Source organism: Streptomyces daghestanicus (genome assembly GCF_020521275.1).
Classification (GTDB): Bacteria; Actinomycetota; Actinomycetes; order Streptomycetales; family Streptomycetaceae; genus Streptomyces; species Streptomyces griseoviridis.
Map to the genome: position 1 here is coordinate 688993 of NZ_BNDX01000018.1, position 115343 is coordinate 804335.

Below are 115343 nucleotides of genomic sequence, written 5' to 3' on the forward strand. Positions count from 1 at the left end.
TAGTCCCGTTCCAGGGCCTCCAGCCACTGGGCGACGTACGAGGCGTCCGGCTTCTGGTTGTCGCCCGAGGAACCGCCGGTCTCGCAGCCCCAGTCGCCGAACTCGCCCCAGACCAGGTACCCGAGGCGGTCGGCGTGGTACAGGAACCGCTCCTCGAAGACCTTCTGGTGCAGCCGGGCGCCGTTGAAACCGGCCTCCATGGCCAGCTCGATGTCCCGGACCAGCGCCTCGTCGGTCGGGGCGGTCATCAGGCCGTCCGGGTACCAGCCCTGGTCGAGGACGAGCCGCTGGAAGACGGGCCGGCCGTTGAGCAGGACGGCCTTGCCGCGCAGCCCGACGGCGCGCAGCCCCGCGTAGCTCCCGGCGCTGTCGACGACCGTCCCGTCGGCGTCGAGGAGTTCGAGGCGCAGGCCGTACAGGTGCGGGTCGCCCGGCCCCCACTCGCGGCGCCGGTCCGCGGGCACCGGCAGGTGCAGCCGCGGGGCGAGATCGAGGTCGGCGCGGGCCTCGGCGCGGCTCACCTCGCCGTCGCCGTCGGTCAGGACGGCGCGCACCCGGTGGCCGGGCCGGTTGCCGGACAGCGGCAGTTCCAGGTGGAAGGCGCCGCCGGCGAGGTCCGGGGTGATCCGGGGCCGGCGCAGATGGACCTCGGGCACGGGCTCCAGCCACACCGTCTGCCAGATGCCGGTCACCCGCGTGTAGTTGCAGTCGTGGTTGGCGTACCGGACCGCCTGCTTGCCGCGGGCCTGCGGTCCCGACCTGGCGTCGCGGGCGCGGACGGTGACGACGACCTCCTCGCCGCCGCCCGCGATGTCACCGAGATCGGCGGTGAACGGGGTGAAGCCGCCCCGGTGCCGGGCGACCTCCGTCCCGTTCACCCAGACCGTGGTGTCGTGGTCGACCGCGCCGAAGTGCAGCAGCACCCGCCGCCCGGCCCACTCGGCGGGCAGGGTCAGGGCCCGCCGGTACCAGACGGCGTGCAGGAAGTCGGTGTCCCCGATGCCCGACAGCGCGGACTCGGGCGGGAACGGGACGAAGATCTCGCCCTGCAGCTCCCGGCCGAGGAGACCGCGTTCCAGGCCGCTGTCCCCCCGGTCGGTCTCGAACTGCCAGACGCCGTTGAGGTTCAGCCAGTCCCGGCGCGTGAACTGCGGACGCGGGTACTCCGGACGCGGAACGGAGGGGGTGGGCACACGTGCTCCAGTCGATCGATGGGGCGGGGCGGGAGAGGAGAGAGCTCAGGAACCGCCGAGGCCGGTGGTGGCCACGGAGTCGACGATGCGGCGCTGGAAGACCAGGAACACCACGATCAGCGGCAGCGCCGCCAGCAGCGCGGACGCCATGGCCTGCGCGTACTGGATGCCGTAGGCGTCCTTCACGGTGGCCAGGCCGACCGGCAGGGTCATGAGGTCGGGGTCGTTGGTCACGATGAACGGCCACATGAAGTTGTTCCACGCCCCGATGAAGACGAAGATCGACACCGCGGCCACGATCGGCCGGGACAGCGGCAGCACCACCGACCGGAAGACCCGGAACTCGGAGGCGCCGTCGATCCGGGCCGCCTCCTCCAGCTCCCGGGGGACGCCGTCGAAGAACCGCTTCAGGATGAACACCATCATCGGGGCGACCACCTGCGGCAGGATCACGGCCGCATAGGTGTCCACCAGGTCGAAGAGCAGCATCTGCCGGAACAGCGGTACGACCAGCAGTTGCGGCGGCACCATGATCGCCGCCACCGTCACGGCCAGCAGGGCCCGGCGCCCGCGGAAGGTGCCCCGGGAGAAGCCGTATGCCGCGAGCGTCGAGACGGCGACCGTGATGACGGTGACCAGGGCGGCGATCAGGAAGCTGTTGAACGCCCAGACGGGCACGTTGCCCCGCTCCAGGATCTCCCGGTAGGCCTCCAGCGTGAACGCGCCCTTGACGGGGGAGAGGCCGGGCTTCGACAGGTCCTGTTCGCTCTGCACGGACGTGGCGATCGCCCAGACGAACGGCAGCAGCCACAGGGCCGCGAGGACGACGAGCGCGGTCCCGGCCAGGACGCGCGGCAGCCGGCCGTGGCCGAGCAGCAGCGGGGAGCCGGCCGCGTCCCGGGGCGCGGGGCGCCGCGGACGGAGGGGTGGTGCGGTGGCGGACACGGTCAGTCCTCCCGGCGGAAGAGGCGGAGCTGCACGAGCGAGACGACGATGATCAGCGCGAAGAAGAGGTAGGAGACCGCCGAGGCGTAACCGAGCCGGTAACCGGTGAAGCCGACGTCGTAGACGTACTCCAGGACGGGCCGGGTCGACGCGTTCGGGCCGCCCTTGGTGAGGATGTAGATCTGGTCGAACACCTTCAGCGACGCCAGCACCTGGAGCATCGCCACCAGCACGGTGGTCCGGCGCAGCTGCGGCAGGGTGATGCACCACAGCCGCCGCCACGCGCCGGCGCCGTCCAGGGCGGCGGCCTCGTCGAAGGCCGAGGGCAGCGACTGGAGCGCGGACAGGTAGAGCAGGAAGTTGAAGCCGACCGTCCACCAGACGGTCAGCGCGGCGATCGACCACATGGCGACGGACTCGTCCGACAGCCAGCCGACCGGGTCCGTTCCGAGGGCGCCGAGGAACTGGTTGGCGAAGCCCAGGTCCGGCTGGTAGAGCCAGGTGAAGACGAGCGTCACCACGGTCACGGGCAGCAGGTACGGCGCGAAGAACGCCAGCCGCCACGCCCACTGGCCGGCCAGCCCGCTGTGCACCAGCAGTGCCATCACGAGGGCCACCAGGACCAGCGGGACGCTGGAGATGACGGTGAAGAACACCGTGTTGCCGAGGCTGCTCCACACGTCCGGGTCGCCGAGGGCCTCGGCGTAGTTGTCGAACCCGACGAACGCGGTGTCGCGCAGCGCCAGCGAGGAGTCGGTGAAGCTCATCCACAGGCCCTGGACGACGGGCCACACCAGGAACAGGACGAACAGCAGCAGGAACGGCAGCACGAAGACGAGGCCGGAGCCGCCGGCCCGGAATCTGCCCAGGCGTCCCGGGGTGGCGGCCGGGGGCGCCGCCGGGACGGGCAGCGCACCGGTGCCGGGGGGTGCGGTGGTGGTCACGGGGATCACTCCTTCTGCCGGTCAGGCCACCGGGTTGGGCTGCTTCAGCAGCGCGTCCGCCTCGCGGACCATCTGACGCACCGCCTGCTCGGCGGTGGTGTTGCCCAGCAGCGCCGACTGGAGCGGCTGGCACATCCGGTTCTGGAAGTTGGAGGCGGCCCCCGTGAACCAGTTCGGCGGATCGAGCACCGCCGCCTTCCCGGCCTCCGCGTACGAGGACTGCGGTGTCAGGGCGGCGTACTCCGGCGTCGCCAGCACGGGCTGGTACGCGGGGATGTGACCGGCGCTCGCCCAGGTGAGGCTCTGCTTGATCATCTCCGCGACATAGCGGTGGGCCTCGCGCCGCCGGGCCGGGTCGGGGTCGTCCTGGTGCGGGAGGACGAAGCTGTGGCTGTCGGTGTAGACGGCCGGCCGGTCGAAGACCTGCGGGAAGGGCGCGGCGCCCAGCGGGATGCCGGACTTCCTCAGCGTGGGCAGCTCCCACTCGCCGAGCATGGCCATGCCGCCGCGGCCGGAGGTGAAGGCGGCGAGCGCCCCGTTGTAGTCGAGGTTGTCGGGGTTGGTCCGGCCGTCGAAGAGGCGCCGCATGAACGACACGACCTCGACCGCCGCGTCCACGTCGATCCGCGGCGGCCCGCCGTCGGGCAGGGTGAACGCGGCGCCGGTCTGGGCGTAGAAGGCGGCGAACTGGCGCCAGCTCTGCGCGGTGTCGGTGACGTGGCCGAACAGGATGCCGGCCGCGCCGGTCGCCTCCGCCAGGCCCCGGCCCGCCTCCAGCAGGGCCTCCGGGGAACCCATCGGCGCCAGCTCCCCGTCGGCGTCCAGCAGTCCGGCCTTCCCGGCGGCCTCCTTGTCGTAGAACACGATGAAGGGGTGGACGTCGAGCGGTATCGCGTAGACCGTGCCGTCGTGCTTCGTCCGCGCCCAGACCGCCGGTGTGAAGTCCTGCTCCGTGACGCCGAACTCGGCGAGCAGCTCCAGGTCGAAGGGGTCGAGCAGTCCGCCGGGGGCGTATCCGGCCAGCCGGGACAGGTGCAGGACGGCCACGTCCGAGGCCCGGCCGCCGGCGGCCGACATGGCCAGTTTCGTGTAGTACGACGGTCCCCAGTCCAGGATCGTCCGGTCGACGTCGAAGCCCCGCCCCTGCCGGGAGACGGCCTCGATCATGTCGTCCATCAGCATGCCGTCGCCGCCCTGGAACAGGTCCCAGACGCTCAGCGCGGACGCGCCGGAGGCCGAGGCCGGTGAGGCGCAGCCGGCGAGCGTGCCCGCGCCGAGCAGCGCGCCCGCCCCGGCGAGGCCGGTGCCCAGGAGACGGCGGCGGGTCAGGCCGCGGGGCGGCTCCGGGGGCGGTGCGGGGACAGGGGATCGCGCAGTCATCATCGACCTTTCGACGCCGGACACGCGCACCGGACCGGCGGCGGGCCACCGCCGGGGTGGCCCCCGCGGCGTCCGGCGGGCGGGGTCCGCACCGGCTGACGCGGTGCGGTGGCTCGTTTTTACATCGATGTACATTGGCTGTAAAGGGCTGGCGGCGGACGGCCGGTTCCCCGGGGAAGGCGGGGGACCCGCACCACCGCCGGCCGGCCCCCGGCCTGGCGCGATCTACACTCGGGGCCGGTGCGGGGCAGGGAGGTAGTGGTGGCACGGCCCAGGATCAAGGACGTCGCGCGGCACGCGGGGGTGTCGGAGAAGACGGTCTCCAACGTGATCAACGACTACGTCCATGTCTCCGAGCGGACCCGGCGGGTGGTCCAGGAGGCCATCGACCACCTCGGTTACAAGGTGAACCTGGCCGGCCGCCATCTGCGCAGGGGCCGCACCGGCATCATCGCCCTGGTCGTCCCCGAACTCGACGTCCCCTACTTCGCCGAACTCGCCCGGCACGTCATCCGCGAGGCCGAACAGCGCTCCCTGACCGTCCTCATCCACCAGACCGGCGCCGACCGCGACCACGAACTGGCGGCGCTGGCCGGATTCGGCTCCACCTTCGTCGACGGGGTCATCCTCAGCCCGCTCGCCCTGACCGCCGACGACCTGCGCGACCGCGCGGGCGCCCCGCCCACCGTGCTCCTCGGCGAACTGCTGGAGGAGGGCGCGGACCACGTCGCCATCGACAACGAGCGGGCGGCCCGGGAGGCGACCGAGCACCTCCTCGGCCTCGGACGCCGCGCGATCTTGGCCGTCGGCGGCCGGGACGACGCGGGCCTGGGCACCGCGGAGGCCCGCACCCGCGGCTACCGCGCCGCCCTCGCCGCGGCCGGCCTCGCCTTCGACCCGGCGGCGCTGCTGCCGGTGCCGTCCTTCCGGATGCCCGACGGGGCCGAGGCCGTCGACAGGGTCCTGCGCGCCGGCGCCCGCCCCGACGCGCTGCTCTGCCTCAACGACCAGCTGGCGCTGGGCGCGCTGCGCACCCTGCACGAGCACGGCTTGCGGGTGCCCGAGGACGTCGCCGTGATCGGCTTCGACGACGTGGAGGGCGGGCGGTTCAGCGTGCCGACCCTCAGCACCGTCTCCCCGGACAAGGCCGCGGTGGCCCGGATCGCCGTCGACCTGCTGCGGCGCCGGATGGACGAGGCCGCCGGACCGGCCCCCGAGGACAGCGCCGCGGCCGGGGTGCGCTCGCCCCAGGACCTGGTCGTCGCCCACCGGCTGGTGCTGCGCGAGAGCACGGAAGGGGCCGCCGGACGGCCCGGCGGCGGCCCGCGAGCGGCGGGTGGCCGATCAACAACACGCGGGTGACGGAAAGTTGGGAAAAAGAGATCAACATCTGGTTGGATTGGGTAGGTGATCTTGCGTTCCTGTCCGTGAAAGGCGCCCGCTGATGTCTTCCGTCCTCGCCCAGGCCCCGACCGTCGCCCCGCCCGCCTTCTCGCGCGCGGCGACGGACCATACCGGTGCGCCCGGCCGGGGCGGTGTCGTGCGCGGCGGCAGGCAGCCCGGCGCCTTCCCGGCCAGGAACCAGGGCACGCTGCGGGTCGCCACCCCGAGCTACCGGCCCGACGCGCCCTACCCGGCCGTGCCGTTCGAGGCCGACGGCGCCGGCGTCCTGCGGGTCATCGCCGACCCCCGCACCCCGGTCTTCGTCACCGTGCAGACCAGTGGCCGGCGCCGCTACGGCTACTGGCAGCCCTACGACTCCCGCACCAAGCGGGGCGGCTGCTACGTCGCCCTGCCGACCGCGGTCTGCGACCAGCTGCACGAGGCCGGCCGGATCGCGCTGGACGGCCCGCTCGTCGACCCCGGCAAGACGACGTACCGGGTCCGCCCCGCGGGCACCCCCGCGCCGCCCACCCGCCTCCCGGCCGCGCCGGTGCGCACCCCCCGGGCACCGGCCCGCGCGGTGCCCCGCCCGCTCGCCGCCTGAGCGGTCCCGGCGCCGGACGCGCCGACCGGGTGACGGCAACCGCGCATACGGGGTGACCGGCTGTTTTACAGTAGCTCCGACCATTCGGAAAGCCGTGACCTGTGAGGTGCTCAGCAACCATGCCGGCCGCCACGTTTGAGTTCCAGGTAGAAGCACGTCAGCTGCTCCAGCTGATGATCCACTCGGTGTACTCGAACAAAGACGTCTTCCTGCGCGAACTCGTCTCCAACGCCTCCGACGCGCTGGACAAACTGCGCCTGGAGGCGCTGCGTGACGACACGCTCGACGCCGATGTCTCCGACCTGCACATCGAGATCGAGGCCGACAAGGAGGCCCGCACCCTGACCGTGCGGGACAACGGCATCGGGATGTCGTACGACGAGGTCGGCCAGTTGATCGGCACGATCGCCAACTCGGGCACGGCGAAGTTCCTGCAGGAGCTGCGGGAGGCGAAGGACGACGCCGGGGCCGAGGGGCTCATCGGCCAGTTCGGCGTCGGCTTCTACTCCGGGTTCATGGTCGCCGACGAGATGACCCTGGTGACCCGGCGGGCCGGTGAGGCGCAGGGCACCCGCTGGTCCTCGCGCGGTGAGGGCACGTACACCCTGGAGACGGTCGACGACGCGCCGCAGGGCACCTCGGTGACCCTGCACCTGAAGCCGGCCGACTCCGAGGACGCGCTGCACGACTACACGTCCCCCTGGAAGATCCGCGAGATCGTCAAGCGGTACTCGGACTTCATCACCTGGCCGGTCAAGCTGGTGCCCGGGCCCGGCGAGGACGGCGAGGCGCCCGAGCCCGAGACGCTGAACTCGATGAAGGCCCTGTGGGCCCGCTCGCGGGAGGAGGTGTCCGACGACGAGTACCACGAGCTGTACAAGCACATCAGCCACGACTGGCGCGACCCGCTGGAGACGATCCGCCTCCAGGCGGAGGGCACCTTCGAGTACCAGGCCCTGCTCTTCCTGCCCGCCCACGCCCCGCACGACCTGTTCACCCAGAACTACCGCCGCGGTGTGCAGCTCTACGTCAAGCGCGTCTTCATCATGGACGACTGCGAGGCGCTGCTGCCGCCGTACCTGCGCTTCGTCAAGGGCGTCGTCGACGCGGCCGACCTCTCGCTGAACGTCTCCCGCGAGATCCTCCAGCAGGACCGGCACATCCAGCTGATGCAGCGCCGGCTGACGAAGAAGGTGCTCTCCTCAGTCAAGGAGCTGATGACCGGCTCCCCGGAGAAGTACGCCGACTTCTGGCGGGAGTTCGGCGCGGTGCTCAAGGAGGGACTGGTCACCGACGCCGACAACCGGGACGCCATCCTGGCCGTCTCCTCCTTCGCCACCACCGCCTCCGAGGACGAGCCGGTCACGCTCAAGACGTACGTGGAGCGGATGAAGGACGGCCAGGACGCGGTCTACTACATGACCGGCGAGTCCCGGCAGAGCATCGAGAACTCCCCGCACATGGAGGCGTTCCGCGACCGGGGCATCGAGGTGCTGCTGCTCACCGACGCCGTCGACGAGGTGTGGGCCGACGCCGTCGGGGAGTTCGACGGCAAGCCGCTGCGGTCCGTGGCCAAGGGCGACATCGACCTGGGCACGGACGGCGACGGCAAGAGCGAGGAGGAGCGGGAGCAGCAGAGTGCCGCGTACGAGGAGCTGCTGGGCTGGATGAAGGAGCAGCTCGGCGAGGAGGTCAAGGACGTGCGCCTGTCCTCCCGGCTGACCGTCTCCCCGGCCTGCGTCGTCTCCGACACGGACGGCATGACCCCGGCGCTGGAGCAGATGTACCGCGCGATGGGCCAGGAGGTGCCGGCCACCAAGCGCATCCTGGAGCTGAACCCGGACCACGCGCTGGTCAAGGGCCTCAACGAGGCGTACACCCAGCGGGAGGACCGTACGGAACTGGTCGAGACCGCCGAGCTGCTGCACGGTCTGGCGGTGCTCGCGGAGGGCGGCCAGCCCAAGGAGCCCGCGCGCTTCGTGAAGCTGATGGCGGACCGGCTGGAACGCACGCTGTAAAGCGCGGGGGAGGGGGTACCGGGAGGGCGACGTGTGACAGGACGGCCGGAAGGGTGACGATGGGTTCGGTGACTCAGCTGCGACAGCTCAGGGGCCTGTACTCGGGCGGGGTGGCGGCGTGGTCCGCCTGCCTGCTGTGGAACATGGTCCGGGGCGACGGATCGGCTCGGCAGACGGTCCTGCTGCTGGTCCTGCTCGCCGCCTTCCTGGGCCTGCTGCTGTGGTCGACCTGGTGCCTGTGGGAGGCCGGTGCCCGCCGCCCGGCCGACCGGACCGCGGGCACCGGGGCCGGGCCCGACCGGTCGTAGCGCTCGGGACGGGGCGGGTCAGCGGACCCGGTCCCGCAGATACTCGGTGAGGGCGGTACCCGGCCGGAAGGCGGGGGTGCCGTCCTCGCTGCGGAAACTGCCGAAACTGCCCATGGACACCGTCTCGCCGGCGCGCAGGGCCCGGGCGATGGCACCGGGCCGCTCCACGGTGCCGAAGACGGCGTCGAACACCCTGCCGACCTCCTCCGGTGCCAGCGGCCGTTCGCCGCCGTGCCCGGCGGTGCCCTCGCAGGCCGTTTCGACCAGACGCGCCTTGTCCATGAGCCGTACCGTCCGTTCCCGTGGCGGTGGGGGCCGCGGCCGGAGCACCGCGGCCGACGCTTCCCCCCCAGCATCCGGGCGGTCGGCCCCGGACGCACCTCGGGCCCGGCGCCCCGGCTCATTCGCCGAGCGCCGCCGCCATGGTGTCGAGGTCGGCGAGGAGAGCGGCGAGGCGCCGGGCGGGAACGGCCTCGATCATGCGGCTCTCGACGGCGTAGACGGCGCCGCGGGCCGCGTGCAGCCGCTCCCGTCCGGCCGGGGTGAGATGGACGGGCAGGGCCCGCCCGTGCCCGGCGTGCGCGGCCCGCGCGAGGAGCCCGGCGTCCTCCAGTCCGCGCAGGACGACATGGGCCGACTGCCGGGTGACGAACGTGCCGCGGGCCAGCTCGGCGCTGGACAGGCCCGGCCGCTCGTCGAGCAGTTCCAGGCAGGAGTACTGCGGGACGGTGAGGCCGTGGTCGCGCAGGGCGCGGTCCATGGCGCCGCGCAGCGCGGCGGCGGCGCGCTTGAGGCGGTAGCCCACGTGCTCGGTGACGTCCTCGGCCGGATGGGGCGGGGGAACGGGTCCGTGCTCTTCCATGTCAGCATTTTGACATAGTCCGGCGGGACCGCCTACGGTCAGGGATGTCAAAGTCCTGACATGCGGACCCGATCCCGTCCCACGAGGAGAAGCCATGACCGTCGCCGTGGAAGGCCCCGACTTCATCGCCCTGCAGGTACGGGACGTGCCCGCCGCGGCCACGTTCTTCGAGGAGCGCCTCGGACTCCGCCGCGCCCCCGCGTCACCGCCCGGCGCGGTGGTCTTCGCCACCGCCCCGATCCCCTTTGCCGTCCGTGAGCCGCTTCCCGGCACCGACCTCACCGGGGACGCGCGCCCCGGCCTGGGTGTCGCGCTGTGGCTGCGCACCCCCGACGCCGGCGCACTGCGCGAGCAGCTCTTGGCGGCGGGGACGGAGGACGTCGGCCCCTTGCTGGACAGCCCGTTCGGCCCGATGTTCTCCTTCACCGGCCCCGAGGGCTACCGGCTCACCGCGCACGGCGGCTGACGGCGGCCTGCCGCCAGGGGGGAACACGCGTCCGCTAGGTGCCCTCCGCCGTGAGGCGCGCCTTCCTGCTGCCGCCGGTCCGGGGCGGGTCGGCGCTCCCGCCGGCGCGGCACCCCGTCCGGCCTCGTGACCGGGGCGGGTCCGGCTCGTTGACCGCCGGTAAGCGTGACGACCAGGTCGGGAGTAGATGTGGAGTTCATCCATCAGAGCGTCTTCGAGGGGTTCCGTTTCGGCTGCCGGGTGGTGGAGCAGCCGGCCCCCCGGACGGAACCCGTCGTCGTGCTGGGCGGCGCCTACCAGACGATGCACTCCAACCGGCGCTCCGAGCGGCCCTGGGCGAGCGCGGCGACGCTGGTCAACGTCGAACTGCCGGGCCTCGGCACGGCGGACGACCTGCCGGCCGAGTACGGCTTCGACTTCATGGGCGACGCGCTCGGCCACCTGCTGGACGAACTCGACCTGGACCGGGTCAACATCATCGCCGTCTCCTACGGCACCGCCATCGCCTACCGCTACGCGCACCGCCGCGCCGAACGGGTGGCCCGGCTGGCCCTGGTGGGAGCCACCCCCTCGCTGCCCGGGGACGCGCGGGCCACGGTCGAGGCGATGAGCCGGCTGCTGCGCGAGGGCGCCATGGCGGAGTTCGCCCGCCGCGCCGTCGACCTGCTCGTGTGCCGGCGCCCCGAGTGCCTGGAGGCGCATTCGCACAGTGCCGCCGAGGTGCTGCGCCGGGTCCTGGAGGCCGCCGACCCGCACGACGTGGAGCGCTACGCCGCCGCCAACGACCGCCTGCTGCGCCACCCCTTCGACCACCCGGAGGGCATCCACGGGGTCCGGGCGCTGTGCGTCAGCGGCGAGCACGACCGGCTCTGCCCGCCGCAGCGCGCCCGCGCCGTCGCCGAGAGCATCCCCGGCGCGGTCTTCACCACCATGAAGGGCAGCGGACACGTCGTCCACCTGGAGCGCCCCAAGGACTTCAGCGACGTCCTGGCGCGCTTCCTGACCGATGAGGACCTGACGGGCCACCCCAGCCTGACCACGCTGGAACACGTCCCGGCGGCCGACGCGCGGCGGACACCGCTGCGCGTCTGACCCGGCCCCGGAGCATCCCTGGCCCCGGAGCATCCCGGGCCCGGAGCTTCCCCGGACCGGGGCAGCAGCCGACGTGCTTCTGCCTGGGACCCGGCCCCGGAGCATTCCTGGCCCCGGAGCATCCCGGGCCCGGAGCTTCCCCGGCCCGGGGCAGCAGCCGACGTGCTTCTGCCCGGGACCCGGACGCGGCGGCTCAACGGCACCCGGTGCCCGGCAGCGGGCGCCGGAAGGCACCCCGGCGGGCGGCCGTCGGCGCGTCCTGGCGCGGTGAGGGCGGTACCGCGGGGACCGGACAGACCGCGTGGGCGAGGCGGTGGTGGCTCACCGACGGCCACGGCGCACGCCGTACCGGGCCGCGCCGCCCGGCGCCGACGAAGAGGACGCCGCCCTCCCGGCCGGCCGCCTCGACCGGCGCCGGGCCGGACGCACCCCGGACGACCAGCGCCTGTACGGGAGCGCCGAGGACCCCGTCCCGTGTCCGCAGCAGCCGCACCCGGGCGAGCCGCGCCCGCTCACCGGACGGGACGGACGGGACGGCAGCCACCGCGGCCGGCGAGGGCGCGGACAGGGGCGGGCGCCACGCCGGGCCGGCACCGCCCGCAGCGCGGCGCCCCGGCGCCGCGCCTCCTCGGCCGCCCGGACCGGCGCGGCCCGGCTGCCCGGGGAACCGCTCACCCCCACCACACCCCGGCCGGCCGACGCGGCGCACAGGGGCCCCGGACGGGGCTCACGCCCCGAGCGGGGTTCGGGTACCGGACCCGATCCAGGCATCGCCTCACCGTTTCGCACCGGGCCGGCCGGACGGCGGGGCCCCGGCCGGTGCTTCTCGCGGGGACCGTCCCCGTCCCACCCCCGGCACCGGGTCCCCGGCCGGCCCGCGCCCCGTTTCCCGGCACGTACCTGACGGTCCGCGTCCGGCCGCCGCCAGCGATCCGTCAACGTCCCCCGCCTCCCCGTCAGGACCTCTCACCCCGGGCCTGGCGCCGATCACCGGCCCCGGCGCCAGGGCAGCACACCCGGGCCGCCCGGCCGGCCCGCCGCCCGCCTTCCCCGCGCACCGCGCGGGCCCATCGGGAGGACCCCCATGCGAGGCGACAACCCCCGCCCGGACCTGTACGGCGTCCGGTACGCACCCCGCCTGACCGGCCGGCCCAGCACCGCCGCCCCGGCCCGGGTGACCGTGGTGGGCCGGCACTGCGAGGCGGGCGACGTCCTCGCCGCCGACGTCGAACTCCCCGCGGACCTGCGGCCCGGCGACCTGATCGCGGTACCCGTCGCCGGGGCCTGCCACCTCTCCATGGCCTCGGCCCACCACCTGGTGGGCCGCCCGCCCGTGGCCGCCGTGCACGACGGCACCGCCCGGCTCCTCGTCCGCCGCGAGTCCTTCGAGGACCTCCGCGTCCGCGACGCGGGCCTGTGAGCCCGTCTGCGCCAGGACACCGCGGCCTCCGGCCACGCCCCGCCGAACTCCCGGCGGCGGGAGGGCCGATCGTGGCAGGATGACGGCATGACGATCAGAAAGGGCGATGCCGCGTAGGCGCCCGAAAGCCCTCCGTTCCGGGCGGTGGCGGCCTCGCGGACACGTGGTGGTGCGGCGTGTCCGGGGCGTTTCCGCCAAGACCCGTGCGGCCGTCCGCCGTGTCGAGGAGGAGCGTAGGTGGCCCGGCGCGGTCGCCGACGCGCCCGCCCGTTCCGAGTGGGCGTTCAGGCAACCCGGCCGCTGGCTGAACGCGTCCCCTGTCCGGCAGTCCGGACTGGAGGTGGAGTACGCCCGCGGCGAGCTGGAAGAGGTCATGCGCGTCCCGCCCGGCGCGATCTCGGCCGGCTGATCGCCCGTATCGACGACGAGTTCGAGCGCCGCACCCTTCCGAACCCGGGACCGGTGGACGCCGCCACGGTGGGCGGCTGGTGGCGGTCGGGAATCCGTGAGCTCCGAGGGTGTCCGGAGCCGGGCAGCCGCCGACCGGCCGCGTCGCCGCCCCGGGGAACGCGGCGACGGGGCCGCGCCCCCAGGGGGCCGCAGCCGAAAAGCACGTGCGGTACCGCCTCCGGCGCTGGCAGGCTGCGCCGGTGAACCGTGAACAGATCTCCGCGATCGCCCATACCGCCCACCCCGTCAAGGCCCCGCTCGACGACGACTCGGTACGCCGGCTGCTCGACCACGGCGTCCCGCCCGGCGCCGAGCGCGTCCTCGACCTCGGATGCGGCACCGCCGCCTGGCTGCTGCGCGCCCTGACCGCCCACCCCGGTCTGCGGGCCGAGGGCGTCGACACCTCCGCGGACGCGCTCGCCCTGGCCCGCCGGTGCGCGCGCGAACAGGGCGTCGAGGACCGCCTCGTCCTCCACCGGGGGGACGCGGCGGACTTCACCGGACCGGACACGTTCGACCTCGTCCTCAGTGTCGGCGCCACGCACGCCTTCGGCGGTCTGCTCCCCACCCTCGCCGCGGCCCGCCGCCACCTGGCACCCGGCGGCCGGGTCCTCATCGGCGAGGGCTTCTGGGACGGCACCCCGACCCCCGAGGCCGTCGACCTCCTCGGTGACCTGGCCGACCTCCCCACCACCGTGGAACGGATCGCCGCCGACGGCTGGGTCCCCGTCCACGGCCACATCAGCACCCGCCGGGAACTGGACGCCTACGAGTGGTCCTGCTGGGGCACGCTGGCCGGCTGGGCCCTCGACCACCCCGCCGACCCGGACAGCGCCCAGGCCCTCGCGACGGCCGCCGCCCGCCGCACGGAATGGCTGCGCGGCTACCGAAACGCCTTCGGCTTCCTCTGCCTGGTCCTGCGCCCCACCGCCGGCTGACCCGCCGCACGGGTCGCCCGCAGGCCGGGTCCCACGCCCGGGCCCGCGCCGGAACGCATGGTTCCCCATACCCGGCACCCTGTCTTCGTCCGCGTAACCGCCCGCTGCCAGGCTTCCCCCATGACCTTCTCTCCCCACCGCGGTCCGCTGCTCGCCGCGCCCCTCCTGCTCGTCACCTGCCTCCTGACCGGCTGCGCCGACGACGCCGACGACGTACGCGCGGCACCGGCACCCACCGCCACCGCCACCGCCACCGGATCGTCCGCCGCCACCGCGCCGGCGGCCCGCGCGCTCGCGGCGGTCGAGAAGCGGTACGACGGCGCCCGGCTGGGCGTCTACGCCCTGGACACCGGCACCGGCCGCACGGTGACCCACCGGGCGGACGAACGGTTCGCGCACTGCTCCACGTTCAAGGCCCTCGCCGCCGGGGTGCTGCTGGAGCGCGCCACCGACGAACAGCTGGGCGAGGTCGTCCGCTACGACTCCTCCGACCTGCTGGAGTACGCCCCGGTCACCTCCCGGCACACAGACACCGGGATGAGACTGAGCGCCCTCCTCGACGCCTCGCTGCGGTACAGCGACAACACGGCGGCCAACCTGATCGTGGAGCGGCTCGGCGGCCCCGGCGCCGTCGAGGAAGCCCTGCGCGGCCTGGGGGACACCACGACCCGCGTCGACCGCGTCGAGCCGGCGCTGAACGAGGCCACCCCCGGGGACACCCGGGACACCAGCACCCCGCGCGCCCTCGCCACCGACCTGCGCCGTCTCCTGCTCGGCGACCGGCTGCCCCCGGCCCGGCGGGCGATGCTGGGCGACTGGATGGCCCGCAACACGACCGGCGGCCCCTACATCCGTGCCGGTGTGCCCGCCGGCTGGACGGTCCAGGACAAGACCGGGAGCGGCGGCTGGGGCACCCGCAACGACATCGCCGTCGTCCGGCCCCCGCAGGGCTCCCCGATCGTCCTCGCCGTCCTGTCCGACCGCGCCACCCGGGACGCCGCCTCCGACGACGCCCTGATCGCGGACGCCACGAAGGCCGTCGTCGCCGCGCTCCGCTGAGCCTCCCGGCTCACCGCCCGCCCAGCACCGCGTCCAGCCCGTACTCGAAGCGCTCCTCGAAGGAGCCCGAGGCGAGGTGGCCGAGGACGCGGTGCAGGGCGGGGTGACCGGCCTCCGTGACGGCGCGCTCCAGCCGGTCGCCCGACATCCGCTCCGCCGCCTGCTGCTCCTGGGTGAGGCCGAGGGTGAAGTACAGGACCGTCCAGGTGGTCCAGGCCGCCCCGCGTTCGTCCAGACCGGCGTCGAGGAGGGCGGCCACCAGCGTCTCCGCCAGCCGGAGGGTGTGCGGCTCCGCGACATAGGTGCCGACCACCAGCGCGGCGCCGTCGCGGTGGGCGAGCAGCGCGCGGCGGTAGCGCCGGACCACCTCGCGGGCGCGCTCGCGGGGCTCGTCCGGCAGACCGTCGAGCGGGGCCTCCCCGACGACCGCGTCCGCCATCAGGTCCAGCATCCGGGCCTTGGTCTTCACGTGCCACAGCACGGTGTTCATCCGGACGCCGAGCCGGTCGGCGACCGCGCGCGCGGACAGCGCCTCCAGCCCCTTCTCGTCCAGCAGGTCCAGCGCGGCCCGGACCACGGTGTCCGGCGCGAGACGGTCACCCGTTTGCCGTTTGGTCATTGACCTAGTTTACTTCGGACCCACACTATTGGTCAGTGACCAAGAAGGGTTGGGTCATAGGTCATGGCACAGCACCATGTCGTCATCGCCGGCGGCGGCCCCGTCGGACTCTGGCTCGCCGCCGAACTCCGGCTGGGCGGCGTCGCCGTCACCGTCCTGGAGGAGCGCACCGAGATCGACGCCCGCTCCAAGGCGCTCACCCTCCATCCCCGCACCCTGGAGGTCCTCGCCGCGCGCGGGGCGCAGGGGCCGTTCCTCGCCGAGGGCCTGCCGATCCCCGCGGGGCACTTCGGCATGCTCGACCAGCGGCTGGACTTCAGCTCCCTGGACACCCCCTTCCCGTACACCCTGGCCCTGCCCCAGGCCCGCACCGAGGCCCTGCTCCAGGAACACGCCCTCGGCCTCGGCGCCACCGTCCTGCGCGGCCACCGCGTCACCGGCTTCACCGAGGGCGCCGCGTCGGTGTCCGTGCGGGTGACGGGACCGCGGGGGGAGTACGAGACCGAGGCGGCGTACCTCGTCGGCTGCGACGGCACCCGCAGCACCGTGCGCACCGCCGCCGGCATCGGCTTCCCCGGCACCCCCTCCACCGTCCTCGGCTGGCTCGGCGACGTCTTCCTCGACCGCCCGCCCCGGCCCGGCTACGGCCGCCACACCCCGAGGGGCGGGGTGATGGCCGTGCCGCTGCCCGACGGACGGCACCGGCTGGTCGGCGCCGACCCCGGCAGCCACACCACCACCTGGCCCGGCGACCTCACCCTGGACGAACTGCGCCGCAAGGTCACCGCCGTCACCGGCGACGACTTCGGGATGCGCGAACCCTCCTGGCTCTCCCGGTTCGGCAACGCCACCCGGCTGGCCGCCGCCTACCGCCGCGGCCGGGTCCTGCTCGCCGGCGACGCGGCCCACCAGCACTTTCCCGCCGGGGGCGTCGGGATGAACGTCGGCATCCAGGACGCGCACAACCTCGGCTGGAAGCTCGCCGCGACGCTGCGCGGCTGGGCGCCGGACGGCCTGCTGGACACCTACCACGCCGAACGGCACCCGGTCGGCGCCGAACTGGCCGCGCACAGCCGTGCCCAGACCGCGCTGCTGGCCACCTTCACGCCCGAGGTGGCCGACCTGCGCGGCCTGCTCGGCGAGCTGATCGCCGCCCAGCCCGGCGTCAACCGGTTCCTGGCCGAACGGCTCACCGCGCTCGGCGTCCGCTACCCCGCCGCGGACCCCGCGGCCCACCCGCTCACCGGCACCCGCGCCCCGGACCTCGCCCTCACCGGCACGGACCGGACCCTGTTCGCGCTGGTGCGCCCCGACGCGTACCTCCTGCTCGACCTCACGGCCGGCGGCACGCCCGGCGTCCCGCCCCGGCCGGGGCTCGCCGTCCACACCGGGGCACTCGCCCGGCCCCCGGCCGCCTGGCGGGACGTACGCGCCGCGCTGATCCGCCCGGACGGCCACGTCGCCTGGGCCGGCACCGGCGGCGACGGCAGAGCCCCGGCCGCGGCGGTGGAGGGGGTCCTCGCCGGACGGCGGTGACGGCTACTATCCGGGCATGCCGCTGACCCCGCACGCCGTGGACCGGTTCGAGGCCGCGCGGTCCCGCATGGAGGCCCTCGCCTACCGCCTCCTCGGGTCCGCGAGCGAAGCCGAGGACGCCGTGCAGGAGACCTTCCTGCGCTGGCAGGCCGCCGACACCGACCGCGTCGAGGTCCCCGAGGCCTGGCTGACGAAGGTCCTCACCAACCTCTGCCTCAACCAGCTCACCTCGGCCCGCGCGCGGCGCGAGACCTACGTCGGCCAGTGGCTCCCGGAGCCGCTGCTCGCGGGCGACCCGATGCTCGGCCCCGCCGACACCGCGGAACGGCGGGAGTCGGTCTCGTACGCCGTGCTCACCCTCATGGAGCGGCTCTCCCCGAAGGAACGGGCGGTGTACGTGCTCCGGGAGGCGTTCGACTACTCGCACCGGGAGATCGCGGGCATCCTCGACATCACCGAGGTCTCCGGTCAGCAGCTCTACCACCGCGCCAAGAAGCACATCGCCGACGGCAAGGCCCGCGCCGAGGTCGACGAGGCCGCGGCACGGCGGGTCGTGGAGGAGTTCCTCGCGGCCGCCACCACCGGCCGCACCGAGCCGCTGGTACGGCTGCTGACCCAGGACGCCGTCGCCGTCGGGGACGGCGGGGGCAAGGTCCCGGCCCGCACGAAGGCGTTCGAGGGCGCCCGGGCGGTGGCGACGTTCATGCGGGGCCTGTTCAAGCCCGGCAAGGCCCAGCGCGCCCTGGCCGGCGGCTCCCCGGAGATCTACGCCACGACCGCCAACGGCGGCCCCGCCCTCGTGGTCGTCGTCGACGGCCGGGTCCTGGGCGTGATGTGCCTGGAGATCACCCCCGAGGGCATCGCCGCCTTCCGCAGCCAGGTCAACCCCGACAAGCTCGCCCGCGCGACCCGCCACTGGGCGGCCGGCGACCACGGGGCGCCCGCGCTGCGGCTCCACTGACCCGTCCCGGATGTGAGGTGCTTCACATCCGGCTCCTGTCAGGAAACGGCGCCCTGCCCGGTTCAAGAGGCGAATCCCGCAGGACAGACCAGGACAGGAGACCGGACATGCAGCACCGCATCGTCGTCCTCGGCGCCGGATACACCGGCGCCACCGCCGCCGGGCGCCTCGCCAGGCGGCTGCACCGCGAAGACGTGACCGTCACCCTCGTCAACGCCGAACCCGACTTCGTCGAACGGGTCCGGATGCACCAGGTCGCCACCGGCCAGCGGCTCCGGACCCGGCCGCTGACCGCCCTCTTCGACGGCACCGGCGTCCAGGTCCGCCAGGCCCGGGTCACCGGCGTCGACGTCGACCGCAGGACCGTCACCGTCCAGGCCGCCCACGGCGGCGACGGCACCGAGGAACTGCCGTACGACACCCTCGTGTACGCCCTCGGCAGCGGCTGGGACGACCAGGGGGTGCCCGGTGCCGCCGCGCACGCCCACGAGATCGCGAGCCGGGCCGGCGCCCTGCGGCTGCGCGACCGGCTGGCCGGCCTGAGCGCCGGGCAGCCCGTGGCCGTCGTCGGCGGCGGCCTCACCGGGATCGAGGCCGTGACCGAGATCGCCGAGGCCCGCCCGGACCTCGCGGTCGCCCTCGTCGCCCGCGGCGGCCTCGGCGACTGGCTCTCCGGCAAGGGCCGCCGCCACCTGCGGAAGGTCGTCGACGGACTCGGCGTCACCGTGCACGAGCACACCACCGTCACCGGTGTGGAGGCGGACCGCGTCCACACCGCCGGGGGCACCGACCTCCCCTCCGCGGCCACCGTGTGGACCACCGGCTTCGCGGTCCACCCGATCGCCCGCGCCACCGCCCTGGAGGTCACCGGCACCGGGCAGATCGTGGTCGACGCGACCATGCGCTCGGTCTCGCACCCGGACGTCTACGCCGTGGGCGACGCCGCCCTCGCCCTGGGACCCGGGGACAAGCCGCTGCGCATGTCGTGCGCGTCCGGCACGCCCACCGCGTGGCAGGCCGCGGACGCCATCGCGGCCCGCCTGACCGGCCGCGGACTCCCGCACGTTCCCGTCCGCTACTTCAACCAGTGCGTCTCGCTGGGCCGCAGGGAGGGACTCATCCAGTACGTCACCGCCTACGACCGGGCCGTGAACGCGGCCCTGACCGGCCGTACCGCCGCTCTCTACAAGGAACTCGTCTGCAAGGCCGCCGCCTGGGGCATCGCCCACCCGACGCTCGGCCTGCCCACCCGCCGCCACCGCGTCGTCCGGCCCGCGCCGGCCGCGGCCGGCGCGGCGGACGTCAGGGCGTCGGCCTGACCCGCCGCCGCGCGGTGAGCGCCAGATACGGCGGGCAGAGCGCGGCCAGCACGGCACAGCACAGCAGCGGAACGAGCACGCCGTGCGGCAGCAGCAGCCCGCCGAGGCCCGTCCCGGCGGCGATGCCGACGTACAGCGCCGAGGCGTTGAGGCCGATCACCACCGCCGTCTCCCCGGGGGCGGCGGCGATCAGCCGCACCTGCTGGGCCGGTGTCTGGAACCAGGTGGCGGCCCCCCACGCCGCCAGCAGCACGGCCGACACGGCGAGCCGGTCCACGTCCGCGGCGACGGCCGCCGCCAGCGCCGCGAGCGTGCCGGTGAGGGCGAGGTATCCCACCGTCAGGACCCGGACCGGGCCGAACCGGTCGGCCGCCGCGCCCGCGCCCAGGCTTCCGGCGAGGGCGCCCAGGCCGTACAGGGACAGCAGCCAGGTTTGCGCCGAGGAACCGGCGCCGAGCGCCCGCATCAGCGGAACCGCGTAGGCGTAGAGCCCGAAGCCGGCGGCCATGCCGACGGCGGTCAGCGGCAGCACGCCGGCCACCCCGGGGCGGCGTACGGCGGCGAGCCGCACCCGCAGGGCGACCCGCGGCGCGCCGGGCAGGGCGGGCAGCACGGCGCGCACCGCGGCGGCGCAGACCGCGCAGAGCGCGGCGATCAGGGCCAGGCCGGTGCGCCAGCCCACGGTGCGCTCGGCGAGGTTGCCCAGCGGCACCCCGAGGGCGGTGGCGACGGTCAGACCGCCGACGACCACGGCCAGCGCGCGGGCGCGCCGCCCGGCCGGCACCAGGGCCGCCGCCGCGGCGCCCGCGGTGGGGGTGAAGGCGGCGGCGCCGGCCGCGGCCAGGACGCGGCAGGCCATCAGCGAGCCGAAGTCCGGGGCGAGCGCCGTGCCGAGGTTGGCCCCGGCCAGCACCAGCAGGGCCACCACCAGCAGGGTCCGGCGGGGCAGCCGGGCGGCGGCCGTGGCGAGGACCGGCGAGAGAACGGCGTAGGCGACGGCGAACGCGGTCGCGGACTGGCCGGCCGCCCCCTGCGACACGTGCAGGGAGCGCGCCATGGACGGCAGGAACCCGGCCACCACGTAGGCGTCGGTGCCCACGGCGAAGGTCCCGAGGGCCAGGACGGCGGTCGCGCGCGGCCCGCGCGGACCGGCGGCCCGGCGGGCGGGGCCCCGGCCCGGTGACGACGTGACCTTGTCCGGGATATGTCGCATCCCTTTTCCTCACGTGAGCGGTGTCGGTGCGGTGGTGACGCGGTGGTCGTGTCGCGCGGTGCCGTGGGCGGCGGTCAGCCGACGAGGCGGCGGTAGCCGCGGCGGGTGCGCTCCGCCGACCCGGGGGAGTGGTCCATCAGGTCCGCGACGGTCCGGGCCGCCAGCTCGCGCCGCCAGGCGAGTTCCGCCCGGCGCATGGCCGCCGCGATGCCGCAGGGCCGGTCGAACTCGCGCCCCGCGCCCTCGCCGCTGACGCCGCGCCGGCGGATCTCCGTGCAGGGGAACGGCTCGACCGGCCCCTCCAGGGCGGTGACCACGTCCATCAGCGTGATGTCCCGCGGGGCGCGCGCCAGCGAGAAGCCGCCCTTGACGCCCGGGGTGGAGGCGAGCAGGCCGGCCCGGGTCAGGGCCTGGAGGCGCTTCTTCAGGTACTCCTGCGGAAGGTCGAACCACTGCGCCAGACGCCGGATGGGCACGGGCCCCTCGTCCGCCAGCCACCCCAGGGTCACACAGCAGTGCAGCCCCCACTCGACGCCCTCGCCCATCTGCATAACGGGGATACTACACATCCCCATTGGTGGGCGGGCGAGCCGCCGCGCGGCGCGGCCCGCCGCCCGCCCCGGCCGGCGGGCCGGGTCCGGCCGGGACGAGGAGACGGTCGTGGGGCACCTCCGCTCCCAGGACGGCACCGGCACCCTCGCCGCCGGCGACGGCGCCCTGCTGCCGACCGTCGACGCGCCGGAGGACCGGCCGGCCGGGCCGGCGGACGTGGTGGGCCGGCGGACGTGGTGGGCACCGGCCCCTGGCACGGTCCGGCGCCCACCACGAACCGGTGATGGCCTGGCACCGGGGGACCGGCGGATCCGGCACCACCCGGCGCGGTACCGGGGGCCGGCGCCCCGCCACCGCGCCGTAGCATGCCGCCATGGAAGCAGAGCACCAGCCGCCGCCGCTGCCCGGCCCGACCCGGTACGCCGGGACCCGGTACGGGCGGATCGCCTACACGGACACCGACCCGCTCGGCGCGTCCGCCCTGCCGCCGCTGCTGTTCGTGCACGGCAACTCCGCTTCCCGGAAGGTCTTCCACGCCCAGCTCGCCGACGACTTCGGCGGTCGCCGGCTGCTCGCCCTCGACCTGCCCGGCCACGGCGAATCCGACGACGCGACGGACCCCGGGGCGGCCTACACCCAGCGCGGCTACGCGGCCACCGTCGCCGAGTTCCTCGGCCTCCTCGGCATCGACCGGGTGGTCGTCGTCGGCTGGTCCCTCGGCGGGCACATCGGCCTGGAACTGGTGGCCCGCTTCCCCGGTGTGGCGGGTCTCGTCGTGACCGGCACCCCGCCCGTCAACCGGGACACCCTGGCGGAGGGCTTCCTGCCGACCCTCGGCTACGCCGGCACCGAGACCGTCACGGCCGCGCAGGCCGCGGAGTTCGCGGCACAGATCACCTTCTCCCCGCCGCCCGGCTGGGTCGTCGAGGACATCCGGCGCACGGACGGCCGGGCCCGGCGCCTGATGTTCGAGTCCTTCGCCGCCGGCCGTGACTCGGACCAGAAGGCCCTCGTCGCGACCTCCCCGGTACCGCTGGCCGTCATCGACGGCCGGGACGACCCGGTCGTCCACCACGCCTACGTGGCGTCCCTGACCTACGCCGCCCTGTGGCGCGGCGCACCGACCGTGCTGGAGGGCCGCCGGCACGCGGCGTTCCTGGAGGACCCCGCGGGGTACGACGACCTGCTCCGCGCCTTCCTGCGCGACCACGGCCGCTGACCCGCCACCGGCCGGGCGCACCCGGCCGGTGGCGTCAGCCGTCCCGGCCGGCGTCGCGCACCACCACCGCGTCCGTGTCCTGCTCGACCCGGACCGGCCGGAGCCGCCCGGGATCGCCGGCCGGCCACGCCGCGTCCAGGCCGGGCGCCACCTCGATCCCGGCGGGATGCGTCCCGGTGAGCCGGGAGACGTGCTCCTTCACGGCGATCAGGGCGGTCCGCCCGGGCAGCGGCAGCTCGTCGGAGAGCCCGTAGATCCGTGAGCTGGAATTGGGCAGGAAGTCGAACCGGCGCACCACGTCGGCCCGCAGGGTGGTGACCCCGTCCTCGGTACGGGACAGACCCGCCGCGGGAACGTACCGGGTGCCCGTCGCGAACGCCCGCCGGTCCGGCAGGGACACCCGCTCGATGCCCGGCAGCCGCACCAGGATCTCCACCAGCCGCAGCCGCGCCACCACCCGGCCGTCGATCTGCGCCTGGACGTCGACCATCGGCAGGAACCTGAGCCCCTGGTCGAAGCCCGCGAACCGCGTCTCGACCCGCACCTCGCCCCGGGCCGGCAGCGGCTCGTACAGGTCCAGCCACGGCAGCCGGTGCGGGTAACCGACCGAGTCCCGGGGGAGTTCCGGGAGCCAGCGCCACAGCGACTGGGACGGCACGGCGTGCAGCAGACCGTCGAGCAGCCCCTGCCCGAGCTGCCCGGACGGCGCTCCCAGCAGCCCGGCGTCGAGCACCGCGCTCGCCCCGTCCGCCCCGATCGACAGCGAGGTGAGGCAGCGCAGCGCCGGGCCGTGGAACAGCTCCGCCGCCTCGTACGGGTCCGGCTGCGGCAGCCCGTCGGGGACCGGGGCCAGCGGCTCCGGGGGCGGTTGCGGCGCCGCGCCGGTCAGCACGGTGGCCTCGGCGGCCACCTCGTACCGGGCCCGCCCCCCGGCCTCCTGCCGGACGGACAGCCGTACGGCGGTCCCGCCCCCGGACGCCGGCGCGGCCTCCGTGCGCAGCCGCACCGGGCCGGGCAGCGGCAGCCAGCGGTGCAGCCGGACCTCGCGCAGACCGGTGACCGGCAGGCCGGTGAACCGGGCGGCCCCGGCGGCGAGCTGGTCCACCGTGGTCATCATCGGCACGGCCGGCACCACGTGGTTGGGCCGGTGGTCGTCCAGCCAGGTGTCCACCGCCGGGTCCAGCGTGTGCTCGCGGACGGCCGGGTCGCCGTCTACCACCCGGACCCCGATCCGGGGCAGGTGGTAGACCCGCCGGCCGTCGACCCAGAGCCAGGCCTCGGCGAGGACGTACCGGCCGCGCGCGTCCGTCCCGTACGCGGTGACCTCGGCCTCGAAGACGACCCGCCGGTCGGCGGGCACCACCTGCCCCCGGTACAGCCACCGCACCTCGTGCCCGACGGACACGGACTCGAAGCGGGGCGCGGCCAGGCCGGCCCCGGCGTCGCGCTCCAGGAGGTACCACTGGAGGAGCTGGACGACGCCTTCGAGACCGAGGGAGCCGGGCTGCACCGGGTCGGTGAAGAAGTGGGCGCGGAAGTACCAGTCCCCGGCGTCCACCGCCCGCTCGGCGCGCAGCCGGCCCAGGCCGGCCGCTCCGCCCCCGGGCCAGTACCCGGTGACCCGGTCCAGCATGAGCAGCATCGGGCCGGGCAGCCGCAGCGCGCCGGAGCCGTACCGCCCGGGCCGGTCGCGCAGCTCCACCACCCGGTCGCAGGGCTCGGTCAGCCGGGCGCGTTCGGCGTCGGTGGGCGGCAGCCCCGGCTGCCGGGCGAACGCGGCCACCGGGAAGTACCCGAACACCGTGGACAGTTCCATCACCGGCGCCCGGTCGCCGGCCGCGTCGACCGCCTCGCAGCGGACATCGAAGGCGACCAGGGTGACGCCGTCGAACTCCGAGTGCGTCCGCAGCTCCACCCGGGTCCGCAGGGCCCGCGTCCCGGCCGGGACCTCCCGCAGCACGGTGCCGGTGCCCTGGAGGTTGCGGAAGAGCAGCTCGGGGGCGTCCGCGGGTTTCGGCACCAGCAGGCTCGCGGCCATCCCGCAGGGTTGCAGGACCACCTCGCCGAGCACCGCGAACGGCATCACCGGCCCGCCGTTCTGCTCGAAGTACCAGACCTTCTCGGGCACGTCGTACTCGGCGGTCAGCCAGGAACCCGGGACGGGCCGGTCCGGTTCGAGGTCCGCGTCGACGACCCGGGTGACGAACAGGTAGGGCGGGCCGGGCAGCCGGGCGCAGCGCCTGCCGTCGTCGTAGGGGGCGCCGCGGTCGCCGAACGCCTCGCCGGGACGGCCCCACGCGGCGGCCAGCATCCGCGCGTAGTCCGCCCTCTGCCCGGCGAGGGTGACCGCCCCGGGGTCGGGGCCGGTACCGAGCAGGCCGCCGAGCGCGGGCAGCGGTACCGGCCGGGCGTCGGTCTGGACGGCCGGCGGTCCGAGCCGGCGCCAGTGCTCCAGCGGCCAGTCCGGTACGAGGCGCAGCCCCACCCCGGCGGCGTGGAACGCCGGCAGCCCGTCGACCGTGCACAGCAGGTCGGCGTGGAGCGTGGGGCGCGGGCCCGCGGACAGTCCGCTGACGAACACCTCGTAGCGGACGCGCCGGCTGCGCGGGGTGACCTGCCCCCGGCAGCGCATCGTGTACGGCTCGCCCGGGACCGGTTCGAACCGCCAGCCGTCCCGCTCCAGGGTGAACCCGAGCGCGGCCAGGTGGAACGCCATCGCCTGGAGACAGCCCTCGAACATGAGCGTGCCCGGCATGCACGGGTCGTGGTGGAAGTGGCCGTCGAAGAACCAGTCGTCGGGCCGGACCTCGCTCTCCGCGCACAGGTAACCGCGGCCCCACGGCCCCCCGGTGGGGTCGAGTGCGGTCACCTCCTCCAGCAGCCACAGCCGCCCCGCCCCGGGCGTCGGGGTGCGAACGTGGGCGCGGGTCACGTCCCAGCCGGGGCCGAAGCAGTCCGCCGGGCGGCCCTCGGCGAAGGCGCGTACCGCCTTCGGCCCGAAGGAGCCGGCGGGCGGCGCGGCGGCGGGCGGGTCGACCACCGAGTCGGGCGCCGTCCCCGGCGTCCAGCGCACCCCGCCGGAGTCGGCCAGCTCCCGGTCGGTGAAGAAACCGGCCTGGCCCGCGCGCACCGACAGCCGCAGCTCCTCGCCGACGTAGCAGTCGTTGCGGAAGAAGAACAGCCGGACGCCCCCGTGCTCGGCGTGGCCCTCGACGTGGATCTCGTACCGCAGGGTCTCCCCGGCGGCCGGCGGCGGCCCGTGGTAGGTGACCTCGCAGCCCAGCAGCCGGTAGGCGCGGTCGTCCCGGCCGGCGTGCTCGGGCAGGTCGGCTCCGAGCCAGCTGATCAGCAGCAGGTCGGCCTGGCCGGCCTCGATGAACAGGCCGGCGGGCATCCGGCCGGCCGGGTCCAGGTACCAGGCCTCCGGGGTGACGTCGGTCTCGGTGTGGACCGAGCCGGTGGACATCGAGCCGGGTTCCGCGTCGAGCCGGGTGACCCGGTCCACCAGGAGCATCGGCGGACCCGGCAACCGGGTCTGCCTGCGCTTGCCGTCCTGCGCGCGGAAAAGGGGACCGAACACGTCCGAGACGCGTCCGCGTGCCAGGTACTCCAGCCGGGCGCGGTCGAGCGGCAGCGCGAGGGGCCGGTGCCGCGCCGGCCGGGACTGCCGCGGCAGCGCACCGGGCAGGTCCGGTGGGTCCGGGGGAGTGGCCGGGATCGGCCGGGTGACGGCCGTGGCGGCGAGGGCGGCGACCGAGTCGGCCAGCCGCCGGCGGGCGCGCAGGAACTCCGCGTGCGCCTGCGCCTGCCGCTCCAGGTAGTCCCGCTGGGCGGCGGCGACCCGGGCGTGCTGGGCGGCGGCCACGGACAGGACGGGGCGGTCCGCGAGGCCGGGAGAGGGCAGTGCTCCGGCGGCGATGTCGGTGGAGGGGGCCGGCACGGGTACCGGCGGGAGTCCGGGCGCGGGCCGCATCACCTCGCCGGGGAGGTCCGCCGCGGGCAGCCGGATCGCGGGCGGGTGCGCCGCCACTTTGACCGTCGCGCCCGGCGCCGCCGGGACCTGCGCCGCCGCCGTGAGCCGGTCGAACAGCGGTGCGGGGTCCGGGCAGACCCCGGCGGCGGTCAGTTCCGCGACCGCGTCGCACACCTGCCGCAGCCCTCCGCCCGGCAGGTCGAGAGCGACCGCCAGGTGCGGGCGGTCGCCCAGGATGCGCCGGACCGCCCGGGTCCGCCCGGCGTCCGGGCCGTGCTCGACCAGCACCCGCACCCCGTCCGCCCAGGCCCGCTCGATCACCCTCGGGTAGTCCAGCGTGCCGGTCATCTGCGTGACCAGCGCGTCGGCCACACTCTCCGGACCGATCGGATACGGCCTTCCGGTGGCCGCGCTGTAGAACCGGACGCCCGGCACGGGGACGGTCGGCCGGCGGTGCAGCGCGCGGAACTCCGCCGCGGCCTCGGCCGCCTCGGGGGCGTGCGCCACCATCCGGTACCCGTCGTCGGGCGGCGCCAGCCCCGGGCCGATCCGGTCCAGCACCCGCCGGCACGCCGCGTCCAGCCCCCCGATCACACAGGTGCCGGGCGAGTCCACCGCGAGCAGGTGGGCCAGCGGTTCCCCGGCCAGGGCGGCGTCCACCTCGGCGGCCCCGGCGCACACCAGGTACTCGGCCCACCGGCCCCGCTCGACCCCGTGCCGCCGCCAGTACCGGCGCGCGGCACGGCACTCGCCGGACAGGTCGACGCGGAACACCTCGCTGTCCTGGACCGCCCGGTACAGGCCGGCCGCGTCGGGCCAGGCCCCCAGCACGATCAGCGCGGTCGACTCCCCGGAGGAGAAGCCGACCGCCGCGTCCGGCCGCAGCCCGAGCAGGCCCCGGGTCACCTCGCCGTGCAGGGCGGCGAGGTCCGTGGCGGCCCGGATACGGTCGAGGACCGGTACGGGAGCCGCGCCGGCCGGTCCCCGGTCCCGCGCGGCCCCGGCGTCGAGGCCGCGCAGGGCGAGCCGCAGTTCCGCCCCGCACTCCGGGTAGCTCGCCCGGCCACTGGGGAAGACGAAGGCCGTCTCCCCGGTCAGGGGGGCGTCCCGGTAGGCGATCCGGTCCGGGCGGGGCCCGCCCTCGGCCAGCCAGCGGCGTGCCGCCGCCAGCCGCTCCGGCAGCCCCTCGGTGACCCCGTCCACGACGACCACGAGCCGGGCCGGACCCGTGCCGGACTCCCGGCCCCGCGCCGCCGCGGCCAGCACCCCGGCCCGGTCGGCGCCCGAGAACACGTGCGCGCGCGGCGCCACCGGCGACCAGGGCGCGGGCGGTCCGGCCGGACGCAGCAGCACCGCCGCCGGCGGGCCGCCCAGCGGCGTCACCCGGGCGCGGGCGGTGAGCGGCGCGTCGGCCGGCAGCGCGGTCCGGCCCCGCCGGGGCACCGCCTGGTGGTGGACCGCGAGCGCGGCCACCGCCACGGCGAGGACGCCATGCGCGGCATGGGCCACCCCGAACAGGCCACTGTGGTCGTACCGGACAGGGTCACGGGACCCGGTCGCCACGGGCGCTTCACCGCCCGTCCCGTCACCCTCGGCCGGGAGGTCACCCTCGATCAGGAGGCCGGCCGGCGTGTCCAGGACGGCGTCCGTGTCCTCCTCGAGGAGCGCAATGACCCGGTCGCCGTCGCGCTCGGCGTCGGCCAGGCGTTTCAGCACCAGGACCACGGCCACGTCGCCGCCGGGCCGGTCGTCGCCGAGCGCCCGCAGCGCCGCCCGGTGCACCGGCTCGTGGGACAGGTCCACCGCGCCGGCGAGCACCGCGTCCGCCTCCCCGGCCCGCAGCGCCCGCACGCCCAGCTCCAGGGCGACCAGGCCGGACGCCTGCTCGGCGCAGACCACGTGACCGGGGCCGCGCAGATCCAGGACGGCGTTGATCCGGTGGGCCACCAGATTGGGCATGGTGCCGGGCACGGTCCCGGGAGCCAGCGGACCGCGCACCGCGTCCGGCAGGGCCATCGCCGCGGCGGGCCCGCCGCCGGTGTCCCAGCCGGGTGCCCGCCAGCGGGCGCGGCAGCGCGCGGCCTCCGGGTCCGGGCCCATGCCGAGCAGCACCATGGTCCGGTCGCGGGGCAGCCGGGTCGCGGCGGCGGCCTCCCGGGCCGCCTCCAGCGCCAGCACCTGCTGCGGCAGGGTCTCCGCCAGATCCGCCGGGGGGAGACGCAGTCCGTCCAGCGCGACCTCGATCGAGCGCCGGGGGCCGGGCCGGGACTCGCCGGTCAGGACGGCGTGGCACAGGTCGCGGCAGCCGGCCCCGTTCCCGGCGCGGGCGCCGATCGCCACGACCGCCACCCGCCGGTCCGGCGGCGGCGCGACGGCCGGGGCCGGACCGGGAGCCGGCACGGACACGGTACGGCCGGGCTCCCACGCGTCCACCACCAGGTGCGCGTTGGCCCCGCCGAACCCGAACGCGCTGACCGCGGCCCGCCGCGGCCCCGGCCACTCCTCCGGCTCCCGCAGCAGCCGCAGCGGCGTCCCGGCGAGCGCCTCCAGGGGCGCGTCGGCGTACAGAGTGGGCGGCCGCACCCCGGCGCCGAGCGCCCCCAGCACCTTCAGCAGTCCGGCGCCGCCCGCCGCCGTCAGCGGGTGCCCCAGGTTCGACTTGACGGAGCCGATCGGCAGGTCGGCCGCGTCGGCGAACACCTCGCGCAGCACCAGCGCCTCGGTCAGATCACCGGCAGGGGTGCCCGGCGCGTGGCACTCGACCAGCGACACCGACTCCGGGGCGATCCCGGCCGCGGCGTAGGCGGCGCGCACGGCCCGTTCCTGCCCGGCCCGGTCCGGGGCCAGCAGACCACCGCCGGCCCCGTCGTTGCCCAGGCCGATCCCCCGGATCACCCCGAGCACCGGCAGGTCCCGGTCGACCGCGTCCCGGAGCCGGGCCAGGGCGAACAGGACGGCACCCTCGGCGGGCACCAGCCCGTCCGCGTCCCGGTGGAAGGGCCGGCTGCGGCCGGACCGGCTCATCGCGGTCAGCGCGCAGAAACCCTGGTGGATGAAGAGGTTGTCGGCGGCGGCCACCGCCCCCGCCAGCATCAGATCGGCCGCCCCGTCCCGCAGCCGGTCACAGGCCAGCTTGATCGCGTACAGCGAGGACGCGCAGGCGGCGTCCAGGGCGTACGCGCCGGCCCCGAGCCCCAGCGCCCGCGCGGCCAGATGGGCGGGGAGCCCGGCGCCGAACCGGTTCCGGGGGTCGGGCCGGGGACCGCCGGCCGGAACCGGCGGATTCTGGCCGGACAGCCAGACGTGCTCGGCGAACCGGGCCATGGCCGTGGTCGGGTAGGCCAGGTTGCCCAGGACGAGACCGGTACGGGCGGGGTCGGGGCGGCGGCCGGTGACTTCGGCGAGCGCCTGCCGGCCGGCGTGCAGCACCCAGTGGAACACCCGGTCCAGCGGCGCGATCTCGGCCGGGGACAGCGCGAATCCCGTGGGGTCGAACGCCTCCTCGAAACCGCGGACATAGCCCCCGGTGTCGGTCCAGACCCGGTCGGGTTCGCCGGGCGCGCCCAGCGCACGGGCCAGGGGGACGTCCCAGCGTCCGTCCGGCACCGGTGAGAGCGCGGACCGGCCGGCGACGACACCGGCCCAGAACGTGTCCGGGTCGAGCGCACCGGGCAGGACGCAGCCGCGCCCGACGATCGCGACCGGTTCGCGGCCGGGCGCGGGCGACCCGGCCGGGGGCGTGGGTCCGGACGGGGGCATCTCAGGCTCCCTCCCGGTCCTGGTCGGGCCGGCGGATCAGTTCCACGCCGAGCAGTTCGGCCAGCGGGGTGCCGTCTCCGTCGAGCACGGCCGCGTCGCACTCGGCGGACACCTCTCCGGTCCGCCGCGCCGAGACGACGACCCGCGCCGCTCCCCAGTCCGCACCGGCCCGGTGGACCCGGCACTCCCGCACCGCCATCGGCAGCGCGGCCCCGGCGCCGCACCGCGCCGCCCAGCCCACGGCGAGCTGGAGCGCGCCGTCGAGCGCGGGGACGTCCACCGTCCACGGCACGGTCCGCCAGGGCCCGGTGTCCCGGACGCGGAGCGCGGCCCGGCCCCCGCCGGCCCCGATCCGCACGTCGTCCAGGACCTGGAGGACCGGCCCGTGGAACAGGGCGAGCCCGTCGTACGGCTCGGGAACCGCCTCGAGCCCCTCCGGCACCGGCCGGTCGTACGGCGCCGGCGGCCGGCCGGTGCCGATCACGGCGCCGGCGTACGCGCGTCCCGCCGCGCTCAGTTCCACGGCGAGACCGCCGGGCCGGGGCGGGTCCGTCGGCTCGGCCCGGCCGCGCAGCAGGAACCGCCGTTCCCGCTCCGGCAGTTCGATCCGCCGGAGCACCCGCAGCTCGTGCAGGACCACCGGGCCGTCCGCCGGACGCCAGGACCGGGCCAGCGCGGTGAACCAGTGCACCAGGACGGCGACGGGCACCACGGCCGCGCCCCCGATCCGGTGGTCGTCCAGGAACGCGTACGCCGGACGCGCGAGGGCCAGTTCGGCGACCGGCCCGGACCCGCCGAGACGGTCCTCGGGCGGGTCCCCGGCGGTGAGCAGCACCCGGACCGGGCCGCCGGGGTCGGCCAGCTCGGCCACGAAGGCGCGGGCCCCGGCCGCCGGTTCGATCAGCCCGACCCCGGCGGCACGGAACCGCTCCGCGAGCGCCTCGGTGACCATGCCGCCGGCCCACGGACCCCAGGCCAGCGAGCGGACCAGGCGGTCGGGGTGGCGGGCCGCGTACGCGGAGAGCAGGTGGTCCACGGCGGTGTTGGCCATCGCGTAGTCGGCCTGCCCGGGGCTGCCGAACACCCCGGACACCGAGGAGAACGCCACCAGCAGGTCCAGCGGATCGTCGGCGGTGGCGGCCAGCAGGGCGCGCAGCCCGTCCACCTTCGTGGAGTACACCCGGGTGAACTGGGCGTCGGTCTTGTCACCGATCAGCCGGTCGGCGATCACCCCGGCGCCGTGCACCACCCCGGTGACCGGACCCCAGTCCCGGCGTACCTCCGCCAGCACGGCCCGCAGCGCGGCCTCGTCCCGGGCGTCCACGGCCGCGTAACGGACCTCGGAGCCGGCCTCCCGCAGCGCGCGCAGCGTCCGCCGGACCTCGCGGACCGCCAGTACCCGGCGGGCCTCGGCGGCGATCCCGGCGGGCCCGCCGGGGTGGGAGTCCGCCGCGAGCGACCGGACCAGGGCGGCCTCGTCCGTGGCCCCGGCCAGTCCGGGCGGTTCCTCGGCCAGGTCGGTGCGGCCGAGCAGCACCAGCCGGGGCCGGTGGGCGGCGGCGAGTTCCCGCAGCGCCAGCGCGGTGACGCCCCGCGCGCCCCCGGTCACCACCAGCACCGACGCGGCGGTGATCCGGGGGAGGGGCGGTCCGGGCTCGGCGGGGCCGGGCAGCGGGACCACCCGGCCGCCGTCGGCGGGCAGCCCGACCGTGACGGCCGGTCCGCCGGCGACCAGTTCGGCGGCGATCGCGGCCGCGACCTCCTGGTCGGTACGTCCGGCACGCGCGCAGTCGATGGCCTTCACCCCGGCCGAGGGCCATTCCCGGGCGGCGGTCCGGGCCAGTGCGGCCAGCCCGCCGCGCACCGGGTGGTCACCGCCGCCGCCCAGACCGAAGTCGCCCCCGGTGTCCTGCACGGTCACCAGGACGCCGCCGTCCGTGCGCAGCCGGCCCGCCAGTGACCGCACCACCGCGAACGCGGCCGACGGGTCGTCACCCTGGTCGAGCAGGATCACCGACCGGGCGTCGGACGGCACGGCGGAGACCACCCGGGCGGGTACGCCGTGCGCCGCGAGCGCCTCCACCAGCAGCGGGCCCACCGGGGTGCCGTCGTCGAGGACCGCCGTCTCCCGGTCGCGCAGGCCGGCCAGGGCCAGCCCGGCCGGCGCCAGCGGCACGGCGCGCACCGCCGCCCGGCGGACCGGCTCCCCCCGGGGCGCCGGTTCCACCGGGAGGTCCGGATCGGGCCGGTCCGAGGCGGCGCGGGCGCCGGGGACCAGGGGCGACAGCGCGGGTGCCGACGCGGCGGGCGGGGGGCCGCCGGTGGCCCCGGAGCCGGTCCCCGTCCCGGCCTCGGACCCCGCCCCGGTCCCGTCCTGCCCCGCCAGTTCGGCGACCTTGGCGGAGATCTCGCGCAGGGTGCGCAGGGAGGCCAGCTCGGACAGGTCGGCGGCGGGCAGTTCACCGACGCGTTCGCGGATGCGGGACAGCACCTCGACCTTCTTGATGGAGTCGATGCCCAGGTCGGCCTCCAGCTCCATGTCCAGGTTGATGATGTCCGCCGGGTAGCCGGTGCGTTCGGCGACCACCTCCAGCAGCAGCGCGCCGATCGACTCGGCGTCCCGGGGCAGCGCGGCCAGGGCGGCGGACACCGCGGGCGCGGCCGGCGCGGACGCCGCGGGGACCGCGTGAGGCGGCGCCATCGGGGTCGTGGCAGGTGTCGGCGGAGGCGGGATCATCGGAGCCGTGTGCGCGGGGGGTGCCGCCGACGGAACCGGGGAAGCGGGGGGAGCCGGGGAAGCGGGAGGAGAAGAGGAAGCGGGGGGAGAAGAGGAAGCGGGGGGAGAAGAGGAAGCGGGGGGAGAAGGGGAAGCGGAGAGGCCGGGGGCGACCGGCTCCGGATGCGGAACGCCGGGGACCCGGACACCGGCGGCGCCGAGGAGGGCCTCCATCGAGGCGTGCGCCGTCCGGAGGTAGGTCTGGTGGTTCTCGGCGGTCACCCGCTGATAGGTGGCGTGCGCCTCCGCGCTCTGCCGCTGGGCCTCCGCGAGCAGCCACAGCCACTCCCCGGGCACGGCGGCACGGGCGGGCCCGCCGGACACGTCGCCCGGAACGGCCGGGACAGCTGGGACGGCCGGTGCGGCCGGCGCCGCCTCGGGTGGCACCGGCCGGGCCGGGGCCGGGACCGCGTACGGCGGGGCACCACCCGGCGCCACCGGCTCCGGGGCACCCGGCGGCACGTCGGGCGCGGCAGGCACCGCCCCGGCGCCGGGATCCGGCGGAGGCGAGGCGGGACCGGCCTCCGCAGGCGGGGCCGGCCGCTCGGGCCCGGCCGGTCCGGCGGCCCCGCCCCGCTGGTTGCCACCGTTGATCCACACCGTCATCCGCGGCTTCTCCTCACGGTCGTCGGGCTCGGGCGGGGGAGCGTGCCCCTCCCACAGGGCGGACAGGTCCATCGGCACCCCGCGTACGGCGGCCCGCCCCAGTCCGTCGTGGAACGCGGCCAGCGCGTGCTGCCCGCGCCGGTCCAGACCGATCGCCTCGTGCGGGCGGTCGCCGAGGACCGCCCCGGTCAGCGCGGTCAGGGTCGTGCCGGGCCCGACCTCGACGAAGGTCCGCACCCCGGCCTCGTACATCGCCTCCACCACGTCCCGGAACCGCACCGGCGCGGCGAGCTGCCCGGCGATCCCCCGCCGCACCGCGGCCGGGTCGTCCGGGTACGGCGCCGCGTCGGCCCCCGCGTACACCTCCAGGGCCGGCCGGCGGACCGTGAGGCCGGCCAGGAAGCCGGTCAACGGCTCGGCGGCCTTGGCGACCAGCGGGCTGTGGAACGCGGCGGCGGCGTTCAGCCGGCGCGTCGCCGGCCCGGCCTGGGCGCACCGGGCCGCGACGGCGGCCAGGCCCTCGTCCGTGCCGGCCAGGACGACCTGCCGGGGCGCGTTGTGGTTGGCGACCCAGACCCCGTCCACCCCGTCGGTCACCCGCTCGACCTGCTCCAGCGGGGCGGTGACCGCCAGCATCCCGCCGGGCACGGTCGCCGCGTCCCGCATCAGCTCCCCGCGCCGCCGGGCCAGCCGGACCAGTGCCGCCGCGTCGAAGCAGCCCGCCGCGTGCAGCGCGACCAGTTCGCCGAAGCTGTGCCCGGCCACGCAGTCCGGTGTCAGGCCCAGCCGGGACAGGACGGCCAGCAGGGCCAGGCCGTGCGCGGCGAGCGCCGGCTGCGCGACCTCGGTGGCGGTCAGCGCCGCCTCCCGCGCCGCCCGCTCCTCCTCGTCGAACGCCGGCGGCGGGAACACCTCCCGGTGCACGGGCAGCACCGCCGCGACCGCGTCCCACGCCTCCCGGGCCGCCGCGTGGTGCACCGCGAGGTCCGCGCCCATGCCGACGTACTGCGCCCCCTGCCCGGGGAAGAGGAAACCGACCCGGCCGGGGGCGGCGTCACCGGTGGCGAAGTGCGCCCGCGGCGCGGAGAACGGCTCCCCGGCGCCGATCCGGTCCGCCAGCGCCTCCAGCCGCCCGGCCAGATCGTCGGCGTCGTCCGCCACCACGGCCAGCCGCGCCCCGTGCCCGGCCCGGAACGCCGCGTGGCTCTCCCGCGCGAGCGCCGCCAACGACGCCCCCGGCCGGGGCCGCCGGACCAGCTCGGCCAGCGCGCCGGGCGTGCCGGCGCTGAACAGCACCAGTTCGCTGCCGGCCGCCGGGACCCGCCAGGCCGGCCGGCCGCCCCCGGCGGGGACGTACTCCTCCAGCGTGACGTGGAAGTTGGTGCCGCCGAAGCCGAAACTGGACACCCCGGCACGGCGCGGCCGGTCCCCTGCGCCGATCCACGGCCGGGTCTCGGTGTTCAGATGGAACGGGGAGTCGGCGAGGGCCAGTCCGGGATGGGGCCGGCCCACCTTGATGGTCGGCGGCAGCACCCGGTGGTGCAGCGCCAGCACCGCCTTCAGCATGCCCACGGCCCCGGCGGCGGCCTTGGTGTGCCCGAACTGCGACTTGGCCGAGCCCAGCGCGCACCACTGCCGCTCCGGACCCCCGGCCGCACCGAACACCTCGCGCAGCGCGGCGAACTCGGCGGCGTCCCCGGCCCTGGTCCCGGTGCCGTGCGCCTCGACCAGCTCCACCGTCTCCGGCCCGTACCCGGCCGCGTCGTACGCCCGGCGCAGCGCCCGCTCCTGCCCGGCGGGCACCGGCGCGTAGACCGCCGGGCTCCGGCCGTCGGCGGAGGCGCCCACGCCCCGGATCACCGCGTAGATCCGGTCCCCGTCGCGTTCGGCGTCGGACAGCCGCTTCAGCGCGAACATCACCACGGCCTCCCCGAGCATGGTCCCGTCGGCGTCGGCCGCGAACGGCCGGCAGTCCTCGGTCGGGGAGAGCGCCGGCGTCTTCGAGAAGCACACGTACATGGTGATGTCGTTGAGGACGTCCACCCCGCCGCAGACCACCAGGTCGCAGCCGCCGAGGGCGAGTTCGCCCAGCCCGGTGGAGAGCGCGGCCAGCGAGGAGGCGCAGGCCGCGTCGGTGACGTGGTTGACGCCGTGCAGGTCGTACCGGTGGGAGACGCGCCCGGCCACCACGTTGCCGAGCAGGCCGGGGAAGGTGGCCTCGGTCCAGACCGGGAAGTGCGCGCTGATCCGGTCGCAGATCTCCTCGGCGCGGGCCGCGTCCAGCCCGGCGGCGGCCAGCTCCCGCCGCCACACCGGCCGGGTGAGCCGGGCGGACACCTCGAACCCCAGCGCCAGACCGCTGCTGCCCAGCACCACGCCGACCCGCTCCCGCTGCCGGGCGGTCATCCGCCGCAGACCGCAGTCCTCCAGCAGGTCACCGGCGGCCATCATCGCCAGCAGCTGCGCGGTGTCGGTGGCCGGCAGGTCGGCCGGCGGGACACCGTACGCCATCGGGTCGAAGGGGAGGTCCGGCAGGAACGCGCCCCGGCGGACGTAGGTCTTGTCCGGGGCGAACGGGTCCGGGTCGTAGTGGTCGGCGGCCGACCAGCGCTCCGGCGGCACGTCGGACATCAGGTCCCGGCCGGCCAGGACGTTCCGCCAGAACCCGGCGACGTCGCGTGCGCCCGGGGTGTACGCGGCGAGACCGACGACCGCGACCGGGACCTGGACACGTTCTGCACTCATCTTTGCGGCACCTTTTGGGAAGCGGTCAGGCGAGTTGGCGGGGACGGAAGGTCAGGGCGGCGTCCGGCACCGGGACGCCGAAGGTGCGCAGCTGATGGGCGCGGGTGACGACGGCCGCGCCCTCCAGCAGGTTCAGCGCGATCTGGGTGACCGTGCACCGCTCCGGGTCGGCCAGCAGACTGCCCCGGACCCAGCCGTTGAACGCGCCGAGCGCGGGTCCGGCCCACAGCTGGTAGTCGGTACGGCGCTCCACGCGGCCCTCGATCGCCCACCGGCTGGCGTTGCCCACGTACCACCGGAACACCAGGGCCATCCGGTGCCGGGGATCGCGGGCGGCGCGGGCCAGCTGCTCCGGGTCGCGCCGCTGCCAGAACCGCTCGGTCCGTGCCCAGATCTCGTCCAGACCGGCGCCGAACACCTCCCGTTCCAGCCGCTGCCGGAGGTCGGCCGGGAGGTCCCCCAGCGACCGGTACCGCCGGTAGGTGTCGTACAGCCGTCCGGCGCGCGCCGCGAACAGGGTGTTCCGCGTCACCACCTGGACCCGTACGCCCTGTTCGAACATGTCGGCGGCCGGTGCCATGGCCACGTCGGTGACGCCGGCTCCGGCCAGCAGTTCCCGGGCGTCCGCGGACAGCCCGGACTCCACGGCCAGCTGGTTGACCGAGCCGGTGGTCACATAGGCCGCGCCGAGGGCGAACGCGCCGGCCACCGCGGCGGGGGTGCCCAGTCCGCCGGCGGCGCCGACGCGGACCGGCCGGCCGTAGCCGTACCGGGCGGTGAGGGTGTCGCGGAGCGCCAGCAGTTCGGGCAGGACCACCGTCAGCGGGCGGTTGTCGGTGTGGCCGCCGCTGTCCGCTTCCACGGTCACGTCCTCGGCGACCGGGACCCGGCGGGCCAGCCGGCCCTGTTCGGCGGTGAGCGCGCCGTCCCGGACCAGGGCGTCCAGCAGGGCGTCCGGCGCGGGCGACATGAACCGCTCCGCCACCTCGCGCCGGGACACCTTGGCGAAGAGGCGGGTGTCCCGGACCACCCGCCCGTCGGCGTCCTGCCGCAGTCCGGCCGCCGAGCAGCGGACCACGGCCGGGGTCAGGTCCAGATAGGCGGACGCGGAGACACGGCGCACCCCGTGGCGCAGCAGCAGATCGGCGACCTGCCACTCCAGCCGGGGCTCGGCGGGGGAGTGGATCAGGTTCACCCCCCAGTTGGGCCGGTCGCCGAGATCCCGGGTCAGCTCCGCCACCGCCCGCGCCACCCGGTCGGGGCCGAGCCCGGCGGCGCCGAAGAAGCCCAGCAGCCCGGCCCCGGCCAGCGCGGTCACCATCCGTGTGGTGGCGATCCCGCCCGCCATCTCCCCGGCCACGTACGGGAACCGCGTCCCGTGCGCCTCGGCGAACCCGCGGTCGCCCAGCCACTCCGGGTACACCGGCGGCACCGTCCCGACCAGCGGACACCCCCCGCCGGGACCGAGCGCGCCGCCCACCGCCAGCCCGTACCCGGCGTCGCCGCGCACCACGTGCACCGGCTCCCGGACACGGCCCGCGTACGCGGTGATCCCGGCCGGGTCGAACACGGCCGGCTCGGGGCCGGGCCGCCAGCACGGCGGGGCCGTCCCGGCACCGGCCCCGGACACGCCCTGCGGCTGGGTCGTGGTCACCGTACGGCTCCTTCCGGACGGGGGACGGGCCGGAGCCCGGAGAGCAGGTAGTCGGCGTCGACGCGGGCCGGGACGCCCGGGGGCCCGAGACGGGCCCGCACCCGGGAGTCGTCGTAGCGGCGGCGCTGCCCGAGGTAGCAGAAGACCCCGCTGACGACGGCGACGGCCGCCTCGCGCGGGGAGGGGTCGGTGAGCCGCGGCACGATCGCCACCCGGACCCCGGTGAGCCGCTCCAGCAGCCGCCGGAACTCCTCGACCGGCGTCTCCCGGCCGTGCACGACGTGGTACGTCTCCACCCCGCCGGCCGGGGGCAGGTCCGCGAGCCGGGCCATCACGGCGGCGGCGTCCTCCACCGGCATCAGGTTGAGCTGCCCGTCCGGCCGGCCCACGATCCGGAACCGGCCGTGTTCCCGCAGCCCGCCGGGGCCGAAGTAGGACCGCTCCATGCCGGTCAGGGTGCGCTCGATGTTCAGCAGTGGGTGCTCGGGGAGGTCCGGGTGGGGCGGCAGGCCCGTGGTCAGCACACTGGGCCGGAAGACCACCGCCGGCCGTCCGGTGGCCCGCGCCCAGGCGTGCACCAGCAGCTCCGCCTCGTACTTGGAGCGCTCGTAAGCGCCCTCGAAACCGTAGGCGTCGGTCAGTTCGTCCTCGTACACCACCCCGGCACGGCGCGCCCCCGCGACGAACGCGGTGGAGACGTGGAACACCATGGGCTGCCCGCTCCCGGCCCCGGCCAGGTCCAGGACGTGCCGGGTGCCCGCCACGTTGACCCGGCGCAGCACGGCCAGGTCGCCGTCGAGCGTGGTGTCGCCGGCGCAGTGCCAGACGGCGTCCAGCGAGTCGGCCAGCTCCCGGTGGGCGTCCTCCGGCAGGCCGAGGCGGGGCTCGGTGATGCGCGCGGACACCACCCGGAGCCGGGCGGGGAGGTCGGGGCGGGGGGTGGCGAACCGGGCCAGGCCCCTGGCGATCCGCTCCCGCGCGCGCTCCGGCTCGCCGCGCGCGAGCACCGTGACCGACCGGTGGCGGCACAGCAGTTCGTCCAGGAGCCGAAGCCCCAGGAAACCCGTGGCCCCGGTCAACGCCACCCGCACCGCACCCTCCCCTGTCCCGCACCCGACGACGGCCTTACGAAGCGACCACTGTGCCGCGCGCCGCCGGAGGGAGAGGGAGAAGAACGGAGAGATCACCGCTTCTGCTGACAGTCACCGATTATCCGGACACACCACGGCCGTCGTTGATAAGCGCCGGAAGCCGCCGGGACGTCAGCAGGCGTCGGCCAGCTGCTGCTCGATGGCGTCGACCGTGTCGAGCAGGACCCGGGCGACCCCGCGCAGATCCCGGGTGTTCACCGTGTCGCCCACCACGACCGCCGCCAGCGGACCCGTCTTCCCCAGCCGCACCGGGGCGGCCAGTTCGACCAGGTCGGGAATGCACTCGCTGCGGGCGTACGACAGCCCGGTCCGCCGGATGCGGTCGAACTCGCGCCGCATCGCGTCCGTCCGGGCCCGGGTCATGCTCAGGTCGGCGGCCGCCGTGTCGAAGAGGTCCGCCGGGTCGCGCTGGTCCATCGCCAGCAGCAGCTTGCCCGCCGCCGAGCGGTGCGCCGGGACCGGCTGCCGCAGGGCCATCGCGAGCCGCACGTGCTCCTGGCCGTACAGCGTCCCGACGTGCTGGACCCGCGTGCCCGACAACGTGCCCAGGCTGACGATCCGGTGAGTGAGCTGGAACAGCTCGATCAGGAAGGGCGTGACCGGATAGCTCAGCCGCTGCACCCCCGCCGGCCCCCGCGTCGCCGCCAGCCGGGACAGATACGTGCCCAGTTCGTACGACTTCGACTCCCGCCGCACGGCGAGCCCCATGTCGGTCAGCGCCCGCATCAGGCGGTGCAGCGTCGACTTGGGCAGGTTCACCAGCCGGGACAGCTCCGACAGGGTCAGCGGACGCGACGCCTCGGCCAGTGTCTCCAGCACGGTGAGCGCCTTGCGCAGCGGGCCCCCCGGGGCGCCGGGCACGACCGTGCCCGCCCCTGTGCCCGCGCCCGCTCCCGCGCGCGCCGCCCGAGGCTGCCGTTCACCGTCCACCGTGATGCTCCCGTCGACGAAGCACACCGACCAACCGGCCTCCATCCCTATCCGCGCGGGCCTGGCGGACTCAAGGCCGGCCGGGGATGCTGTCCCGAGGATGCTCGGGGTCGGGCCCTTTCGGCGGGCTCGCCACGGGCAAGCGGCAACCACCGTTCCGGAAAGTGGAAACCGCCGTAGAGCCGACCGCCCGGCCCTCCGTACTGTCCCGACCATGGCTGATGTGAGCTCGTACGAGAACGCGGGGGACGGCGTGACCCGCCGTGTCCTGCTGGCCGGCCCCCGTTCCTTCTGCGCCGGGGTCGAGAGGGCCATCGAGATCGTGGAGCGGGCTCTGGAACAGCGGGGTGCTCCCGTCTACGTCCGCAAGCAGATCGTGCACAACGTCACCGTCGTCGACGACCTCGCCGCGCGCGGTGCCGTCTTCGTCGAGGAACTGGACGAGGTGCCCGACGACGCCACGGTGGTGTTCTCCGCCCACGGGGTGTCGCCCGCCGTACGCCAGGAGGCCGACCGCAGGGGCCTGGAGGTCATCGACGGCACCTGTCCCCTGGTCGCCAAGGTGCACGCCGAGGCACGCCGGTTCGCGGCCCGCGGCGACACCGTCGTGCTCGTCGGCCACGCCGGACACGAGGAGGTCGAGGGCACGATGGGCGAGGCACCGCGGTCGATGGTGCTGGTCTCCACCCCCGAGGAGGCCCGCGGCCTGCCGGCCGCCGTCGGCGGGCAGGTCTCCTACCTGACCCAGACCACCCTCGCCGTGGACGAGACCGAGGAGGTCGTCGGCGCGCTCCGGGAGCGGTTCCCGCTGCTCCAGGAACCCCCGTCCGACGACATCTGCTACGCCACCACCAACCGGCAGGCCGCGCTCAAGGCGATCGTCGCGGAGTCCGACCTCGTGCTCGTCGTCGGCTCGGAGAACTCCTCCAACTCGGTCCGCCTGGTCGAGATCGCCCGCCGCGAGGGCACCCGGGCCGAACTGATCGACCGCGCCGGCGACATCCGGCCCCAGTGGCTGGAGGGCGTCCGCACCGTGGGCCTCACCGCCGGCGCCTCCGCGCCGCCCGCCCTGGTCACCGAGGTCGTCGACCGCCTCGGCGAGTTCGGGCCGGTCCAGGTGGAGGAGCGCGAGATCGCACGCGAGACCGTGAGCTTCGACCTTCCCTCGTCCGTACGCGGCCAGTCGCGGCGGGCGGCGGGCGACCGTTCCAGCTGAGCGAGGAGAGACGTGTCATCGACTGTGCTCGGCCAGGTCACGGGACCGCGCCGGCTGAAGGAACTGCGACCGGACCGACTGCCCGCGCTGGCGGACGAGATCAGGGAATTCCTGGTCGACAAGGTGTGCGCCGCCGGCGGGCACCTCGGTCCCAACCTCGGCGTGGTCGAACTGACCATCGCGCTGCACCGGGTCTTCGACTCGCCGGTCGACCGCATCGTGTTCGACACCGGACACCAGTCCTACGTCCACAAGGTGCTCACCGGCCGGCAGGCCGCCTTCGACACCCTCCGCGCCGAGGGCGGACTGTCCGGCTACCCCATGCGCGCCGAGTCCCCCCACGACCACGTGGAGAACTCCCACGCCTCCACGGCCCTCTCCTACGCCGACGGCCTGGCCAAGGCCCACCGGCTGCGCGGTGAGGAACACCGCCGGGTGATCGCCGTCATCGGGGACGGCGCGCTGACCGGCGGCATGGCCTGGGAGGCCCTGAACAACCTCGGCCGGGGCGGCCGGCCGGTGATCGTCGTCCTCAACGACAACGGCCGCTCCTACGACCCCACCGTCGGCGGCCTGGCCGACCACCTGACCGCGCTGCGCGGCGCCGGGGAGCCGGGACCGAACCTCTTCGAGACCCTCGGCCTCGCCTACCTCGGCCCGGTCGACGGGCACGACATCGCCGCCGTCGAGGAGGCCCTCCGAGGCGCCGCGCGGCTCGGCCGGCCGGTCGTCGTCCACTGCGTCACCGAGAAGGGCCGCGGTTACGCGCACGCCGAGGAGGACGAGGCCGACCGCATGCACGGCATCGGCGTCCTCGACCCCGCGACGGGCCGGTCGCGTACCGCGTCCTCGCCCGGCTGGACCGCCGCGTTCGGCGCGGAGCTGGAGCGGATCGCCGCCGAGCGGCCCGAGGTCGTCGCGCTGACCGCCGCGATGCTCAGGCCGGTCGGCCTGCACGGCTTCGCCGAGCGGTTCCCGGAGCGCGTCTTCGACGTGGGCATCGCCGAGCAGCACGCCGTCACCAGCGCCGCCGGCCTCGCCATGGGCGGCCTGCACCCGGTGGTCTGCCTCTACGCCACCTTCCTCAACCGCGCCGTCGACCAGATCATGATGGACGTCGCCCTGCACAACCTGCCGGTGACCTTCGTCCTGGACCGGGCCGGCGTCACCGGCCCCGACGGGGCCAGCCACCACGGCATGTGGGACCTCGCCCTGCTCGGCACCGTGCCGGGCATGCGCGTCGCCGCCCCCCGCGACACCGCCCGGCTCGCCGAACTGCTGGGCGAGGCGCTGTCCGTGCAGGACGGCCCGACCGCGCTGCGCTTCCCCAAGGGCGGCGCCGGACCCGAGATCCCCGCCCTGACCCGCATGGAGGGCGTCGACATCCTCCACCGCACCCGGTCCCGGCCCCTCGACGTCCTGCTGGTCTCCACCGGCGTCCTCGCCGGCCCCGCCCTGGGCGCCGCGGAACTCCTCGCCGAGGAGGGCGTCGGCGTGACCGTCGTCGACCCGCGCTGGGTGCTCCCCGTCGCGCCCGCCCTCACCCACCTGGCCTCCCGCCACCGGCTCACCCTCTGCCTGGAGGACGGCATCCGGGCCGGCGGCGTGGGCACGGCCCTGGCCCAGGCCTGCGCGGACGCCCGCGTCCCCGGCCCGGTGCACGCCCTGGGGCTGCGCCGGGAGTTCCTCAGCCACGGCGAACGGCCCGCCATCCTGGCCGACCACGGCCTCACCGCCCGGTCCGTCGCCGATTCCGCCCGCGCGCTGCTCGGCGACACCACGCCGGCGCGTACACCCGCCCCCTCCTCCCGGGAAAGGACACCGCGGTGACCCAGGTCGCGCTCGGTATGCCCGCTCCGCCCCCCGCCACGCTCGCCGACCGCCGCCCCACCCGTCAGCTGCGGGTCGGCACGGTCGGCGTGGGCAGTGACCACCCGATCTCGGTGCAGTCGATGACCACGACCGTCACGGCCGACGTCAACGCCACCCTCCAGCAGATCGCCGAACTCACCGCCGCCGGCTGCGACATCGTCCGCGTCGCCTGCCCCAGCGCCGACGACGCCGAGGCGCTGCCCGCGATCGCCAGGAAGTCCAAGATCCCGGTCATCGCCGACATCCACTTCCAGCCCAAGTACGTCTTCGCGGCCATCGAGGCCGGCTGCGCCGCGGTCCGCGTCAACCCCGGCAACATCAAGAAGTTCGACGACAAGGTGGGCGAGATCGCCCGCGCCGCCAAGGACCACGGCACCCCCATCCGGATCGGCGTGAACGCCGGTTCGCTGGACCAGCGGCTGATGCGCAAGTACGGCAAGGCCACGCCCGAGGCGCTGGCCGAGTCGGCGCTGTGGGAGGCGTCGCTCTTCGCCGAGCACGACTTCCACGACCTGAAGATCTCCGTCAAGCACAACGACCCCGTGATCATGATCCGCGCCTACGAGATCCTCGCGGAGCAGTGCGACTACCCGCTGCACCTGGGCGTCACCGAGGCGGGACCGGCCTTCCAGGGCACCATCAAGTCCGCCGTCGCCTTCGGCGCGCTGCTGCGCCAGGGCATCGGCGACACCATCAGGGTCTCCCTCTCCGCCCCGCCGGTGGAGGAGGCCAAGGTGGGCGCGCAGATCCTCCAGTCGCTGAACCTGCGCCCCCGGAAGCTGGAGATCGTCTCCTGCCCGTCCTGCGGCCGGGCCCAGGTGGACGTCTACAAGCTGGCCGAGGAGGTCACCGCAGGACTGGAGGGCATGGAGGTGCCGCTGCGGGTCGCCGTCATGGGCTGCGTGGTCAACGGCCCCGGTGAGGCCCGCGAGGCCGACCTCGGCGTCGCCTCCGGCAACGGCAAGGGGCAGATCTTCGTCAAGGGCGAGGTCATCAAGACCGTCCCCGAGTCCAAGATCGTCGAGACCCTCATCGAGGAGGCCATGATCCTCGCCGAGACGATGGACGTGGTGGACGGGGGCTCCGTCACGGTCGTCGCGGGCTGAGCGAGGGATTCCCCTCCGGAGAACGCGAAAGCCCCGGTCAACCGGCTCCCCGGGAGCGGCCACAGTATGGTCGGTACATCGTTTTCCGACGGTTACCGACCATGACAGGCCACTCTCGGGGAGCTTCGACGTGCTGGCACGCCCACTGCCGGACCCGCATCGAACACCGGCCGCGCCACGAGTGACGGGCACCCGACGCCGGGATCCCGTCCGCCCTTGTCCGGGCGAGCGCGGCTCACTCACCCGCCCGGCCCCGTCCCCTGGCCGGTGCGCTCGGTCACGTCGGCACTCCCGGCCGTCCTGAGCGGCGTCACCGCACGGCGCCGCCCACCGGCTCACGGGACATGACGATCGACTCACGGCACGCGACGGCATGTCCCGGCGAGCACGCTGCCCCCGTTCCTGGAGGTTTCGCCATGACCCCCCACACTACGATCCGTCCGATCAAGGCACTGGTGCGGGCCCCCGATCCACTGACCCGGTCGGCCATCAGCAGCCATCTCGACGCCACCCCCGCCATCGAGGTCGTCTCCGAAGAACGCCCCGAACCGGCCGACGTCGCCGTCGTCGTCGCCGACCGCATGACGGTGGAAGTGACGTCGCTGCTGCGCAGGATAAAGAACACCCTTCGCATCCCGATCGTGCTCATCCCCTCGGAGATCGACCGGGCCGACCTGTTCACCGCCGTGGAGTGCCAGGTGGTGGCGGTACTGCCGCGGGTGGCCGCCACCAGCGAGCGCATCGAGGAGGCGGTGCGCACCGCCGCGGCCGGCGGCGGCGCGCTCCCCGCCCCGCTCCTCGGCGAACTGCTCCGGCAGATCGAGCGGATGCAGCGCGAGGTGCTGTCACCGCACGGCCTGCACACCTCCGGGCTGACCCCCCGGGAGATCGACGTCCTGCGGCTGATGTCGGAGGGCCTGGACACCGCCGAGATCGCCGACAAGATGTGCCTGTCGGAACGGGCGGTCAAACGCGTCATCTTCGGGGTGACCCGGAGACTGAACCTGCGCAACCGCCCGCACGCGGTGGCCTACGCGCTACGCAGCGGCGTCATCTGACCGGCCCGCGGTGGCCGGCACCCGACCGGGACCGGCCGCCGCCGCACCACCGGCCGCGCCCACTGCCCCGGGGCCCTGGGCCGGCCGGCGGAAGGCCCACAGCGGCCGGCCCTCACGGAGCATCGTCCGGCGCAGCAGCACCAGGTAGGCGACGTCCAGGACCACGTACGTCGGCACCAGCACCTGGAGCAGGTGGTGGGACGGATAGAGGACGAACGCGGTGAGCCCGGCGAAGAGGGAGCCCACCAGCTTGGCGACGGCGATGTACAGGGACTGGCCCGCACTGGACCCGCGCCGCCTGAGCAGGTACAGGAACGAGGCGCTCAACGGCACCTGGATGATCATCCCGGTGTACATCCCGTCGAGGTCGTGGAACTCGTTCGCCCCCACGACGACCATCAGCCCCGCCCAGACCAGCACGCCGGCGAACGTCCACCGGAAGACCCGGGGCGTCAGCCCCGGGTGGTCGCGCGGCCCGAACCGCAGCGCCTGGTACAGCAGTACGGCGTTGAACAGCACCCACAGGAAGTTGATCCCGCGCTGTGAGGGCAGCTGCTCCAGCACGAAGGTGAGGCTGAACTCCCACGCGAAGTTCACCGCCACCAGATAGGCGGGGATGCCCACCCGCCGGTCCACGAAGGCCTGCCTGATCGCCAGGACGTAGGTCAGCAGCCAGCCGATCGCGGTCGGTCCGGCGAAGGCCCAGAACAAGGCGTCCGGGATGTCGGCCCGCCCCTGGGTGACCGGTGCGACCTGCGACATCGGGATGAGGTAGGGGGGCAGCCAGTCCATGGCGTTCCTTCGTGGGCGTAGCGGGCGGGGAGCGAGGGGGTGGAGCGGGTCAGAGGCTGGGCACGACGGGGTCCAGCCCGAAGAAGGCACCGCCGTACAGCTCCCGGCCGATCCGGGGGTTGAGCATGGCGTGCCGGGCCGCCGTGTTGGCGTCCCGCCAGTACTGCTGCAACGGGTTCGACTCGGCGAAGGCCGCCGCGCCGTGCGCCCACATCAGCTCGTCCAGCGCGACGGTGACCAGGTTGACGGCCTGGCCCACGTCACCGCGGATGCGCAGCAGCTCGGTGTCGGGCAGGCCGGTGGCCGCGCGGGCGGCCTCGTCGAGGACGTCGGCGGCCCGGTCCACGTGCAGTTCGGCCGCGTCGATCGTCAGGGCCGTGCGGCCGAGTTCGGAGACGAAGGTCTGGGAGCCGGGCTGGCTCGTGTACCGGCTGGGCGCGATGCCCCGCCCGGGTGCCTTGTCCACGACATGGGCGAGGGCGGCCTGGCCGATGCCGACGACCACGGAGGCGCAGATGACCGCCATGGCCGCGATCGCCGCCGTACGGAACAGCGGGGGCAGCGAGGTGTCGGTGGTGTTCTCCCGTCCCCGCTGCGCCTCCGCCGAGATCACCCGGTGCGCGGGCACGAACGCGTCCCGCAGCACCACCGTGTGGCTGCCGGTGGCGCGCATCCCGACGGTGCGCCAGGTGTCCTCGATCGTCAGGTCGGAGACCGGGACCAGCAGGGAGAGCCCGCCGACGGGCTGCCCGTCCGGGCCCAGCTCGCGGGCGACCAGGATCGCCCAGTCGTCGTGCAGGATGCCGGTGGCGTACGGCCAGGAACCGGTGAGCAGGAACCCGCCGTCGGTGCGCACCGCGGTGCCCGTGGCCGCGAACACCGAGGCGAGCTTGGTGTCGGGGCCGCCGCCGAAGACCTCGTCCCGGGCGGCCTGCGAGAACTTCGCCGCCAGCAGGTTCGACCCGTTGATGTTGTTGACCACCCAGGAGGTCGACGGGCAGTGGTGGGAGAGGGCCTTGACGACCTCGCTCAGGGTGCGGACGTCGGCTTCCAGTCCGCCGTAGGCGCGGGCGGTCCACAGCCGGGCCACCCGGCTCTCCTCGATCGCCCGTACCGTGGTGTCGGGCAGCCGCCGGGCGCGCTCCCCCTCGGCGGTCCCCTCGGCGAGGACGGGGCCGAACTTGTGGACCGTGTCCACGAGTTCGGAGCGCAGGCGCAGCAGGTCCGTTCGGTCGTACGTCATGGTCACCAGTCCGGGCGCTCGGAGACGAGATGGGTGTGGTCGTAGTAGTCGCGCCAGGCGCCGATCCGGCCGGCGCGCACCTCGAACGCCGCCATCACCTTCAGGTTCAGGGCGATCGGGGTGCCGTCGGCGCGGAACATGTTCTCGATCCGCTCGGCCAGGACGGTGTCCCCGGTCGTGGCCAGGTGCCGGAACCTGACCTCCAGCCGGGCGAAGTCGGGCGGCAGCAGCGCGAGGATCTCCGCCTTGCCCCGGCACACCGGGGACCCGGGGTTCTCCCACACGCAGTCGTCGGTCAGATGGTCGTCCACGGCCTTCCGGACGGCCTCGGGGGTCGGTCCCATCGCGGTCAGGAAGGCGCGGACGAGGCGCTCGGCGTCGGTGGCGGGCATGCTCAGCTCCCGGTGGTCGGCGCGTCGGTGCGGCCCAGGACCCGGGCGAGGGCCGCGCCGAGGTCCCGGTCGAGGTGCGGCCCGGCGTGGACGCTGCGCCAGGCGATGTGCTGGTCGGGGCGGACCAGCAGGGCGCCGTCGTCGTCGATGCCCCGGACCGCGGCCCAGGTGCCGTCGGCGTCCCGGTAGTCGGCCGTGTCGGAACCGCTCCCGACGGACACCACGGCGAGCGGCACCCCGTGGGTGTCCGCGGCCTTCTTCGCCGCGACCGCCCAGCCCTCGCTCAGCGGCCCGGTGATCAGCGTGTACCCGGTGCCGCCGGCGACGAGGTCGTGCGTCGACACCCGGGTGTCGCCGTGCAGCAGCCAGGCGTGCGGCAGCCGGTGGCCCGGCCGGGTGACCGGACGGTAGACCGCGCCCAGCGGGTCCCGGGGCGGTGGCTCGGTGCCGTCCGGGACCAGCGCGCCGGACGGGTAGAAGTGGCCGAGTTCGATGTCGTGCGCCTGGTACTCGATCCGCTGGGTGCCGAACACCTCGCGCACCACGCTGCGCCGGGTCTCGCCCACCGGTGTGCCGGAGAACAGCTCGGTGAAGCCGGCCCGGGTGGCCTCCGGCTGACCGGGCACCATGCCGAGGCTCGCGAACAGGACGCCGTAGTTGAGCAGGCAGGTCATCGACCAGTTGACGTTGCGGGTGGCGACGGGCAGCCGCTCCGGCTCGTAGGAGTCGAGCAGCGCCTCGCCGGCCCGGCCGCCGTGCACCGCGCCGAGCTTCCACGCGAGGTTGTGCGCGTCCTGCACCGCGGTGTTCAGACCGCCGCCGGCGGCGGGCGGCTGCCGGTGCGCGGCGTCCCCGGCGAGGAAGACCCGGCCGGAGCGGAAGGAGCGGGCCACGACCGCCTCCGGCCGGTACTCGCTGACGTGGTGGACCCGCACGGCCAGGTCCCCGGGCAGGGTCAGCACCTCCCGTACCTTCACGGCGATCGCCTCGTGGCCGAGGTCCACCTCGGCACCGGGCGGCACCCGGAAGTGCAGGGCCCACTCGTCGGAGGCCAGGCCCCAGTCGGGCCCGGTGGCGACGACCACCGACACCCCCTGGTCGGGGCTGAAGATGTGGGTCATCAGCACCGAGTCGCCGGGCCACCAGCGCGACAGGTCGGCGCTGAAGTGGACGGAGATGATGGTGAAGCCGCCGCCGGCGCCGTCCATCGGGATGTCCAGCGCCCGGCCGACGCTCCGGCCGCCGTCGGCGCCGATCACATAGCGGGCCCGGACGGTGCCCGTCTCGCCGGTGGCCCGGTCGGTGATCCGCGCGGTCACCCCGGTCTCGTCCTGGGTGAACTCCGTCAGCTCGTGGTGGAACAGCAGGCTGCCCGGCGCCCGGCGCTCCGCGTGCCGGCGCAGCAGCGGCTCCAGCCGGTGCTGCGGCAGGTTGGTCGAGGGGCCGGTGCTGTCGGCCGCGTAGGGACCGGCGGTGACGCCTCCGCCGAAGGAGTCCATCCGGTGCAGTTCCCGGGCGTCCAGGGGGCCGTCACCGGCCAGCGAGGTGTACCAGGCGACCTCGCTCATGTGCTGCGGCGGACAGCTGATCCGGTAGACGTCGTCGGCGATCCCGTGCTGGCGGAAGATCTCCATGGTGCGCTGGTTGAGGTAGTGCGCCCGGGGGAGGACCGAGGTCGACTCGCGACGCTCCACGAGCAGGTGGGGCACGCCGGCGTCGGACAGGAAGACCGACGCGGCGAGTCCACAGCCGCCACCACCGACGATGAGAACGGGTACCTCTGTGTCAAGCATGAATTCCCCTGGGTCCGGGCGGGTCGTACATGGTGCGGGTCACGCCCCGTGCGGGGGCGTGGTGTCGTCGTGCAGGGTGATGACCGAGGCCGGGCACCGCAGGGCCGCCGCCCGGACCGTCTCGTGGGTGTGCTCCGGCGGGGCCGCGTCGAGGACGACGACGGTGCCGTCGTCGTCGCCCTGGTCGAAGACCTCCGGCGCGATCAGGGCGCAGTTGCCGACCGCGAGGCAGCGGCTCTCGTCGACCTCCACCTTCATGGCGCTCTCCGTTTCCCGCCGGGTCACCAGGTGACCGGCAGCGCGTTCACCCCGAAGACCAGGGCGTTGGTCCGGTAGTCCAGCTCCTCCGGCGCGACGGCCAGCCGCAGCTCGGGGAACCGGTTGAACAGGGCGGGCAGCGCGACCCGCAGCTCCATGCGCGCGAGCTGCTGGCCCAGGCACTGGTGGGGGCCGAACCCGAAGGTGAGGTGGCGCTGCACCGGGCGGCGCACGTCCAGCCGGTCCAGGTCCTCGCCGGAGGCCCCGAGGTCCCGGTTGGCTGCCAGCACCGACGCCACCACCCGCTCGCCCTCCTTGATCTCCTGGTCGCGCACCGGGATGTCGCCCGACGCCTGCCGGGGCAGGATGGTGGCCGGCACGACGTACCGCAGCAGCTCCTCCACGGCCCCGTCGACCGCCTCGGGCTCGTCGCGGACCACCGCGAGCTGGTCGGGGTGCTGGAGCAGCAGGGCGATGGACGACGCGAGGGTGTTGGCGATCGTCTCGTGGCCGGCGATGAGCAGCATGTTGCCGATGCCGGCCAGTTCGCTGTCGGTCAGCTGGTCGCCGTACTCGCGCACCACCCGGCCCAGGACGTTGTCGCCCGGCTCCTCGCGGTGTCCGGCCACGAGGCCGGCCATGTAGGCCTCCATCTCGGCGGCCTTCTCCATCTGCACCTCGCGGCTGTTGCTGAAGTCCAGCGCGATCGCGGTGCGGCGCTGGAACTCCTCGCGGTCGGCGTAGGGCACCCCCAGCAGCTCGCAGATGACCAGCGTCGGGATGGGGGTGCAGAACAGCTGCACCAGGTCGGCGCCCGGACCGGCCTTCTCCACCTCGTCCAGCGCGGCGGTGACGACCTCCTCGATCTGCGGCCGCTGCTCGCGCGCCCGCCGGGCCGTGAACGACGCGGTCAGCATGCGCCGCAGCCGGGTGTGCTCGGGGCCGTCGTAGCTCAGCAGGTTGCCCGCCTGGTACGGCATGGAGCCGCCCATCCGCAGCCGGTCGTCCGCGAGGACGTTCTTCACGTCCTCGTACCGGGTGACGACCACCGCGTCGAACGCGCCCAGCATCGGACTGGGCACGGTGACCCGGCGCAGCTCCTCGTCCTTCTGCGCCTCGTACAGCTCGGGGACGGGGGCGAAGGGGCAGCCGGCGGCCCGGCCCCCGATGGGGATCTCGATGGAGTCGGTCATGAGGTGACGCCTTTCTGTCTGGTCGGGGGCCGTACGGGCCTGGGGGCGGGGGTGGTGTGCCGGTTCACAGCCGGCGGCCGACGACGAAGCCAGCGACCTCCAGGAACGCGTCGCGCACGTCCTCGGGGATGCGGGCGGCGGCGAGGGCCTCCTGGGCCGCGGTGAGCCGGTGGGCAGCCTCCCGCTCCGCCCAGTCCCGGCCGCCCGCCCGCTCCACCAGGTCGGCGACGTGCCGCACGGCGGTCTCGGTCAGGGGCTCCGGACCCAGGTACAGGGCGCGCAGCTCCTCCGTGCCGGGGGAGTTCAGCGCGGCCACCACGGGCAGCGACTTCTTGCGGGCCCGCAGGTCGGCCCCGATCCGCTTCCCGGCCCGGTCCTGGTCGCCCCAGATGCCGATCAGGTCGTCGACGAGCTGGAAGGCGAGGCCGATGTGCTCACCGAAGGCGCTCAGGTGCTCCACCAAACCGGCTTCCGCGCCGACCAGTTCGGCGCCGAGCGCGCAGGAGCAGCCGAGCAGGGCGCCCGTCTTGTCGCCGGCCATGCGCACGCACTCGGCGAGGGTCACGTCGTCGCGCTGCTCGAAGGCGACGTCGGCGGTCTGCCCGTCGATCATCCGCTGGGTCGCGGCCATCAGGGACACGGTGGCCGCCCGGGCTCCGGGGGCCGGCGCGGCGAGCAGCACGGAGGTGGCGGCGGTGACCATCGCGTCGCCGGCCAGGATGGCGTTCGGCTCGCCGAAGACCGTCCACGCGGTGGCCCGGCCGCGCCGGGTCTCGTCGCCGTCCATGATGTCGTCGTGCAGCAGCGAGAAGTTGTGCACCAGCTCCATGGCGAGCGCGGCGGGCAGACCGTCCTCGGCGGTGCCGCCCGCCGCCCGCGCCGACAACAGGGCCAGGGTGGGCCGGACCATCTTCCCGCCCCAGGAACCGGTGGGCCGCCCGGCGGCGTCCGCCCACCCGAAGTGGTACTCGGCGATCCGGCTCATCTCCGGCCCCAGATGGGTGCGGACGGCGTCCCGCAGCGCGGGCGCCACCGTCGTACGGCCGGTGTCGAGCACGGGGGAGAGGCTGCGGACCGGGGTCGTCGTCATGAGGCCCACCGGCCGTCCGCCGGGCGGGCCGGGCGCCGGGAGGCCGTCCGGGACCGGTCCGCACACGGACGGTCCGGGAACACACTGGCGTGTCGCATGGTGCACCTTCGCTGTCGGCTCGTGAGGGTCACGGCGTGGGCAGATCGCGGGAGGCCGGCCCGGGGCTGCTCAGCAGCGCCCGCCGCAGGACGCGGGGGGAGGTGAGCAGCGCGCGGGGCGGGGAGAGCAGGAAGAGGACGTCGCGGTAGGCGGCGCACACCACCGGGTCGTTCGGCACGTGCGCGCTCACCCGGGCCAGGTACCGGTTCAGCAGCCGGGCCGCCGGGCCGCCGCGCACCGCGTTGCCGGTGGCTCCCGGCACGGGACTGTCGGCGCCCGTCGCCACCTCCCAGGCCCGGCCGGAGGAGCGCAGCACCGCCCGTTGCAGGGCGTGGACGGAGGGGGCGGCAGGGCCGGCCAGCGCGTCGCGCAGGGCGACCGCGTTGAGCGCCGCCGCCGACAGGCCCTGCCCGTAGACGGGGTTGAGGGCGCACGCGGCGTCCCCGACCACCAGCAGTCCGGTGGCGTCGCGGTCCAGCCGGTCGTAGCGGCGGCGCCGGTTGGCGGTGTGCCGGTACCCCACCGGCCGGGAGAGCGGGCGGGCCGCGCTCAGCCACTTGTGGACGGCCGGGTGCGGCAGCAGGCCGGCGAAGTCGACGAAGCCCTCCGGGTCGGTGGGCGGCGTCTCCTCCCGCGGCCCGGAGAGCGTGACCAGCCAGCGGTCGCCCTCGGCGGGCAGCACGATCGCGCCGTACGGCTGCCCCGCGTCGGGCACGAGGTAGAAACCCTTCAGGTCCGCGGCCGGCGGGTCGGCGTGGAAGGCGCACGTGGCGTACGCCCGCCCGGTCTCCACCACTTCCTCGGCCGGGGCCCGGCCGCCCAGCTCGGTCAGCCACTGCGGGGTGCGGCTGGCCCGGCCGGTGGCGTCGACCACGAGATCGGCGGCCAGCTCCTGGCGGCCGTGGTGGTCGCCGCCGCGCTCGCGCAGCACCACGCCGGTGACGCGGCCGGGCCGGCCGAGCAGACCCGTCACCTCGACGCCGGTGCGGACGGTGATGCCGGACCCGGCCAGCACCCGCCGGCGGATGTGGTGCTCCAGGAGGGGACGGGACGGGGTCATGATCGGCCGGGACGGATTGCGGCGGGATATCCACTGCGCCGCCTGCCACACCCCGAGGTCGCCCGGCACCGCCAGCCGCGGCGCGCCCGCGTCCGTCAGCTCGGGCAGCAGCCCCGGCAGCAGCTCGTCCAGCGCGCGCATCCCGCTGGCCAGCAGCACATGGGTGTGCCGGGACTGCGGCACACCCGGACGGGGGCCGGGGCCGTCCTCGTACTGGTCGCGTTCGAGGACGGTCACCCGGTCCGCGTGTCCGGCGAGGACGTGCGCGGTGAGCAGGCCCGCCACGCTGCCGCCCACGACGACCACATGCCCGAGGGAGGACCGGGGCCGGGCGGCGGGGGCGCTCGCGGGGGCCGGGCGGGGCGGCGCGGCGGCCGGCTGTTCACCGGCGGATGCCCCCGGTGTGCCGTCGAGGCGGGCGGCCAGGAAGTCGGCGCCGCTGGTCTCCCCGGTGCCCGGCAGGTCACCGAGCATGTACCGCACCAGTTCCAGGTGCGTGCTCCGCCACCGCCGTACGGCGTCGTCCAGTTCGCCGAGCCGCCCGGCCTCCTCGGCCCAGTGGTCGCCCTCGCCCTGTTTCGTCAGCTTCCTGACCCGTGCGAACAGTTCCTTGAACTGCTCCGAGTCCAGCCCGCTGGCCGTGCCGAACCGGTCCCGGAACCGCAGGAAGTCCTCCCGGCGCAGCGTGCGGCGCAGCAGCGTCAACTGTCCCGTCAGGGCGTCGACCAGCCGCGTCGCGCGGGCCACCCGCTCGGCGAAGCACTGCCGTCCGCACGGGCCGGCGTCGATGTGTCTGAGGTCGACGAGCACCTGGCTGAGCAGGGTCTCGGCCGCCTGGTGCACGACGATGAAGAGCCGCTCGCTGTCGCTGACCTCCCGCTGCTCCGCCGGGGTGAGCGGCTGCTGGAGGGAGAGCAGTTCGTCCAGGCGCAGATACGACGCGTAGGTCGGGGTGGTGGTCATCAGGCCAGCTCCTCGCAGTGGGTCCGCGCTACACCAGGCGGCCGGGCACGGTGAGATCCGCCAGCGCGTCCCGGTGGACGCCGGGCGGCAGGGCCTCCAGCGCCGCCGTGGCCATCCGTACGTGACGGTGCGACACCTCGCGCGCCGCCTGTGTCCCGTCGTAGGCGTGCACCAGCTCGGCCATGGCCGCGTAGCGCTCGTCGACGGGTACGGCGGTGTCGGCGAGGAGGCGCTCGATGCGCCGGCGCTGCGCCTCGGAGGCGCGTTCGTGGGCGAGCAGCACCGGCAGGGTGGGCCGGCCGTTGCGGACGTCGGAGACATTCGGCTTGCCCGCCCGGGTGCCGTCGTAGGCCATCAGGTCGTCGCGTATCTGGTACGCGATGCCCAGCTGGTCGCTGTAGTCGCTGAGCGCCTTCAGCTCGGTGTCGTCGGCCCCGCCCAGGGTGGCGCCCACACCGCAGGCCATCCACAGCAGGGCACCGCTCTTGTCCGCGATCATGGCGAGGTAGTCCTCGACGGAGCAGAGGGTGCGGCTCATCCGGATCTCCCGCAGGGCCGCGTCCCCGATCCGCAGTCCGGTCCGGGCCAGCACGGTGAACGCCTGGGCGACGCGCTCCGGCGGGGCACCGGCCTCGCCGCACTCGGCCAGGGCGGAGAAGCCGTGGAAGAACAGCCCGTCCCCGCCGACGATGGCCGCCGACTCACCGAACACCGTGTGCGCGGCGGGCTTGGCGCGCCGCTCCCCGTCGCTGTCGATGATGTCGTCGTGCATCATGGCGCCGACCTGGACACATTCCAGCCCCACCGCGGCGGGGAGGACGGAGGCGATGTCACCGCCCACCGCGAGACTGGAACGGATCACCAGCCAGGGGCCCATCATCTTGCCGAAGGGCATCAGCCCGTACCGCACCAGCTCGTCGAGGCCCGATACATCGTGCGGCCACCGGCTCTCCACCTCGGCCCGCACGATGGCTGCCACCTCGGGATCGGCGACCTGAGGAACATCGATGTCGGTCATGGGCACGACGTTAGGGAGGCCGTCCGGGGGCTGTCGTCACCGGCGGACGGCCTCGGCCCGAGTGGGAACGAGGGATGGCATCTTCGGTCCGGAGTCCGAAAGTCGACGGCCCGGAAGACCGCGGCGCGCTCAGGTCGTCGCCCGGCCGAGACGGCCGCCCAGACTGGCCGCGACCAGCTCGACCCGGGAGCGGCAGCCGGTCCGCGCGAACAGCCGGGTCAGGTGGTTCTCCACGGTCTTCTCGCTGATCTGCAGGCGCAGCGCGATCTGCCGGTTGGTCAGGCCCTCGCCGATCAGGTCGATGATGCGCCGCTCGGTGACGGCCGGCGCCTCCCGCCGGCCGCGGCTGCGGGGGGCGGGCACGCCGCGTTCCCGGGTCACCGCCCGGACCCGTTCCAGCAGTGACGACGCGCCGCAGCGAGTGGCCAGTTCGTGTGCCTCGCGCAGCCAGGGCCGCGGGTCCTCGGCGAACCGCGCGATCACCAGGCAGGTGTCGAGGACCGACGGCAGATCGCCCCGGTTGCGGGCCAGTTCGACGGCCTGCCGGGCCTGTTCGACGTCACGGCCCACCAGACCGCGGGCCAGCAGCAGGCTCTCCGAGGTGTCCGTCCCGGTGTCCCCGCACAGCAGCTCGACCTCCTCCAGCAGGTCCGCCGCGCCGTCGTGGTCGTCGGCGAACGCGGCGATCCGCACCGCCCGCATCAGCAGCAGGTGCAGGCCCGCGTGGACCCCGGCCCGGCGCAGCCGGCGGCTGACCCGCAGGGCCAGCAGCGCCGCCCGCCGGTCGTCGCCCGCGCGGCTGAGCAGACCGATCCGCACCCAGGAGCGCGGCCCGGCCAGCCCGGGGACCGGCCGCACGTCGGCCAGCCACTCGGCCGCCTGCCGGGCCTCGCCGCGGGCGGCGCACATGTCGGCGGCGAACAGGCGGGCCGCCTGGTGCGCCAGCGTGGCCTCGCCGGACGACAGTTCCAGTTCCCGGGCCGCGGACATGGCCCCCGACCAGTCGACGGCCGTGTAGCCGTCCACCACCCGGCGGTACACGCCGAGCACACCGGTGCCGGGGTTCCGGTAGCGGGCGCCGAGGACGAGGTGCGTCAGCGTGGCCAGGTCGGCCACCGAGGGCGCGACGGGCGCCGGCTGCTCCGGCCCGGCGTGCGACCGCCCCGCCCGCCGGGACGCCGCCGTCCGGACAGGCCGGTGCCAGACCCGCTCGCAGGCCCCGAGGTCCCCGAAGAGCGCGGTACTCAGGAGGTCCATCAGCTCCGGCGCGGAGGCGGCACAGGGGTGGCGCGGGTCCGCGGGGGCGGGGGGTTCGGTGCTCTGCGGGGCGGTAGGTGCGGGGGCTTCCGCGTTCCGCGGGGCCTTGGGGGTGGAGGGCTCCGCGTCCCGCGGGGCTGTGGGTGCGGGGGCTCCGCCGGCGTGCGCGGTGAGGAGGGCGTCCCGCGCGTGCGTGGGGGTGGTGCTCCCGCCGGTTCCCGCCGCGGGCTCCGCGTCCCGGGCGTCCGTGAGGGGCTCACCCAACCCCGCCGTGCGAACCGCGTCCCGCGCGACCATCGGCGCGGCCACCCCGCCGGTCCCCGCCACGGGGACGGCACCCCGCGCCTCCCCCGGGGAGCCCGCCCCGCCCGTCTCCGCCGCGAAGACCGCCCCCCGGCCCCCGCCGCCCGTCAGCGGACGGCCGAACCACCACTGGGCGAAACCGGCCGGCTCGCGGTCCGTGACCGCCTCGTCGAGCAGGGACCGCACGGCCTCCTCGGCGGGCGGCTCGCCGGTGTGCAGGGCGAGCAGGATCGCCGCGAGACGGATCTCCGTCAGCGAGGCCGGCGCGCAGCCCCGTTCCGCGTACCCGGCGAGCACGTCGCGCAGCAGCTCGTACCGGCCGGTGCGGACGACGAGGTTCAGCAGCCGGGTCAGCGTCCGGGCGTGGTCCGGGTCCCCGGGGGACAGGCGGGCGAGCGCCGCCAGGCACCACCGGGCCGCGCGCTCCGGCTGCTCCCGCTCCGCGTCCGCGGCCAGGCCGAGCAGCCAGCCGATCCGGGGCCGGCCGAGCGTGACCGCCGGCCCGCCGCGCGCGATGTGGTCGGCGAGCGCCATCGGGTCGGCTCCGCCGGTCCGCCGCCGGGACAGCAGCCGCTCGGCCACCGACGCGTGCAACGCGGCCCCGCGCCGGGCGTCCGGCAGCCGGACCGCGGCGGCGGCCAGCGCGGGGCACCGGCAGCTCACCCGGCCCGCCGCGTCCGCGACCAGCACCTCCGCGTCGATCAGCCGGTCGAGCAACCGGCCGCACTCGGTGAGATCGGTCCCGGTCACCTCGGCGAGCAGCGGCAGATCGGTGACGCCGAACCCGTCCCACACGGCGAGCGAGGACAGCAGCCGGACGGCCGGCGCGCCGAACGACCTGGTACGGCGCAGGAGGTGATGACCGGCCGGCAGTTCGACCGGCTCCTGGGGCGCGCGCAGGCACAGCCGCCCGCGGAAGACGGCCAGCCGGCCCCGCCCGCGCAGATCGGCGAGGGTGCCCAGCAGGGTTCCGGGGTTGCCGAACAGCGGACCCAGGGCGGTGCGCAGCACGCCCGGCACCGCCTCGTCGAGACGCGGGCCCGGCAGCCGCCGGGTGAGCGCCTCCGCGACCTCGTCGTCCAGCGGCCCGAGCGTCACCACCTGGTCGGCGGCGGCCAGCAGTTCGGCGACGCCGGGCGCGTACTGGGCGCTCTCCTCGCAGGCGGCCAGCACCAGGCACCCGGCCCGGCGGGCCGCGGTGAGCACCGGGGCGGGCTCGGCCACCTCCTGCACATCGTCGGCGAGCAGCGCGACCCGCCCGCGGCGGCCGAGCCGGCCGAACAGCTCATCCAGCGCGATGACCATGGCCGGCGCCCAGCCGCCGCCGTCCCGCCGCACGGCGTCACCGATCCGGGCCAGGGCGCCGAGCGGCGCGGCCAGCCCGGCGTCCTGGAACTGCTCGAACCGGTCCCGTACGGCCCCCACCAGCGGCGCCAGGGCGTACGGATCACCGCCGTCACCACCCCGGCCGGCCTCCGCACCGCCTTCCGGGGCGTCGTCCGTACTGCCGTCCCCGCCCCTGCCGGGACGGACCGCCAGGACGCGCACCCCGGCCGCGCCCAGCATCCGCTCCGCCTCCTCCAGCAGCGCCGACCTGCCGATCCCGGCCGGCCCCTTGAGAACGACCAGGCGTCCGCCGTCGGCCGCCGAAGCCGCGCGCAGCACCGCCAGTTCCTGATCCCTGCCCCGGACCGCGGCACGTGCTCGGGCCACGCCGACCTCCTCTCGTGACGCCGGCCGGCTATCTCCCGGGTCAACTCCCGGTCGGCCACGTCAATGTAACCTTTCGAACGCCTGCCGAAGCGGAGTGCCGGGCATACTGACACGGTGGTCAACAACTGGCACAGCGAGGCCGATTCCGATCGGCCGGCGCGCGTACTGTTCGGCCGTGACGCCACCGTCACACGCGTCGTCGACCTCGCCACCTCACCGGACGCGGCTCCGCTGATCCTGCTGACCGGGCCGGCCGGCGTCGGGCGCAGCGCGGTGCTCGACGCCGTCGACGAGGAACTGACGGCGCGCGGCCTGCGCACCCTCACCCTGCGGCTGGCGCGCAACGAGCGCGACCGCCCCTACTCCCTGGCCTCGCGCCTCGGCGCCGAACTCGACGCCCGCGACCGGGCCACCGTCCTCAGGTCCACGGCGAAGACCGCCGCCGCGCCGCCCGGGCCGGACACCGGCCGCCGGCTCGCCGCCGAACTGCGCGCGGCGCTCACCACCCGCGACAAGCTCACCGTCCTCGTCGACGACGTCCAGTGGACCGACCCGGACTCCCGTGCCGTACTGCTGCCGATGATCCGGCACCTGGCCGGCGGCCCGGTCACCTTCGTCTGCGCCCTCCGCCTCGCACCGGCCGGCCCGGGCGACGGCGTCACGCCGGACCGGCTGCGCGCCGCCGGCCTCGCCGAGGTGGTACCGCTGCGTCCGCTGCGCGAAGCGGAGGTCCGCGCCCTGGTCACCCGGCGATTACAGGCCGAGCCGTCGCCTGCGCTGCTCGCGTATCTGCGCCGGGAGTGCCGTGGCCGGCCCACCGCCGTGCTCACCGCCCTCGCGGGACACCAGCGCGGCGGTTCGCTCCGCGTCTTCGACCGGCACGCCTACCTCACCTCCCCGCACTGGCCGCCCGCGCTCCCCGCCGACCTGCCCTCCGTCGAGTACCTGCGCCGACTGGGCGGCTGGGTCTGGCCGGTGGCCAAGGCGGTGGCCGTCCTGCACCCCCTGGGCGCCGCGGCGACCGGGCTGATCGCCGAGGCCGTGGGCGCGGACGAGACCGCCGTGCGGAAAGCGCTGGACGAGCTGTACGCCGAGGAGGTCCTGCGGCACGGGCCCGGACCGGGCCACTGGCGGTTCCGGGTGCCGCTGCTCGCCTCCGCGCTGACCACCTGCCTCGGACCGTACGAGCGGCGCAGACTCGCCCAGCTGGCGGTCACCGCGATCTGGGCGGGCGAGGCCGTCGCGGACGACCGGTACCTCGCCGAGCAACTGGTCACCGCGGGCCGCTTCGTGGACCCCGGGCGGGCCTCGGCCGAACTGCTCGACAAGGGCAGCGCCGCCATGCTGGCCGACGGCTACTGCGCGGAGCGCTGGCTGCGCGCCGCCATCGACCTGATCACCCAGCCGGAACAGCGCGTCCAGGGGCTGCTCGCCCACGCTTCCACCTGCTGCATCCACCTGCGGTACGCCGAGGCGATGGAGAGCGCGTGGACGGTCCTGTCCGCCCACGCCGACCTGGTCACCCCCGAGGAACTGCTGGAGATGGAACTGGTCTACGTCAGCGCCCTGGGCGGGATGGGCGACACCGCGGCGCTCACCGAGATCTGCGAGGGCGGCTGGCGCTCGCTGCCGGGCGGGGAAGGACACCGGATCGTCACCCGGTGCATCGCCCTGTGCCACCTGGACCGCTGGCGCGAGGCGGACGACCACCTCGCGGCGCGGCGGGACGACTGGAGCGGGGACAACGTTGTCGTCGCCGCGTTGGGCCAGCTCATGCACGAGTGCTTCGGCGCGTACCTCGGCCGGACCGGGGCGTTCGACCTGGCCGTCGCGGACCCGTCCCGGTACCCGTTGTGGACGGAGGGCGCGCGGCACCGCTTCGAGCGCCTGTCGCAGCTGGCCCGGGTCCTCATGGGGTTCGGTGAACCGGATCGCGCGGAACGGCTGCTGACGGATCATCACCTGCTCGTCGGGTACCGGCCGGTCCCGGACCGGGTGGTGGCGGACGGCCAGGCCGGGCGCTGGGACCCGGCGCTCCAGCTGGCCCGGGCGAGCCTGGCCACCGGCCTCTCCGTCGGCGACCTGCCGGTCCACACCCAGGTGTGCCGGGAGACCAGCGTCATCCTCGGCGCGCGCGGCCAGCTGGCGCGGGCCCGTGAGGTGATCGAGCGCGCGCGGACCGTGCAGCCCGTGATGCTGCACCTGCTTTCCGCGCCGGAGTCGTACCTGGACCAGAGCCTGGGCGCGGCCGACCGGGCCCGCCGGGTCGTCGCCGACGGGCTCGCCCTGGCCGCCGGGCGCGGACTGGTCGTCGGCACCGACGAACTGTGGCTGGCGATGGCCCTGGCGGAACTGGCCGCGGGCGACACGGCCGCGGCGCGGCGGTGCGTGGACGAGGTGAGCCGGGTCGCGGAGCTGCTCGGCACCGGCCGGGCCCGGCTGTGCCGGCTGCTCGCCACCGCCGTGGCGCACCACGACCGCGCCCGCGCGGCCGAGGCGGTACGGCTGGCCCGGCGGCGCGGCCTGCCACTGGAACAGGCCGACACGATCGGCACGGTGGTCCGGCACGGACTGGCCGACGCCTCGCTGCTGCACGAGGCGTACGCGCTCTACGGCGAACTCGACGCGCTGCTGCGCAGGGCGCAGTTGCGGAACCTGATGCGCGAGCACGAGGTCATCGCGCCGCGCCGCAGCAGCGTCGTCGCCGAGAACGAGCGGCTGCTCGCCACCCTGGTCACCGAGGGGCTCACCAACCGGGAACTGGCCGTGGTGCTCGGCACCAGCGAGAAGAGCGTGGAGGGCCGGCTCGGCAGGCTCTTCAAACGCACCGGTTACCGTTCACGGGTCGAACTCGCCTCCGCGATCCTCGCCGGCGAACTGCCGTGACGGCCGGACCCGTCCGAGCCGTACGACGGAAACCCGGTCGCGTCCCGCCCGGCGGACCGCTACCTTCCGCGGAGCACGGGACGCGACCACGACAGAGGGCCGGGCATGGGCGGCGGGAACAGCGGGACGGGCCGCCGGGAGGTGGTGCTCGGCCAGTTCGACCACGCCGGGGAGGTGGCCCGGGTGCGGCTGGCCGGCCTCGGTGACGAGGAGTACCGGGGGGAACCGGTCCCCGGCCGCTGGTCGGTGCGCCGCCGGGAAGAGGCCGTGACCCCACGTGCGTACGGGCCGGGGCAGTGGGTCCTCGGCCTGGGTGCCCCGGACATCCCGGCGAGCGAGTACGCGGAGGTCGCCCGGCAGGCCGCGAGCGGCACGACCGCCGCCAGGATCGCCGACGACTGGAGCGTCGGCGTCGAGCGGGTCGAGGAGGTCCTCGCCGGGGCCGCCCCGGCGGTGACCGGCCCGGCGCCGGTCACCACCATCGCCTGGCGCCTCGGGCACCCGCACTCCTGCCGCGCGGGCGCGTGGGAGTGGGCCTTCGGCGAACGGCGCCGCGACCCGAGGCGGATGGTCGACTTCAGCCCGCACGCCGCACCGGCGCTGGACCGGTTCCGGGAGACGGTCGGCCGGTGGCGCGCGGGCGTGGCCTCGGTGGCCGACGAACAGCTCGACACCGTCGGCTTCTCCCGCTACCCGTACGGCTCCCACTCCGGGGACGGCTTCGTCGACGTGCCGGCCGGCGCCGACCTCCAGTTCATCCACCACATGGCCGAGATCGCCCTGCTCCGCGACCTCTGGCGCGCGCGGGGCTGAGCCGGCCCGGCCGTCTCCGGGCGCCCGTCTCAGCCCTTGCCGTAGAGCCGCGCAGGGAAGGCGCCGGCCTCCCGTGCGATCCGGGTGAAACCCTCGGCCAGCTCGGTCAGCCGCGCGGTCGCGGCCGGGCCCAGACGGTCGTAGGGGGCGGCGTCGAGCCGGTCGGTGAGCGCCTCGGCGTCGGCGCGCAGCGCCGCGCCCGCCGGGGTGACGTCCCCGGCCTCGTCCAGCAGCCCGCGGTCGCGCAGCCGGTCCCCGGCGGCGGCCCACTGCTCCGCGGACCAGCCACGGGTCTGCCGGAGCACCGCCGACGTCACCGTCTCCCCGGTCGCGTTGTGCAGCACCAGCGCCTCGATGCCGGAGAGACCGGCCACGGCCAGCGCGGCGAGGTGCCCGTCCCCCCGGTGTTCGCGCAGCAGCGTCGCGGCGTGCCACAGCGCCAGGTGCGGTTCGCCGGGCACGGGCAGCACGGCGTTCGCGGCGTACAGCGGGCGGCCCTCGACGTGGCCGCCCTCGGCCGCCCGCAGTGCCAGCGCCGCCGCCTCGGCCATCTCCTCCGAGGCGCAGATCTCCTCCCCGAGCAGCCGCCGCAGGGCCCGGTCGGCGCCCCGTGTCCGGGCCGCGAGCACCGCCTCGGGGGCGGCGACGGACCAGGCCGCGGGGAGGAAGCGGGCCACGTGCCCGGGGCTGAAGTTGTAGAACACCGCCGCGACCGTGCCCGCCCCGACCGCGCCGAGCGGTGCCGCCCGGCCGGCGAGGTAGGACATGGACCCGGTCGACAGGCCGAGCGCGGCGTACTCCTCCGCCGGCTCCGGTGCGAAGTACTGGGCCGTGTGCAGCGGGCTGACGGCGTGGTGGCAGCGGCGGCCGGCGGTCATGTCCATGGTCATCTCCTGAGATGTCGCGAGCCTGCGGATCGCGCAAGCCGTGAGCACGGTAACAGATAATCGATTATCCTTATCATCGTCGATATGGGGCGGGGGGTGGGAACGTCACGGTGGCCGGCCGTGTGTGACGGGGGAGCGGGGGTGTGGCTCAGTAGCGTGGGGCGCCCGGACGAAGGAGTGCCGCCCATGAGCCACCGCCTGAAGGTGATCACCCGTGAGGAGCATCTGGCGTTCACCGGGACCCGGCCCTCGGTGAGTCACCTCCAGGTCCCCTCCTGGGGGGACGTGAAGCCGGACTGGCGGGGGGAGAGCCTGGGCTGGTTCGACGGGGCCGGCCGCCTCGTCGGCGCCGGCCTGGTGCTGCTGCGGCCCCTGCCGGGGCTCCGGCGGTATTTCGCCTATCTGCCCGAGGGGCCGGTCATCGACTGGGCCGCGGCGGACCTGGAGCAGTGGCTGGAGCCGATGCTCGCCCACCTCGAGCGGCGCGGCGCCTTCTCGGTGCGGATGGGCCCGCCCGTCGTCACCCGCCGCTGGAGCGCCGACGCCGTCAAGGCCGCCATCGCCGACCCCCGGGCCGCGCGCCTGGCGGACGTCGAGGCCACCGCCCAGGACCCCGACGGCCTCCGCGTCGTGGACCGGCTGCGCCGGGCGGGCTGGCGGCGCACCGAGCCGGGCGGCGCGGACGGCTTCGCGGCCGGCCAGCCCCGGTACGTCTTCCAGGTCCCCCTCGCCGGCCGGTCACTGGACGAGATCCGGCAGGGACTGAACCAGCAGTGGCGGCGCAACATCAAGAAGGCCGAGAAGGCCGGCGTCAAGGTCGTGGAGGGCGGCGCCGAGGACCTGCCCGTCTTCCACGCCCTCTACACCGAGACCGCCGAACGGGACCGGTTCGTCCCCCGCCCCCTGCCCTACTTCCAGCGGATGTGGTCCGCCCTGACGGCCGAGGACCCCCACCGCATGCGGCTTTACCTCGCCCACCACGACGGCGACACCCTCGCGGCGGCCACGATGCTGACCGTCGGCGAGCACGTCTGGTACTCCTACGGCGCCTCCACCGCCCGCAAGCGCGAGGTCCAGCCGAACAACGCCCTCCAGTGGCGCATGCTGTGCGACGCCCACGAACAGGGCGCCGCCGTCTACGACTTCCGCGGCATCACCGACATCCTGGACGAGAGCGACCACCTGCTGGGACTGCTCCGCTTCAAGGCCGGCAGCGGCGGCGAGGCCGTCGAGTACGCCGGCGAGTGGGACTACCCGCTCAACAAGGTCCTGCACAAGGCGCTCGGTCTGTACCTGTCCCGGCGCTGACCGTCCCGGGCCTACGCCAGCGCGGCCGCCGTCCGCGCGAGGTGCCGGGCCAGCACCTCGGCGGCGGTGTCGGCGTCGCGGGCCAGGGCCGCCCGCTCCAGCAGGCGGTGTTCCCCGGCGCCGTCCCGGCCGGGGGCGCGCCGCGACGACCAGCGGCGGGCCAGCTCGCTCGCCGTCCACATCCGGTCGAAGGTCTCCAGCAGCACCGGGTTGCCGCACCCCTCCAGCAGGGCCCGGTGGAAGACCCGGTGGGCCTCGGCCCACGCGTCGCTGTAGTGCTCGCCCTCCCCGGGGACGAACGCCGGGGTGCGGGCCAGCCGGTGGTGGGCGGCCCGCACCCGGGCCTCCCATTCGAGGTCGCCGCGCTCGACGGACAGCCGCAGCACCACCGGCTCGACGGTCCTGCGGGCCTCCGCGATCTCCTGCCAGCGGCGGTCGGAGTGGGCCGGGACGGCGAACCCCCGGTTGGGCAGCCGGTCGGCGAGGCCCTCACCGACCAGCCGCACCAGCGCCTCGCGCACCACGGCCAGGCTCACGCCCCGCTCCCTGGCCAGTTCCTGCGGCTTGAGGGCGTCGCCGGGGGAGTGCTCCCCGCGCATGATCGCGGCCCGCAGCTGGGCGTGCACCTGCTCGGAGAGCATCCGCTTCCCCGCCGGGACCGGGGTGGGGGCCGTCGCAGTCATGGCCCCAGGATAGACAGCCGCTCTCCGGCCCCGGCGACGCTACCGCCGCGGTGCCGTGGGCGCCGCCAGCCCGTCGCTCAGCAGCCTGCTGTCGACCTCGTCCAGGGCGAGCCGCACCGCCCCCAGGGCCACGCTCTCGTCGCCCAGGGCGGAGGCGCGCGGCTCCGGCAGCCGCAGACAGTGCTTGGTCGGCTCACGGTGCGGCGGGTCGAGGACCACGTCGGCGGAGCGGGAGAGGCCGCCGCCGTAGAGGACGGCCTGCGGGTCCGGGGCGAGCACCAGCGCCGCCCCACCGCGAGGTCCCGGGGGTAGCGGCGCACCGCCCGCCGCGCCTCCCGGTCCCCGTCGCGGCGGCTCGTCATGAAGGCCAAGGACCCGCTGGAGGACATCAGCGCCGAGGCCGAGAAGTTCCGCCTCGCCGACGCCGGGCAGGAACGCCGACGGGTGGCTCGCCCTGGGCGCCATGACCGTCGGGTCCGGCGGCGGCACCGGCACCGCCTCCTACGGGCCGAGGCCGCCGGCAACACCCTCACCGGCACCGCCGTGGTCGCCGGCTGCGCGGGCTGCTCCGGCGGCGCCGAGGTCGGCTCCTCGGCAACGGCGCGTCGCTCACCTTCCGCGACAGCGCCAGCGACAGTGACAGTGACAGTGACAGTGACAGTGACAGCGACGGCGGCAGCGGCGGCACCCGGCAGGTGACGCTGCACTACCCGACCGCGGAGGCCCGCTCGGCCACCGTACGGGTGGGCGACGGCACCGCCCGGACCGTCTCCTTCGGCCCCACCGCCGACCGGACCACACCGGGCACCGTCACCCTCGCCCCTCGCCCTCACCCTGGACAGCGGCACGGGCAACGCCCCTCACCATCGCCAACCCTCCGGCCGGGCACCCGACATCGAGCGGATCACGGTGAGCTGACCGGCGCCGCGGCGCCGCTTCCCGGAAAACGCCTACCAGCCCGACGCGGAAGGACGGAGACTGGTCCCATGACCGACATGGGGGCGTTCCGGGAAGCGGTGGCCGCGTGGGCGGTCGGCGGCGCCGACGGCCCCGTCCGTGAACTGGCCGCGCGGCTGCCCGTCCGCACGGCGGTGCTCCTCGAAGGGCCCAGCGACGTGGCCGCGGTCCTGGCACTGGCCGAGCGCCGGGGCCGGGACCTGGCCGCCGAGGGCATCTGCGTCCTGGCCATGGGCGGGGCGATGAACATCGCGCGCTACGCCGGCCTGCTCGGCCCGCCCGGCCTCGGCCTGCGCCTGGCCGGGCTCTGCGACGAACGGGAGCACGGCTGGTACCTCCGCGGTCTGGAGCGGGCCGGCGCCGCGCGGCACGGCTTCTTCGTGTGCGCCGCCGACCTGGAGGACGAACTGATCCGCGCGCTCGGCGAGAGCCGGGTGACGGAACTCGTCCGGGCCGAGGGCGACCTGCGCGCCCTGCGCACCTTCCTCAGTCAGCCCGCGCAGCGGGACCGCACCCCGCGGCAGCAGCTCCGCCGCTTCCTCGGCACCAAGAAGGGCCGCAAGATCCGCTACGGCCGGGTCCTCGCGAAGGCGTGCGACGCCGACCGCGTCCCCGCCCCGCTCGCCGCGTTGCTCGCCGGCGTCTGACACGCCGTCACCACCACGCACCGGCGGGCGCGCGGCCCGCCATTCGGATGGCACACGGCACCCGCGCCCGTGGCGTACGCCCGGCCCCGGCCGCGCCGGATGCCAGGGTCGGGGCATGGACATCGGTTACAAACTGGCCTCCGAGGCCTTCGGGCCGCGGGAACTGATCCGGCAGGCCGTCCGCGCGGAGGCGGCCGGCTTCGACTTCGTCGAGATGAGCGACCACTACCACCCCTGGCTCGACGTCCAGGGCCACTCCTCCTTCACCTGGACGGTGCTCGGCGCGATCGCCGCCCGCACCGAGCGCATCGGCCTGGTGACCGGGGTGACCTGCCCGACCGTCCGCTACCACCCGGCGATCGTCGCGCAGGCCGCCGCGACCCTCGCCCTCGTCTCCGACGGCCGGTTCGTCCTCGGGGTGGGCTCCGGCGAGCGGCTCAACGAACACGTCGTCGGCCGTGGCTTCCCCGACACCGTCCGCGAACGGCACGCGCTGCTCCGCGAGGCGCTGGAGATCATCCGCCTGCTGTGGCGCGGCGGCTACCGCTCGTACGACGGGAGGTACCTGCGGCTGGCCGACGCCCGGGTCTTCGACCTGCCCGAGCGGCTCCCGCTGATCGCCGTCGCCGCGAGCGGCCCGCACTCGGCGCGGATCGCCGCCGAACTGGGCGACGGGCTCTTCGCCACGGAGGACAAGCCGTCGATCGTCCGCCACTACCGGGTGGCCGGCGGCTCCGGCCCCGGGTACGCGGAGGTGCCCATGGCCTGGGCCGAGGACGAGCGGACGGCCGCGCGGGAGGCGCTGCGGACCTCCCGCTGGGCACTGACCGGCTGGAAGGTGATGAGCGAACTGCCCAACCCGGTCAACTTCGACGCGGCCACCACCACCGTGCGCGAGGAGGACGTCCTGGAGAAGTTCGCCTGCGGCCCCGACCCCGACCGCCACCTGGCGGCGGCACAGCGCTATGTCGACGCCGGCTTCGACCGGCTGGTCCTCCAGAACGCCGGGCCCGACCCGGACGGCTTCATCGACTTCTACGAGCGCGAACTCCAGGAGCCGCTGCGCCGCCTGCGGCCCTCCTGACCCAGGGGGCGGTACGTCAGCGGGCGGCGAGCGGCGGCACCGCCGGAACCTCCAGGGCCGTGGCGATGTCCTCGGCGGTCATCCGGAACCGCTCCGGGTAGGCGCCGGGGCTGGTGCGGCGGGCGGGCTCGGTGGTGCGCCACATGTACAGGCAGCGGGCGCACTGGAGGACCTCCCACACGTCCGGCACGGGGGAGTGTGCGACGGTGCGGACGGCCTCGTCGGAGCAGCGGGGGCACACGGCGGGGGAAGCGGTCGGGGCGGTCATGGGCGACGGGTCCTTTCCGGGGAGGGGTGACGGGGCGGGTCTCAGCGGGTGGCCAGCAGCGTGCGCAGCCGGGCCGCCCACGCGGCGGTCTCGGGCAGGTCCTTGACGGGCGTGCCGAAGTTGCCGCGTACGTCGGGGGCGACCGGGGTGGTCGCGTCGATGATCATCTTGCTGGTGACGCCGGCCGGCTGGGAGGCGGGCGCCAGCTCCACCACCGACAGGTTCGGCAGGACGAGGACGTCCTCCCTCGGGTTCACCTTGGCCGACTGGGCCCACATCACCTGCGGCAGGTCGAACGGGTCCACGTCCTCGTCGACGAGGATGACCTGCGAGACATAGCCGAGGCCGTGCGGCGTGGTCATCGCGCGCATCCCCACCGCCTTGGCGAAACCGCCGTACCGCTTGGCCGTGGAGATGATCACCAGCAGCCCGTGGGTGTACATCGCGTTGACCGCCCGTACCTCCGGGAACTCGGCCCGCAGCTGCTTCAGCAGCGGCACGCTGGTGTTCGGGCCGACCAGGTAGTCGCACTCCGTCCAGGGCATGCCGAGGTACAGGGACTCGAAGACGGGCCGGGAGCGGTACGAGATCCGCTCGATCCGGATGACGGGCATCCGCCGGCCGCCCGAGTAGTGCCCCGTGAACTCGCCGAACGGCCCCTCGATCTGCCGCACCCGGGACTCGACGACACCCTCGATGACGACCTCGGCGCCCCAGGGGACGTCCAGACCGGTGTGCGGCGCGGTGGCGATCGGCATCGGCGCGCCGCGCAGGGCGCCCGCCATCTCGTACTCGGACTGGTCGTAGCGCAGCGGCATGCCCGCGACGATCGGGATCACCGGGTCGTTGCCGAGGGTGATGGCGACCGGGAGGTCCTCGCCGCGCTCCTCGGCGGTGCGCAGGTGCTGCGCGATGTCGTGCACCGGCACCGGCTGGAGGGCGAGCCGGTCGCGGCCGATGACCTCCATGCGGTACGTGCCCAGGTTCTGCTTGCCGAAGTGGTCCGGGTCGGCGGGGTCGCGGGAGACCACGGCCGCCTTGTCGAGGTAGAAGCCACCGTCGCCGTCGTTGAGGCGGAACAGCGGCAGGACGGCGAAGAGGTCGACGTCGCCGCCGGTGACGGTGTTCTCCTGCCAGGGCGCGTCCGCGCGCCGCTCGGGCGGCACGGGGAAGGCGTCCCAGCGGCGGGCGAACTCCTCGACCTGCTCGCGCGGCGAGGTCTCCTTCGGCATGCCGAGGGCGAGGGCGTGGTTGCGCCAGGACCCGTGCACGTTCATCGCGATCCGGGCGTCGGTGAACCCCTTGACCCGGTCGAACCACAGGGCGGGCGCCCCCTCGCCGATCCGGCCCGCGGCGTTGGCCGCCGCCGCGATGTCCGGCTCCGGCAGCACCTCGTCCGGAATCCGCAGCAGCTGTCCCTCCTTCTCCAGCGTGTCGAGGAACGAGCGCAGATCGTCGTACGGCATGGGGGTCTCCTCCTGTGGGGCGGGCTGGTGGTGGGGGCGCGGCCGGGGTCAGGAAGCGCGGGTCAGGAAGCGCGGGCGGCCCGCAGGCCGGTCCAGCGGCGGGCGCCCGCGGCGGGCAGGCCGAGCTGGTCCAGGACGCGGGAGACGATGTGCTCGACGATGTCGTCCACCGTCTCCGGACGGTTGTAGAAGGCCGGCACGGGAGGGACGATCCGTACGCCCATCCGGGACAGCGCGAGCATGTTCTCCAGGTGGATCTCGCTCAGCGGCGTCTCGCGGGGCACCAGCACCAGCGGCCGGCGCTCCTTCAGCGTGACGTCCGCCGCCCGGCCGACCAGACCGTCCGCGTACCCGGCGCGGATGCCGGCGAGGGTCTTCATCGAGCACGGGATCACGACCATGCCGTCCGTGCGGAAGGAACCGGACGAGAGGGTGGCGCCCTGGTCCTCGGGCGAGTGCGCCACGTCGGCCAGCGCGGCCACCTCCCGCATGGTCCGCCCGGTCTCCAGCTCGACGGTGGCCCGGGCCCAGCGGCTCGCGACGAAGTGGGTCTCGACGTCCCGCAGTTCGGCGAGCCGCTCCAGCAGCCGCACCCCGAAGGGCGCACCGGTGGCCCCCGTCATCGCCACGATCACCCGCACGGCACACCTGTCCCTTTTCGGTCAGCTCCCGATCCGTTCCCTGCTCACGCTAGGAGGCCCTGCTGGCCGACGGCGGTACGCTGAGGACAAGCGATGGGGAAAATCGGACAGGAGCGGGCCGCGATGGGACAGGAGCCAGGGGCCGTCACCATCACCGAGGTGGCGTACCGGCCCGCGCTGAGCGCGCCGATCGGCATGGACGTCGTCGACTTCGCGGAGCTGCGGGCCCGCGGACGGCGGCGCGGCATCGACCTGTCGGCCCCGCAGCGCCCCGCCTTCCACCACCTGATCCACGTCCGCCCCGGCTCCGCGCCGCTGGAGCACACCGTGGACTTCACCCGGCACGTGGTCCCGCCGGGCGGCTGGCTGTGGGTGCGCCCCGGGCAGGTCCACCAGTACGCGGCCGGGCCCGAGGGCCCGTGGGAGGTCGCGGACGGTGTCATCGTGATCTGGCGGCCCGGCTTCGTCCCGGACGACCCGCCGGAGGTGACGGTGCCCGTGCGGCCGGCCGGCCCGCGGGCCCGGCTGGTGGACCTGGCGCGGGAGCATCTCGTCGCGGAGTACGCGGACATGGGCGCGATGCCGCTGGAGGCGCACAACAAGGCGCTGCGGGCACTGCTCTCGGTCCTGCTGCTGCGGCTGGCGCACGCGGCACCCGGGAGCGCGGCGGCGGCGCCGGGACGGGACGGGCCGTTCGAGCGGTTCCGGGCCGCCGTGGAGCGGGACTTCACCCGCACCCACCGGGTCGCCGACTACGCCGCCGGCCTCGGCTACAGCACCCGCACCCTCACCCGGGCCACCCTCGCCGCGACCGGGACCACCGCCAAGGCGTACCTGGACGCGCGGATCGTCCTGGAGGCCAAGCGGCTCCTGGTCCACACCGACCTCGGCGCCGCCGACGTGGCCCGGCATCTCGGATTCACCGACCCGGCCGACTTCGGAGCGTTCTTCCGCCGGCACGACGGGCGCACCCCGCTGCGGTTCCGGGCGGCGGCCCGGGGGACGGCACCCTGACACACCACCGCCGGCACCGGAGCCGGCGTGCCCGGAACGCGGGCCGGTCTCACGGCGCCCACCGCGACGCCCCGGGCACCGGACGGCGGGGGCGGGTTCAGCCGCCCGACAGCCGCAGCAGCACCTTGCCGCTGCCCGCGGCCGGGTCCGCGGCGACCGACAGGGCCTCCTCGGCCCGCTCCAGCGGGAACCGGTGGGTGATCAGCGGGCGTACGTCCACCCCGTCCCGCAGCGCGAGCAGCGCGTCGTCGATCTCCTCGACGAAACGGTACGAGCCGATCCAGCTGATCTCCCGGGTCACCAGGTCACCGAGGACGGCGGGGACGGGCGTGCCGGGCAGGTTGCCGACCTGGACGAGGGTGCCGCCCCGGGCGGTGGCCCGCAGCACCGCGCCGAGCGCGGCCGGGGCGCCGGACGCCTCGAACACCACGTCCACGTCCTCGGGCAGTGCCTCGCCGCGGGAGAGGTCGCGGGTCTCCTGGGCGCCCATCGACCGGGCGACGGCCAGCGCGGAGGACGACAGGTCGGCGGCGATCACCCGGCCGGCGCCGCGGTACCGGGCGGCGGCCACCACCAGCGAGCCGATCGGCCCCGCGCCGTTCACCAGGACGGTCCGGCCGCGCAGAGCGGGGACCCGGCCCACCGCGTGCAGCGCCACCGCCAGGGGCTCGGCGAGTGCGCCCCGCTCGGTGTCCACCCCGTCCGGCAACGGCCTGACCTGGTCGGCGTCGACCGCCCGGTACTCGCTGAACCCGCCGTCGGTGTGCGGGGTGAACGCCGCCGAGCCGAAGTAGCGCACCTGCGGATACAGGTTGGTGCGGCCCGCGATCCGGTCCGGCAGCGCTCCGTCACCCACGGGCCGCGCCGGATGCACGGTCACCGGCAGACCCTCGCACAGGCCGGTCACCCCCGGGCCGAGCGCGGCGACCCGGCCGGCGACCTCGTGCCCCAGCACCAGCGGATGGGCGAGCGCCGCCGTGCCGGAGGCGCCCTTCCTCCAGTACGCGAGGTCGGAGCCGCAGATCCCGCCCCACTCCAGGGCCAGCAGCACCTGTCCGGGGCCGGGCACCGGGCGGGGCCGGGTGTCGACCCGTACGTCTCCCGCCCCGTGCACCACGACCGCCCGCATGGTGCCGTGCTGCGAGGTGGTGGCGGTCATACGGCGTCCTCCAGGCGGACCAGGTCACGGCCGCGGGTCTCGGGCGCGAGATACGCGCTGACGAAGGTGATGAGCGAGTAGACGACGAGCATCGCCGCGATGGGCCACCAACTGCCGGTGACCGCCGTCAGGGTGGCCGCCACGACCGGACCGATCGCGGTGGCCAGGATGCCGCCGATCTCCTTGGCGAGGGCGAGCTGCGTGAACCGGGTGCGGGCGCCGAAGAGTTCGGCCATCGTCACGCTCTCCAGCGAGAACAGGCCGAGCACCCCGACGTTCAGCCCGAGCACCATGCCGATCATCACGCCCGGTGTCGTCCCCGAGGTGATCAGCAGCATCACCGGGAAGGCGAGGACCACGGTCAGCGCCGTCAGCACCAGGTAGAGCACCCGGCGCCCGAACCGGTCGCCGAGCAGGCCGACCAGCGGCACGGTGGCGAAGCCCAGCAGCGAGCCGTACACGATGGCGTCCGTGGGCACGGACCGGCCGACCGCGAGGTTGGTGGCGATGTAGCCGACGAGGAAGGTCTGGACGACCCCCGAGTTCCCCGCCTGCCCGAACCGCAGCCCGAGGGCGAGGAAGAAGGCCCTGCCCTTGCGCTGGCGGACACCGGCCGCCAGGACACCGCCCCGTTCGGGGCCGGCCTCGGCGGCGGCCGACTCGACCTCCTCGCGGGCCAGCGCGACCCCGTCCACCACGTCCGGGCGCTCCTCGAAGACCGGGCTCTCCTTCAGGCCCCGGCGCAGCCACACCGCGAAGACCATCAGCCCGAAGCTGAGCAGGAACGGCAGCCGCCAGCCCCAGGACAGCAACTGCTCCTCACTGAGCACGGCCAGCAGCACCGCCCACAGCCCGGAGGCGGCCAGCGTCCCCGAGTTGGTGCCGAGCGACACCAGGGAGGAGATCAGGCCCCGCCGTTTCGCCGGGGCGTACTCGGCGAGCAGCACCGTCGCCCCGGCGATCTCGGCGCCCGCCCCGAACCCCTGGATCAGCCGCAGCACCACCAGCAGCACCGGCGCCATGATGCCGATGGTGCCGTAGGTGGGCAGCACGCCGATCAGGGTCGTGGAGGCGCCCATCAGCAGGATGGTCAGGTACAGGACCCGCTTGCGGCCGATCCGGTCGCCCATCCGCCCGAAGTAGACGGCACCGGCGAGCCGGGCGACGTAACCGACGCCGTACGTGGCCATCGCGGCGATCAGGCCGATGGCGGGACTGACGTCCGGGAAGAAGAGCTTGTTGAAGACGATCGCGGCGGCCAGTGAGTACAGCTGGAAGTCCATGAACTCCATGGCCGTGCCCAGCCAGCCCGAGACGGCGGCCCGGGCCAGGTCGCCCGTGGTGCGCTCCGCGGCGCGTGGCTGCTCCGCGGAGACGGCACTGTCCTTCATCGTGAACTCCGTTGTTCGGGGGACGGTGATGTGTCGGAGGGTCGGTGAGGCGGCGAGGGGCCGGTTCAGAACTCGACGCGGCCGGCCCGCAGCGCCGGCAGCCGGTCCGCGACCGCTCCGGTGAGAGCGGTGTCCTCGGCCAGGTCGGCGGCGCCGACCCGGCACAGCAGCGCGCGGACGGTGTCCGCCGGCCGGCCGGCCCGGTCCCAGCAGGCGGCCAGTGCCCCGGCCGCCGGGTCGGGCAGCGCGGGCCCGCCGGGCCGGGTGCCGTACGCCCAGGCGGCCAGGGCCAGTTCGAGGACCGGCGTGGCCGTGCCCCGGGCGCGCAGCGCGCGCAGGGCGGGCAGCCAGCGCTCAGTGATCTTCAGGGAGGCGTCGGAGCCGATCTGCCGCAGCAGGTGGCGCATCGCCGGATTGCGGAACCGCACGACCAGGTCACCGGCGTACCCGGCCGGGTCGGGGCCGCCGGCCGGGAGGGTCGGGGCGACCTCCGCGCACAGCGCCCGGACCGCCGTCTCGCCCCACCCCGTGGCCATGGCGTCGGCGACGGTGCCGTGGCCGGCCGCCAGGCCCAGGTGGGCGAGGAGCGAGTGGGAGCCGTTGAGCAGCCGCAACTTGGTGAGCTGGTACGGCGCGACGTCCGGCACGAACAGGGCGCCGTCCGTCTCCCAGCGCGGCCGGGGCGCGGCGAAGGAGTCCTCCAGGACCCACTGCCGGTAGGGCTCGCCGGACACCGGCAGCGCGTCGCGCACACCGAGCGCGGCACGGGCCGCCGCGAGGTCGCCCTCCCCGGTCGCGGGCACGATCCGGTCCACGACCGTCGCCGGGAAGGACACCGCCGAGGCCAGCCGCTCCAGCACCGTCTCGCGGTCCGGCCAGGCCGACGCCCGCACGAAGTCCCGTACCACCCGGCCCAGTACGGCGCCGTTGTCCGCCATGTTGTCGCAGGACACCACGGTCAGGGGTGGCGCGTCCGCACGTGTCCGCGCGGCCAGCCCGGCCGCCAGCCGGCCCACCACGGTGGTGAGCGGACCGTCCGGCGGCGCGGCGAGGTCGGCCGCCACCGGGGCGGCGGTGAGGTCGAGGCCGCCGGTCGCGGGCGAGCGGTGGTACCCCTTCTCCGTGACCGTCAGCGTCACCACCGTCACGTCCGGATCGGCGAGCAGCGCGTCGACGGCCCCCGCGTCCGGCCCCATCGCCAGGGCGGCCACGACCGACCCCACCACCCGGCGGACCTCCCCCTCGGGCCGGAGCTCGGCGAGCGAGTACAGGCAGTCCTGGGCGCGCAGGGCGCGCGCGGTCTCCGCCGAGCGGGGCGCGACCGCGGCGATGCCCCAGGGCTCACCGGAGCGGGCGGCGGCGTGCTCGGTGTAGACCGCCTGGTGCGCCCGGTGGAAGGCACCGAGCCCGAAGTGCACGACACGGGCGCGCAGGTCACGCGGATCGACGGCCGGCCGCAGCGCGGGCGCCAGCCCGGCCAGCGCCGCACGGCTCAGCCGCGGTGGTTCCATGGCGCTCACCAGTCGTGCACCGAGCCGTCGAGGCGGCGCGCGACCGGCAGATAGCGCCGCCGGTACGGGAACCGCTCGGCCGCCTTCTCGTCGTACTCCACGCCGAGGCCCGGCGCGTCCGACGGGTTCAGACGGCCGTCGGCGAAGGTCACCCCGCTGCGGAACACCTCGAAGGTCTCCGCCGCGTGCCCCATGTACTCCTGGATGCCGAAGTTCGGCACGGTGACGTCCAGATGGACGGCGGCGGCCATGCTGACGGGGGACAGGTCGGTCGCGCCGTGCGAACCGGTGCGCACCTGGTACAGCGCCGCCAGGTCGAAGATCCGCCGCAGATGCGTGATGCCGCCCGCGTGCGCGACGGTCGTGCGCACGTAGTCGATGAGCTGCCCGGTGATGAGGTGCTGGACGTCCCAGATCGAGTTCAGCACCTCGCCGACCGCGATCGGTGTGGTGGTGTGCTGCCGGATCAGCCGGAACGCCTCCTGGTTCTCCGCCGGCGTCGGATCCTCCATCCAGAACAGACGGCACGCCTCCACGCTCCGGCCGAACCGGGCGGCCTCCAGCGGGGTGAGGCGGTGGTGCACGTCGTGCAGCAGGTGGAAGCCGAAGCCGAACCGCTCACGGACCGCTTCCAGGTATCCGGGTGCGAAACCGAGGTACGCCTCGGTGTCCCAGGGCTGCTCCTCCGGCAGGTCGGCCGCGGCGGGCTCGTAGATCGTCCCCTTGCGCACCCCGTAGGTGCCGCCGACGCCGGGCACCGCGGCCTGGGCCCGGACCGCCTGGTAGCCCAGCTCCAGATGGCGCTCGACGTCGTCGAGGAGGGAGGGCACGTCGGTCCCGCTGGCATGCCCGTACACCAGGACGCCGTCGCGGGACCGGCCGCCGAGCAACTGGTACACGGGCAGGCCCGCGACCTTGCCCTTGATGTCCCACAGCGCCGTGTCGACCGCCGAGACCGCCGTCATCGTCACCGGGCCCCGCCGCCAGTACGCGCCCTTGTACAGGAACTGCCACATGTCCTCGACGCGGGCCGGGTCCCGGCCGATGAGCAACGGCACCACGTGGTCGCGCAGATAGGCGGCGACGGCCAGCTCCCGGCCGTTGAGCGTGGCGTCGCCCAGCCCGGTCACCCCGTCGCTGGTGGTGACGCGCAGCGTGACGAACGTGCGCCCGGGGGAGGAGACGAACACCTCGGCCCGCTCGATCGTACTCACTTGTTACGGCTCCATCCTGTCGTGCAGTACTTGTATACAAGCACTTGTCGTGCAGAGGGGCAAGGCCCTTTCCGCAGGTACGTAGGATGGGTCCATGCCTCAATCGAACGGGCGGCGGACCAGTCGGCGCGACATCTACCGCAAGCTGCGCCAGATGGTCCTGACCCTGGAACTCGCCCCGGGCGCCGCCCTGTCGGAGAACGAGCTGGCCGCGTCGCTGGGGGTGAGCCGCACCCCGGTGCGCGAGAGCCTGATCCTGCTCGCCCAGGAGGGGCTGGTGCAGGTCTTCCCGAAGATCGGGTCGTTCGTGTCCCGGGTGGACCCGGCGCAGGTCGCCGACGCCCAGTTCCTGCGCGAGGCGGTGGAGCTGGCCTCCCTGGAGGACCTGCCCGAGCGGCTCGACACCGACATCGTGGCGGAGCTGCGGGACAACCTGGAGCGCCAGCGCGCCGGCGGACTCGGCCTGGAGGAGTTCTTCGCCCTGGACGAGGAGTTCCACCAGGGGCTGCTGCGGCTGAGCGGCCACGGCAACGCGTGGACCACCGTCGCCGCCGCCAAGGGCCACCTGGACCGGGCGCGCCGGCTCGGCCTGCACGGCCACGAGTCGCCGGCCGTCTTCGCCGACCAGCACCTGGAGATCTTCGCGGCGGTCGCCGACGGGGACGTGCCGCTGGCCCGCGCGCGGATGCGCGGCCATCTGCGGGCCGTCTTCAACGACATCGAGCGCATCCGCGCGCACGCGCCGGAGCTGTTCGCGGCGGACCCGTCGACGGTGCCGGTGCGGCGCAGCGTGGTGGTCTGGGAGTGAGCGCGGGTCCAGGGCGCGGGGTCCCGGGCCGCTGACCGGCCCGGGACCCCGCGCGGGGCTACTCCTCCAGCTCGTCGGCGAAGGCGCGCAGGGCGTCGGCCAGTTCGCGCTTGGTCGGCAACTGGTCGACCTTCTCCTCCAGCCGTGCCAGACGCTCGTCCAGGTCGTCCGGAACGCCGGGATCGCCGGGGTCCGCGGGACCGTCGGAGGGGTCGGGCGGGACGGTTCCCTCGCCGGGGTCGGTGGGCGGTACCGGGTCGTCGGTCACCTCGGTGGAGGTGGGACTCGGGCCGTCCCCGGCGCCGCCCGTGCCGCCGACGTCACCGGAGCCGCCGTCGGTTCCGCCGTCGGTCGCCGCGCCGGTTCCCCCGTCCGTCGTGCCGGCGTCCGAGGTCGGAGCCTCGCTCGGGGACTCGACGCCCGTCGCGGGGGTCTCGTCGGAGGCGGCGGCGAAGGCCATGCCGAAACTCAGCGCGACCAGGGCCGCCGTTCCCGCGAAGGCGGCCACCGCGCGTCTTCTGAACCGACCGGCCCGACCGGGGGATGGGGTGTCGGTGCGCGGGTCGTGTGCGTCGGGTGTGTGCCGTGTGTCCGTCATGGACCGGAAGGTATCCGGACGCGGGCCGCGGACGGACGGCTTCCGGTGATCTTGCGCGGAGGCCCGTCAGGCCCCGCCGTCGTCCGCCGCCGCCCCGGTGGTGGGCACGGCCGACTCCTCCGGCCGCGGTACCTCCCGCGAGGCCGGCGGCCGGGACGGCACGGGTACGGCCGGACTCTGATCGTCCGGCGCCCGGGTGGCCGTCCGGTCCGCCGGGGGCGGTGTCGTCACGGCCGGCGGAGCCATCGGCACCGTCGGCGCGGCGGGCCCCTCGGGGGCCGGGTGCCGGAACGGGAGCGCGAGGAGACCGGCGGCGGCGAGGGCCAGCGCGGCGCCGGCCGCCGCGCGCGCCAGCCGGCGCCGGGACGCCGTACGGCGGATCTTCTCGTAGTGGCCCGGCGGGGCCGCGAGGTAGCCGGGAGAGGGGCGCAGGATCACCAGGAAGGGGTCGTCGGTCCCGGACTCCGGGTCCTCGCCGCAGCCCTGTTCAAGACGTGTGGTCAAGGCTTCTCCTCAGATGGACGCGGAGCAGTTCCCGGGCCGCGTGCAGATCGGACTTGACGGTCCCTTCCTTCCGCCCGGTCAGCGCGGCCACCTCCCGGACCGGCATGTCGGCGTAATAGTGCAACAGGATCGGCACCCGCAGCCGTTCGGGCAGCGACTGCACCAGCAGGCGCACCGAGGGGTCCTCCTGTTCGGTGTGCGGGCGTACGGCGGCCTCCGAGGTGACCCGGCGCACGGCCCTGCGCTCGCGCTCCGTCCGGCGCCAGTGGTCCCGGACCAGGTTGGCGGCGGTGACGTAGAGGAAGCCGCGCGGCTCCTCCACCGACGTCCACCGGGCCCAGAGCCGGGTGAACGCCTCGGAGGCGATCTCGTGGGCGGTGCCGTCGTCGTCGACGAGCCGGCGGCACCAGCCGGCCAGCCGGGGGTACAGGGCGGCGAACAGTTCGGACGCCGCCCGGTCGCGGGCGCGTTTCACCGGGCTCCTGGGTCGTGGGAGGAGCGGGCCGCGGGGACCCGCGCCGCGAAGACGATGACGTTGTCGGCGTAGCCGTCGCCGGTGCGGGGACCGCCGCAGGTGATGAGCCGCAGCTCCGGGCCGCCCGTGTCGCCGTAGACGTCGTCGGTCGGGAAGTCGGCCTTCGCCACCGTGCGCACGGCGGTGACCTCGAACGCGACCGTCGTGCCGTCCTCCAGGCGGGCCTCGGCGCGGTCGCCCCGACGCAGCCGGTCCAGGTGCCGGAAGACACCGTCGCCGTACGGGCCGACGGTGACATGGCCGAGGAGGACCGAGGGGCCGGTCCGGCCGGGGACGGGCGAGTGCGCGTACCAGCCGGCCCGGTCGTGCGCCGTGACCGGCGGCACCTGCACGGTGCCGTCCGGTTCCAGCCCCAGCCGGATGACGGGCGTGTCCACCCCGATCGCCGGGACCCGCAGCCGCACCGGGGCGGCGCCCGCGGCCGGCCGCGCCGGCTCCCCGGACGGGCCGGCCGGCGACGGGCGCCCCGCCGTACGGCCGTCCCCGGACGGCCCGTGGCCGGGTGTCCCCGTGCCGCCGCACCCGGCGAGCAGACAGGCCGCGGCGGCCGACGCCCCGGTGAGCAGCGCCCGCCTGGAGGACGCGCTCACGCCCCGTTCGCCCGACGGCGGCGGACGACGAGGACGGTCGCGCCGCCCACGAGGGCCGCGGCGGCGGCACCCCCGACGGCCGGGGCGGCGCCCGGTCCGCCGTCCGCCGCCGTCACTCCGGTGTCGGCGGCACCGGACGGGACGACGGAGACCTGGCCCTGGGCGGGTGCCGGGGCCACCGTCGCGGCGGGCTCGGGAGCCACCGTCCCGGTGGCGGCGGACGGCGCCGTCGTCGGCTCCTGGCTCTCGGCCGGGACGGGACTCGGGGTCGCGGTGGCGGCGAACGCGGGTACGGCGCCGGCCAGGACGGCGGTGCCGGCGAGGGCCAGGGAACCGAGGGTGGTACGGCGTGCGGAACGCTGCATGGGTCGCTCTCTCTCGTCGTGCCCGGCCGCACGGCGCGGCGGGGCGGATCGGGGATCGACGGGAGAGACGGGGCAGCGGGGGAACGGGTTGTAAAGAGATGGCAAAGTCGTCGTGCGGGGCGGCCGGTCCCGGTGGCAAGCGCCGCCACCTGCCGGGTGGCCAGGCACCCGGGGAGTGCGTGAGGTCGGAGCGGGACCGGTGTGCTCCCGGCCGGCTTGCCGCAGGGGCGTACCGGGCCGTGTTCCCGCTGCGTCGCGGTGGGCCGCACGGCGAAGTGCGCGGCGGCGGCCGCGGCCGGGACGCGGAGGGCGTCGGGGACCAGTACGGCGTCAGCCCGTCCGCCCACCGCCCGCGAGGACCCGACGCCGGTCCCGCGAACCGGCCGGCGACGGCGCTGGGGACGGCCAGCCCCCACCACAGGTTCAGCGGCCAGAACCGCACCTCGCGGTTCTCGTCCCCCGGGCGGCAGCGGGGTGGCGGCGCTCCACCCGTCGAAGTTGACCCGGTACGGCAGCCAGGGGTTCGCCACGGGGACGACGCGGGCCGCGAGGGCCCGGCCGGCGCCGTCGCGGAACCGGTCCGTACCCGGCGGCCCGGCGCATCCGGAGGAACCAGGTGACGAAGACGACCGCGCGCGGCAGGAACACGACGGTCCGCGGGCGGGCCGCCGTCTCGTACGGCGAGAGCGCCGCGTCCAGATCCTCCCTGGACGGCCGCGGGGAAAGCGGAGTCCCCGCCGAAGGCCGCCCGGCGGTGCGCCCAGGCGACGACGCCGAACAGATCGGCGAGCGCCGACAGCCCCGGACCGGTCAGCGCGGCGACGGGGAACCACCGCGACGGCACCGCGACCGCCGCGAGCGGCGGCGGACGGGACGTACCGGATGCGGACATGACGTCCACGCTCGCTGAGACGGCGGCGGAACCCGGCCCGGCGGGGGGAGGAGGAGGGGTCCCGGCGCCGCGTCGGGTCAGCCGCGTACGCACTCCTCGATCACCGACGCGACCTGCTCCGTCGCCGGTGAGTTGCGGTGGGCCCGGCGCGCCAGGACCAGGCCGACGGTCTCCGTCTCGGCGAGCGGCACGTACGTCACCCCGTCGAGCCGCAGGCTCTGCACCGACCGCGGCACCAGCGCGACCCCGTGCCCGGCGGCCACCAGGACGACCAGGGTCGCGGTCTCGCCGACCTCCACGAGGGAGTCCGGCCGGAAACCGGCGCGCTCGCAGGCCGCCAGGACGCGGTCGTACATCGCGGACCGCGGCTGCGAGGGATGGATGACGAAGGGCTCCCCGGCCAGCGCCGCCAGCGGGACCTCCCGGCCGGCCGCCAGCGGGTGGTGCGCCGGGAGGACGGCCACCAGCGGTTCGGCGCGCAGCGGCGTGGTCCGCACGCCCTCGGTGTCCGCCGCGCCGGCCCGGGAGACGGCCAGGTCGTAGGCGCCGGTCAGCAGGCCCTCCACAAGCTGTGGGCTGAGCAGTTCGCCGCGCAGGTCCAGCGTGATGCCCGGCAGCCGGGACCGTACGGTACGGGCGACCCGGGGCAGCACGTCGTAGGTGGCGGTGCCGATGAAGCCGACGGAGACCCGGCCGCTGTGGCCGGTGGCGAGTTCCGCCATGTGCACGCGGGCGCGCTCGGCCTCGGTGACCAGGGTGCGGGCGTACCCGGTCAGCTGACGGCCCGCCTCGGTCAGTTCGACGTGCCGGGTGGAGCGGTGGAACAGCGGCGTGCCCAGCTCGTGCTCCAGCTGCTTGATCTGCTGGGACAGGGCGGGCTGCGCGACGTGCAGCCGGGCCGCCGCGCGCCCGAAGTGGCACTCCTCCGCGAGGACGAGGAAGGAGCGGACCTGGCGGAGTTCCATGGCGCCAGCCTACCGCGAGTGATAAGTGGGGCTTATGAATTGATCCGGATTAGGTCTTGGACGCGATGAGCCGTCACCCCTACCGTGAGGGCGTGACCGACAGTTACGTGTACGCAGCGGCAAGAACACCCTTCGGGCGGTTCAACGGGGCCCTCGCCGGTCTCCGGCCCGACGACCTCGCGGCGCTCGCCGTCCGGGGCGTCCTGGCCAGGACCCCGCGGCTGGACCCGGCCGGGATCGGCGACGTCGTCTGGGGCAACGCCAACGGCGCGGGCGAGGACAACCGCAATGTCGGCAGGATGGCCGTCCTGCTGGCCGGACTGCCGACCTCCGTCCCCGCCACGACCGTGAACCGGCTGTGCGGCTCCTCGCTGGACGCGGCGATGATCGCCTCCCGCGCCATCGAGACCGGCGACGCCGACATCGTGCTCACCGGTGGCGTGGAGTCGATGACCCGGGCCCCCTGGGTGCTGCCCAAGCCCGCCCGCGGCTTCCCCGCCGGGGACGTGACCGCCGTCTCCACCACGCTCGGCTGGCGCCTGGTCAACCCGCGCATGCCGAAGGAGTGGACGGTCTCCCTCGGCGAGGCCAACGAGCAGCTGGCCGAGCGCTTCGGCATCCCCAGGGACCGGCAGGACGCGTTCGCCGCCCGCTCCCACCGGCTCGCCGACGCCGCCTGGAGGGACGGCTTCTACGCCGACCTGGTGGTACCGGTCGAGACGGACGCCGAGGGCGGCGTCCTCGACCGCGACGAGGGCATCCGGCCCGGCTCCACCCCCGAGAAGCTGGCCGGGCTCAAGCCCGCGTTCCGCCCCGACGGCGTGATCACGGCGGGCAACGCCTCGCCGCTGAACGACGGCGCCTCGGCCGTGCTGCTCGGTTCCGGGGCCGCCGCCGAGCGCGTCGGCACCGCCCCGCTGGCCCGCGTCGCCGGACGCGGCGCGTCCGCCCTCGACCCGCAGGACTTCGGTTTCGCCCCGGTCGAGGCGGCGAACCGGGCCCTGAAGCGCGCGGGCATCACCTGGTCCGACGTCGCGGCGGTCGAGCTGAACGAGGCGTTCGCCGTGCAGTCCCTGGCCTGCGTGGACGCCTGGGGCATCGACCCGGCCGTCGTCAACACCAAGGGCGGCGCCATCGCGCTGGGCCACCCGCTGGGCGCGTCCGGCGGCCGCATCCTCGGCACGCTCGCCCACCGTCTGAAGGAGTCCGGCGACCGCTGGGGCGTCGCCGCGATCTGCATCGGCGTCGGCCAGGCCCTCGCCGTCGTCCTGGAGAACGTGACCGGGGCGAACGCGACGGACGGGCACACGACCGCGGCGAAAGCGACCAAGAACGCGACCGGGAAGAACGCGACCGGGAAGAACGCGGCCGGCGGGAACACGGCCGGGCAGAGCAGGGAGGCCGCCCGATGAGCACCCGCGTGTGCGCCGACGCCGACGAGGCCGTCGCCGGCGTCGAGGACGGCGCCACGGTCCTCGTCGGCGGCTTCGGCATGGCCGGCATGCCGGTCGCCCTGATCGACGCGCTGATCCGCCAGGGCGCCACGGACCTCACCGTGGTCTCCAACAACGCCGGCAACGGCGACACCGGACTGGCCGCGCTGCTGGCTAAGGGACGGGTCCGCAAGGTCGTCTGCTCCTTCCCCCGGCAGGCCGACAGTCACGTCTTCGACGAGCTGTACCGCGCCGGGAAGATCGAGCTGGAGGTCGTGCCGCAGGGCAGCCTCGCCGAGCGGATGCGCGCCGCAGGCGCCGGCATCGGCGCCTTCTTCTGCCCCACCGGGGCCGGCACCCTCCTCGCCGAGGGCAAGGAGACCCGCGTCATCGACGGCCGCACCTACGTCCTGGAGTACCCGATCAAGGGTGACGTGGCCCTGATCGGCGCCCACCGCGCGGACCGCATGGGCAACCTCGTCTACCGCAAGACCGCCCGCAACTTCGGCCCGGTCATGGCCACCGCCGCGACCACCGTGATCGCCCAGGTCCGCGAGATCGTCGACACCGGCACGATCGACCCCGAGACCGTGATCACGCCGGGCATCTATGTCGACCGCGTGGTGCAGGAGGCGACCGCATGACCACCGATTCCCCCGCCGTGGACACCGGGCGCGGCCCGCTGGACAAGCACGGGATGGCCGCCCTCGTGGCCCGTGACATCCCGCACGGCTCCTTCGTCAACCTCGGCATCGGCCAGCCCACCCTGGTCGCCGACCGTCTGCCCGCCGGCTCCGGGGTGGTCCTGCACACCGAGAACGGCATGCTCAACATGGGGCCGGCCGCGCGGGGCGACGAGATCGACCCCGACCTCACCAACGCCGGCAAGGTCCCCGTGACCGAGCTGCCCGGAGCGGCGTACTTCCACCACGCCGACTCCTTCGCGATGATGCGCGGCGGCCACCTGGACATCTGCGTCCTGGGCGCCTTCCAGGTCTCGGCCTCCGGCGACCTCGCGAACTGGCACACCGGAGCGCCGGACGCCATCCCCGCCGTCGGCGGGGCCATGGACCTGGCGATCGGGGCGAAGCAGGTCTTCGTGATGATGACCCTGTTCACCAAGACCGGCGCGCCCAAGCTGGTCCCCGAGTGCACCTACCCGCTGACCGGACTCCGCTGCGTGGACCGGATCTACACCGACCTCGCCGTCTTCGACATCACCCCGCGGGGCGTCGCCGTCCGGGAGACCTTCGGCGTCACCGTCGGGGAACTCGCGGACCGCCTCGGCCTGCCCCTGCTCCCCGCCGCCTGAGGCGCCGCCGGGCGCCCCGCGCGGGGGACGGTCGGCACCGGCCGGCTCGACGCACCGGGACGGGACATGCTCGTGGACCGTGCGCCGGGGCCGGACACGCTCGTAGACCGTCGTCGTCCGTACGTCCGCGACCTCCCGGCGCTCGGAGCGACGGCCGATCACGAAGGCGTGCACGCTGTCCACGTGCGGGACGGCCACGTGGATCGGGAAGCCGTGACCGCCCGAGGTGACGAAGAGTCCGATCACCTCGGGCAGCCGCGCCGCCCACTCGCGGAACCCCTCGATGACGGGCCGGGCCGGAGGCCGGATGCGCACCGGGAGGAGCGCCTGCGCCGGCCGGCCGCGTCGAGGTCCGGCACCGCGTGAGGGCGCCCCGGTCGCCTGGCTCGGCGTGGCGGCCGCCGCCGTCGCGCACCGGCTGTTCACCGCGCGACCGACCCGCGTACGGGCGACCACGGCCGGCACCTCCAGCCTCGCCGAACCCCTCGCCGCGGCCCTGATCGGCGTCCTCCTCCCGCACGAGCACCTGACGGCCCCGGCAGGGGCGGGCTGCGCGCCGGTCCTCGCCGGAACGGTCATCACCTGCCTGCCACCCCTGCCACGCCGCCGCGCACCGTCCCCCGAGGACCTCGGCCCCTCCACTGGGCGGGCCTGACTTGCCGTACGCCGGTCAGGCATCGGTGGGAGGACGGTGCCCGGGGTGGCAGTACAGCCGCCACCCGGACCCCTCGTCCCGTCTCCGCTCCGCCAGAGCGAACTGTGCCACGACCGCCGCTCGCCGAGGCGGGCCCCGTACGTCACCCGCACCAGCCCCGGAGCCGGCGCGGTTTCCCGCAGGCCGGAGACCCGGTGCCGGAGTCCCGCTTCCGACGCGCCCGCCATGCCCGGCAGCCGGGCGAGTATCGTCTCCCGGTCCCAGCGGCGGCCGGAGGCCCCCACCTCGACGAACTCCGGGTCCAGCAGCGGACCGCCCGTTCCCTCGACGCCCTGATCCCGGGCGTCAGCAACCGCCGCTCACCCGCGAGCGCCGCCGCCACACCGTCCGTCTCCTCGCTCATCCCGCCACGCTGCCCCGCGCCCGCCGGGACGATCCCGCGCCGCCCGCCTCCCCGGGCCATGGACCGGCCCTCCCCGTGCCTGCGCGGGAGCCCGCCCACGCCGCACCGGGCGGCGAGGCCGGCCGGACCCTCAGGACCCGGCCCCGCCGTACGGCTCGGGCAGCGGACAGCTGAGCGGCCACACCCGTTCGGAGAGCCGCCCGATGAGACGGTCACCGCTCACCTCCGCCTCGGCCAGCCAGTCCGCCGCGGTCAACTGCGCGACCAGGTCCGGGAGATCACCGGGCGCACCGGCGTACAGGGCGGCGAGCGAGCCGGTGTCGACGCCCTCGCCGCCGGGGCCGAGGACCTCCCCGTCCAGCCCGGTCCGGGTGGCCAGGGCCAGTGCCAGCAGCCGGGCGGCGGCCGTCGTCCGCTTCCTGCGCAGCCTCCGGTCGGTCATGACCCGCTGCGCCCAGCCGCTGAGTCTGGCCCGCGTGTTCTTCCCGAACGCCAGCACCCGCTCGCCGTCCGGACCGGGTACCAGGGAGGGCACGGTGACCACCGTCGGGTTCTCGGGGCGGGAGGCGAGCACCTCCTCGGCGGTGCACTCGATCCACAGCCACCCGGACGCCGCCAGCCGTCCGACGAGGTCCCCGGGATCGCTCAGCGGCAGGGCGGACACGTCCTGCCCGGTCAGATTGCCGGAGCCGCTGCGCGCGGTCCGCAGCGTGAGCAGCAGGCACAACAGCCGCGCCTCCGGGCCGGGCAGCGGCGCGTGGTCGCGGACGTGCCCGAGGACGGCGCGGGCGTGCTCCCACAGCTGGGGCCCGGGCAGCACCCGGGGCACGCCGGTCTCCTGCCCGTCGGGGGTGTGGCCGGTGCGCTGGAGGTGCTGGCCGCGGACGGTGACCGCGGCCTGCTCCGCCCGCCGCGCCTGCGCGCGCAGTTCGGCGTCACCGGTCACCTCGGCCCACTCGTGGAAGGCGCGGGCCTTGCGGGTGTGCAGGTCGGCGAGGAGCGCCAGGTCGGGTTCCGCGCGTTTCTGATAGGCGCGGAACTGGTCGCCCAGCTCGGTGAGTTCGTCGCGCAGCGCGGTCGGCCGCAGCTCGTGCGGCACGACGCGCTGCGCGATCTTCCCGTGCCTGCCGTACGGCCGGGCGGCCCGCGGCCGGGGGGAGGGCACCGGAACGCCGGGCGGCTTCGGTACCCCGGCGGGATCGGCCGGCGAGGCACCGCCGGGTGCGGCTCGGTCCGCGGACCCGGGCGCGTCGGAGAACCGCAGCCGCGGCGCCACGGCGGCCCGGACGGGCCCGGCGCCGCCGGACGCCCGTGCCGGCCCGGCCGGCGGAGCGGTGGCCGCGACCTGCCCCGAGGGGTGGGCCGCCGCGCAGCGCGCGCAGCATTCGAGCGCCTGCCACCAGCGCCCCGCCCGGTCCGCGACGACCACGAAGACGACCGGGCCGCCGCACCGCCACGCCGCCGCCCCGGTGTCCCGCCCCCCGGCGGCGGGACCGGCGTGGCCCCGGCACCCGTCGGCCCGGCAGGCGCAGTACACCCCGCTCCGGGGCTCCCCGGCGGCCCGCAGATGCGCGGTGAGGTGCGCCACGGCGAAGGCCCGGCCGGCGGCGACGGACGGCAGCCGCTGCTCGGGACAGGCCGGGCGGACGCACGAGAACCGCACCGCCGAGCTGCCCCGGCCGACGGGGTCCAGGCGCACCATCCAGGACCGCCCCCGCACCCGCTCACCGGGCCCGCTCGCCGCGTGGGCGCGCATCTCCATCCTCGTCCCCTTCCCTCACACCGGCGGCCCGCCAAGATCTCCTCGGGGCGCGGGCAGTGCAGTCTGCCGCAGTCATGTCACGTTCCGCAATCAGTGAGTTACCAGGAGTGGCGTTCGCTCCCCGTCCGTGTGACGATCCCCGGCACGGGCTTGACCTGGAGGGGGGCGAGCCGGAGCACCCCCGCGACGCGAGAAAATGGTTGCCTGAGAAAACCAGGGCGCGTGAAAGGTCCTCCATGCCACACCTCACCATCGACTACTCCGCACGGCTCGGCGCCGCCTTCGACCGCGCGGCCCTGGTCAGGGAACTGCATCCGCTCGTCATCGAGGAGAGCGGCTCGACGGGCGTCTGCAAGACGCTGCTGCGGCCGGTCGAGACCTGCGTCGGCGACGGGGTGGGGGAGGGGGACGCCTTCGTGCATGTGGAGGTCGGCCTCAAGCCGGGTCGCTCCGAAGCGCTGAAGGGACGGCTGGCCGAGAGCATCGTCGCCCTGGTCGGCAAGCACCTGCGGGCGGACGGCGCGGTGGTCTCGGCGGAGGTGCGCGAACTGGCCGGCTCCTACCGTCTGGACCCGCCCGCGCGGGCGGACGCGTACCGTGGCGGCACCCTGCGGGTGTGCCGGCCGGCGGCGGGCTGAACGGCGGTGCCGCTCCTGGTTCTCCTGGTTCTCTGGTTCTGCTGGTGACCCCGACTGGCATGGAGTCGGTGACGCGGCCAAGGGCGCGGCTGGTGAGGCGACCGGTGGCGCGGCTTGTGACGACACGCGGTGCGACAACGTTGTCTTGACGGTCCTGAGAGTACCGCCGTACCGGCGAAGGCTGTCAATACGGCCGACGCGCGGCGCCACCACGGCCCCGTCGGCCCCGCTGTTCACGGGCCCCGCTCGCGGCCCTCGACTCCGGCCGCCGACTCCGGCTGTCGACTCCCGGCCCCGGCCGGCTTACGGCCGCCCGCCCCCGGGCTCCGCCCCCGGGCTCCGCCCGCCCCTGGAACTCCCCTCTCCCGGACTCCGCTTGCCCGGACCCCGCTCTCCCGCGCCCCGGCGAGGCGCTCTTCCGCCCCGCCCCTGTGGCGCGTTAGTGTCCCTGCGGCTTGTGCGACCCGTGGTGCGCGACCCGTCCGGAGGAGGGGCCGCGTCATGCGTTTCCGTCCGATGTCCCTGCTGCTCGCCGCGGCCCTCGTGGCCGGCGGCGCCACCCCCGCCCTGGCGGCCTCGTCCGCCCCGCCCGACACGTCCCTCGTCAAGGACCCCACCGCCTACGTCGACCCCCTGATCGGCACCGCCAACGCCGGCAACGTCTTCCCGGGGGCCGTCGTCCCCTTCGGCATGCTCTCCTGGAGCCCGGAGAACACCAAGGGCGACGCCACCAGAACCGTCGCCCCCGGCGGCTACCAGCACGACGCCACCCGTATCCGTGGTTTCAGCCTGACCCACATGTCCGGCACGGGCTGCGCGGGCGGCAGCGGGGACATCCCGTTCTTCCCGTACAGCGGCGAGGTCACCTCCTCCCCGGCGAGCGACACCAAGGACGCGGTCTACGCCTCCGACTTCAGCCACGAAGACGAGACCGCCGAACCCGGCCACTACAAGGTCTCCCTCGCCTCCGGGGTCACGGCCGACCTCACCGCCACCGCCCGCACCGGCTCGGCCCGCTTCACCTACCCCACCGGCAGGCCCGCCGCCCTGCTGATCCGCACCGCCAACTCCGAGGTCGGCTCCACCGACTCCACGGTGCGGATCGACCCGAAGACCCGGACCGTCTCGGGCTCCGTCACCTCCGGCAACTTCTGCGGCTACCTCGACCCCGAGGGGCGACGCGCCTACTACACCCTGCACTTCACCGCGACCTTCGACCGCGCCTTCAGGACCACCGGCACCTGGCGGGACGACCGGCTCACCCCCGGCTCCACCGCCGCCTCCGGCGGCACCGGCGGCTTCGAGGACGGCGGCCGCCCCGTCGCCGGCAAGGGAGCGGGCGGCTACGTCGAGTTCGAGCCCGGCACCGGACCGGTGAACGTCAAGGTCGGCGTCTCCTACGTCGACCAGGCCGGCGCCGAGGCCAACCTGAGGGCGGAGAACCCGCCCGGCCGCTCCTTCGCCTCCGTCCGGGACGCCGCCCGCGACGCCTGGCGGGACCGCCTCGCCGCGATCCGCGTCGGCGGCGGCACCGACGCGGAGCGCACCATCTTCTACACCGCGCTCTACCACGCCCTGCTCCACCCGAACGTCGTCAGCGACACCGACCGCCGTTACCGCGGCCCGGACGGCAGGACGCACCGCGTCTCCCGCGGCCACCAGGCGCAGTACGGCACCTTCTCCGGCTGGGACGTCTACCGCAGCCAGATGCAGTTGCTGACCCTCCTGAACCCCCGGGTGGGCTCCGACATCGCCCAGTCGCTGTACGAGTTCGCCGGGCAGAACGGCGGCGTCTGGGACCGCTGGCTGCACGGCGCGAGCGGCACCCACGTCATGAACGGCGACCCCTCGCCCATCGCCCTCGCCGGCATCCACGCCTTCGGCGGCACCGGCTTCGACCTGGACGGCGCGCTGCGGTCCCTGGTGAAGGCGGCCACCGTCCCCACCGAGCAGGACCTCTCCCCGGCCGGCAAGCCCGTCCTCTCGGTCGGCCAGCGGCCCTCCCTCGACAAGTACCTGAAGCTGCACTACATGCCGTCCGTCTCCAACGCCTGGGGCGGCGCCGCCGAGACCCTGGAGATGTCCGGCGCCGACTTCGCGCTCTCCCGGCTGGCCACCGCCGCCGGGCAGCGGGACACCGCGAAGACCTTCGCGGCCCGCTCCCAGTACTGGCAGAACAACTTCAACATCGCCGCCGACCCCACCGGCGGCTACATCGCCAACCGCAAGGCCGACGGCAGCTGGGTCACCGGCTTCACCCCGGCCACCGGCAACGGCTTCGTCGAGGGCACCGCCGCCCAGTACACCTGGATGGTCCAGCACGACCCGGCCGGCCTGTTCGCCGCGATGGGCGGCACCGAGGAGGCGCTGAAGCGCCTGGACGCCTTCTTCCACGACGCCGACGGCGACTGGGTCTTCAGCGGCGGCCCCGGCGACAAGTCCGGCATGGACAACGAACCGTCCGTCAACGTCCCCTACCTCTACGACTACGCGGGCGCCCCCTACAAGGCGCAGCGGACCGTCCGCGCCGCGATGGACGCGCTCTGGTCGACCGGGCCGGGCGGCATCCCGGGCAACGACGACCTCGGCGCGATGTCGTCCTGGTACGTCTTCTCCGCGCTCGGCATGTACCCGCAGGTCCCGTCCCGTGCCGAACTCGTCCTCGCCTCCCCGCTGTTCCCCCGCGCGGAGATCGACCGGCCCGGCGGCAAGGACATCTCCATCCACGCCCGGGGCGCCGCGGCCGACGCGCCGTACATCCGTTCCCTGAAGGTGAACGGCCGCGCCGGCGACCGCCCGTGGCTCCCGGCCTCCGTCGTCCGCGACGGCGGACGCCTCGACTACACCCTGTCCTCGGAACCCGACCCCGCCTGGGGCGCAGGCCAGGCCCCGCCGTCCTTCCGGGACGGCGAACAGCCCTACCAGATCGGCGTCGGCCCCACCGCCGCGACCCTCGCCCCCGGCGACAGCACCGGTGTCGACATCCGCGCCCGCGCGGTGAGCGGCGGCGAGGGCCCCGACGTCCGCTTCCACGTCGACACCCCGGACGGCATCACGGCCGTCCCCGCCGAGGGCACCGTCACGGACGGCGCCCAGCGGATCGAACTGACCGCATCCGACGGCACCGCCCAGGGCTTCTACGACGTGAAGGTCACCGTCACCTCGGGCGACAGCTCCTACGCACAGCCCGTCGCCCTCACCGTCGCCGCCCCCGGCACCCTGCTGGCCGCCTACGACAACACCGGCGTCTCCGACGACGAGGGCGAACACGACGAGGCCGACTACGACGGCGGCGGCTGGAGCTACTCCCGCCAGGCGCTCGCCGCGGCGGGCCTCACCCCGGGCGAGCGGCACACCGCCGACGGCCTCACCTACAGCTGGCCCGGCTCCCCGGCCGGCCGCCCGGACAACGCCACCGCCACCGGTCAGGTCATCCGGCTCACCGACCCGGCCGCCCGGTTGTCGTTCATCGGCAGCGCCGTCAACGGCAACCAGAAGTCCGGGGCGACCGTCACCTTCACCGACGGCACCACCGCCACCGTCGACCTCGCCTTCACCGACTGGACCGCCGGCGGCGGAGGCGGCACCGTCCAGTACGGCAACGAGGTCGTCGCCGAGGCCGCGTACCGCAATGTCGCGGGCGCGGACAAGGACCCGGTGGCGACGTACGTCTTCGCCACCGCTCCGTTCACCGCCCCGGACGGCAAGCGGATCAGCTCCGTACGGCTGCCCGACAACGCGAACCTGCACGTGTTCACCCTCGCCGTGAGCTGAGCCCGGCAGCGGGGACGGGCGGCCCCTGTGCCGCCCGCCCCCGCTCAAGGATCATGGATGCCCCCAGCCCCAGCCCCGGAGACCGCCCGCCCCGCGCGGGCGTCCGGGCCGGAACCCCGGAGCGTCCATGCCCGCACACCTGGCTCCCCACCGTCCCACCGCGCTCGTCGTCGGCGGCAGTGTCACCGGCCTGTTCGCCGCCGCCGCGCTCACCGGATCCGCCGATGTCACGGTCGTCGAACGCGACGGCCTGCCGGACGGCCCCGATCCCCGGCGCGGCGTCCCGCAGAACCGCCACGCCCACCTGGTGTGGAGCGGTGGCGTCCGCGCCCTCGACCGGTTGCTGCCCGGACTCGTCGACGATGCGACCGCGAACGGCGCCCGACTGGTGCTCATCATGGCCGACATGGTCTCCAGAGCGCCCAACGAGATCTGGTTCCGCCGCTTCACCGCCACCGGGCACCGCAACCTGGTCTGCTCCAGGGACCTCCTCGACAGCGTCGTGCGCCGCCGGGTCCTCGCCCACCCCCGTGTCACCCTCCGCCAGAACACCACGGCCATCGGACTGACCGGCGACGACCGCCGCGTCACCGGCGTCCGGGTCCGCTCCGGCGGCGAGGAACACACCCTCACCGCCGACCTGGTCGTCGACGCCTCCGGCCGTGGCTCCCGGACCCCCCGGTGGCTGGCCGACCTCGGCCTGCCCGCCGTCCGGGAACGCGAGATCGACGCCGGCCTGGTCTACGCGACCCGCCTCTACCGCCCGCCCGCCGCCACGGCCGGCCTGCCCTTCCCGCTCGTCAACGTGCAGGCCAACCCCGCCAAGGCCCCGGGTCGCGGCGGCATCCTGCTGCCCGTCGAGGACGGCCGCTGGATCGTCACCCTCGCCGGCACTCGCGGTGGTGAACCCTCCGCCGACCCGGATGCCTTCACCGGCTTCGCCCTGGGTCTCGGCGACCCGGTCATCGGCGAACTGCTCCGGAACGCGGAGCCGTTGTCCGGCGTCGCCGTCACCCGCAGCACCGCGGACCAGCGCCGCTACTACGAGAAGATGCCCCGCTGGCCGGACGGCTTCACCGTCCTCGGCGACGCCGTCGCGGGCTACAACCCGGTCTACGGCCACGGCATCACCGTCGCCGCGCAGAGCGCCCTCGCCGTACGTGAGGTACTGCGCCGCACCCCGCTCACCGCACCCGGCACCGCCCGCCGGCTCCAGCGCTCCGCCGCCCGGCCCGTCTCGGCGGCCTGGGATCTGGCCGTCGGTCAGGACGCGTTCTACCCGGGCGCCACGAGCACACCGCCCAGCACCGCCGAGCGGCTGCTCGCCCGCTACGTCGACCGGGCGGTGGCCACCGGCGCCCGCAACCCCCACGCGCTCGGCGCCCTCCTGGACGTCATGAGCCTGGAGAGGCCGGCGTCCCGGCTCTTCTCTCCCGACATGCTGATACCCATGCTCTTCGGCCCGAGGAGGCCCTTCCTCTCCGCGGCCCCCCTGACGGACAGGGAACGCGGCAGCACCCTCTCCTGACCCCGCATCACCCCACCGGATGCGCGCTCATACTGATTACGTCCATTGATCGAACACTTTCGAGCATCCGGGGACGTAGGAGCCACGGTGGCGGAACCGGTTCTCCGGCACCGTCACCGGCCCGCGACGAAGGGGTGAACCATGACCGCACCCGGTCCCGAACTGCGCCTGGGCGTCGTGGCGTCGGCCAGCGCGCCCAACTCGTCACGTCGGCCGACCGCCCGGCGGCCGCCCGGGCCGTCTCCTGTGCGGATCCGGCCCAGCGCGGCCGCGACGACGCGCGGCGCCTCTTCGGCGACACCGTCCACATCCACGAGCGCCGCGCGGACATGCTCGCCGACGACCTCGACGCGGTGTTCGTGCTCACACCCGACGACGCGCACACCGAACCCGCCCTCTTCTTCCCCCAAGCGGGCGTCGCCGTGTTCGTGGAGAAACCCCTCGCGGTCGACCTCGCCGACTGCGACCGCGTCCTCGACACCGCCGCCCGCAGCCGCGCCCGCCTCCGCGTCGGCCACAACCTGCGCCACCCGCCCGTCCTGCGACGCATGCGGCGGCTCGTCGACGACGGCGCGATCGGCCGGGTACGGGCGGTGTGGTGCCGGCACTTCGTCGGCCACGGCGGCGACCATGCCTTCTAGGACTGGCACGCCGAACGCGCCCGCACCGCCGGTCTGCTGCTGCAGAAGAACGGCGTGCTGACCAGCTATCAGCAGTGCCACTTCACCCCCGGCTACTGGCGCAACCGCACGGCCATCGGCGACGCGGGCCGGATGGAGAACTTCGGCGACGGCGTCGAGGGCGACCCGGCGGTCGTCAAGGTGTGGAACCGGCGTCGCTCCGGCTACCGCCGCGACGCCGATCTGACGCTGACGGTCACCGACGAGGGCCCGGCCGGCCCCGGAGGCGCCGATGCGGCCGTCGTCACCGAGTTCCTGCGCTTCGTCGGTCACGGCGGCGCCACCGACATCTCACCGGTCGCCGCCCGTGAGGCCGTCGCCGCCGCCCTGGCCGCCACCGCCTCGCTCCGCTCCGGCGGCACCCCGGTCGACGTCCTGCCCCCGCCCCCGCGGCCTACTTCGCCGCCCACCAGCCCGGCTCCCACGGCGCGGCCGCCACCCGCCCCCGCCGCCCCCGGTCTCCTCCCGCGCGCCTGGATCCGGCATCGCGGCGCCGGCCGGCGGACGACGTCGCGTCATCCGCCCCCACCGACGACCGGCACCCGGCATGATCGGAGAGTCCGGTGCCGGGCACAGCCCGTCGGTCACCGGATGCCGGTTGCCGGAACGGGACAGGGAGGGACGACAGGACATGGACGACATGGCGCTGCGGGAACGGTTGGACGCGGTGCGGGGGCGCATCGGGGAACTGCGGATACGGGAGGCGTGGCTGCTGCTGGCCATGGGTCGTCTCGAAGCCGCCGTCGAGGCCGCCGGGGAGGCCCGGCGCGAGGCGGCGGGCCCGACCGTGCCGGCCGCCGCGCTGCGGGACGTACTGCGGGAGGCGGCGTGGGTGACGTGCGCGGCCCGGATCGGGCAACGGCAGTGGACCGAGGCGCAGATGACCGCCGAACGCCTCATCGACCTGTGCGGACGGGACCCGCGGACCGTCAGGCTGCGGGAACTTGCCTGCTGGGGCCGGGGCACCCTCGGACCGATCGCGACCTGGCAGGCCGTGCTCGACCCGGCGAAGGAACTGGCCGCGTTCGACCCGGCCGCCTTCGCCCGCGACCACCTCGCCGAACACCCCGGCGACGACACCGGGCCGGCCGTGGCGCACGACGAGGCCGCGGCGCCCGTGGTCCCCTTCTACCAGGGGGACCGGGGCCGGCTGCCGGTCGACGAGGACGCCCTGCGGGAGGAGTTGGCCGCCGTCACCGACGAGACCGGCGAACGCGCCTGGGCCCCGCACATCCACCGGGCCTGGCTGCTCATCGCGCTGAGCCGGTACGAGGACGCGCTGGAAGAGGTCGAGGCCGCCCGCCGGGAGTACTACGGATTCCTCGGGATGCCGGCGGAACGGCACTTCGCCGAGGCCCTCTTCGAGGACGGCTGCGAGGCCGAGGCCGTCGCCGACATGGCCCTGGAACGCTGGGACGCCGCCGCCGACGCGGGCCTGCGCGGCCTCGCCGACCACGGCGGCAGCCAGCGCAACGATCCCTTGGTCCGCATGATCGCGGTCGCCCGGGGGACCGTCACCGGGGACTGGGACACCTGGCGCGTCCAGCTCACCGCGTTCGACCCCGTCCAGTACGCCCTGCACGTCCTGCGCAGGCGGCCCGCGTTCCTCGAGAACCCGGACCGCCTGCCCTGACCGCCCACGGCGAGCTGCCCCCGGACCCTCCACCGTGCTGAAGACTTCGCCCTCCGCCCGCGGCACCCACCGGTGCCGCACAACGGTGTGGAGGGATGAGACATGGGGTGTGCCCTGTCGTGCCGCTCACCGGCCGCGTCCCGCGGCTGGCCGGGACGGCCGGCCCCCGCTCAGAGGCATCGGCCACGCCTCCGCGCCGCTGTTCTCTGTCACCACCCACCTCTGCCCCCGGCGCCGGTGTGGTCCGGCGCGGCTGCCACGCCGCGCCGCACGGTGACGATCAGCCGTGGTACGTGATGTACCCGTTGCCGTCCTTGTCGTTGGCCTTCTTCGTGTACGCGTGCACGTCGGCACGGGCGCCACTGGGCTTGTACAGGTAGATGGTGTCCTTGTCGTTGTTCCATATGAAGTTGCAGTTCTGCCGGTAGACGACGTTCTTGGCGTCGGAGTCGGTGCCCTTGCCGCCCCGCAGGTGCACGTAGTCGCCGGGCTCCAGGGTGTGGCTGTCCTTGAAGGCGAACTTGTTGCCGGAGGCGTCCTTGACGACGTACCCCTTCAGGTTGACCTTGCTGCGCGAGTAGTTCTTGATCGTCAGGTACTCGTTCTTGGTGTTGCCGCCCGAGCACTTGTTGGAGTCCCGGCCCGGAGCGTCGTACTGGACACCCTTGATCTTCAGCGCCGAGGAGTACTCGGCGGCCTGGACCGGAGCGGCGGCGGTGAGACCGAGCGCGGCGACGGCACCGGTGGTCGCGGCGGCGGTCAGAACGCGATGAACACGCATGAGGTTTCCCCCCTCTGTGGTGCGGATGGAGCGTGGGGAGCATATCTAATGTGATGATCACAGGGAGGGTCGGTGACGACACTGTGACGACAGCGTGCCTCCGCTGCCGTCGGCAGCGGGTCGGTGGTTCGGGCCCGCGGCGTGGGGGGTAGGTCCTGGGGTGCGGGCCACCGGGCTCGGGCCACGGGGAGGGGGACCCCAGATGTCCATGACCGGGCGTTCGTCGCCCGCCGCACGCTTCCGTCTCACGCTGCTGGTCCTGACCGTCGCCGCCGCCGGCAGCCCCTGGGCGCAGCGGCCGCTCCTGGATTTCTACGTGCGGGAGTTCTACATCGAGCGGTCCGGAAACGACCTGCTGCGCTGGATGGTGCAGGCGGGTTTCTCCCCGGGCTGGGACCTGTCCGCCGAGCGGTACGCCGGCACGGCCGGCCTGATCGCCAACGACCTGGGCATCCTCGTACTGCTGGCCCTGCTCACGCTCGTCGCCCCCCGCCTGCCGGCCCGCCGGAGCCGGCGCTGGCCGGCGTGTCTCGTGGCCGGCGTGCTCACCGCCGGGCTGGCGAGTCTCGTGGGGCTGGCCCTGTTCATGGCTCTGGTCGAGGACGCCGAACTCGGGCCGGCCGGCGTGCTCGCGACGAACCTGGGGCGCAGCGCCCTGATCTTCGGCTCGGTGCTCGGCGTGCTGCTGGCCCTGCTGTCCACCGGACGCCCGGGCCCGGGGTCCGGGACCCGGGACGCCCGCCGGGCACCGCACCGCGTGACAAGGGGGAGATCCATGACGACCGCACCCGTCGCCATGCCGGTGGGCAGCGCACCGGGGGACGTCACCCGGTACCTGTGCGCCGCGGCCTACGTGGACGAGCACTTCGCCGACCGGGTGGTGGAGGACGTCCTGGCCGACGAGACCGCTGCCGTGGCCCCCTCCCCGGGGGTGGACCCGGCGGCCGTGGTCCGGCACTGCCTGGCAGCGCTGGAACTGCGCTACCGGCGCGATCTGCGCCTGACGGCGGTCTTCGGGGCCGTCGCGGTCCTCGCGCCCTTGTGGCTCACCGCCGTCATGGTGCTCCTCGGGGCGGCCCGGCTGGCGGGCGACCGGCCCCGTCTCGCCACCCGCGGCCGGCGGCTCCCCGGCGGCGGGGCGCTGGTGCGGCTCAGCGTCTCGGCCGGCGTGTTCGCCCTCCTCACCCTCTACGTCGGGGTGGTGCTGTCCGGTCTGCCGGTGGACGGCTTCGCGAGCTGGCTGCTGGGCACGTACTTCGCGGGGGTGCCGGCCGCGCTCGCCTCCGTCGGGGGCGCGGTCTGCGCGTACCTCACGGTCCTCGGCCACGACCGCGAGACCGACCGGCTGCTGCGCACCACCCTGACCAGGCAGACGTACCGGCCACCGCGCGGCGGCGCGGAAGGACGGCCGGAGTGGGTGGCCGGCCGGCTGGCGGCCGTCGAGCGGGCCGGACAGGGCAACGCCACCGTCTACAGCGGGTACCGGCCGTCCGTCGGCTGGTCGGAGACGAGCGCGCAGTGGTCCCTCGCGGTGCCGCTGCTGCCCGCCGAGGACCCGGCGGGCCTGCGGGCACGGCCCACGGCACCGCGGCCGTTCACCGCCGAGGACCTCATCGACCACCTCCGCGAGCGGCTCGGCTCGCTCACCGGCGCAGGGCCCCGGGACGGGGAACCGCCCGGCGGCCTGGTGGTCGAGGACCGCGTCCTCGCCGCCGGCACCGCCCTCGGCGAGGACGAACGGTTCTTCGCCGCCGACACCATCGCCCCGGTCACCGTCCTCGCGGACGAAGCGGTCCGGGAGATCATGCGCCGCCCCACCGGCACCGTCCGCCACTGCCTGGCCGTCCACGCGGAGCTGTGGGGCGGTGACGTGGTGCCGGCCACGTTCCTCCACGTCACCACCGTGGGACAGACACTCCACCTGCACATCGACCACCACGTACTCGGCCCCGTGCGGGCCGCCTACCACCTCGTGGACCGCCTGGACGGCGGCAGAACCCCCGCCGAGGAGCGGGCGCTGCTGCTGGGCGCCGCCTCCCGCACCGGCCGGGTCCTCGCCGCCGCCCCCTTCCGGGCCCTGTACCACGCCCGCTTCGAGACCCGCCACTCCCGGCGGATGGCCGACGAGTTCGCCGCCGCGCGACAGGACCCGCTCTACGACTTCGGCGCCCGCACGAGCATCCGGGAACTGGCGCTGAGCCCCGACTACCACAACTACTTCCAGGTCATGGACGCCCAGCGGATCACCTCCCTGATCGAGCGCCACACCCTGGCGGCCGTCCGGGAGTTCCTCGACTCCCACGGCTTCGACACCACCGACTTCCGCGCCCAGCAGCAGACCATCCTGAACCAGGGACTCATCCAGCAGGGCGGCACGAGCATCATCGGCAACCAGGCGATCGGCACGGGCGCGAGCGCCACCCAGACCTTCCCGCAGCAGGCCGGCACGACCGCCCCCGGCGCGGCCGGCGCCCCCGGCCGTTAGGAGATCCCGTCATGCGCGACGACCAGCAGCGGCACGACCCGCCCGTCAACAACGGACTCGTCATCAACGGCGGCACCCACCACGTCGGCAACCAGGCCGTGGGGCACCACGCCCGCGCGTACTCCGGTTCGGTCTCCTTCTCGCCGCAGGACCCCGAGCAGGCCGCGCGGACGGCGGAACTCCTCACCCGTGTCGAGCAGTTGCTCCAGGAACACCGGGCAGCGCTCGCCGACCCCGACGCCGCCGGCAGGGAACTGGGCAGGCTGCGGGAGGAACTGGACGAGGCCGAGCCGCAGCCGACGGTCCTGCGCCGCGCCTTGGACCGCCTCACCGGGTTCGTGCAGCCGGTCGGCCCGCTCGTGACGGCGGTGGGACAGCTCGCGGCCTCGGTCCAGGGCCTGCCCCTGCCGTGAGCACGCCCTCCGGCCGTCTCCCGTGTATGGCGGTTTTCGGTCTCACCGTTCCACGCCGCGAGCCCCACAATGGCGGGCACACGCCGTAGGAGGTCGCCGTGCACCCTGTACGTTCCGTGAGCCCCTTCCGGACCGCCTGGCGGGCGGCGCTCGCTCTCGTCCTGCTGCTGGGCTGGTCCGCCGCGCTCGGGCCGGACGCGCGGGCGGGGGAGCGGGGGCAGGACCGGGCAAGCGTCGTGGTGCACGGCGGCGACACGCTCTACAGCACGGCCGGCCGGTGCACCGTGGGTTTCAACGCGCGTTCCGGCTCCACCATGTACGGCTCGGTGACGGGGCGGTGTGCGCAGGGCGCCGGTGCCACCTGGTACGCCGACCCCGCGCTGACCGTGGCCGTCGGTGTCACCGCGGGGGTGAGCTACCCGGGCAACGACTACGCGGCCGTCCGGTACACCGACACCACGGGCTCCTACCCGGGCGAGGTCTCGCTGGGCAGCGCCGGCACCCGTGACATCACGGCCGCGGCCAACCCCGTCGTCGGACAGCAGGTCTGCCACGCCGGACGGACCACGGGTTACCGCTGCGGCACCGTCCAGGCGGTCAACGTCACCGTCAACTACGGCGGCGGCATCGTGTACGGCCTGTTCCGGTCAAACGTCTGCTCGGAGCCCGGGGACATCGGCGGCCCGGCGTTCTCCGGCGGCACGGCCCTCGGCATCATCGCCGGCAGCAGCGGGAACTGCGCCTCGGGGGGCTTCACCTACTACCAGCCGGTGGTGGAGTGGCTCTCCGCGTACGGCCTGAGCATCTACTGACCCGGCACCGTCACCCCGGCTCGCCGGACACCTTCACCGAGGCCAGTGCCGCCGCCACCCGCTCCACCGCCTCCACCGGAGTCGAGGCGTGCGGTGACAGACGCAAGGAGTCCGCCCGTACCGTCGGTGTCACGCCCTCCCGGTGCAGCGCCCGCGCCACCGCCGCCGGCTCGCGCCCCGGCACGGCGAACGACAGGATGCCCGCCCGCCGCCCGGGACCGGCCGGGGACAGCACCCTGCCCCCGAACCTCTTCACGACCTCGGCGAGTTCGGCGACCCGCACGGTGACCGCGCTCTCGATCGCCGCGGCGCCGTACCGCTCCACCAGTTCCAGCGCGGCGGCGAAGGACGCGGCCGTGACCGGGCTGAGATGGGTGACGGACCAGCGGCGCGCGTCCGGTGCGGGCGGATGCTCCACACCGTCGAAGACACCGGCGTCCTCCACCCCCGTCCACCCGGTGAGCACCGGCTGCAGTTCCTCGAGTGCCCGGTCGGACAGGGTCGCGAACCCGGTCGACCATCCCGCCCGCAGCCACTTCTGCCCGCCCGTGATCACGACGTCGGCCGCCTGCCAGGGCATGACCACCGCCCCGAAAGCCTGGATGGCATCGACCACCAGGAGCCGGTCCGGGCCGATGACCTCCCTCAGCGCGGCCAGATCCACCCGGAACCCGGTACGGAAGTCCACCGCGCTCACCGACAGCGCTACGACGTCGTCCGTCAGCGCCTCGCGCACCAGCTCGGGGGTGACACCGCCGCCGGGAGCGGGCTCCAGCCAGCGGGGCGCGGCCCGCCCCAGCTGCGCCGCGCGCCGCCACGGGTACTGGTTCGACGGGAAGTCGCCGCGGGGCGCGAGCACGGTCCCCTGACGCAGCCCGAGCGCCGCGTGGAACAGCCCGGTCGAGGCGTTCGGCAGCAGCACGGTGTGCGCCGTGTCCGTGCCCGCCAGCCGTGCTGCCGCGTCCCGGGCCGCCCCTTCCGCTCGCATCAGTTCGTCCACGGTCGTGTGGGTGGCCCGCGCGGTGGCCTGTACGGCCCGTGTGGTGGCGTCCACGGCGTCCCGGGACGGCGGCCCGAAGCGGGCGAAGTCCAGGTATCCGGCCGGGGTGTCGAAATGCGCGGCGTACGACGTGAGCACAGGGTTGTCCTTCGGGCTGTACGGGATGCGCCGCGAGCGTATCGCCGGGCGCGCCCCACGCCGGCGGGCGGGTCCGCCGGCCCGGCGTCCGGGGGCCGCCGCTCTCCCGGACCGCGGCGGCCCCGTGTGAGGGAAACTGCCGAACAGCGGTGCGTGACACCCCTGTTGCCCGATAGCGTGGCTGCGCGACCGGCTCGGTACGGCTGAGTCCGGCGGGACAGGGGGAGGTTCCAGGGATGCCCGACGTTATCCCGGGCGACGGCGGCGGGCTGTCGCGGCGCGGACTGCTCGCGTCGTCGGCCGCCGCGGGCGGCGCGCTGTGGCTGCTGCGCGGACTGGTCAGGCCGGGCGGCGCGTACGCCGCCGACGCACCCCCGGCGCCGACGGGTTTTCCGGCCGGCGTGGACATCTACCGGCGCGTCTACGAGAACTGGGCCGGCGAGATCCACACCGACCAGCTGTGGACGTGCGCCCCGCGGCACGCCCAGGACGTGCTGGACGTCGTGAACTGGGCCTACGGTGCGGGCTGGACGGTACGCGCGCAGGGCAAGCGGCACGGCTGGGCCCCGCTCACGGTCGCCGACGGCACGCCCGCCGCGTCCCGGGTCGTCCTCCTGGACACCACCGCGCACCTCACCGCCATGTCGCTGGAGCGGCGGGGCGCCGACGGCTCGGCAGAGGTCAGGGTCCAGACCGGGGCCACTTTGGAGGACCTGCTCGCGTTCGCCGGCGCCGCCGGTCACGGTGTCACCGCCGCGCCGGCGCCCGGCCAGCTGTCGGTCGGCGGCGCACTGGCCATCGGCGCGCACGGTACGGCCGTCCCCGCCGTCGGCGAGAGCCCCCCGCCCGGCCACGGCTACGGCTCGCTGAGCAACCTGGTCACCGAACTGACCGCGGTCGTCTGGGACGAGGACACCGGCCGCTATGCCCTGCGGACCGTCGGCCGGGCGGAACCCGACTGCGACGCGCTCCTCACCCACCTCGGCCGTTCGCTGGTCACCGAGGCCGTGCTGCGCGTGGGCGCCGACCAGAACCTGCGCTGCCGGTCCTTCCTGGACATCCCGGCCGGCGAACTGTTCGCCGCCCCCGCGGCCGCGGCCGGGCAACGGACCCTGGCCCGGTTCGTCGACCGCACCGGCCGGGCGGAGGCGATCTGGTTCGCCTTCACCGACAAGCCGTGGCTGAAGGTGTGGAGTGTCGCTCCGCGACGCCCTCTGGGCTCCCGCGAGGTCGACGAGCCGTACAACTACCCGTTCTCCGACTCCCTGCCCGAGCCGGTGGCCCGGCTGGCCGGTTCCCTGGTCTCGGGGGCCTGGGCGAGCGCACCGCTCTTCGGACAGGTGCAGTACCTGCTGGCCAAGGTGGCCCTGACCGGCGACATCACCGATGTCCTGCTCTCCGGCGACCTCGTGCGCGAGGTGCTGAACGGCGACGTCCTGACCCATCTGCTGGCCGGCGGGCTGCGATCGGACCTGTGGGGAGCCTCCCGCAACCTGCTGGAGTACATCCGGCCCACCACGCTGCGCGAGACGGCCAACGGCTATGCCGTCCTCGTCCGCCGCGCCGATCTGCAGTGGGTGGTCAGCCGGTTCGCCGACTTCTACCGCACGCTGCTCGCCGAGTACGCGGCGCGCGGCGAGTATCCGGTCAACGGCCAGGTCGAGATCCGCGTGACCGGCCTGGAGGACCCGTCCGTGTGCGGCGTACCGGGCGCACGGCCGCCCCTGCTGTCGGCCCTGCGGCCGCGCCCCGACCGGCCGGACGCCGACACCGCCGTGTGGATCGACATTCTCTCCCTGCCGGCCACACCCGCCCTGCACCGGTTCTACCGGGAGGTCGAGCAGTTCCTGTTCGCCCTGGACGGGGACAGGGCGACGGTCCGGGTGGAGTGGTCCAAGGGCTGGGCCTACACCGAGACCGCCGCGTGGTCCGACCCGGACGTCCTCGCCCGCACCGTCCCCGCCGCCCTGCGCGCCGGGGGCGGCCCGGGCTGGGACGAGGCCGTCGCGGCCCTGGACCGCCTCGACCCCCACCACGTGGTGTCCAGCCCGTTCCTCGACACCCTGCTGCGCTGACCACCGAGCCTGCCGGGCCGGAACGCCCGGAGCCGCCGGCGCTGACCGAGCCGCGCGAACGACGGCGCACCTCGATGATCCGGACCCTGCGGCGCCGAGGTCGTCGGCGGGCCGGCACGGCGGGCGCGGGCGGCGGCTGAGGCCCGCCGCCGCCATCTGCTCACCGAAACCCACCGCCTCTCCTGCCTCCTGCGCTGCCGGCCCCGCCAGGAGGGCCTGGACGAACAGATCGCGCAGACGGCCGTCGGCGCCTGGACCCGCCCCGCCGGCCGGGGAGCGGGTGATGGCCGTCGGCCGGCGCGCCCTGGCACCCGTACGACAGCGAGGACCGCAGCCGCCGGCAGGACGACGCCGGTCACGAGGGGAAGGGCAGTCAGGACCAGGGCCGCCTCGCTGTGCGGTCCGTGTGATCTGTGTGATCTGTGTGATCTACGTTGTTTATATGAGCGATTCAATGTGCGATTGAGGTAAGGTCTCGCTGGAGGTGAGGTCCGTGCCCACTGAGGAAGAGCTGTTCGGCGCGGTGGACGCGCTGCTTGAACAAGTCGCCCAGACCGATCTCCCGCCCCCTGCCGAGCGCAAGCGGCTCCGCGAGGCCGCGGGCCTGAGCCAGGCCCAGGTCGCGGCCGTGCTGGAGACCCGCCGCGAAACGGTCGCGAGCTGGGAGTCCGGCCGGAACGAACCCCGGCCGCCGCAGCGCGCCGCCTACACCCGCCTGCTGGAGAGACTGGCCGAGCGGTTCCCGGCCCCCGAGGAAGCCCGCGCTCCGGACCCCGAGCCCGCGGTGGCGCCGGAGACGCTCACCGGACCCACCCTCGCGTCGCAAGCGCCGGCGGCACCCGCAGCTGCCCCCCGGCCGGCGGCGAGCAGCACCAGGCCGCCGGTGTCGCCGCAGCGCCCGGGCGCGAGGAAGGCGGTGGCGAGGAGAACCACGGCGGCCGACGCCGCCGACCCGCGCTTCGAGAACGGTCCCCTCGCGGTGATCGACTGTGCGGACGGGCAGGTGTCGGCGTACTGCGTCGGCGGCCTGGTCCTGGACGTGCCCGCCAGGACGATCCCGGCGCTGATCGACTGGACGCTGACCGAGGCCCGCCTGGGGCAGGCCCGGCTGCACCGCAACGGCCGCGACGCCGACCCGGTCCTCGTTCTCACCGCGTCCGCGGTGGAGCGCTACGGCCTGCCCGCCGCCCTGTCGGAGGAGGAGCGGCGCGCGGGCCGGCTGGCGGCCGGCCACAAGGTGGTCAAGCAGATCGAGCGGGCCGGGCTCCAGCTCACCCAGCGCGGGTTCGGGCCGTGGGCCCGCCTCTACCGCGACCCGGAAGGTTCCACGCGCCGCTGCGTCCAGCTGTGCGTCCTGCCCTGGAACGCGCTGGACGCCCGCGAGTGGGACAGGAAGGACGACCCGCGGCTGCCGACGATGCACCCGGCCGACCTCGCCCGCTACCTCGGCCTGTACGCGGCCCGGGTGATGACGCCGCGCGGCAGCACCGCGACGACCGGCCTGGAGCTGATGACCGCGCTGCGCCCGCCGACCCGCGCGGAGAAGGACCCGGGCACCGGCGAGTTCAAGCGGGTTCTCAACGACGACGCGCTCACCGCCCGGTACGACGTGGTGGAGTGCGAGGTCCCCGACGAACACCCCGTCCTCAAAGGCAAGTACGCCCGGCACCACCTCCGCACCCCGGCCGAGATGCTGATGGAGGAGCCCTACGACTGGTGCCGGCCGCTGACCGACGAGGAGTGCGCCAACCCCTACTTGGTGGTCGTCGACCTCAACATGTCGTTCGCCGCCGCCGCCAACGGCCTCACGGTCGGCCTGAACGGACCGACCCACCTGACCGGCAACCCGCGGTTCGACCCGGCGCTGCCCGGCTCGTGGCTGGTCGACCTGTCCCACGTCGACCTCTCCCGCGTCCGGACCAACGGCCGTACCGTCGACGGAGAGCGGCTCCCCAGCCCGTTCACGCCGAGCGGAGACCGCCCCGAGGGCCCGGCGTGGTACGCCACGCCCACCGTCGCCTACGCCGTCGAGCTCGGCTTCGATGTCGCCCCGATCGAGGCGTACGTGCGCACGCGGACCGGCCGCTACCTGGACCCCTGGTACAAGCGGCTGCGCGACGCGTACGTGGAGACGATGGCCGACATGGGCGTCACCACCGATCTCACCGGACCGGAGTTCCTGGCCGCGATGGCGCGGCGCAAGCAGACCGACCCGACGATGGCGCTGCTGGAGACCGCGATCAAGGCGACGGCGAAGGGCGCGATCGGCAAGCTGCGGCAGCGCAGCCGGGGCCAGGTGCCGTACTACGAGCCCTACCCGGCGCTGAACCGGGAGACGTGGCGCCCCGACATCCGGGCCGCCGTGCTCGCGACCCAGCGGACCGGACTGCACCGCAAGCTGATGAAGACGGCGGCCGCCGCCGGCCTCTACCCGGTCGCGATCGGCACCGACGCCGTCGTCTATCCCTCGCCCGGCCCGTCCCCGCTGGACGTCCTGCCGCACACGCCCGAGGGCAAGCCGGTGCCCGGCACGTTCCGGCTCGGGGTCTCGCCCGGGATGGTCAAGCACCAGGGCACCCAGACCGTCCTGTGGGCGGAAGCGCAGTTCGAGGAGCGCGGCGGCGTCTTCAACATCGCCAACCTCATCAAGACCGACCAGAGCGCCGGAGAAGGGGAGTAGGCCGTGGTGGACTCGCTCGGGGACAGCCTGGACCGCGCCCTGGAGGGGGCGTTCACCCGCCGCATCCCGCAGAGCGCCCAGGCGCAGATGAAGTACCTGGTCAAGCAGCTCAAGGGCACCAAGGCCACCGCGCGGGCACTCGGAATCTCCCAGCGCACGGTGGAGCGGTACGTCTCGGGCAAGCTCAAGCGGCCCCGCCAGGACCTCCGCGGCCGCATGGAGCGTGAGGTCAGGAAGCGCTGGCAGCCGCAAGTGCGGGCGAAGGCGAGGAAGAAGGCCGCTTCCACCGACGGCCTGGTCGTCTCCACCCGGGCGCGGTTCGGGTTCACCGCGGCGCCGGGCACCACCGACGACGCCCGGATCCGCGACATCACCCAGGCCCTGCCACCCGAGTACGCCGCCCAGCTGTTCACCGCCCGCGAGCAGGGCGCCACCGAGCACCAGCTCCAGCAGATCGCCGCCGACGGCCTCGCCCGGATGTACTTCCGCGCCGACAACTCCCGGGCGCACGGCCTGGGCGTGGAGTTCACCGACGTGGAGCACATCGAGATCGAACTGTAGGCCCCTCAACCGAACGCCTCGGCCCCGGTATCACAGCTAACCGGGCGCGGCTTCGGCGAGGATGTCGAGCTGGGCCAGGTGTCTCAGTTTGACCCGGGTGCCTTCGATGTTCTTCGGCAGTAGCGACAAGTCGCTCGGGTACGGCTTACGTGCACTCACCTCATCACACCATCAGATCGGCAATCGCAAGCCAGCGGATTCCGCCCGCACCCACACCATCAGGCGACGACAAGACTGGCCAAAGACCCACGAACCGCCCTCTGAAGCGACCGCCCTCGTCGCAACCCTCGACGAGTGGCAGTGACCAGCACCTTCACGATCGGCCTGTGGCCCTTCACTGATCCTCTGCCTCGAATGCCCGGGCGACGGCGAGGCTGTCCTCGTAGACATGGTGCCGGGTGACAAGGCCGTCCTCAACAGTGAGGTGCAGGGCGAATCGCGCGCGATACGCACGTCTGGTGGGCCGGGCGGTCTGGCGGATCTCGCCGAGCACGACCGCGTCGTTTCCGTCGATGAGGATGCGCTCAACCTCGGTCGCCACCTGCTCCGGCACGTGGTGCTCGGCAAGCTCGCGATAGTGAGCGGCTGCGTCGGCCCTGGTCGACCGGTGACGGATCCACGGCGTGGCAGCACGGCCATGCTCGGCCTCCGGCCAGCTCAGCTTCCAATCACCCTGCTCGGCATACAGCTCGGCAACGCGCTCGGGGTCGCCCTCACCGACCCTGCGCAGCAGTTCTTCGACCACGGTGCGCGTGTTCGTAGGCGCGGCTATGGACATGACTGCCCCCTCCCTCCTGGCCCGCGTCCTGTCGGCGCGGTGAGAACGCCCATCGTGCCGACACAGGCAGGCTGAGACCATTACCTCCGAAGTAGCGCAAGCACATCACCTGGATCGACATCCGTAACACGCCCTGTGGAATCCCGGGGACGTTACGGAAGTTGGTCACAGCATGACTCAAGGCCCAGCGCCTCGCTCCCTGTCCAGCGAAACCCTCTCCGATCTGCTCGCCAGGCAGCGGTTCGGGACCCTCGCCACTGTCAGGCAAAGTGGCCATCCGCACCTGACCACCATGCTCTACAGCTGGGACCCCGAGGCCTGCATCGTGAGGCTGTCCACCACGGCCGATCGCATCAAGGTCAAGCACCTGCAGCGCGACCCGCGCGCGGCGCTGCATGTGCAGGGTGGCGACGTCTGGTCGTTCGCCGTGGCCGAGGGCGTGGCGGAGGCTTCCGAGATCACGACGGTTCCCGGCGACGCGGTCGGGCGGGAACTGCTCGCGATGATCCCGACGGCCGCGAAGCCGGCTGATGAAGACGCGTTCCTCGAGCAGGTGGCCGCCGAGCTCAGGATCGTCATTCGGTTGAGGGTGGAGCGGTTGTACGGGACGGCCTTGGATATCAACGGTTAGGGGTGACCGTCCGGTCATAGTCAGTCGTTGACGGCTGTAACCAGCACGGTCGCGTGGTGGCGGACGGCGAGCCGGTGTACCTCATCGCGACCGCGCGGACCCTATCCGGCTTGTTCGGGTCGGCCGGGGCCGGTTCGAGGCATCCGAATGCCGTCCAGGACCGGCTGCGAGCGGGGACCGCCGTGGCGCTGGCCGGCGGTGACCGGCGTGAACAGCGGCGCCCGCCCATGCTCGACCGCACAGGGCAGTTTGGTGGTCAGCCCACCGCGCGAGCGCCCCAGGCCGTGGTCGTCGGACTCGACGTCGGCCAACAGGCCCCGATGGCCGAAGGGATGGGGAGAGGCCGACAGAGAACCAGCGGGGGAGCACGTTGTGCGTGGCGGCATGGCGAAGGTGCACGAGCGTGGCCAGGAGCCGGTCGACGAACACCAGCCGGTGCTGCGCGCCCGCCCACAGCACGCTTCCGCGGGCCGGGACGCAAGCTCGGCCTGGTGCCGTCCGTGCCACAACGGGCCTAGCTGGGCGACGCACTCGACGATCACACCAGCCGACAGGCCCATGAGCCCACGGTCGCTGGTGATCACCGCACGAGACGCGTTACCCGCCCCACGACCATGACCGGTGATCAGACGCTCGACGTCCCCTCGCTTACCGCGCGCGAGCTGGTCAGCCGGACGCGGGTGTCAGCTGCTCCTCCGCCCACTCGGCGAAGGTGGTGACCGGGATGCCCAACTTCCGGGCGAACTCAGGCCGGGCGGGCTGGAGGACCGCGTTGTTCCACTCGTGTCCGGCTCCCCACGCCGGCATGCCCGCGGCGAGGGCCTCTTCCAGGCTCATGGAGGGCGCGGTCACGGGCACGCCCCAGGCGGCGGACAAGGTCCGCGCGATCTGCTCCATCGTGCGCAGGTCACCGGCCAGTTCCAGTTCCACCTGGTGGAACCGGTCAGGGTCTCGAAGAGCGTGCGCCGCGGCCGTGCCGATGTCCCGCACAGCCACCAGGGCCAGTTCGGTGTCCGGTTTCAGTACCGTCGACAGTCCGCCGCCGGGCCCCCTCGGTGCCAGCAGGGGCAGGTTCTCCATGAAGAAGGCGGGCTTGATCACCGTCCAGCGGGCAAAGCCCGCACCACGCACCGCCTCCATGATCGCCTGCTTGGTGTGGAAGTAGTCCGCCATCGCCGCCCAGCGGCCCTCGGCCCAGCCGGGTGCCCGGGTGTGCTCACCGACTCCACTGGTCGAGGACTGCACGAACTGTCGTACTCCCCAAGCCTTCGCCGCGTCCACCAGGTTGGTGGCCTGGGCGAGCTCGCCCGCGAAGTCCACGCCGGTCTCGGTCATCGGCGGCATCTGCACCGAGAACACCGCGCGGACTCCCTCGACCGCTGGGCCGAGGGAGGCCCGGTCGGAGAGATCCGCCCGCACCAGCTCGGCGCCCAGCGCCTCGATCGCCTGGGCGGACTTCGACCGCGGATCGCGTACGAGTGCACGCACGGGCACGTCGGCGGCCAGGAGTGCGCGGGCCGTGGCCCCGCCTTGCCGGCCGGTGGCTCCGGTGACCAGGACGGTATCGCCGTTGACGGGCATGGTTGCTGCTCCTCACAGACCGGAGAAAGGAAACGGCGGGGTCCGCCGTTTCGTCTGCCGCTAAGATATGGCGGGGCCCGCCGTTTATCAACGAGGAGATCATGACCGGTCAGCGCTCGGACGCCCGACGCAACTACCAGCGCATCCTCGCCGTCGCCCAAGCCGAGGTCGCCGCGCACGGCGCCGAGGCATCCCAGGAGCGGATCGCCCGCACCGCAGGCGTCGGTTCGGCGACCGTGCGCCGTCACTTCCCCACCCGCCGTGCCCTGCTCGAAGCCGTCTTCCAGGAGCGCATCGAGGGCCTGTGCGAGCGCGCCCACCGGCTGAGTGCGACCGAGGACGGCCGCACCGCCCTCCTGGAGTGGCTTCACGCCCTCGTTCTCTACGCCGTCTCGGCCCGCGGATTCGCCAACACCCTCAGCTATGAGCCTCCCACCGAGGAGTCCTCCCCGCACTCCTGTGGCAACAGAATCGCAGCGGCCGGAACTCCCCTGCTCCAGCGGGCCATCCGCGACAAGGCGGTTGCACCGCACGTCACCTTCCACGACCTGCTGACCCTCGCTGTCGGCATCGCCCTGGCCACCGAGCACCACAAGGACCCCGAGACCCAGGCCGACCGCCTCTTCCGCCTCGCCGTGGAAGGGCTCAGCCCCGAGCACGGCATCGCTGGGGTGTCCGGGAACTCAGGATCTCCGGTACCGGTGACAGAAAGCCTGCCGACCGGGCGGTTGTGACAAGCGGGATGCCCAAGCGGTGACGACCAACGTGCCTCGACCGGTCCTCTTGGCCGGCTCATCCGGCGTCGCAGCCGACAACTCCCGAGCTTCGGCTCAGTTCGACGGGTCACCGTACAGCGTCGGATCGTACGTTCAGGCTGACGCCGACGCCTAGCTCACCCATGCCCTGGCCGCGCACCGCGGGCACTACGCCTTCCAGTGCCGCTGGGTGAGCTCGGCCAGCGGCACGCTGACGGTGTCGGGGTTGGGCGGGCCGATCCGGTTGAGGGCGAGCGGCAGCGGCGAGTGCGGCTGGTCACCGTGGCGGCCGTCGGGCGCCCACCAGCGGGTGCGCCACATCGGCCGCTCCGTGCCGTCGGTGTCCCTCACCTTCCGCTGGCCGAACCGCATGTACGTGTCGTCTTCGCGGCGAGGACCTGTGCGGACTCGTAGCAGTTGTCGATCTCTGCGAACAGCAGCGGCACCCCGTTCTCGGGCGCGGTGGTGACGATGTCCGCCTGGACGCCGCCCCTGCCGGGATGGGACCAAGTGCCGGTCGCGGGCAGCGCCACCTCGGTCGCGTAGGAGGCTCTGGTGCCCGGCCCGGCGGGCGCGTCGACGGCTGGCCTGCTCGGCGGCGTGGACGTCGGCCGGCTCGTCTGTGAGCAGGACCACACCGGAGGACCCCGAAGGGGCACGAGTACACGCCGATGTGCTCGATCAGTGCGACCACCTGTTCCAGCGCGCGCTGGAAGCCGGTGTTCTCCGCCCCGGCACCGGCCTGGTGTGGGCCCGCCACGTCTGTCACACCCTCATCCACGAGGCCGACCGGAACCGCTCGGACGAAGTCGACGATGCCGATGAGCCGGCAACCCTCGTGGCCGGCACCTTGTTGCGTGGCGTGGGCCAGCAGGGCGGCTCCCTCAGCCCTTGACGGTTCCGTAGGTCACCGGGCACCGCCCGCGCCCGTACGGTGCCCGGCTACCTCGGCCGGGGAGCGCCCGGAGCCGCCGTAGTCGTCGTGGCGCGGAACACGCTGGGGCTCAGGCCCTTGTGGCGTTTGAAGGCGGCGCTGAAGCCGAAGGCGTCGGCGTAGCCGACGGACCTGGCGATCTGGGCGATGCTGAGGTCGGTGTCGGTGAGCAGCGCCGCTGCCTCGTCCAAGCGGCACTCGGTGAGGTAGGCGAGGGGCGGACGGCCCATCAACTGGGTGAAGCGCTTGGCGAACAGCGCCCGGGAGACACCGGACCGGGCGGCCAGGGAGGCCACCGTCCACGCCCCGGCGGGCTGGTCGTGGAAGGACTGCAGGGCGGGGCCGAGGACCGGGTCGGCGAGGCCCCGGTACCAGCAGGGCGCGTCAGCACCCGCCCTGTCGAACCAGGTGCGCAGCGTACAGACCAGGGCCCAGTCGAGGAGCCGGTCCATCAGCGCCTGTGAACCGGCCGACTGGCGGGCGGCGTAGACGGCGGCCGTCTCCAGCCAGGCACACACCTCGGCGTCCCCCTCGACCACCAGCACGGGTGGCAGGGCCCGCAGGAGCCGCTCGTGGCGGTGGCCCGAGGCGCGGTAGGCGCCCACGATCAGCGCGGTCGCCTCCTTCGCGTCGGCGCCCCACCGGACGCCGCCGAGTTCCTGGGCGGGGTCCTCGTCGTTCGGGGTGGAGCAGACGATCTCGTAAGCGGCATGGGGACTGCGCACGGTGGTGGGGTGGTCCGCGAGGTGGAACGGTTCGGGGCCGCGCACGAGGGCGGTGACGCCGGCACCGACCACTCGCTCGGTTCCGTCGGGCAGCAGCAGGGTGCCGCCGCCCCGCAGCACACCGATCATGGTGAGCGGCACGTCGTCGGCGAAGCGGATGGTCCAGGGCACGGTCAGTAGCGCATGACTGAAGACCGACCCCTCGGCCCGGATACCGCTCAGCAGCGAACTCAAATGATCCACGGAAGACACCGTAGACGATCTCGTATGTTTTGCAGCGCATCTCCCATGGATCATCCACACCGTCGCGGCTGTACTGGACTCATCGCAACCGACCGAGACCAGCCGGGAGTCACCGTGCCGCAGCAGGACAGTCACGCCAGAACAGCCCTCGTCGTCGTCGCACACCACCGCCCCGATTCCCTCACCGCGCACACGGCCCGCCGCGCCGCCGCCCGGCTCGAAGCCGCCGGCTACCGCGTCGACCTGCTCGACCTGCACGCCGAGGGGTTCGACCCCCGTATGAACGTGGCCGACCAGCCGGAGTGGGGCGACCGGGACAAGAGGTACTCGGACGAAACGCACGCCCACATGAGGCGCCTCCTCGACGCCGATCTGGTCGTCGCCGTATTCCCGGTGTACTGGCAGAACGTGCCCGCCATCCTCAAGGGCTGGATCGACCGCGTATGGAACTACGGGTTCGCCTACGGCCGCAGCAAGCCCCGACTGGCCGGCAAGCGCATCCTGTGGCTGGGGCTGGCCGGCGCCACCGCCGACGATCCCGTCACGGAGGGGATGAGGACCGTCCTCACCAGCCTGAGCGAGGGCATCGCGCGCTACTGCGGCTTGGCGCACTCCACCATCGGCCTGCTCTCCGACGCCGACGGCAGACTGCTGGTCGGCGACGCGGGCGCGGACGCCGAGCGAGAGGCGCACTACGCGGCCTTCGATCAACGCGCACGGGAGTACGTGGAGAAGTTCCTCGCCGACGAGACCGTGACGGCCTGACCGTCAGAGCCCGCGCGGTCGCCCCCGGGTGCGGCCGGCCGGTCCGGCGGTGCGGACCGGCCGGCCGGCTCCCCTTGGCCGAGAGGGGACCTTGCCGGCGTCGACCGCTTCCCGGTCCTGCCCATGACGCCGAAGGGTCGCACCGGCCGTGACGCGTCATACGGCATCGCGCGGGTGACCGGGCGATCTCCTCTCCTGCGGCCTCGATGACGGCCGGCACCGCGGCCGCCGGGTCCCGGGCCTCTATGGCCCGCACGACGGCGTGGTGACCGGGCAGTGAGGCTTCCACCGCACCGGGGGTCCGCGTGCTGACGAGGAACCTGTCTTCCAGCACGGGCTCAACGGCACGAACACCGACGCCGTGCACACCGGCGCATGCTGGGCAGCCGCCAAGAGCGGCCGCTGCCGCCGGCCACCGGCCAGCAGGCGATCGAGGCGGCGCTGCGCCGGCAGGTCCCGGCCTGCCTCCACTGCCGGCCCGACACTGCCCTCGGCTTCCTCGACTGCCGGTCGTCACCGCCGACTCGCGGTGATCCCGGCAGCTGGTGTGGAAGGCATCACGGCATGACGTCGTGGTCCTTGCCCCAGCCGATACTGACCGTGGCCGTCGACAGCCCTTCCCTTCCCACAGGGTGGGCCGCGGAACCGACGTGGACGGTTACCGCGCCCAGCTGGCCGTGCACGCCGACGGGCAGGTGCGGCTGCGCTCCCGGCGGGGAACGGACACGACGCCCGCGTTTGGTTCCCTCACCGACCCGCGCACGCTCCTGCTCGGCCGATACGCCGCGGGCGTCCTCCAGTACACCGGCCGCGCCACCACCGTGTTCCACAGTGCCGGGCCTGCCCTGGTCGGCCGTCTGGCCGAACCGGCGGGCGGCCATCCGTGGACCGGCTGGACGTTCTCCGCGGGGTGGGGGACCCGGCGGAGACTCGACGTGTACCTGTGCAGCCCGACATGGTGATGGAGGTCGCCGTCGACGTCGCGCGCGATAGGGCGGGGCGCCGGCGGCACCCGCTCCGGCCGCACCGCATCCGTGACGGGGGCTTTCCGTGCCGAGAGGCGTGGTCATCACCGGCGGGGTCTGCGCGGGGTTGCCGGTTGGACCTGACAGTCGCCGGGGCGGGGGACTCGAATCGCTCGGCGACCGCGCCGGTCCCACACGCGAACACGTTCTGGGCGATCGCCGTATCGCGGCTCGGTGCCGGTGAACTCATGCCCCGAGCGAGCTACACCCGAAGTCGCACCTGGTGCCTGGCCTCAGATGCCGGTTCCGGTGAGAGCGGCGGTTGCCTGCCAGAGCCTCTTGGCGACGGCCCCGTCCAGGCCGGCCCGGCTGGGCTTGCGGACCAGTGGGGAGCCCGTGAAGCCGAACAACCCGTCCGGACCGACGTAGGCGTTGCCGGGAACGTCCTGTGTGGCCGCGTACATGAGCGGCAGCGCTCCGTGTTCCACGTCCTGGACCAGGAACGGGAGCCGGTTGACGAATCTCAGCGGCGAGTGCGTGACCAGTCCGGTCCGCGCGACGCCAGGGTGAGCGATGACCGAGCGGACATGGCTGCCCGAGGCGGTCAAGCGGCGCTGCAACTCCAGTGAGAACAGCACCACGGCGAGCTTGGACGCCTCGTAGACGGCCAGCCCGTTGTACTTGCGGGTGCGCCAGTCGAGGTCGTCGAGGTCCAGCCTGCCGAAGCGGTGCAGTTGGCTGGAGACCGTCACCACGCGGTCGGTCAGCCGGGGGAGCAGCAGGTTGGTGAGGACGAACGGCCCGAAATAGTTCGTCGCGGTCTGGACGTCCAGGCCCTGCGCGGTGCGTGCCGCCGGGATATCCATCACCCCAGCGTTGTTGATCAGAACATCGACGGCACCGGTGTACGACGTCGCAAACGCACGTACCGAGTCCAGGTCGGCGACATCGAGTCGCCGGACATCGAAATCTCCACGCATACCGGCCACTGCCCGGCGCGCCTTGTCGACGTTGCGCACGGCCAGCACCACGCGGGCGCCGGCCCGTGCGAGTTCGCGAGCGGTCACCAGCCCGATCCCTCCGCCGGCGCCGGTGATCACCACCGTCACGCCGGCCATGCTCGGCAACTGGTCCGCGGTCCATTTGGGCATAGTGAAACTCTCCAGAGGCTCTCTTACCGGGTTCCTGACGTCGTCCAGTACAAAGGGCCCGTGTCGGCGGATGAAGGACCTGCCCAGCCACTGAATGGCAGGGCGTGGCTACCCGCGTTCACCTGCCGGACAATGAGGCGGAGGTGTACGACATTCGAAGTGGGGAGCCCGATGGTGGACACAGCACTGGACGGTGATGGTCTGGCCGATTTCCTGCGCGGACGCCGGGCGTCCCTGCAACCCGAGGACGTCGGGCTGCGCCGCGGTGCGCGACGGCGCACGACCGGGCTGCGCCGGGAAGAGGTCGCCGAACTGTGCGACATGTCGGCCGACTATCTGGCCCGCTTGGAACGCGGTAGCGGTTC

At 74.7% G+C, this 115343-nt stretch carries 96 protein-coding genes and 3 pseudogenes (2 of these 99 only partly in view); 46 read left to right on the forward strand and 53 right to left on the reverse strand.

Annotated features, from left to right (window positions below; translation table 11 throughout):
* The 4 genes in view from Sdagh_RS35640 to Sdagh_RS35655 are tightly spaced (at most 45 nt apart) and all read right to left on the reverse strand, a layout consistent with a single transcriptional unit that may run on beyond the window.
* Positions 1-1193, reverse strand: the 5' portion of a protein-coding gene (locus Sdagh_RS35640; RefSeq protein WP_190076542.1) for a glycoside hydrolase family 2 protein. Its footprint begins 625 nt before the window's first position; only the first 1193 of its 1818 coding nucleotides appear in the window; the start codon lies at positions 1191-1193; its stop codon lies off the left edge, out of view.
* Between the two features lie 45 nt (positions 1194-1238).
* Positions 1239-2138, reverse strand: a complete 900-nt coding sequence (locus Sdagh_RS35645) for a carbohydrate ABC transporter permease (protein ID WP_190076543.1) — start codon at positions 2136-2138, stop codon at positions 1239-1241.
* A gap of 2 nt (positions 2139-2140) precedes the next feature.
* Positions 2141-3082 (reverse strand): carbohydrate ABC transporter permease, encoded by a 942-nt coding sequence (locus tag Sdagh_RS35650; RefSeq protein ID WP_190076544.1) that lies wholly within the window; start codon positions 3080-3082, stop codon positions 2141-2143.
* Positions 3083-3103: 21 nt separating this feature from the next.
* On the reverse strand, positions 3104-4462 hold the full coding sequence (locus Sdagh_RS35655; protein WP_190076572.1) for an extracellular solute-binding protein: 1359 nt from the start codon (positions 4460-4462) through the stop codon (positions 3104-3106).
* A 261-nt stretch (positions 4463-4723) separates the two neighbouring features.
* Between Sdagh_RS35655 and Sdagh_RS35660 the strand changes: the two genes are divergently transcribed.
* From Sdagh_RS35660 to Sdagh_RS35675, 4 genes are all read left to right on the forward strand, one after another.
* Entirely contained in the window at positions 4724-5824 is a 1101-nt protein-coding gene (locus Sdagh_RS35660; protein WP_189414347.1) for a LacI family DNA-binding transcriptional regulator, read from the forward strand.
* Between the two features lie 82 nt (positions 5825-5906).
* Positions 5907-6449, forward strand: a complete 543-nt coding sequence (locus Sdagh_RS36800; protein WP_306888553.1) for a cell envelope biogenesis protein OmpA — start codon at positions 5907-5909, stop codon at positions 6447-6449.
* A 119-nt stretch (positions 6450-6568) separates the two neighbouring features.
* The gene (gene htpG, locus Sdagh_RS35670; RefSeq protein WP_190076545.1) at positions 6569-8467 is read left to right on the forward strand and encodes a molecular chaperone HtpG; all 1899 of its coding nucleotides are present in this window, start codon (positions 6569-6571) and stop codon (positions 8465-8467) included.
* A 68-nt stretch (positions 8468-8535) separates the two neighbouring features.
* Positions 8536-8775, forward strand: coding sequence for a hypothetical protein (locus Sdagh_RS35675; protein ID WP_189414349.1), 240 nt, complete (start codon positions 8536-8538; stop codon positions 8773-8775).
* A gap of 18 nt (positions 8776-8793) precedes the next feature.
* On the opposite strand, the gene Sdagh_RS35680 is transcribed toward Sdagh_RS35675, so the two are convergent.
* The gene (locus tag Sdagh_RS35680; RefSeq protein WP_190010803.1) at positions 8794-9057 is read right to left on the reverse strand and encodes an HU family DNA-binding protein; all 264 of its coding nucleotides are present in this window, start codon (positions 9055-9057) and stop codon (positions 8794-8796) included.
* Between the two features lie 118 nt (positions 9058-9175).
* Entirely contained in the window at positions 9176-9637 is a 462-nt protein-coding gene (locus tag Sdagh_RS35685) for a MarR family winged helix-turn-helix transcriptional regulator (protein WP_189414351.1), read from the reverse strand.
* Positions 9638-9731: 94 nt separating this feature from the next.
* Between Sdagh_RS35685 and Sdagh_RS35690 the strand changes: the two genes are divergently transcribed.
* Both Sdagh_RS35690 and Sdagh_RS35695 read left to right on the forward strand, forming a co-directional pair.
* Positions 9732-10103, forward strand: coding sequence for a VOC family protein (locus tag Sdagh_RS35690; protein ID WP_190010801.1), 372 nt, complete (start codon positions 9732-9734; stop codon positions 10101-10103).
* A 189-nt stretch (positions 10104-10292) separates the two neighbouring features.
* Positions 10293-11195, forward strand: coding sequence for an alpha/beta fold hydrolase (locus Sdagh_RS35695; protein WP_190076546.1), 903 nt, complete (start codon positions 10293-10295; stop codon positions 11193-11195).
* A 193-nt stretch (positions 11196-11388) separates the two neighbouring features.
* On the opposite strand, the gene Sdagh_RS35700 is transcribed toward Sdagh_RS35695, so the two are convergent.
* Positions 11389-11739, reverse strand: coding sequence for an adenine nucleotide alpha hydrolase family protein (locus Sdagh_RS35700; protein ID WP_226536215.1), 351 nt, complete (start codon positions 11737-11739; stop codon positions 11389-11391).
* A 549-nt stretch (positions 11740-12288) separates the two neighbouring features.
* On the opposite strand from Sdagh_RS35700, the pseudogene Sdagh_RS35705 reads away from it, so the two are divergent.
* From Sdagh_RS35705 to bla, 4 genes and pseudogenes are all read left to right on the forward strand, one after another.
* Positions 12289-12615 (forward strand): annotated as a pseudogene (locus tag Sdagh_RS35705) (diaminopimelate decarboxylase); the annotation flags it as partial.
* 166 nt (positions 12616-12781) lie between these two features.
* Entirely contained in the window at positions 12782-13024 is a 243-nt protein-coding gene (locus Sdagh_RS35710) for a hypothetical protein (protein ID WP_226536217.1), read from the forward strand.
* Positions 13025-13265: 241 nt separating this feature from the next.
* Positions 13266-14003, forward strand: a complete 738-nt coding sequence (locus Sdagh_RS35715; RefSeq protein WP_190076547.1) for an SAM-dependent methyltransferase — start codon at positions 13266-13268, stop codon at positions 14001-14003.
* A 120-nt stretch (positions 14004-14123) separates the two neighbouring features.
* Positions 14124-15062, forward strand: a complete 939-nt coding sequence (gene bla, locus Sdagh_RS35720; RefSeq protein WP_190076548.1) for a class A beta-lactamase — start codon at positions 14124-14126, stop codon at positions 15060-15062.
* A gap of 10 nt (positions 15063-15072) precedes the next feature.
* Here the strand turns inward: bla and Sdagh_RS35725 are convergent, their stop codons facing one another.
* Positions 15073-15681 (reverse strand): TetR/AcrR family transcriptional regulator C-terminal domain-containing protein, encoded by a 609-nt coding sequence (locus Sdagh_RS35725; protein ID WP_189414356.1) that lies wholly within the window; start codon positions 15679-15681, stop codon positions 15073-15075.
* 63 nt (positions 15682-15744) lie between these two features.
* Here Sdagh_RS35725 and Sdagh_RS35730 point away from each other — a divergent pair, with 63 nt between their 5' ends.
* The 3 genes from Sdagh_RS35730 to Sdagh_RS35740 all read left to right on the forward strand — a co-directional run bounded on the left by Sdagh_RS35730 (position 15745) and on the right by Sdagh_RS35740 (position 19497).
* The gene (locus Sdagh_RS35730) at positions 15745-17217 is read left to right on the forward strand and encodes an FAD-dependent monooxygenase (RefSeq protein ID WP_190076549.1); all 1473 of its coding nucleotides are present in this window, start codon (positions 15745-15747) and stop codon (positions 17215-17217) included.
* A gap of 16 nt (positions 17218-17233) precedes the next feature.
* Positions 17234-18178 (forward strand): RNA polymerase sigma factor SigJ, encoded by a 945-nt coding sequence (sigJ, locus tag Sdagh_RS35735; RefSeq protein ID WP_190076550.1) that lies wholly within the window; start codon positions 17234-17236, stop codon positions 18176-18178.
* A gap of 107 nt (positions 18179-18285) precedes the next feature.
* Complete coding sequence (locus tag Sdagh_RS35740; RefSeq protein ID WP_190076551.1) at positions 18286-19497, forward strand: NAD(P)/FAD-dependent oxidoreductase; 1212 nt, start codon at positions 18286-18288, stop codon at positions 19495-19497.
* Here Sdagh_RS35740 and Sdagh_RS35745 read toward each other — a convergent pair.
* Both Sdagh_RS35745 and Sdagh_RS35750 read right to left on the reverse strand, forming a co-directional pair.
* Positions 19481-20710 (reverse strand): MFS transporter, encoded by a 1230-nt coding sequence (locus Sdagh_RS35745; protein ID WP_190076552.1) that lies wholly within the window; start codon positions 20708-20710, stop codon positions 19481-19483. The genes Sdagh_RS35740 and Sdagh_RS35745 overlap by 17 nt on opposite strands.
* A gap of 74 nt (positions 20711-20784) precedes the next feature.
* On the reverse strand, positions 20785-21261 hold the full coding sequence (locus Sdagh_RS35750) for an RrF2 family transcriptional regulator (RefSeq protein WP_190076553.1): 477 nt from the start codon (positions 21259-21261) through the stop codon (positions 20785-20787).
* 374 nt (positions 21262-21635) lie between these two features.
* On the opposite strand from Sdagh_RS35750, the gene Sdagh_RS35755 reads away from it, so the two are divergent.
* Positions 21636-22481, forward strand: a complete 846-nt coding sequence (locus tag Sdagh_RS35755) for an alpha/beta fold hydrolase (protein WP_190076554.1) — start codon at positions 21636-21638, stop codon at positions 22479-22481.
* Positions 22482-22515: 34 nt separating this feature from the next.
* Here the strand turns inward: Sdagh_RS35755 and Sdagh_RS35760 are convergent, their stop codons facing one another.
* From Sdagh_RS35760 to Sdagh_RS35780, 5 genes are all read right to left on the reverse strand, one after another.
* Positions 22516-30213 (reverse strand): beta-ketoacyl synthase N-terminal-like domain-containing protein, encoded by a 7698-nt coding sequence (locus Sdagh_RS35760; RefSeq protein ID WP_308288778.1) that lies wholly within the window; start codon positions 30211-30213, stop codon positions 22516-22518.
* 1 nt (position 30214) lies between these two features.
* The gene (locus Sdagh_RS35765) at positions 30215-36340 is read right to left on the reverse strand and encodes a type I polyketide synthase (protein ID WP_190076555.1); all 6126 of its coding nucleotides are present in this window, start codon (positions 36338-36340) and stop codon (positions 30215-30217) included.
* A 25-nt stretch (positions 36341-36365) separates the two neighbouring features.
* A complete protein-coding gene (locus Sdagh_RS35770) occupies positions 36366-37970 on the reverse strand; it encodes a PfaD family polyunsaturated fatty acid/polyketide biosynthesis protein (RefSeq protein WP_372478506.1) in 1605 nt (534 codons plus the stop codon).
* A 20-nt stretch (positions 37971-37990) separates the two neighbouring features.
* Entirely contained in the window at positions 37991-39079 is a 1089-nt protein-coding gene (locus Sdagh_RS35775; RefSeq protein WP_306888569.1) for an SDR family oxidoreductase, read from the reverse strand.
* Between the two features lie 177 nt (positions 39080-39256).
* Positions 39257-40006 carry an IclR family transcriptional regulator gene (locus Sdagh_RS35780; RefSeq protein ID WP_226536219.1) on the reverse strand — a complete coding sequence of 250 codons (750 nt, stop codon included), beginning with the start codon at positions 40004-40006 and terminating at the stop codon, positions 39257-39259.
* A gap of 283 nt (positions 40007-40289) precedes the next feature.
* Here Sdagh_RS35780 and Sdagh_RS35785 point away from each other — a divergent pair, with 283 nt between their 5' ends.
* From Sdagh_RS35785 to Sdagh_RS35800, 4 genes are all read left to right on the forward strand, one after another.
* Positions 40290-41291, forward strand: a complete 1002-nt coding sequence (locus Sdagh_RS35785; RefSeq protein WP_226536221.1) for a 4-hydroxy-3-methylbut-2-enyl diphosphate reductase — start codon at positions 40290-40292, stop codon at positions 41289-41291.
* Positions 41292-41303: 12 nt separating this feature from the next.
* The gene (locus Sdagh_RS35790; protein WP_190076556.1) at positions 41304-43121 is read left to right on the forward strand and encodes a 1-deoxy-D-xylulose-5-phosphate synthase; all 1818 of its coding nucleotides are present in this window, start codon (positions 41304-41306) and stop codon (positions 43119-43121) included.
* The gene (ispG, locus tag Sdagh_RS35795) at positions 43118-44269 is read left to right on the forward strand and encodes a flavodoxin-dependent (E)-4-hydroxy-3-methylbut-2-enyl-diphosphate synthase (RefSeq protein WP_226536223.1); all 1152 of its coding nucleotides are present in this window, start codon (positions 43118-43120) and stop codon (positions 44267-44269) included. Before Sdagh_RS35790 ends, ispG begins: the two co-directional genes overlap by 4 nt.
* Positions 44270-44685: 416 nt before the next feature.
* The gene (locus Sdagh_RS35800; RefSeq protein WP_189422277.1) at positions 44686-45327 is read left to right on the forward strand and encodes a helix-turn-helix transcriptional regulator; all 642 of its coding nucleotides are present in this window, start codon (positions 44686-44688) and stop codon (positions 45325-45327) included.
* On the opposite strand, the gene Sdagh_RS35805 is transcribed toward Sdagh_RS35800, so the two are convergent.
* From Sdagh_RS35805 to Sdagh_RS35850, 10 genes are all read right to left on the reverse strand, one after another.
* Positions 45307-46119 carry a transmembrane-type terpene cyclase gene (locus Sdagh_RS35805; protein WP_190078126.1) on the reverse strand — a complete coding sequence of 271 codons (813 nt, stop codon included), beginning with the start codon at positions 46117-46119 and terminating at the stop codon, positions 45307-45309. The two genes, Sdagh_RS35800 and Sdagh_RS35805, sit on opposite strands and share 21 nt — an antisense overlap.
* Positions 46120-46168: 49 nt before the next feature.
* Positions 46169-47362 (reverse strand): acyl-CoA dehydrogenase family protein, encoded by a 1194-nt coding sequence (locus tag Sdagh_RS35810; protein WP_189422281.1) that lies wholly within the window; start codon positions 47360-47362, stop codon positions 46169-46171.
* Between the two features lie 2 nt (positions 47363-47364).
* On the reverse strand, positions 47365-47754 hold the full coding sequence (locus Sdagh_RS35815) for a limonene-1,2-epoxide hydrolase family protein (RefSeq protein ID WP_189422283.1): 390 nt from the start codon (positions 47752-47754) through the stop codon (positions 47365-47367).
* Between the two features lie 2 nt (positions 47755-47756).
* Entirely contained in the window at positions 47757-49547 is a 1791-nt protein-coding gene (locus Sdagh_RS35820; RefSeq protein WP_189422285.1) for an FAD-dependent monooxygenase, read from the reverse strand.
* 39 nt (positions 49548-49586) lie between these two features.
* A complete protein-coding gene (locus tag Sdagh_RS35825) occupies positions 49587-49805 on the reverse strand; it encodes a ferredoxin (protein WP_189422287.1) in 219 nt (72 codons plus the stop codon).
* A 23-nt stretch (positions 49806-49828) separates the two neighbouring features.
* Positions 49829-50998, reverse strand: coding sequence for a cytochrome P450 (locus Sdagh_RS35830; RefSeq protein ID WP_189422289.1), 1170 nt, complete (start codon positions 50996-50998; stop codon positions 49829-49831).
* 64 nt (positions 50999-51062) lie between these two features.
* A complete protein-coding gene (locus Sdagh_RS35835) occupies positions 51063-52088 on the reverse strand; it encodes a polyprenyl synthetase family protein (protein WP_189422291.1) in 1026 nt (341 codons plus the stop codon).
* A gap of 127 nt (positions 52089-52215) precedes the next feature.
* Positions 52216-54210: a tryptophan 2,3-dioxygenase family protein gene (locus Sdagh_RS35840; protein WP_189422293.1), complete on the reverse strand. Its 1995-nt coding sequence runs from the start codon at positions 54208-54210 to the stop codon at positions 52216-52218.
* Between the two features lie 28 nt (positions 54211-54238).
* The gene (locus tag Sdagh_RS35845) at positions 54239-55228 is read right to left on the reverse strand and encodes a polyprenyl synthetase family protein (RefSeq protein ID WP_189422295.1); all 990 of its coding nucleotides are present in this window, start codon (positions 55226-55228) and stop codon (positions 54239-54241) included.
* 129 nt (positions 55229-55357) lie between these two features.
* Complete coding sequence (locus tag Sdagh_RS35850) at positions 55358-58501, reverse strand: helix-turn-helix transcriptional regulator (protein WP_226536225.1); 3144 nt, start codon at positions 58499-58501, stop codon at positions 55358-55360.
* Between the two features lie 114 nt (positions 58502-58615).
* On the opposite strand from Sdagh_RS35850, the gene Sdagh_RS35855 reads away from it, so the two are divergent.
* Both Sdagh_RS35855 and Sdagh_RS35860 read left to right on the forward strand, forming a co-directional pair.
* Positions 58616-61387 carry a LuxR family transcriptional regulator gene (locus Sdagh_RS35855; RefSeq protein ID WP_189422298.1) on the forward strand — a complete coding sequence of 924 codons (2772 nt, stop codon included), beginning with the start codon at positions 58616-58618 and terminating at the stop codon, positions 61385-61387.
* A gap of 105 nt (positions 61388-61492) precedes the next feature.
* Complete coding sequence (locus tag Sdagh_RS35860) at positions 61493-62200, forward strand: DinB family protein (RefSeq protein WP_189422300.1); 708 nt, start codon at positions 61493-61495, stop codon at positions 62198-62200.
* A 29-nt stretch (positions 62201-62229) separates the two neighbouring features.
* Here Sdagh_RS35860 and Sdagh_RS35865 read toward each other — a convergent pair whose 3' ends face one another.
* A complete protein-coding gene (locus tag Sdagh_RS35865) occupies positions 62230-63090 on the reverse strand; it encodes an SCO6745 family protein (protein WP_189422302.1) in 861 nt (286 codons plus the stop codon).
* A gap of 183 nt (positions 63091-63273) precedes the next feature.
* Here Sdagh_RS35865 and Sdagh_RS35870 point away from each other — a divergent pair, with 183 nt between their 5' ends.
* Complete coding sequence (locus Sdagh_RS35870) at positions 63274-64395, forward strand: lipid II:glycine glycyltransferase FemX (protein WP_189422312.1); 1122 nt, start codon at positions 63274-63276, stop codon at positions 64393-64395.
* Positions 64396-64406: 11 nt separating this feature from the next.
* Here the strand turns inward: Sdagh_RS35870 and Sdagh_RS35875 are convergent, their stop codons facing one another.
* Together Sdagh_RS35875 and Sdagh_RS35880 are read right to left on the reverse strand one after the other, a co-directional pair.
* Positions 64407-65078 carry a GntR family transcriptional regulator gene (locus Sdagh_RS35875; protein ID WP_189422314.1) on the reverse strand — a complete coding sequence of 224 codons (672 nt, stop codon included), beginning with the start codon at positions 65076-65078 and terminating at the stop codon, positions 64407-64409.
* 39 nt (positions 65079-65117) lie between these two features.
* The gene (locus Sdagh_RS35880; RefSeq protein ID WP_226536227.1) at positions 65118-65357 is read right to left on the reverse strand and encodes a hypothetical protein; all 240 of its coding nucleotides are present in this window, start codon (positions 65355-65357) and stop codon (positions 65118-65120) included.
* Between the two features lie 707 nt (positions 65358-66064).
* Here Sdagh_RS35880 and Sdagh_RS35885 point away from each other — a divergent pair.
* Both Sdagh_RS35885 and Sdagh_RS35890 read left to right on the forward strand, forming a co-directional pair.
* Positions 66065-66682: a TOPRIM nucleotidyl transferase/hydrolase domain-containing protein gene (locus tag Sdagh_RS35885; RefSeq protein WP_190078127.1), complete on the forward strand. Its 618-nt coding sequence runs from the start codon at positions 66065-66067 to the stop codon at positions 66680-66682.
* A 115-nt stretch (positions 66683-66797) separates the two neighbouring features.
* Positions 66798-67766 carry a TIGR03557 family F420-dependent LLM class oxidoreductase gene (locus tag Sdagh_RS35890; protein WP_189422318.1) on the forward strand — a complete coding sequence of 323 codons (969 nt, stop codon included), beginning with the start codon at positions 66798-66800 and terminating at the stop codon, positions 67764-67766.
* Positions 67767-67782: 16 nt separating this feature from the next.
* Here Sdagh_RS35890 and Sdagh_RS35895 read toward each other — a convergent pair whose 3' ends face one another.
* The 3 genes from Sdagh_RS35895 to Sdagh_RS35905 all read right to left on the reverse strand — a co-directional run bounded on the left by Sdagh_RS35895 (position 67783) and on the right by Sdagh_RS35905 (position 70141).
* Positions 67783-68034, reverse strand: coding sequence for a non-oxidative hydroxyarylic acid decarboxylases subunit D (locus Sdagh_RS35895; protein WP_189422320.1), 252 nt, complete (start codon positions 68032-68034; stop codon positions 67783-67785).
* A gap of 41 nt (positions 68035-68075) precedes the next feature.
* Positions 68076-69500, reverse strand: coding sequence for a non-oxidative hydroxyarylic acid decarboxylases subunit C (locus tag Sdagh_RS35900; RefSeq protein WP_189422322.1), 1425 nt, complete (start codon positions 69498-69500; stop codon positions 68076-68078).
* A 62-nt stretch (positions 69501-69562) separates the two neighbouring features.
* Positions 69563-70141, reverse strand: coding sequence for a non-oxidative hydroxyarylic acid decarboxylases subunit B (locus tag Sdagh_RS35905; protein ID WP_226536229.1), 579 nt, complete (start codon positions 70139-70141; stop codon positions 69563-69565).
* A 123-nt stretch (positions 70142-70264) separates the two neighbouring features.
* Between Sdagh_RS35905 and Sdagh_RS35910 the strand changes: the two genes are divergently transcribed.
* Positions 70265-71155, forward strand: coding sequence for a helix-turn-helix domain-containing protein (locus Sdagh_RS35910; RefSeq protein ID WP_226536231.1), 891 nt, complete (start codon positions 70265-70267; stop codon positions 71153-71155).
* A 97-nt stretch (positions 71156-71252) separates the two neighbouring features.
* Here Sdagh_RS35910 and Sdagh_RS35915 read toward each other — a convergent pair whose 3' ends face one another.
* From Sdagh_RS35915 to manD, 4 genes are all read right to left on the reverse strand, one after another.
* A complete protein-coding gene (locus Sdagh_RS35915; protein WP_226536233.1) occupies positions 71253-72314 on the reverse strand; it encodes an L-idonate 5-dehydrogenase in 1062 nt (353 codons plus the stop codon).
* Positions 72311-73705 carry an MFS transporter gene (locus Sdagh_RS35920; protein WP_190078128.1) on the reverse strand — a complete coding sequence of 465 codons (1395 nt, stop codon included), beginning with the start codon at positions 73703-73705 and terminating at the stop codon, positions 72311-72313. The genes Sdagh_RS35915 and Sdagh_RS35920 overlap by 4 nt, the downstream gene beginning before the upstream one ends.
* Positions 73706-73770: 65 nt before the next feature.
* On the reverse strand, positions 73771-75216 hold the full coding sequence (locus Sdagh_RS35925; RefSeq protein ID WP_190078129.1) for a mannitol dehydrogenase family protein: 1446 nt from the start codon (positions 75214-75216) through the stop codon (positions 73771-73773).
* 5 nt (positions 75217-75221) lie between these two features.
* On the reverse strand, positions 75222-76430 hold the full coding sequence (gene manD, locus Sdagh_RS35930) for a D-mannonate dehydratase ManD (protein ID WP_189422329.1): 1209 nt from the start codon (positions 76428-76430) through the stop codon (positions 75222-75224).
* Between the two features lie 94 nt (positions 76431-76524).
* Between manD and Sdagh_RS35935 the strand changes: the two genes are divergently transcribed.
* Positions 76525-77238: a GntR family transcriptional regulator gene (locus Sdagh_RS35935; RefSeq protein WP_189422331.1), complete on the forward strand. Its 714-nt coding sequence runs from the start codon at positions 76525-76527 to the stop codon at positions 77236-77238.
* A 58-nt stretch (positions 77239-77296) separates the two neighbouring features.
* Here the strand turns inward: Sdagh_RS35935 and Sdagh_RS35940 are convergent, their stop codons facing one another.
* From Sdagh_RS35940 to Sdagh_RS35965, 6 genes are all read right to left on the reverse strand, one after another.
* Complete coding sequence (locus Sdagh_RS35940; RefSeq protein WP_190078130.1) at positions 77297-77746, reverse strand: hypothetical protein; 450 nt, start codon at positions 77744-77746, stop codon at positions 77297-77299.
* A gap of 156 nt (positions 77747-77902) precedes the next feature.
* Positions 77903-78340: a hypothetical protein gene (locus Sdagh_RS35945; RefSeq protein ID WP_190011811.1), complete on the reverse strand. Its 438-nt coding sequence runs from the start codon at positions 78338-78340 to the stop codon at positions 77903-77905.
* Positions 78324-78815 carry an RNA polymerase sigma factor gene (locus Sdagh_RS35950; RefSeq protein WP_189422337.1) on the reverse strand — a complete coding sequence of 164 codons (492 nt, stop codon included), beginning with the start codon at positions 78813-78815 and terminating at the stop codon, positions 78324-78326. The genes Sdagh_RS35945 and Sdagh_RS35950 overlap by 17 nt, the downstream gene beginning before the upstream one ends.
* Positions 78812-79465: a class F sortase gene (locus Sdagh_RS35955; RefSeq protein ID WP_189422339.1), complete on the reverse strand. Its 654-nt coding sequence runs from the start codon at positions 79463-79465 to the stop codon at positions 78812-78814. Before Sdagh_RS35955 ends, Sdagh_RS35950 begins: the two co-directional genes overlap by 4 nt.
* A complete protein-coding gene (locus Sdagh_RS35960; protein WP_190011809.1) occupies positions 79462-79830 on the reverse strand; it encodes a Tat pathway signal sequence domain protein in 369 nt (122 codons plus the stop codon). Before Sdagh_RS35960 ends, Sdagh_RS35955 begins: the two co-directional genes overlap by 4 nt.
* 969 nt (positions 79831-80799) lie before the next feature.
* On the reverse strand, positions 80800-81687 hold the full coding sequence (locus Sdagh_RS35965) for a LysR family transcriptional regulator (RefSeq protein WP_189422343.1): 888 nt from the start codon (positions 81685-81687) through the stop codon (positions 80800-80802).
* 65 nt (positions 81688-81752) lie between these two features.
* On the opposite strand from Sdagh_RS35965, the gene Sdagh_RS35970 reads away from it, so the two are divergent.
* From Sdagh_RS35970 to Sdagh_RS35980, 3 genes are read left to right on the forward strand one after another with little or no spacing between them, the layout of a single operon-like run.
* Entirely contained in the window at positions 81753-83099 is a 1347-nt protein-coding gene (locus Sdagh_RS35970; RefSeq protein WP_372478498.1) for a thiolase family protein, read from the forward strand.
* Complete coding sequence (locus Sdagh_RS35975; RefSeq protein WP_190011807.1) at positions 83096-83764, forward strand: 3-oxoacid CoA-transferase subunit A; 669 nt, start codon at positions 83096-83098, stop codon at positions 83762-83764. Before Sdagh_RS35970 ends, Sdagh_RS35975 begins: the two co-directional genes overlap by 4 nt.
* Positions 83761-84432 carry a 3-oxoacid CoA-transferase subunit B gene (locus Sdagh_RS35980; RefSeq protein WP_226536235.1) on the forward strand — a complete coding sequence of 224 codons (672 nt, stop codon included), beginning with the start codon at positions 83761-83763 and terminating at the stop codon, positions 84430-84432. Before Sdagh_RS35975 ends, Sdagh_RS35980 begins: the two co-directional genes overlap by 4 nt.
* Positions 84433-84570: 138 nt before the next feature.
* Here the strand turns inward: Sdagh_RS35980 and Sdagh_RS35985 are convergent.
* A pseudogene (locus Sdagh_RS35985) lies at positions 84571-84858 on the reverse strand (Lrp/AsnC ligand binding domain-containing protein); the annotation flags it as partial.
* Between Sdagh_RS35985 and Sdagh_RS35990 the strand changes: the two are divergent.
* Positions 84740-85087, forward strand: coding sequence for a DMT family transporter (locus tag Sdagh_RS35990; protein WP_226536237.1), 348 nt, complete (start codon positions 84740-84742; stop codon positions 85085-85087). The pseudogene Sdagh_RS35985 and the gene Sdagh_RS35990 sit on opposite strands and share 119 nt — an antisense overlap.
* A gap of 533 nt (positions 85088-85620) precedes the next feature.
* Here the strand turns inward: Sdagh_RS35990 and Sdagh_RS35995 are convergent.
* A complete protein-coding gene (locus Sdagh_RS35995; protein ID WP_190078133.1) occupies positions 85621-87252 on the reverse strand; it encodes a hypothetical protein in 1632 nt (543 codons plus the stop codon).
* Positions 87253-87488: 236 nt separating this feature from the next.
* On the opposite strand from Sdagh_RS35995, the gene Sdagh_RS36000 reads away from it, so the two are divergent.
* From Sdagh_RS36000 to Sdagh_RS36020, 5 genes are all read left to right on the forward strand, one after another.
* A complete protein-coding gene (locus tag Sdagh_RS36000; protein WP_189422351.1) occupies positions 87489-87890 on the forward strand; it encodes a 5-carboxymethyl-2-hydroxymuconate Delta-isomerase in 402 nt (133 codons plus the stop codon).
* Positions 87891-88391: 501 nt separating this feature from the next.
* Positions 88392-91664: a GH92 family glycosyl hydrolase gene (locus Sdagh_RS36005; RefSeq protein WP_190078134.1), complete on the forward strand. Its 3273-nt coding sequence runs from the start codon at positions 88392-88394 to the stop codon at positions 91662-91664.
* A 127-nt stretch (positions 91665-91791) separates the two neighbouring features.
* Positions 91792-93192, forward strand: a complete 1401-nt coding sequence (locus tag Sdagh_RS36010; RefSeq protein ID WP_190078135.1) for an FAD-dependent monooxygenase — start codon at positions 91792-91794, stop codon at positions 93190-93192.
* A gap of 329 nt (positions 93193-93521) precedes the next feature.
* A complete protein-coding gene (locus Sdagh_RS37120) occupies positions 93522-93833 on the forward strand; it encodes a Gfo/Idh/MocA family protein (protein WP_372478507.1) in 312 nt (103 codons plus the stop codon).
* Between the two features lie 670 nt (positions 93834-94503).
* Positions 94504-95505, forward strand: a complete 1002-nt coding sequence (locus Sdagh_RS36020) for a hypothetical protein (protein WP_189422356.1) — start codon at positions 94504-94506, stop codon at positions 95503-95505.
* A 280-nt stretch (positions 95506-95785) separates the two neighbouring features.
* On the opposite strand, the gene Sdagh_RS36025 is transcribed toward Sdagh_RS36020, so the two are convergent.
* A complete protein-coding gene (locus Sdagh_RS36025) occupies positions 95786-96286 on the reverse strand; it encodes a lamin tail domain-containing protein (RefSeq protein ID WP_189422359.1) in 501 nt (166 codons plus the stop codon).
* A 208-nt stretch (positions 96287-96494) separates the two neighbouring features.
* Here Sdagh_RS36025 and Sdagh_RS36030 point away from each other — a divergent pair, with 208 nt between their 5' ends.
* The 3 genes from Sdagh_RS36030 to Sdagh_RS36040 all read left to right on the forward strand — a co-directional run bounded on the left by Sdagh_RS36030 (position 96495) and on the right by Sdagh_RS36040 (position 99996).
* A complete protein-coding gene (locus tag Sdagh_RS36030) occupies positions 96495-98771 on the forward strand; it encodes an AbeC-like domain-containing protein (protein WP_306888606.1) in 2277 nt (758 codons plus the stop codon).
* Between the two features lie 11 nt (positions 98772-98782).
* Entirely contained in the window at positions 98783-99184 is a 402-nt protein-coding gene (locus Sdagh_RS36035) for a DUF5955 family protein (protein ID WP_189422363.1), read from the forward strand.
* Between the two features lie 98 nt (positions 99185-99282).
* Positions 99283-99996 carry a S1 family peptidase gene (locus Sdagh_RS36040; protein WP_190078136.1) on the forward strand — a complete coding sequence of 238 codons (714 nt, stop codon included), beginning with the start codon at positions 99283-99285 and terminating at the stop codon, positions 99994-99996.
* A gap of 10 nt (positions 99997-100006) precedes the next feature.
* On the opposite strand, the gene Sdagh_RS36045 is transcribed toward Sdagh_RS36040, so the two are convergent.
* On the reverse strand, positions 100007-101134 hold the full coding sequence (locus Sdagh_RS36045; RefSeq protein WP_190078137.1) for an aminotransferase class V-fold PLP-dependent enzyme: 1128 nt from the start codon (positions 101132-101134) through the stop codon (positions 100007-100009).
* A 236-nt stretch (positions 101135-101370) separates the two neighbouring features.
* Here Sdagh_RS36045 and Sdagh_RS36050 point away from each other — a divergent pair, with 236 nt between their 5' ends.
* The 3 genes from Sdagh_RS36050 (at position 101371) to tpg (ending at position 106450) form a co-directional block, all read left to right on the forward strand.
* Complete coding sequence (locus Sdagh_RS36050; protein ID WP_190078138.1) at positions 101371-103209, forward strand: cholesterol oxidase substrate-binding domain-containing protein; 1839 nt, start codon at positions 101371-101373, stop codon at positions 103207-103209.
* A 493-nt stretch (positions 103210-103702) separates the two neighbouring features.
* Entirely contained in the window at positions 103703-105889 is a 2187-nt protein-coding gene (gene tap / locus Sdagh_RS36055) for a telomere-associated protein Tap (RefSeq protein ID WP_190078139.1), read from the forward strand.
* Positions 105890-105892: 3 nt separating this feature from the next.
* Entirely contained in the window at positions 105893-106450 is a 558-nt protein-coding gene (tpg, locus tag Sdagh_RS36060) for a telomere-protecting terminal protein Tpg (RefSeq protein ID WP_370594948.1), read from the forward strand.
* Positions 106451-106486: 36 nt separating this feature from the next.
* On the opposite strand, the gene Sdagh_RS36620 is transcribed toward tpg, so the two are convergent.
* Together Sdagh_RS36620 and Sdagh_RS36065 are read right to left on the reverse strand one after the other, a co-directional pair.
* Positions 106487-106609 (reverse strand): hypothetical protein, encoded by a 123-nt coding sequence (locus Sdagh_RS36620; RefSeq protein ID WP_264201211.1) that lies wholly within the window; start codon positions 106607-106609, stop codon positions 106487-106489.
* 175 nt (positions 106610-106784) lie between these two features.
* Positions 106785-107228, reverse strand: coding sequence for a nuclear transport factor 2 family protein (locus Sdagh_RS36065; RefSeq protein ID WP_189422374.1), 444 nt, complete (start codon positions 107226-107228; stop codon positions 106785-106787).
* Positions 107229-107400: 172 nt separating this feature from the next.
* Between Sdagh_RS36065 and Sdagh_RS36070 the strand changes: the two genes are divergently transcribed.
* Positions 107401-107859 carry a PPOX class F420-dependent oxidoreductase gene (locus Sdagh_RS36070; RefSeq protein ID WP_190078140.1) on the forward strand — a complete coding sequence of 153 codons (459 nt, stop codon included), beginning with the start codon at positions 107401-107403 and terminating at the stop codon, positions 107857-107859.
* Between the two features lie 666 nt (positions 107860-108525).
* On the opposite strand, the gene Sdagh_RS36075 is transcribed toward Sdagh_RS36070, so the two are convergent.
* Positions 108526-109440 (reverse strand): NmrA/HSCARG family protein, encoded by a 915-nt coding sequence (locus Sdagh_RS36075; protein ID WP_190078141.1) that lies wholly within the window; start codon positions 109438-109440, stop codon positions 108526-108528.
* 101 nt (positions 109441-109541) lie between these two features.
* Here Sdagh_RS36075 and Sdagh_RS36080 point away from each other — a divergent pair, with 101 nt between their 5' ends.
* On the forward strand, positions 109542-110174 hold the full coding sequence (locus tag Sdagh_RS36080; RefSeq protein ID WP_190078142.1) for a TetR/AcrR family transcriptional regulator: 633 nt from the start codon (positions 109542-109544) through the stop codon (positions 110172-110174).
* A 189-nt stretch (positions 110175-110363) separates the two neighbouring features.
* On the opposite strand, the gene Sdagh_RS36085 is transcribed toward Sdagh_RS36080, so the two are convergent.
* Both Sdagh_RS36085 and Sdagh_RS36090 read right to left on the reverse strand, forming a co-directional pair.
* Entirely contained in the window at positions 110364-110546 is a 183-nt protein-coding gene (locus Sdagh_RS36085) for a hypothetical protein (protein WP_190078143.1), read from the reverse strand.
* Positions 110543-110728 carry a hypothetical protein gene (locus Sdagh_RS36090; protein ID WP_190078144.1) on the reverse strand — a complete coding sequence of 62 codons (186 nt, stop codon included), beginning with the start codon at positions 110726-110728 and terminating at the stop codon, positions 110543-110545. Before Sdagh_RS36090 ends, Sdagh_RS36085 begins: the two co-directional genes overlap by 4 nt.
* A gap of 140 nt (positions 110729-110868) precedes the next feature.
* Between Sdagh_RS36090 and Sdagh_RS36095 the strand changes: the two genes are divergently transcribed.
* Positions 110869-111090, forward strand: a complete 222-nt coding sequence (locus Sdagh_RS36095) for a hypothetical protein (RefSeq protein ID WP_190078145.1) — start codon at positions 110869-110871, stop codon at positions 111088-111090.
* A gap of 47 nt (positions 111091-111137) precedes the next feature.
* Here the strand turns inward: Sdagh_RS36095 and Sdagh_RS36100 are convergent, their stop codons facing one another.
* On the reverse strand, positions 111138-112097 hold the full coding sequence (locus tag Sdagh_RS36100; protein ID WP_226536239.1) for an AraC family transcriptional regulator: 960 nt from the start codon (positions 112095-112097) through the stop codon (positions 111138-111140).
* Positions 112098-112211: 114 nt separating this feature from the next.
* Here Sdagh_RS36100 and Sdagh_RS36105 point away from each other — a divergent pair, with 114 nt between their 5' ends.
* Complete coding sequence (locus tag Sdagh_RS36105; RefSeq protein WP_226536241.1) at positions 112212-112862, forward strand: NAD(P)H oxidoreductase; 651 nt, start codon at positions 112212-112214, stop codon at positions 112860-112862.
* Between the two features lie 172 nt (positions 112863-113034).
* Here Sdagh_RS36105 and Sdagh_RS36110 read toward each other — a convergent pair.
* A pseudogene (locus Sdagh_RS36110) lies at positions 113035-113211 on the reverse strand (FadR family transcriptional regulator); the annotation flags it as partial.
* A gap of 301 nt (positions 113212-113512) precedes the next feature.
* Here Sdagh_RS36110 and Sdagh_RS36115 point away from each other — a divergent pair.
* Entirely contained in the window at positions 113513-113824 is a 312-nt protein-coding gene (locus tag Sdagh_RS36115) for a hypothetical protein (RefSeq protein WP_226536243.1), read from the forward strand.
* Positions 113825-114120: 296 nt separating this feature from the next.
* Here Sdagh_RS36115 and Sdagh_RS36120 read toward each other — a convergent pair whose 3' ends face one another.
* Positions 114121-114945, reverse strand: a complete 825-nt coding sequence (locus Sdagh_RS36120) for an SDR family NAD(P)-dependent oxidoreductase (RefSeq protein ID WP_226536245.1) — start codon at positions 114943-114945, stop codon at positions 114121-114123.
* Between the two features lie 204 nt (positions 114946-115149).
* On the opposite strand from Sdagh_RS36120, the gene Sdagh_RS36125 reads away from it, so the two are divergent.
* On the forward strand, positions 115150-115343 hold the 5' end (the start) of the coding sequence (locus Sdagh_RS36125; RefSeq protein ID WP_190078148.1) for a helix-turn-helix transcriptional regulator. The gene runs 661 nt beyond the window's last position; the window shows 194 of its 855 coding nt (coding positions 1-194); its start codon is at positions 115150-115152; the stop codon falls past the right edge of the window.

Bases quoted from the DNA above. Each gene is read 5' to 3' on its own strand.
- Sdagh_RS35970 (WP_372478498.1), top strand. From the start codon at position 81,753: ATGAGCCGTCACCCCTACCGTGAGGGCGTGACCGACAGTTACGTGTAC.
- Sdagh_RS36030 (WP_306888606.1), top strand. From the start codon at position 96,495: ATGACCGGGCGTTCGTCGCCCGCCGCACGCTTCCGTCTCACGCTGCTG.
- Sdagh_RS35910 (WP_226536231.1), top strand. From the start codon at position 70,265: ATGGGACAGGAGCCAGGGGCCGTCACCATCACCGAGGTGGCGTACCGG.
- Sdagh_RS36070 (WP_190078140.1), top strand. From the start codon at position 107,401: ATGACTCAAGGCCCAGCGCCTCGCTCCCTGTCCAGCGAAACCCTCTCC.
- sigJ (WP_190076550.1), top strand. From the start codon at position 17,234: ATGCCGCTGACCCCGCACGCCGTGGACCGGTTCGAGGCCGCGCGGTCC.
- Sdagh_RS37120 (WP_372478507.1), top strand. From the start codon at position 93,522: ATGCTCGCCGACGACCTCGACGCGGTGTTCGTGCTCACACCCGACGAC.
- Sdagh_RS36005 (WP_190078134.1), top strand. From the start codon at position 88,392: ATGCGTTTCCGTCCGATGTCCCTGCTGCTCGCCGCGGCCCTCGTGGCC.
- Sdagh_RS35690 (WP_190010801.1), top strand. From the start codon at position 9,732: ATGACCGTCGCCGTGGAAGGCCCCGACTTCATCGCCCTGCAGGTACGG.
- Sdagh_RS35915 (WP_226536233.1), bottom strand. From the start codon at position 72,314: ATGACCGCCACCACCTCGCAGCACGGCACCATGCGGGCGGTCGTGGTG.
- Sdagh_RS35990 (WP_226536237.1), top strand. From the start codon at position 84,740: ATGCGCACCGGGAGGAGCGCCTGCGCCGGCCGGCCGCGTCGAGGTCCG.
- Sdagh_RS36025 (WP_189422359.1), bottom strand. From the start codon at position 96,286: ATGCGTGTTCATCGCGTTCTGACCGCCGCCGCGACCACCGGTGCCGTC.
- Sdagh_RS35725 (WP_189414356.1), bottom strand. From the start codon at position 15,681: ATGACCAAACGGCAAACGGGTGACCGTCTCGCGCCGGACACCGTGGTC.
- Sdagh_RS36120 (WP_226536245.1), bottom strand. From the start codon at position 114,945: ATGGCCGGCGTGACGGTGGTGATCACCGGCGCCGGCGGAGGGATCGGG.
- Sdagh_RS36080 (WP_190078142.1), top strand. From the start codon at position 109,542: ATGACCGGTCAGCGCTCGGACGCCCGACGCAACTACCAGCGCATCCTC.
- Sdagh_RS35820 (WP_189422285.1), bottom strand. From the start codon at position 49,547: ATGCTTGACACAGAGGTACCCGTTCTCATCGTCGGTGGTGGCGGCTGT.
- Sdagh_RS36010 (WP_190078135.1), top strand. From the start codon at position 91,792: ATGCCCGCACACCTGGCTCCCCACCGTCCCACCGCGCTCGTCGTCGGC.
- bla (WP_190076548.1), top strand. From the start codon at position 14,124: ATGACCTTCTCTCCCCACCGCGGTCCGCTGCTCGCCGCGCCCCTCCTG.
- Sdagh_RS35875 (WP_189422314.1), bottom strand. From the start codon at position 65,078: ATGACTGCGACGGCCCCCACCCCGGTCCCGGCGGGGAAGCGGATGCTC.
- Sdagh_RS35750 (WP_190076553.1), bottom strand. From the start codon at position 21,261: ATGCAGATGGGCGAGGGCGTCGAGTGGGGGCTGCACTGCTGTGTGACC.
- Sdagh_RS35975 (WP_190011807.1), top strand. From the start codon at position 83,096: ATGAGCACCCGCGTGTGCGCCGACGCCGACGAGGCCGTCGCCGGCGTC.
- Sdagh_RS35840 (WP_189422293.1), bottom strand. From the start codon at position 54,210: ATGACCACCACCCCGACCTACGCGTCGTATCTGCGCCTGGACGAACTG.
- Sdagh_RS35800 (WP_189422277.1), top strand. From the start codon at position 44,686: ATGACCCCCCACACTACGATCCGTCCGATCAAGGCACTGGTGCGGGCC.
- Sdagh_RS35655 (WP_190076572.1), bottom strand. From the start codon at position 4,462: ATGACTGCGCGATCCCCTGTCCCCGCACCGCCCCCGGAGCCGCCCCGC.
- Sdagh_RS35805 (WP_190078126.1), bottom strand. From the start codon at position 46,119: ATGGACTGGCTGCCCCCCTACCTCATCCCGATGTCGCAGGTCGCACCG.
- Sdagh_RS35765 (WP_190076555.1), bottom strand. From the start codon at position 36,340: ATGAGTGCAGAACGTGTCCAGGTCCCGGTCGCGGTCGTCGGTCTCGCC.
- Sdagh_RS35870 (WP_189422312.1), top strand. From the start codon at position 63,274: ATGAGCCACCGCCTGAAGGTGATCACCCGTGAGGAGCATCTGGCGTTC.
- Sdagh_RS35680 (WP_190010803.1), bottom strand. From the start codon at position 9,057: ATGGACAAGGCGCGTCTGGTCGAAACGGCCTGCGAGGGCACCGCCGGG.
- Sdagh_RS36065 (WP_189422374.1), bottom strand. From the start codon at position 107,228: ATGTCCATAGCCGCGCCTACGAACACGCGCACCGTGGTCGAAGAACTG.
- Sdagh_RS35995 (WP_190078133.1), bottom strand. From the start codon at position 87,252: ATGGAGATGCGCGCCCACGCGGCGAGCGGGCCCGGTGAGCGGGTGCGG.
- Sdagh_RS35760 (WP_308288778.1), bottom strand. From the start codon at position 30,213: ATGCCCCCGTCCGGACCCACGCCCCCGGCCGGGTCGCCCGCGCCCGGC.
- Sdagh_RS35890 (WP_189422318.1), top strand. From the start codon at position 66,798: ATGGACATCGGTTACAAACTGGCCTCCGAGGCCTTCGGGCCGCGGGAA.
- Sdagh_RS35925 (WP_190078129.1), bottom strand. From the start codon at position 75,216: ATGGAACCACCGCGGCTGAGCCGTGCGGCGCTGGCCGGGCTGGCGCCC.
- Sdagh_RS35785 (WP_226536221.1), top strand. From the start codon at position 40,290: ATGGCTGATGTGAGCTCGTACGAGAACGCGGGGGACGGCGTGACCCGC.
- Sdagh_RS35965 (WP_189422343.1), bottom strand. From the start codon at position 81,687: ATGGAACTCCGCCAGGTCCGCTCCTTCCTCGTCCTCGCGGAGGAGTGC.
- Sdagh_RS35845 (WP_189422295.1), bottom strand. From the start codon at position 55,228: ATGACCGACATCGATGTTCCTCAGGTCGCCGATCCCGAGGTGGCAGCC.
- Sdagh_RS35885 (WP_190078127.1), top strand. From the start codon at position 66,065: ATGACCGACATGGGGGCGTTCCGGGAAGCGGTGGCCGCGTGGGCGGTC.
- Sdagh_RS35830 (WP_189422289.1), bottom strand. From the start codon at position 50,998: ATGACCGACTCCATCGAGATCCCCATCGGGGGCCGGGCCGCCGGCTGC.
- Sdagh_RS35810 (WP_189422281.1), bottom strand. From the start codon at position 47,362: ATGACGTACGACCGAACGGACCTGCTGCGCCTGCGCTCCGAACTCGTG.
- Sdagh_RS35835 (WP_189422291.1), bottom strand. From the start codon at position 52,088: ATGACGACGACCCCGGTCCGCAGCCTCTCCCCCGTGCTCGACACCGGC.
- Sdagh_RS35865 (WP_189422302.1), bottom strand. From the start codon at position 63,090: ATGACCATGGACATGACCGCCGGCCGCCGCTGCCACCACGCCGTCAGC.
- Sdagh_RS36020 (WP_189422356.1), top strand. From the start codon at position 94,504: ATGGACGACATGGCGCTGCGGGAACGGTTGGACGCGGTGCGGGGGCGC.
- Sdagh_RS35825 (WP_189422287.1), bottom strand. From the start codon at position 49,805: ATGAAGGTGGAGGTCGACGAGAGCCGCTGCCTCGCGGTCGGCAACTGC.
- Sdagh_RS35920 (WP_190078128.1), bottom strand. From the start codon at position 73,705: ATGAAGGACAGTGCCGTCTCCGCGGAGCAGCCACGCGCCGCGGAGCGC.
- Sdagh_RS35745 (WP_190076552.1), bottom strand. From the start codon at position 20,710: ATGCGACATATCCCGGACAAGGTCACGTCGTCACCGGGCCGGGGCCCC.
- Sdagh_RS35935 (WP_189422331.1), top strand. From the start codon at position 76,525: ATGCCTCAATCGAACGGGCGGCGGACCAGTCGGCGCGACATCTACCGC.
- Sdagh_RS36050 (WP_190078138.1), top strand. From the start codon at position 101,371: ATGCCCGACGTTATCCCGGGCGACGGCGGCGGGCTGTCGCGGCGCGGA.
- Sdagh_RS36000 (WP_189422351.1), top strand. From the start codon at position 87,489: ATGCCACACCTCACCATCGACTACTCCGCACGGCTCGGCGCCGCCTTC.
- Sdagh_RS35980 (WP_226536235.1), top strand. From the start codon at position 83,761: ATGACCACCGATTCCCCCGCCGTGGACACCGGGCGCGGCCCGCTGGAC.
- Sdagh_RS35685 (WP_189414351.1), bottom strand. From the start codon at position 9,637: ATGGAAGAGCACGGACCCGTTCCCCCGCCCCATCCGGCCGAGGACGTC.
- Sdagh_RS35730 (WP_190076549.1), top strand. From the start codon at position 15,745: ATGGCACAGCACCATGTCGTCATCGCCGGCGGCGGCCCCGTCGGACTC.
- Sdagh_RS35960 (WP_190011809.1), bottom strand. From the start codon at position 79,830: ATGCAGCGTTCCGCACGCCGTACCACCCTCGGTTCCCTGGCCCTCGCC.
- Sdagh_RS36075 (WP_190078141.1), bottom strand. From the start codon at position 109,440: ATGCCCGTCAACGGCGATACCGTCCTGGTCACCGGAGCCACCGGCCGG.
- Sdagh_RS35860 (WP_189422300.1), top strand. From the start codon at position 61,493: ATGGGCGGCGGGAACAGCGGGACGGGCCGCCGGGAGGTGGTGCTCGGC.
- Sdagh_RS36800 (WP_306888553.1), top strand. From the start codon at position 5,907: ATGTCTTCCGTCCTCGCCCAGGCCCCGACCGTCGCCCCGCCCGCCTTC.
- Sdagh_RS35755 (WP_190076554.1), top strand. From the start codon at position 21,636: ATGGAAGCAGAGCACCAGCCGCCGCCGCTGCCCGGCCCGACCCGGTAC.
- Sdagh_RS35815 (WP_189422283.1), bottom strand. From the start codon at position 47,754: ATGCCCGCCACCGACGCCGAGCGCCTCGTCCGCGCCTTCCTGACCGCG.
- Sdagh_RS35895 (WP_189422320.1), bottom strand. From the start codon at position 68,034: ATGACCGCCCCGACCGCTTCCCCCGCCGTGTGCCCCCGCTGCTCCGAC.
- Sdagh_RS35900 (WP_189422322.1), bottom strand. From the start codon at position 69,500: ATGCCGTACGACGATCTGCGCTCGTTCCTCGACACGCTGGAGAAGGAG.
- htpG (WP_190076545.1), top strand. From the start codon at position 6,569: ATGCCGGCCGCCACGTTTGAGTTCCAGGTAGAAGCACGTCAGCTGCTC.
- Sdagh_RS35740 (WP_190076551.1), top strand. From the start codon at position 18,286: ATGCAGCACCGCATCGTCGTCCTCGGCGCCGGATACACCGGCGCCACC.
- Sdagh_RS36035 (WP_189422363.1), top strand. From the start codon at position 98,783: ATGCGCGACGACCAGCAGCGGCACGACCCGCCCGTCAACAACGGACTC.